Genomic DNA, 109735 nt, shown 5'->3' with positions numbered 1-109735 from the left:
CAACGCGCCCATCGCGGGGGCGCTGTTCGCGCTGGAGGTCGTTCTGCGTCACTTCGCCGTCCATGCCTTCGCGCCCATCGCCATCGCGTCGGTGGCGGGGACGGTCATCAACCGGCTCGAATTCGGCGGCGTGACCGAGTTCGTCCTGCCGCAAAAGGGCGGGCTGGCGTTCTATGTCGAATTGCCCGCGTTCCTGCTGCTGGGCGTGGTGGCCGGTGTGGTCGCGGTCGCCCTGATGCGCGCGATTTTCCTGTCCGACGACTTCGGCAATTGGCTTCAGAAACGCATCAACCTGCCGCGTGTTCTGCGCCCGGCCATCGCAGGGTTGATGCTGGGGGGAATCGCCATCGCGTTCCCGCACATCATCGGCGTGGGGTATGAGACGACGTCGCGCGCTCTGACGGGGGAACTGCTCCTGCACGAAGCCGTGGTCTTTACCGTGCTCAAGGTTGTGGCCGTGTCGATCACGATGGCGGGGCGCATGGGCGGCGGCGTGTTCTCCCCGGCGCTGATGGTGGGGGCGCTGACCGGCCTGGCCTATGGATTGATCGCGACGGCCGTGTTCCCCGAAGTGTCGGGAAGCGAAACGCTTTACGCGCTCGCCGGGATGGGGGCTGTCGCGGCGGCGGTTCTGGGCGCGCCGATCTCGACCACGCTTATCGTGTTCGAATTGACGGGCGACTGGCAGACCGGGCTGGCCGTCATGGTCGCGGTGTCGATCTCGACCGCGATTTCGACCCGGCTCGTCGATATGTCTTTCTTCCTCACGCAACTGGCGCGACGGGGCGTGAAACTCGCCGCCGGGCCAGAGGCGTGGCTCTTGGCGACGCTTCGGGTGGCGAGCGTGATGCGCAAGAAGGAAGACCCGCGCGCGGCGGGCGAGGACGCCTGTTGGGAGCTGATCGAGGATGGGGTCTATATCGACGGCAACGCGACGCTCGACGCGGCGATGCCGATTTTCGAGAAGACCGGCACGCCCTTCATCCCCGTGGTGACGATCACAGGCGAAGGCGAGGGGCCGGAACTCTGGGGTGCGCTGCATCACGTGGACGCGCTGAAGGCGTTCAACAAGAAGCTGTCGGACGCGGCGATCGAAGAACATTCGTGAGCGCGCGGGCCTCGGGTCGCCCACTCGATCAGGCGTTCGGGCGCGGGTATCCGTCCGGCACGCGGGGCTTAGGCCCACACCGCAGACAGTTCAGAGTTCCTCGACAGTGACCCGGTCGGTGTAGAAGGCGAGGTAGCCCTTGATCTGGGCCATGTCGTCCTTCGGGTTCTCATAGGACCATGCCGCGTCCTTGATGACGGTCGATTTCGTCGGGATCGAATAATAGGACGCGTCGCCCTTCCACGGGCAATGCGTCTTGGTGTCCGACGCGTCGAGGAAGGACATGGCGATGTCTTCGCGTGGGAAGTAGATCACCGGGGCATAGTCGCCCTCGATCAGTTCGAGCGCGTTCTGGGTTTCGCCCAGCACGGCGCCGCCGGCACGCACAACCCACTTCCCGGTGGCTTTGCGGATCTTGATGTGGTCGGCCATGCGCGTCTCCCTGTCCCTGCCGGGCGGAGCCTAGCAGGTTTTGCATGAATGTTCTGTGTCAAAGTGGCGCACAGGCCTTGGTCAGCCAAAGGTGCGCGGGGGCCGAAACGCGGCCCGAGAGTTTTTCGAGGCAGGTCTTGTGATAGGCGTCGAGCCAAGCGCGTTCGCCGGCGTCCAGCATATCGGTCAGGATCAGGCGGCGGTCGATGGGCACGAAAGTCAGCGTTTCGAAGGCGAGGAAATCGCGATCGTCGCCGCCGGGCAGGGGCTGAGCTTCGGTGACTGCGATCAGGTTTTCGATGCGGATGCCGAAGGCGCCGTCGCGGTAATAGCCCGGCTCGTTCGACAGGATCATCCCCGGTTCGAACGGCACGTCCGAGACGCGCGACAGCCGCTGCGGGCCTTCGTGGACCGAGAGATAAGACCCGACGCCATGTCCGGTGCCGTGGTTGAAATCCTGATGCGCGAGCCAAAGCGGATAGCGCGCCAGCGCATCCAGATGTGCGCCCGCCACACCGCGCGGGAAGCGCGCACGGGAAATCGCGATCATCCCCTTGAGAACACGGGTGAAGGCCGCGCGCTCGTCGTCCCCCACGTCGCCCACGGGCAGGGTGCGGGTGATGTCGGTCGTGCCGTCCACATATTGCGCGCCGCTGTCGAGCACGACGAGGTCGCCGGTTTCCAGCGTCCGGTTCGACTCCCGCGTCACGCGGTAATGCATGATCGCGCCGTTCGGCCCGGACCCGCAGATCGTATCGAACGAGATGTCGCGCAATTCGTTGGACGCCCGGCGCTGGGTTTCCAGTTCGGTCACGAGGTCGATTTCGGTCAGCCCGCCAAGCGGCGCGGTGGCGTCATACCACGTCAGGAACTCGACCAAAGCGGCGGCATCGCGCAGATGGGCCGCGCGGGCGCCCTCAAGCTCGGCCGGGTTCTTGCGGGCTTTGGGCAGGGCGCAGGGGTCTTGGCCCCAATCCACCGCGATGCCTTCGGCGTCGAGAATGCGCGACACGGCGATGGGTGCGGTCGCCTTATCGACGCGCACCGGGCCGATGAGGTCGCAAAGGGCCTCGGCGAATTCCGCGATATCCGTGAACGCCACTTCGTCGCCGAAGGGCGCGATCCCGTCCAGCGGGCGGGTGGGTTCGGTGAAGACAAGGCAGCGCCCCTCGTCGGTCACGATGGCGAAAGCCTGCATCACGGGCACGCGCGGAATGTCGGCGCCGCGGATGTTCAGAAGCCAACAAATCGAATCCGGTGCGCTCAGAACCGCGGCCTGCTGGCCCTCGGATTTCAGCGTCTCGACCACGGCGGCGAGTTTTTCGACGGTGGTTTTGCCCGCGAACTCGATCGGTTGGTCGAAGATCGGTTCGGCGGGTGGGGCCGGACGATCCTCCCATATCCGGTCGACGAGGTTGTCGGTCTGGACCAATTCGATGCCTTTGCCGCGCAGCGCCTTTTCGATGGCCTCGATTTCGCCCGCCGTGTGCAGCCACGGGTCGAACCCGACCCTGGCCCCTTTGTCCAGCCGCTCGGCCAGCCAGACGCCCGGCTTCACTTCGGGCCAGTCGACGGGGGTATAGGCGGCAAGATCGACCTGTCCACGCACCTGATTGCGGTAGCGCCCGTCGACGAAGACGCCCGCCTGATCGCCAAGGGCGATGCAGAACCCGGCCGAGCCGGTGAACCCGGTCAGCCACGCGAGCCGTGCGTCGCAATCGGCCACGTATTCGCCCTGATAGGCGTCGGCGCGCGGGACGAAGAACCCGTCCAGCCCGTCCGCGGCCATCTCGGCGCGCAGCCGCTCCAGCCGGGCCGCGCCTTTGGTCGGGTCTGACGAAGTCTCGAAGGTCTGAAACATCAGGAGGCTTTCCGAATGCCCATGATCCGCGCACGGGCGCGGGGGTCGCTGTCGAAGAGCGCGGCGAGCTGTTCGGTCATCGCCCCCGCGAGCTGTTCGACATCGGTGATGGTCACCGCCCGGTCGTAATAGCGCGTCACGTCATGGCCGATCCCGATGGCGAGCAGTTCGACGAATTTCTTCTTCTCGACCATCGCGATCACGTCGCGAAGGTGCTTTTCGAGGTAATTCGCGGGGTTCACCGAAAGCGTCGAGTCGTCCACGGGCGCACCGTCCGAGATCACCATGAGGATCTTGCGCGCCTCGGGGCGGCCCACCAGCCGCTTGTGCGCCCATTCCAGAGCCTCGCCGTCGATATTCTCTTTCAGGAGGCCCTCTTTCATCATGAGGCCAAGGTTCGTGCGGGTGCGCCGCATCGGGGCGTCGGCGGATTTGTAGATGATGTGGCGCAGGTCGTTCAGACGTCCGGGGGCCTGCGGACGCCCGTCGGCCAGCCATTTTTCGCGGCTCTGGCCGCCCTTCCACGCGCGGGTGGTGAAGCCGAGAATCTCGACCTTCACGTCACAGCGTTCCAGCGTTCGGGCGAGCACGTCGGCACAGATCGCGGCGATCGAGATCGGGCGACCGCGCATCGAGCCGGAGTTATCCAGAAGCAGCGTCACGACCGTGTCGCGGAACTCCATGTCCTTTTCGATCTTGAACGACAGCGGCGTGGTCGGGTTCGCGACGACGCGCGCAAGGCGCCCGGCGTCCAGCACGCCCTCTTCCTTGTCGAATTCCCACGACCGGTTCTGCTGGGCCTGAAGTCTGCGTTGCAGCTTGTTGGCCAGCCGTCCGACCGCGCCTTTCAGCGGTTCGAGTTGCTGGTCGAGATAGGCGCGCAGGCGTTCCAGTTCGGCAGGTTCGGCCAGATCCTCGGCCGAGATTTCCTCGTCATGGTCCGAAAAGAACACCTTGTAGTTCGGGTCGGCTTCGGAGGCCGGGGGCGGGGGCGGCGGTTCGTGCGGGGCATCGGCGTCGGGCAGTTCGGCCTCTTCGCCCATTTCCTCGTCCGACAGCTCGTCCATCGAGACCTGAGCCTGACTTTCGTCCTGCTGCTGCTCCTGCTCCTGTTCGGGCGTCGCACCGGACTCGTCCTCTTCCGTGCTTTCGTCCTGCCCTTCTTCTTGATCCTGCTGGTCTTCGTCTTCCTCGGCCTGATCGTCCGAGTCGTCGTCCATGTTGTCGTCGGGGTCATCGCCCAACTGGTCGCCGTAGCCCAGATCGTCGATCACCTGTCGCGTGAACTTGGCGAATGTCGACTGATCGTTCAGCTTGTCCTGAAGGTCTTCGAAGGTGTCGCCCGCCTGACCTTCGATGAAGTCGCGCCAGAGGTCGAGCACGTTGGACGCGCCCAGCGGCAGATCACGGCCCGTGGCAGCGTTGCGCACGAAATACCCGGCGGCCTCTGCCAGCGGGGCGTCGGTCTGCTGCGTGATCCCCACGTAGCCGCGTTTCATCGCGTCATCCGCGATCTTGTGGTCGATATTCGACGCCGTGCCGGGCATGACGCGCGCGCCCATCGCCTCGCACCGGGCGGTTTCCATCGCCTCGTAGATCGCGCGCGCCATATCGCCCGATGGCGCATAGCGGGCGTGGGTCGCGGTGTCGTGGAACTTGTGACGCATGGCGAGCGCATCGGCGGTGCCCCGCGCCAGCAGAACCTCGTCGCGCGACATGCGGCGGGTGACCTGCGGCAGGCGCATCGTATCGCCCGACGTGCCCGACGGGTCGACCGAATAGGTCACCTGAAGATCATGGTCGTCCGCCATCACCTTGGTCGCCTCGGCGAGGGCCTTTTTGAACGGGTCGGCGGGGTTGTCGGAACTCTTGGCCATGGCAGAGTTAAATCACCGGGTCAGGGCGGGGGCAAGCCGTGACGCGCCGTGCGATGCGATTGCCTGACGTCGCACAGAGTCTGCGCATCTGCGCACCAATCCACCGATTGAAAGGGGGTCACTGTGCGATCAGATTGAGGTCAGAACAGACATCATCCTCTGGAGAGAGATCATGACCAAACCCCGTATCGCCCTCATCATCGGTTCGACGCGCGAGACGCGTTTCGCCGACAAACCCGCCGCTTGGCTTCTGGAAAAGGCTCAGGCCCGCACCGATATCGACGTCGAACTCGTCGACCTGCGCGACTATGACCTGCCGCTCTTCAACGAGGTCGCGTCGAACATGTGGGCGCCGTCGCAAGACCCGAACGTCCTGAAATGGCAGAAGAAAATCGCTGAATTCGACGGCTACATCTTCCTCGTCGCCGAATACAACCACTCGATCACCGGCGCGCTGAAGAACGCGCTCGATCAGGCCTATGTCGAATGGGTGCACAAGCCGATGGCCGCGATGGGCTACGGTGGCGTCGGCGCGGCGCGCGCGGTCGAGCATCTGCGCGGCATCGGTGTCGAGCTTCAGATGGCGCCGATCCGGCACGCCGTGCACCTTGGCGGTGGCGAGTTGATGAAGGTTCACCCGATGGGGCAGGACGGCCCGATGTCCGAGGTGGACGAGGTGCTTGCACCCTCCGCGACCGCGATGTTCGACGATCTGGCGTGGTGGGCGAACGCCACCATGGCGGCCCGCGCCGAAGATCAGGCGAAAGCGGCCTGAGGTCAGGCATCCTGACGAGAACGACCTAAGACCCGCCCGTTGTGGCGGGTCTTTCGCATCCGGCGCAGGGCCCTAGGACAGGATCAGGGCCCGACAACTCCCGATCTCGACCGCCGCCCGCTCCGTCGCCCAAGCCGCATCCGCGCTGTCGGCGTTGAAATGCGCTCGGGTCAGAAGGACGTTCTGGGCATGTTTCGCCTCGATCCTCGTGGCAAGCGCCAAACGACGGTCTTCCGGTGGCACCACCGCTTCGAGAAGCGAGATCATGGCGGCGCGTTCCGCCTGCGTTCGGTCCGCTGCGGGATCGCCGAGGAGCCATTGAAACTCCATCTGTGCAGAGAACCGTCCGGTGCAGGAGGCGAACTGCCGAACCAGATCGCTGGTGCCGGCGGTGAGAGCCGAAGGGAGCAGCAGGGTCGCAAGACCGGCCTGCAATATTGTTTTCATTCTGCTCATGTTTTGAGCTTTCCAGAAAATATGTGCCAATCAAGCACGCATTTCTGAAAGAATGATAAATTTCCCGCGCGCGCCTAACGTTACGAACGCAACGCGACTCATAAGGATTTGGTTTCGGTGGGTTTCTTTTGATCGAATGGTCAAAGTCCTGTTGCGCACAGGACACGCAGAAACCGACGGGGCGGCGGGACAACCGCGTGATCCGTGCGCGGCCGATCACTCCCTGCCGCCGTCCTCGCGCGAAAGGGCAGGCGGCTCAGCCCTTGGCGGCCTGCTTTTGCTGGGCCAGCTCGGCGCGCATCCGTTCCTTGTATTTGCCCATGATCGGCTCATAGACAAAGGTGCTCGGCATGTCCGGTGCGGCACAGAGAACGTAGTTCGACACGTTCGAATTGCCGTGCACGAAGTGGCGCGCGCGGGCGAGCAGCATGGCCTCGACCAGCACGTCGAGGCCCAGTTTGAACGGCGAGTACACCGCGCCTTCGTTCTCGGGGTGGCTTTCGTGCATTTCCCCGAAACGCGACCGTGTCGAGGGATAGGTCACGACGCGCTTTCCGAATTCCCGCCGCACGCGGTCGATCACGTCCTGCGAGTCGGAGCAGGCAAATACCAGCGCTCGCCGGTTCTGCCGAAGCGCCCGGCGCACGGCCTTGAAGTAGAACTTGTAAGGGATCGGCTCACCGGGTTGGAGCAGGTCGCGCATCACATCGGCGCCACCGTGCAGACGCCCCGGTCCGCGCAGGTGCAGGCCCACGAAGGGCCGGTTCAGGAATGCCGTCTGGAAATCGTCGGCCATGGCGCGGACATAGGCTTTCGGACGGATGAACTTGGTCAGGATGCTGTGGCCCAGATGCCGGTCCTTGGGCAGATCCTGCGACTCGGCGATTCCGCGAAACATGCGCGGCGAAAAGATGTGCTCGGTCGAGGTGACGGTGCCCGGATACAGCGAATTGATGCCGGTGAGCTTCCCGATCGGCCCCGCATAGTCGGTCATCGGCGGCTCGAAGAAATACTCCCACGGGTCGCCCCGCATCTCGGGGTCTTTGTAGACGCTCTCGGGCCAGCGCACGACGACATCGTGACCATCCTGTTCGGCGAGGTGCAACAGGTGCCCGGCGGTCGAGACCGCCCGGAACATGCCGCCCTTGGTCATGACCAACCGGATCGGCAGCTTTTCGGTGTCGGGTGTATCGTCCGGCTTCGGCGATGCGGGCGTGGCGACCGCTTGGGTCGTTTCGGGCACTCCGTCGGTCACTCTTCCATCCTCAACTAACCCAGCACCCGGCCGCCCCCCTATTTGGGCCGCCCGGTCAGACGATCGCCACGTTGGCGGCGCTTTCCGGCAATTCCTCGTCAAAACACCGCTGGTAGAACTCGGCCACCGTCTGCCGCTCAAGCTCGTCGCATTTGTTGAGGAACGTCAGGCGGAAGGCATAGCCCACATCGCGGAAAATCTCGGCGTTCTGCGCCCAGTTGATGACGGTCCGCGGGCTCATCACCGTGGACAGATCGCCATTCATGAACGCCGTGCGGGTCAGGTCCGCGACGGTCACCATCTGGCCCACCTGCTTGCGGCCCTTTTCGGTGTTGTAATGCGGGGCCTTGGCCAGAACGATGGCCGCCTCGGCGTCGTGGCGCAGGTAGTTCAGGGTCGCGACCAGCGACCAGCGGTCCATCTGCGCCTGGTTGATCTGTTGAACGCCATGATACAGCCCGGTCGTATCGCCCAAGCCTACGGTGTTCGACGTGGCGAACAGGCGGAAGAATTTGTTCGGCGTGATGATCTCGTTCTGGTCGAGAAGCGTCAGCTTGCCGTCATGTTCCAGCACGCGCTGGATCACGAACATCACGTCGGCGCGGCCCGCGTCGTATTCGTCGAACACGATGGCGACGGGGTTGCGCAGCGCCCAAGGCAGGATGCCCTCGTGGAACTCGGTGACCTGCTTACCGTCCTTCAGTTTGATCGCATCCTTGCCGATCAGGTCGATCCGGCTGATGTGGCTGTCGAGGTTCACGCGCACCGTCGGCCAGTTCAGCCGCGCGGCGACCTGTTCGATATGCGTCGATTTGCCCGTGCCGTGGTAGCCTTGGATCATCACACGGCGGTTGTGCGAGAAGCCCGCGAGGATCGCGAGCGTCGTGTCGGGATCGAACTTGTAGGTCGAATCCAGCTCCGGCACCCGGTCGGACCGGTCGGCGAAGGCCCTGACCTTCATGTCGGTGTCGATGCCGAACACCTCGCGCACCGAAACATCTTCGGTCGGTTTCGCGTTGATGTCAGTGGTTCCGTCAGCCATCGGAGGTCCTTTGCCCGGTCATTTCGTCTGAAGCGGCACCATAAAGGAATGACGGGCGAGGAAAAGGGGCCGAACGCCCCATTTGATTGCGTGGAGGGGGAATTTGCGTAAGGTAGTTTCCAGAGTAGAAGGGGCAGCATGGCGACACGCGACGAGATAGATACATGGATCGCGCGTTGTGCCCTTGGTGATCGGGCCGCTTTCCAAAATCTCTATGACCATACTTCGGCGAAACTTTTCGGCGTCACCTTGCGTGTGTTGAAGGACAGGGGCGAAGCCGAAGACGCGCTGCAAGAGATCTACGTCAAGGTCTGGAAGGGCGCGAAACGCTACGCCACAGGGGGTGCAAGCCCCATGACCTGGCTTATCACGATCGCGCGAAACCACGCGATCGACCGGCTGCGCGCGCGCAAGAGCACCGAGGGTGACGATGCGCTCGCCTTCATGCCGGACAAGGGGCCGGGGCCTGAGGCACAGGCTGTCGCCGCGTCCGAAGCGCGACGGGTCGAGGCGTGTTTCGACACGCTCGAGCCGGACCGCGCGAACGCTGTGCGCCGCGCCTATCTCGACGGCGACTCCTACGCGGATCTCGCCCGGCACTTCGACGTGCCGTTGAACACGATGCGAACCTGGCTGCGCCGCAGCCTGATAAAACTGAGGGAATGTCTCGAAGGATGACCGAGACCGAACTGCCAGAAGACGACCGCGCCCTAGCCGGTGAATACGTGCTCGGGTTGATGTCGATGGACGAGGCCGCCGCCTTCAAGGCGCGGCTCACCCGCGAGCCACGGCTCGCCGCGCTCGTCCTGTCGTGGCAGGAGGATTTCGCGGGCCTCGCCGACGAGGTCGAAGCGGTGCCGCCGCCCGCGAAGGTCTGGCGCGGGATCGACAGACGGCTTTTCGCCGGGGCGCGCGGTCCGCGATGGATGCTCGCGGGTATTCCCGGGCTTCTCGCCGCCGCGCTGGCGGTCATGCTGGTGTTCTTCCCGGTGGTCACCGGGGTGCAGCCGCCTGCGAACCCGGTTTATCACATCGATCTGGCGGGCGATGACGGCACGCTCATCTTCGCGGCCGGTTTTGACGGCGAGACGAACGAATTGTTCGTCCGGCCCGAAAGCGGCGCGCCCGATGCGGGCACCGTGCGCGAGCTATGGCTGATCGCGGGGGACAATGCGCCCGTCTCCATGGGTGTGCTGCCCGATGCCGCCCCCGCGCGCCTTCCGGTGTCTCAGGACATCGCCGCGCAACTCGATGGTGCGGTGCTGGCCATTTCGGTCGAACCGCCGGGCGGCTCGCCCACGGGTGCGCCGACAGGTCCGGTGATCGCGACCGGGGCGGTCGAGACGCTCTGACGTCGCCGCAACGACACGGAACAGGGGGGCCGACGGCCCCCTTTTTCGTTTTGGCGGCGCGCCACGAACGCCCTGAACACCGGGGAAAACCGGGCGTTTCGGAAAAAATCGACAAAAAAATTTCTGGACCCTGAAACTCTCTCCCGCGCCGTTCCGTGGCTTTCAGTAATCCCGGCCAACATGGACCGGGACACACAGACACATAGGGAGAAAACACATGCTTCGTACCAAGATCCTGACCGCGACGGCCGCACTTGCCGTGACCGCCGGTGGCGCCTTCGCCGCCGAGAACCCGATGGTCGGCGGCGCGCCGATGTTTGCGGACAAGACCATCGTCGAGAACGCGGTGAATTCGGCGGATCACACGACGCTGGTCGCCGCTGTTCAGGCCGCCGGCCTTGTCGAAACGCTGTCCGGCCCCGGTCCGTTCACCGTGTTCGCGCCGACCAACGCGGCCTTCGAGAACCTTCAGGCGGGCACGGTCGAGAACCTGCTCAAGCCCGAGAACAAGGACATGCTGACCAAGGTGCTGACCTGCCACGTGGTCGCGGCCGATGCGATGGCCGACGCGATCAAGGGCATGGTCGATGACGATGGCGGTACCCACCCGGTTCCGACCGTCGGCGGCTGCACCCTGCAAGCCACCTATGACGGCGACACGATCATGCTCGAAGACGAGCGCGGCCGCACTGCGACCGTCACCATCGCCGATGTCGACCAGTCGAACGGCGTCATCCACGTGATCGACGAAGTTCTTCTGCCCGCGATGTAATCCGGGGGCATCGAGCAGAGGGCAGGGGGCGCATGGCAGCAGTTGCGCCCCCTGTCTGCCCGAAACGCGCACAACCATTGGAGAGGACCCATGAAACGCCGCTCATTCCTGACAACCGCACTGGCCGTGATGGCCACCCCGGCGCTCGCCGGCAAGGCGGGCGTGACCTACGAGGTGACGCGCAGCGAGGACGAATGGCGCGCCATGCTCACCGACGCCGAGTTTCGCGTGATGCGCGAGGAAGGGACGGAACGCGCCTTCACCTCGCCGCTGAACGACGAGAGCCGCGCGGGCATCTTCCACTGCAAAGGTTGTGACCAGCCGCTTTATTCGTCCGAGACGAAGTTCGAGAGCGGCACGGGCTGGCCGAGCTTTTACGACAACCTGCCGGGCGCGATCGGCACCAAGGACGACCGCAAGCTCTTTGCGGTTCGGACCGAGTGCCACTGTTCACGCTGCGGGTCGCATCTGGGGCACATCTTCGACGATGGGCCAGAACCGACCGGAAAGCGGCATTGTCTGAATGGCGTCAGCCTGACATTCGCCCCGTCCTCGTGACGGGCCTGAAACGGGCCGTGCCGACCCAGTTGGCGCGGTCCCAGCGGCGGGCCGATATGTCTGTCCCGTCCCCCGGTCCGCCGCACCCGACCCCCGACCTTGCCACCGCCCGCCTGCGCTGATTTGATCGGTGCGGAAAGGGGCGTCGATGCAGGCCAGACTTCGCGAACTTTACGAGGGCACGAGCGACCGCGCGCACCGGTTCCGCTATGGCCTGCTGGCGTTCGACATCGCGACGATCCTGTTCGTGATCGTGACGTCGTTTTTCGACCATGGCCGCATCATCGAGACCATCGACATGGTGATCGGCGTCGTCATCCTTGCCGACTTCGTGGCCCATGTGATCGCGGCCCGAAACAAGTGGCAGCATTTCCGCCGCATCTCGACCTGGACCGATATCGTGGCGATGGTCAGCTTTCTCGCACCGATTGCGGGCGAAGGCTTCGGGTTCCTGCGCATCCTGCGTACGCTCAGGCTTTTGCACACCTACCAACTCACCGCCCGCCTGCGGCAGGACTTCGCGTTCTTCAAGGAACACGAACAGGTGCTTCTGGCGACCGTGAACCTGATCGTGTTCCTGTTCGTGATGACGGGCCTGATCTATGCCACGCAATATCCCCAGAACCCGCAGATCGGAAATTACGCCGACGCACTCTACTTCACCGTCACGACCCTGACGACGACGGGCTTCGGTGACATCACGCTCGACGGCACGGCCGGGCGGATGCTCGCCGTGCTGGTGATGATCGTGGGGATCACGCTGTTCCTGCGCCTTGCGACCGCCCTGTTCCGGCCCGCCAAAGTGCGGTGCGAATGTTCCAACTGCGGTCTGCTCCTGCATGACCCCGACGCGGTGCATTGCAAGCATTGCGGCGAGGTGGTGCATATCGAAACGGAAGGGGTGTTGTAGCCAGCCTGCCGCGCCGGACCTTACTTGAAGTTGCGGCTTTCCTTGATCTGGTCCCAGGCCCAGACGACTTCCTGCAATTGCTCTTCCTGGCTGCGGTCGCCGCCGTTCATATCGGGGTGAAGCACCTTGATGAGCGCCTTGTAGGCTTTGCGCACCTCGGCCTTGGTCCAGTTGTCCTTGGCATCGAGAATCTCGATCGCACGGCGTTCCGTGGGCGGCAGACGCCGCGTGCCGCTGGCCGCCTTGCCGGGGTTCTGGGTCGCGTTGGCCCCCAGCACCTGATGCGGGTCGTCCACGCCCAAGCGCGACCAGGCGCGCTGTTCGGCAGCCGAGCGGAAGGATTGCGTCTCACGCTCCCACACCCGGTCCTTGTTGGCCTGTTCGTCCATTTCCTCTTCGGTCGCGCCGTTGAAGAAATTCCATTTCAGATTGTACTCGCGCACGTGGTCCTTGCAGAACCACAGGTATTCGTCGAGGTGATCCGGGCTGCGCGGGGCACGGTACTGACCCTGTTCCTCGCATCCCGGATGCTCGCACACGCGCGTCGAGGTTTCGAACGCACCAGACATGCCACGCTTGCCGCGCGTCTTCTTTTTCTTCGAGGCCGACACCGAAATGTCAAAACCGAAAGGATCGCTGCTCTTATCCATGAACCCACTCTTTTCGACTCGGACAAGGGAGTTTAGATGATTTTCGTCTCATGAGAAGGGACCAGCGGCAAAAAGGCGGTGGTCCGCTGAAAAACTTGTCTGACGATGTCGTGTTTACGACGGTAGGAGGGATCATGGCGCGCGAAGACGAAATCCGAACGGCGCTCGAGGCGGCGTTTCAGCCCCGCACGCTCGAGGTCATCAACGAAAGCCACCGCCATGCGGGCCACGCCGGTGACGACGGATCGGGCGAAAGCCATTTCAGGGTGAAGATCGAGGCCGATGCCTTTGCCGACCAGTCGCGCGTGGCGCGTCACCGCGCGGTGCACGCCGCGCTGGGGCCTGACCTGATGGCCAAGATCCATGCGCTCGCGCTGGAGATTTCCGGCTAATCAGGCAGCGGTGATCGGTGGGGTCGCGTCTTTATTGTCCTCGGACGCCTCTGAACTGTCCTCGACCTTTTCGATCTTGTCGATAAGGGCCGCACCCTCGGCGGCTTCGGCCACCGTGTTGGCTTCGGTCGCGGACGGGAGACGCGGAATCGCTTCGCCCGACATCTCGTCCAGCCGGCGCCCGATACCCGCCGCTTCGGCGCTGACGGCGCGACGGAACACCAGCATGTTCTGAAACACCGTGGCGCGACCCGTGATCCCGGCGCGTTCTTCGGACGGCAGGGTGTCGGTGCGCAGGTATTCCCAGCCGTCGGCGGCCATTTCGTTCATGCATTCGGCGAGCGCATGGGCGAACCGGGCCTCGGCGCCCTTTATCCCTCTGGCTTTCTTGCCTTTTCTGGGGGCGGGGACGACGTTGTATTCATAGCGTTGCAAGGCATGTCTCCACTGAACCTGCGCCCACGTAGCAGATTCGGAACGGGAAAGTCCAAGCGAGGTTCCGCGCCTGCGCGGTTTGCGGCGGAAAACTACCCTTTCCGCTTGATCCCGATGCCGCGACCGGCGCGTTCCGGCCAGGGGTCGGCGCTGTGCTTTTCGTGAAACTTTTCAAGGCGTTCGTAGACGTCGGGCGGCATCGGCGCCACCTTCGGCCCGCTCATGTCGATATGCAGACCCAACGCCTCGCCGGTGGCCGCGATCCAGCCGTCTTCGTGGTGGATTTCCTGATAGGTGTGAAAGCGTTTCTCGTCGAAGTCGAGCAGCCAGCTATGGACCCGAACCTTGGCGTCGAGGTGCAATTCGCGCAGGTAACAGATGTGGAATTCGGCCGTATAGGTCGTGAAATTCCGCTCGCTCAGATACTCGGGTCCGAAGCCGATCTCGGGATAGAAATCATCCGCCGCATTGTCGAACAACACGTTGTAGAACGCCATGTTGAGGTGACCGTTGTAGTCGATCCATTCCGGCTTGATGGTCTTGATTTCGGATATATGCGGCGTGCCCATGTGTCCCTCCTGTCCCGGTTTCGGGTGAGCCTAGGGGGCCGGGGTCTGAGCGCAAGGGGAACGTGGGGTCGGTGCGTGAAGCGGGGGCGGCGGGTGCCTTGTGGGCTGTGTCCGGGCCGTTCGACCTCTGGCGCCTAAGTAGTGTCTCCTTTCGTGACGAAACGTAAACTGCACCATGCACAGGCCGGCCTTTGATTCAGGTCACGGCCCCGCTGCATGGTTCGGGGCAGGCTGCGCGAGACCTTTGGTAAGCGCGAACAAGGAGAAACACGTGACGGCGATGGAACGGATCGGGCATCGAGGCCTGCGAGACAGGGTCATGTCTGCGGACGAGGCGGCGGCGCTCATACGCCCCGGCGATACGGTGGGGATGTCGGGCTTCACCGGCTCGGGCTATCCCAAGGCCATCCCGCCCGCGCTCGCCGCGCGGATCGACGCGGTCCACGCGGCGGGAGAGGCGTTTCGCATCAAGCTCTGGACCGGGGCGAGCACGGGGCCGGAACTCGACGGCGCGCTCAGTCGGGCCGATGCGGTGGAATATCGTCTGCCCTACAACTCGGACCCCGTGGGGCGCGAAAAGATCAACCGGGGCGAGATCGACTATCTCGACATGCACCTCAGCCACGTCGCGCCGATGGTGTGGGAAGGGTTCTTCGGAAAGCTCGATGTCGCCGTGATCGAAGTGACGGGGATCAAGGAGGACGGCGCGCTCATCCCCGCGACCAGCGTGGGCAACAACAAGACCTGGATCGACTGCGCGGACAAGGTGATCCTCGAGGTGAATGCGTGGCACGACATGCGGCTCGAGGGGATGCACGACATCTACTACGGCACGGCGCTGCCGCCCAACCGGGTGCCGATCCCGATGACCCATGCGGACGACCGGATCGGGCAGACCACGTTCCGATGCGACCCGGCGAAGGTGGCGGGCATCGTCCTGACCGACCTGCCGGACCGCAACACGCCGTTCACGCCGATCGACGACGGCTCGCGCGCCATCGCCGGGCTGATCGTCGACTTTCTGGAGCACGAGGTGAAGGCGGGCCGGATGGGCGAGGGGCTTTTGCCGCTGCAATCGGGCGTGGGGAACGTGGCCAACGCCGTGCTCGACGGGCTGCGGATGAGCCGTTTCGAGGGGATGCGCGCCTATACGGAAGTGTTGCAGGACGGGATGATGGACCTGTTAGACAGCGGCAAGCTGTTGAGTTGTTCGACGACGGCGCTATCGCTCAGTCCTGAGGGCGCCAAGCGGTTTTGGGACAACCTCGACGAATACCGCGACAAGGTGATCCTGCGCACGACCGAGATTTCCAATCACCCCGAGGTCATCCGGCGGCTGGGCGTCATCAGCATGAACGGGATGATCGAGGCGGATATCTACGGCAACATCAACTCGACACTGGTGATGGGCAGCCGGATCATGAACGGGATCGGCGGCAGCGGGGATTTCGCGCGCAACGCCTACCTGTCGTTCTTCGTCAGCCCCTCGACCGCGAAGGGCGGCAAAATCTCGACCATCGTGCCGCAGGCGAGCCACGTGGATCACATCACCCAGGACGTGCAGGTGATCGTGACCGAGCAGGGACTGGCGGACCTGAGGGGGCTTTCGCCCAAGAAGCGCGCCGAGGCGATCATCGCGAATTGCGCGCATCCCGACTACCGCGACGGCTTGCAAGATTACTACGATCGGGCGCGGGCCGGGGCCTATGGGTTGCAGACCCCGCAGCTTCCGTCCGAGAGCCTGAGCTGGCACCAGCGGTTCATCGAGACCGGGGACATGCGGCCGGGATGAACCGGATGGTCCAATTCGCACTGGCGCCGGGTCGGCGGGCAGGGTAGGCGGGCGCATGACCGATCACCTGCCCCCGTGCCCCGACTGCGCCTCGACCTTTACCTATGAGATGGACGCGCTGCTCGTCTGCCCCGAATGCGGCCACGAATGGACGCCCGAGGCCGAAGCGGTGGTGCGCGACAGCGTGGGCAACGTGCTGGCGGATGGCGACACCGTGACGGTCATCAAGGACTTGAAGGTAAAGGGGTCGTCCGCGGTCGTGAAGGTCGGGACAAAGGTGCGCGGCATCCGGCTGGTGGTGGGCGATCACGACATCGACTGCAAGATGCCGGGGATCGGGCAGATGGGCCTGAAGTCCGCCTTCGTGAAGAAGGTGTCAGACTGAGCGAGCGGAGCGGGCGGCGGGGCCGCCCGCGCGTCATGAGCTTCAAATCGCGCGCGATTTGAAGCGGTGAGGGGGCCAGCCCCCTAGGCTTCATTTGCCCGCAAATGAAGCCCACCCCCGAGGTTTCCGGAAACGAAGAAGAGACGGGTCAGTGGCGGGTCGTCTGCGTTTTGCGCCAAGCACCGGGGCTGGTGCCCATGCGGGTCGCGAAGAGGCGGCCGAAATGGGACGGGTCGCGAAAGCCCGCGTCGGCGGCAAGCGTCGCGATCGGCAGGTGAGCGCGCGCCGGATCGGCGAGCAGGCGGCGCGCTGTGGCGAGCCGGGTGTCGGTGAGCAGATCCGAGAACGTATCACCGGTCTGCGCGAGAGCGCGCTGGATCGCGCGGGGGGTGATCGCGGTGGCATCGGCACAGGCGGCGAGGTCGAAATCGGGGTCGCAGGCGCGGCGGCGCAGGGCGGTGAGGATGCGGGCGCGGTGCGTGGCGGCGCGGGTGGCCGGGGCAGCATCGTCCGGTGTCATCGCCTCGACGGTCAGGTCGAGCAGGATCGCTTGCAGCCGTTCGGCGCGCGCGGGCGCGCCTTGCGTGAGGGCCGCGAGCAGGGCGGCCGCGCTGTCCGCCGCCAGTGCGCCGAGAGCGGGGTTCAGCGACAGGGCCTTTGGCCGCCCGTCGAAGCGCGTGCGGCGCTCGGACAACCGGGCGTCCAGCGCCGGTTTCGGCACCATGAGCGAGGCGACGGCGAGGTCGGGGGCCTCGTCATGACGTAGCTCCATCGCCTCGGAGGTGAACAGACCGAGATCGCCGCGCTGGAGCGCGATTTCGCCACCGTTCTGACGGATCCGGCAGACGCCGGTGAGTTGCAGGTTGAGGTAATAGCATTCGGCGGGCGACGCGGCGAGCTCCCGCGCGCCCTTGGTCACCGTGTGGGAGGTGGCGCGGACATGGTTCAGAACGGCGCCGCCCACGTCGTGCGAGGCGATGGCGAAGCGGAAGCCCGCGTGCCGGTCGCGCCCCAGTTCGGCGGCGAGCGGCATGAAGGCCGCGCAGACCCCTTCGCGGTAATAAGCGAAGGCGTCGCGCGCGCCGACGTCGCGCCAGTCCCACCGGCGCGGTCCGTCGCCTGTGGCACAGGTTTCGTCGCGTGTGTCCATGGTCGTGGTTCCTCCTCCCACGTAGGGTCATGCTGCGCCGAACGGGGCTGCGACGCAAGCGCCGCCCGGATCATCAAGGGAGGACGATATGGCGGTTTATGTTTTGGTTCACGGGGCATGGCACACGGGCGATCTGCTGGAGCCGGTGGCGGCCCCGATCCGCGCGGCGGGGCACGAGGTGCATCTGCCGACGATCGCCGGGAACCTGCCCGGAGGGTCCAAGGACGTGGGGCTGGACGCGGCGATCGGGTCGATCGTGGCCTATCTCGACGAGCACGACCTGCGCGATGTCGTGCTTTTGGGTCACAGCTATGGCGGGATGGTCATCACCGGGGTGGCGGACCGGGTGCCGGAGCGGCTTCGGCGGCTGGTCTACTGGAACGCCTTCGTGCCGAACGACGGCGAATGCCTGAACGACATGGTGCCGCCGCATTACGTGGCGCTGTTCGATGGGGTGTCGCAGGCCAGCGCGGACAACACCGTGATGCTGCCCTTACCGATCTGGCGCGAAGCGTTCATCAACGATGCGGATCTCGCGCGGGCGGAAGAGACCTTCGCGATGCTGAACCCGCATCCCTATGCCACCTTCACCGACGCGATCTCGCTTTCGAAGAACCCGGCCGAGATGGAGATCGGCAAGTCCTACGTGCTCTGCGTCGAGGATACGGCGCTGCCGCATTCGATGCCGTGGCACCCGCGTCTGTCGGAAAAGCTGGGACTGTTCCGGCTGGTGACCACCGGCGGCTCGCACGAGGCCTGTTTCACCGATCCCGAGGGGCTGGCGGACGCGATCCTGCGGGCCGGGCGGGACTGATTCGAGCGGCGGGGGCGCGGGGGCCGGACCTCCCGCGCCCCCGCGATCCGAGTGGTCCGAAGGCGGTAGCCCGGTTTGGCGGGCCGGACGGCGTTGCAATTCCGGGGCCGGGGCGTGCAATGTTGGGGCGTTCCATCCGTGAAAGGAAACCCCATGCGGTATCGCCGGCTTGGCCACAGCGGCCTTTTCGTTTCCGAGCTGTGTCTCGGCACCATGACCTTCGGCGGGTCCAACGATATGTGGGGCCAGATCGGACAGCTCGGTCAGAACGAGGCCGATGCGCTGGTCAGGACCGCGCATGAAGCGGGGGTGAATTTCTATGACACCGCCAATGTCTATGCCGGGGGCCGGTCCGAAGAAATCCTCGGGCAGGCGATCCGCAGCCTCGGCGTGCCGCGCGAGGAGGTGGTGATCGCCACCAAGGTGCATGGCCAGATGGGCGAAGGGCCGAATGCGCGCGGGGCGTCGCGGGGCCATATCCTCGATCAGGTCAAGGCGAGCCTCGGACGGCTTCAGATGGACCATATCGACCTATACCAGCTGCATGGCGTCGATCCGGCGACCCCGGTCGAGGAGACGTTGGAGGCGCTGGATACGCTCGTGCGGCATGGGCATGTGCGCTATGTCGGCGTGTCGAATTGGGCGGCCTGGCAGATCGCGCAGGCCGTGGGGGTGGCCGAGGCGCGCAGGCTCGCGCCCATCGTGTCGCTTCAGGCCTATTACACGCTGGCTGGGCGCGATCTGGAGCGGGAAATCGTGCCCGCGCTTCAGGCGATGAACGTGGGGCTCATGGTGTGGAGCCCGCTGGCGGGCGGGTTCCTGTCGGGCAAGTTCAACCGGGACGGCAAGACGGCGGAGGGTCGGCGGGCCAGTTTCGACTTTCCCCCCATCGACAAGGACCGCGCCTATGACGCGATCGAGGTCATGCGCGGGATCGCCAAGGCCAAGGGCTGCACCGTCGCGCAGGTCGCGCTTGCGTGGCTGTTGCATCAGCCGGTGGTGACCAGCGTTCTGGTCGGGGCCAAGCGGGTGGAGCAATTGACTGACAACCTCGGCGCGGTGGATGTCGAGCTGAGCGCCGACGATCTGGATGCGCTGGGGAAGGTGACGGAGCTGCCGTTGGAATACCCGCACTGGATGATCGCGCAGCAGTCGGCCTATCGCCGGGGTCTGATCGAGGACGAATACCGATAGGCGGGATCGTGCCCGGCGGGGTGACCGAGCCGCGCGAAAGGCATCCCAGCCTTGATTTTCAGGCCCCCGGATGGGTATTCTTCGCGCCAAAGGGACAGTGACGAAGGTTTCTCCATGCGTGTGATCCGGTGGACGGGAACGGTGGCGTTGGTGGTCGCGGCGGCGACCGTTTCGGGATGCGCCAAGCGCAACACCACGTCTTTCAGCACGAAAGACCACGAATGCATGGCGCGCGCGATGTATTTCGAGTCGAACCGGTCGAGCCGGGACGGCATGGTGGCGGTCGGCAGCGTGGTGATGAACCGGGTCGCGTCCGACGCGTTTCCGAACGATGTCTGTGGCGTGGTCGGCCAGCGGGGCCAGTTCGCGCCGGGGGTGATGACCAAGAAGATGACCGAGGAAGCCTCGGTCGCGCGGGTGTCCGAGGCGGCCTCATCCGTGCTTGGCGGCGAACGGCACCCCAATGTCGCCAACGCCCGCTTCTTCCACGCGCAGTATTACCGCGCGAACTACAACAACATGCATTACGTCGCCTCGGCGGGCGGGAACGCGTTTTACGAAAAACGTGACCCATCGCTGGTGACGCAGCCCACGCCTCTCGCCAATGTCGAGGGGCTGACGGGCGGCGGCGAAACCTATGTCGCGATGAACGCCCCGCGTGAGCGCAAGGGCCTTCTGGGTCGCCTGTTCGGGCGGTAGGCGCGTTATCTCGGGCGGCAGGATCACGGACAATTCGGTCGAAGAGGACCAGTCGGGCGCTGCCGAGCGCCGGGCCGGGGGCGAATTCGTGCGCGGGGTCAGCGGATTTCGCCATGCCATCGGCGATGCGGCGTTTCCGGCCGAACCCGGTCGCTATCATCTGTTCGTCGCGCTCAACTGCCCATGGTGTCACCGGGTCGTGCTGGCGCGCAGCGTTCTGGGCCTGACCGGCGCGATCAGCATGGACGTGGCCTTTCCCAACCGGACCGAGGAGGATGATCCCGACGGCGGTGGCCTGTGGGAGTTCGCGCCGCGCCGGGTGGCGAGCCTGACGGGGGCGACGCTTCCGGAATGCACGGCCGAGACTGCGACCGGGCGGGGTCTGCGGCTGGCCAAGGACATCTACCGCGCCGAAGGGTCCGAGGAGCAGTCGCTGCCGCTGCTCTACGACAAGCGGGCGGGCCGGATCGTGAACAACGAGAGCGCCGAGATCCTGCGCATGTTGAACGCGCAGGCCGGGCCGCTCGGCGCATCGGATGCGCCGGACCTTTATCCCAAGGGTCTGGCGGATGAGATCGACGGGCTGAATGCCGACATATACGCCGCGATCAACAACGGGGCCTACAAGGCCGGGTTTTCGTCGGATCAGGCGGTCTATGCCGAGGCGTTCAGGGCTTATTTCGACATGCTGGCGACGCTCGACGCGCGGCTGTCGGACGGGCGCGCGTTCCTGACGGGCGATCGGTTCACCGAGGCCGATCTGCGGCTTTTCCCGACGCTGTTTCGGCACGATCCGGTCTATTACCTGCGGATGAAACTGAACGGTGCGCGCATCCTCGACTATCCGCATCTGTGGCGCTGGCTGTGCCGGGTTCACGCTCTTCCGGGCGTGGCCGAGGCCGGGTCGCTAACCCATTGCCGTCAGGGCTATTTCGGTCGCTCGTGGAACCGCACCGTGCCGCTTGGGCCGTTCGCGCCGATGCCCTATCCCGAGGCCTACGCGCACCCGGAGCTCGCGCGTTAACTGCGGGTGTCGAGGATGCGTCCGGGCATGATGAGGACCAGCGCGATGGCGAGGATCTTGAGCGCACAGGGCAAAAGCGCGTAGCTCATATTGAGCGCGGCGAGCGCGTCGGCGCTGTTCGTCTCACCCGGCTCGTAGCCCGCGCTTTGCAGGAACGGCAGAACGACCCCGGCGGCGATGGCGAGCGTGGCCTTGGTCGAGAAGTTCCACAGCCCGAACGCCTGACCCGCCTGCCGCCCCGCGCGTTGCAGGTTGGCGGCGAAGAGCGCGGACAGGATCACCATGTCCGCGCCCAGCGCGACACCGGAGGCCAGACAGATGAGCGCGAAGGCCGCCGTCGCGCCTTCGGGCAACAGGAACGCGCCGATGAAACTGACGATGGCCAGCGTCATGGACACGGGCAGCACCCGGCGCGCGCCGAGGCGTTGCGTGATGCGGCTCCAGAACGGGGCGCTGACACCTGCGGCCACGAAGAAGAGGATGAGGAAAGGGCCGGCCATGGCGGGCAGCGCCAGCCGATCCTCGACGAAGAACAGGAACAGGGTCGAAGTGACGGCGACCGGCAGGTTGTTGACGAAGGCGAGCGCGAGGAGCCAGCCTGCGCCCGACCCGATGATACCGGACCAGTCGAGGCGCATGCTTTTTGGTTGTGCCTTGGCCCAAAGCGGGGCCGAGACGAGAAGGGCGGCGAGGGCGAGGAGCGCGATGGCGATGCCGAAGGGAGCATAGCCCTGATCGGCGTCCGAGAACCCGGCAAGCAGCGTCGGGCCCGCCGCGCCGAGCGTGACGCCGATCAGCACCCCCATTTCGCGCACGCCCGACAGGTTGAGTTGCTCGTTCGGGGTGGCGTTCGCGGCGAAGGTCGCGCTCTGGCCGTAAAGCAGGATGGTGCCGAGGCTGTAGCCGGTGAAGGTGACGAGCAGCCCGACGACCAGCCAAAGCGCCACGGGGCCGATGGGCGCGATGGCGAAGACCATGAGGCTGCCGACCGAAAGGGCGATCAGCCCCGCGCTCGCCAGCCGTGCGATGCGGTGCGAATAGCGGTCGGTCATCCAGCCCAGAAGCGGGTCTTGCAGGAAGTCGACCATGCGGATCGCAAGCAGGATGGTGCCGACCTGCCCGAGGGTCAGGCCCAGGCGCGACGCCGCGAAGCTGGGCAGATGGATGTAGATCGGGATCGACGCCGTGGCGAGCGCCATGGCCAGAAAACCGACGCGCCAGTAATCGCGGGTGGGGGAGAGGGTGCGGGCCAAGGATCTGCTCTCGTCGTTGCGTGTAGCTGTTACGGTGAACCGCCGGGGATGGATCGGTCGGGCGGCGCGGCCCGCGCGTGGTCCGAAACCGGGTCAATTTCATTATTGACCCAAAATTGGTTACATTGCAGAATTGACCCAATTATGGAAAACGACGCCGACATATATGCCGTGGTGATGGGCGATCTGGTGCGCAGCGAAGCCGCGCCCGCACCGGAGGCGCTTCACGCCGCCTTCAACGCGGCCGTCGAGGCCGCGAATGCGCGGGCCGCGGACGCCATCGTTTCGCCTCTGACCATCACGCTTGGGGACGAGTTTCAGGGGCTGCTCGGGTCGCTGGCCGAAGCCGCGCGGCTAGCGCGCCACCTGCGCATCACGCTCATGGCCAAGGGGATCGACTGCCGTTTCGTCATCGGGCAAGCGCGGATCGAGACTCCGGTGAACCGCGAAAAGGCGTGGAACATGATGGGGCCGGGGCTGGCACGGGCGCGCGAGACACTGGACGAGAAGAAACCGGGGCTGACCTATCGCTTCACCCTGATGGAGGACGCGATGACCGAACGGTTGCTGGAGGCCATCGGTGCGGGCCTTGCCGTCATCGAACGCGACTGGACAGACCGGCAACGCGAAGACATCGAGGCGCTGCTCGACGGGCAAACGGTCGAGGAAATCGCCGGGCGGCGTGGCGTGACGGTGCATTCGGTCTATAAGGTGCGCAGCGCGGGCGACTATGACGCCTACACGATGCAATGGGCGGCGGTCGAGGCCGCGCTGGACGCCATCGACGGGGAGGGCACGGCATGATCGACATCCTGCACGGGGCGGCCTATTCGCTCGTCGCGCTGGTCTTGTTGAGCTGGGGCGGAAACCTTGCCTGTCGCTTGCTTCTGAGATTGACGGGGCTGAAACCCGTGGCGGCGGACGCGCCCGCGACACCGGAGGGCGAGGCCGACACGGCCCGCGCAGGCCGGGTGATCGGGTCGCTCGAACGGCTCATCATGGCGGGCGGCGTGCTGATCCAGCGGTGGGAAATCCTCGCCGCCGTGATCGCGCTGAAATCCGTGTCGCGGTTCAAGGAACTGAACGACAAGACCTTCGCGGAATACTTCCTCGTCGGCTCGCTGTGCAGCCTGTTCTGGACGATCCTCGTCGCGGTGGCATGGCTCGGCTACGACGCCACGCTGGGTGTCGGACTGCGCGCGAAGCTTTTGATCTTGCTCGGAATTTCGGCGGGCTAGGCCGGGGTCACAGCCCCAGCTTGGCCGCCACGATCTCGTTCACCGCCTTGGGGTTGGCCTTGCCGCCCGTGGCTTTCATCACCTGACCCACGAACCAGCCTGCGAGTTTCGGGTTCTGCTTGGCCTTTTCGACCTGATCGGGGTTGGCCGCGATCACCTCGTCCACCGCCGTTTCGATGGCGCCGGTGTCGGTGACCTGCTTCATGCCTTCGGTTTCCACGATCTCTTCCGGGTCGCGATCCTGCGTGTAGGCGATCTCGAACACGTCCTTGCCGATCTTGCCGGAAATGTCGCCCTTCTTGATGAGCGCGACGATCTGGCCAAGGCGGGCCGGGCTGATCGGGCTGTCGGCGATGTCGCGGTCGTCTTTCTTCAGGCGGCCGAATAACTCGTTGATGACCCAGTTGGCCGCGCCCTTGCCGTCACCGGCGGTCGCGACGACCTCTTCGAAGAAGCTTGCGTTGGTGGTGTCCGCCGTCAGCACGCCCGCATCGTATTCGGACAGGCCGAAGTCCTTGACGAACCGCGCCTTTTTCTCGTCCGGCAGCTCGGGAAGCGTGGCTTTGATCCCGTCGACCCAGGCCTGTTCGATCTCGAGCGGCAGAAGGTCGGGGCAGGGGAAGTAGCGGTAATCATGCGCCTCTTCCTTGGACCGCATGGAGCGGGTTTCGTTCTTGTCGGGATCGTACAGCCGGGTTTCCTGCACGACCTCGCCCCCGTCCTCGACAATGGCGATCTGGCGGCGCGCCTCATAGTCGATGGCGGCCTGAATGAAGCGCATGGAGTTCATGTTCTTGATCTCGCAGCGCGTGCCGAGATGGCTGAAGTCCTGCGTTTCCATGTATTTTTCATATTGACCGGGGCGGCAGACCGACACGTTCACGTCGGCCCGCAGATTGCCGTTCTGCATGTTGCCGTCGCAGGTGCCCAAGTAGCGCAAGATCTGGCGCAGCTTGGTGACATAGGCCGCCGCCTCTTCCGGGCCGCGGATGTCGGGGCGGCTGACGATCTCCATCAGCGCGACGCCGGTGCGGTTCAGGTCCACGAAGGACATCGAGGGGTCCATGTCGTGAATCGACTTGCCCGCGTCCTGTTCCAGATGGATGCGCTCGATGCGCACGCGGCGGGCGATGCCCGGCCCCATGTCCACGATGATTTCGCCCTCGCCCACGATCGGGTGGTAAAGCTGCGAAATCTGGTAGCCCTGCGGCAGGTCGGGGTAGAAGTAGTTCTTGCGGTCGAAAGCGGAGAACAGGTTGATTTCGGCCTTAAGGCCCAGACCCGTGCGCACCGCCTGTTCGACGCAGAACTCGTTGATGACCGGCAGCATACCCGGCATGGCGGCATCAACGAAGGCGACGTTTGCGTTGGGTTCCGCGCCGAATTGCGTGGAGGCGCCCGAGAACAGCTTGGCCTTGGACGACACCTGCGCGTGCACCTCCATCCCGATGACGAGTTCCCAGTCCTCGCGCGCACCGGCGATGACGGTGGGTTTCGGGGTCTCGAAGGCAAGATGGTCGAGCATTGCAGGCTCCTAAATCGGTCTATCGACGCCTTCTAGGACAGGGGCGGGGCGGAGACAAGTTCGGCTTGCCGCAGCGCCGGTAAAGGGGGGCCGCGCGCGCCGGGACTCGGAGAGAATCGGGGGTCTGCGCGGTTCGCCGCGCTCGCGCAAAGGTAAACCGTCCGTGAAATCGAAGGGGTCAGTTTAGGGGTCGATTGTGGCGAAATCCCCATATCTGGGGGTCTTCCACAAGTGGAGCGGCGGGATTCTGCCCATTTCCCGTGCAGTCATGGAACCCGGATTGCTGGAACCGCCCAAATCGCGTTTCTCGCGGGAGCCGAAACAATGGACGGAAAGTTACATGGGACTGAAGACCGTACTCATGGGAGGGCTGGCCGCACTCGCACTCACGGGTTGCGCCGAAATGAACATCGAAGAAGTGTTCTCGTCGAAGAGCAACGCCGATGTCGAACTGACGATGCGCTGGGACCATTCGCCGAATGGTGCTGCGTGGACCGCGACCACCATGAATGCGTTGGAGAGCCATGGCACCAACCTGACCGCGATCATTCCGGGTGACATCGACACCTGGTGCCCCGGATACCGCACCGCGAACCTGGACGGACGCAAGGCGTTCTGGACCGGGCTTCTGTCGACGCTGGCCAAGCATGAAAGCACCTGGCGCCAGTCCGCCGTCGGTGGCGGCGGCCGCTGGTTCGGTCTGGTGCAGATCGCACCGTCGACCGCGCGGCTCTACGGCTGCGAGGCCCGGTCGGGCGAGGCGCTGAAGGACGGCAATCTGAACCTGTCCTGTGCCGTGCGTATCATGAACAAGACCGTGGCCCGCGACGGTGTGGTGAGCGCCGGTATGCGCGGCGTGGCCGCCGACTGGGGCCCGTTCCACACCCGCGTGAAACGCGAAGACATGATCAACTGGACCCGCGCTCAGAACTATTGCGCGAGCTGATCCCCGAATAATCGGGCAGTGAAGTCGGGCGCTCACCTGAAACGGGTGGGCGCCCTTTTCGTTCGGACGGCTGCCTGCAGGCGTTTCGACCGTCCGCGCTGCCCCGGAAGTGATCCATATCGCGCGCCCCGCGCGTATGCTCCGCAGAACACTCAAATATGTGGAGGACATATGCGTTTCGTTTCACTCACACTCGCCGCCGCCATGCTGGCCGCGCCCGCCGTTGCCGAAGATGTCGAATACACGGTCGATGGTGAGACCTTCACGGGCTATTTCGCCGCCGCCGATGCGCCCAAGGGCCTCGTCCTGATCGTCCACGATTGGGACGGCATGACCGATTACGAACGGCAGCGCGCCGACATGCTGGCCGAGATGGGCTACGACGCCTTCGCGCTGGATATGTTCGGCAACGACACCCCGACCGAGACGATGGATCACCGCATCGCGGCCACGGGCGCGCTGTATCAGGACCGCGACCGGATGCGCAGCTTGATCGAGGCGGGCGTGGCGCAGGCCCGCGCGCAGTCGGACGCGCAGGGCATGGTCGTCGCCGGCTACTGCTTCGGCGGGGCCGTGACGCTTGAAATGGCGCGCAGCGACATGGCGGACATGGCGAACGGGTTCGCGACGTTCCACGGCGGTCTCGGCACGCCTGAGGGCCAGTCGTGGGATGGCGACGAGCCGCCGATCATGGTGTTCCACGGTGGCGCCGATACGTCGATCACGATGGAGGACGTCGCGGGCTTCGCGACCGAGATGGAGGCCGCGGGCAACACCTATACGATCGAGGTCTACTCGAACGCGCCGCACGCCTTCACCGTCTTCGGCTCCGACCGCTATCAGGAACGCGCCGACACGGCGTCGTGGGAGGCGTTCAAGGGTTTCCTGTCCGAAAGCGTTTCGGGCTGACAAGGCACGCCTCGTCGCGTTGCGAAGTGCACGGCCACCCCGACGGGTGGTCGTGCATTTTCATGTTCAGCCGCCGCGTAGCGCCGTGACGCGGGCGAACAGGTCGTCGACATAGGGATCGGACACGTTCAGCGCCGACAAATGCGCGTGCATGTTGTCGAGATAGGCGAAGTTGGTGCCCAGAAGACCCTCGGCGACGGCGATCATGCGGGCCTGCTCGTCCAGCGGGATACCGGGGCGGATATTCTCTGCCGCGTGGTCGGCGACGAACGACAGGGCCTCGACCGGGCCGTGATCGGTGGACATCTTCGACCATGTCGGCACGTAGCCCTCCGCGATCATCTCGCGCCGGAACAGCACGAAGGTCTCGTGCTCGATCCGGTCACGTTCGATCCGAAAGACCAGCCCGTCGCAGCCCGCGCCCGCATCGATGCCCAGCATCAGGCCGGGTTGTTGGGGCGAGCCGCGCCCGCCGTCATCCCACATGCAGAAGGTGCGCGCGAAGTCAGGCGCATGGGCGCGGCGCACTTCGGCAAAGATCATCGCGGGGTCCCACATCAGCGAGCCGTAGGCGAAGACCCAGATGTCGTCGTCCAGATGCCCCTCAAGCACCGCCCGACGGTTCGCTTCGCGCAGGTCATCGGGCGTGCGCCAGTCGGGGTCGCCGCCCGTGGCCAGAACGTGCCTGTGGATCTCGTCCACGTCGAGGTCGCGAAAGAACGACTCCTCCGCCGGACGGATCTGGTCGCGCAGACCGGGGTGGTGACGGAACGGGTCGGTCATGGGCCGGGAAGCTCCCCGAACCCGGCGGTGCTGCCGTCGGGATTGACCAGCGTCAGGCGGCCCGGATCGCCCCAGAGCGCGGCGGCATGGCAGAACAGCGAATGCCCCCCGACGATGTGCGTCGCGCGCCCGAGGATCGTCAGATCGACCAGCAACCGGGTCAGCCGGGCCGCGCGCACGTCGTCGTTTTCGCTTTCGCTCAGAAATTCGCGATGCGCGCGGTCGGGCAGGTCGTCGGGCGACAGGGCCGTGCCGCCTGTCAGGTCGGCCAGCTTTTGCGCGGTCTCGAAATTGTCGCTCAGACAGACCGTCTGGCCGATCCCGGCGGCGCTGGCCCGGTCGCGGGCGAGCGCGGCCACCGTTTCGAGGTAGGTGCCGAAGGCCGCGTCGGTCCCTTCGGTGCGCCCGTGCAGATGCTCGCCATTGCCGTGGCGCAGGTGCACGGCGACATAGGCGTCGTGCGGCACGGCGGCTTTGGCGAGTTCGACGATGCGCGGATGCGGGGCGAAGATCGGCGCGATGCTGGGCAGGGACCGGGTCGGTTCCCGCTCCGGCACGACCGAGTCCACATAAAGAAGGGCATAGGGGGCGAGCGCCCTTGGCGTCATCGCGTCATCGTCCCATCGGTCGATGAAATCCGCCGTCTTGAGGTCCGGAAACTCGCGCCCGGGGCGCTGGATCGCGTCCTTGCGCCCGACGATGGCGGCGGAGGCCGGCGGGTGCGCGTCACCAGCCAGGGCCGCGTGAATTGGCGCATGGCCGAGCGAAACGTCGAAATCGTCGGACCAGGCCGGGACGAGGTAATTCGAGAAAAAGTCGGCCCCGTCGTCGCCCTTGTCGAACACGGTTCCCTTCGCCGTCACGATAAAGCGCGCGCCGTTCTGCCGGGCGAGCGCGCCGTAGACCGCCGACGAAAACAGCAGATGCCCGATCCCGACCGCCGAGACGGGCCGGTAGATGACCACCTTGTCCGGTTTGTCCGGCTGTGCGGTCCGGCCGAACAGGGACCGGAGCATCCGCATCGCGTCAGGCCCCCCGGATCCGGCTTATCATCTCGGTCGTGTCCCGGCTGAGGCCGGGCGTGGCGAGAATACGGTCGAGCTGATCCGCGATCAGGCTCTGGCGGTCGCCATCGTACCGTTTCCATGTCTCGAACGCGCCAGACATGCGGGCGGTGATCTGCGGATTGATCGGATCGAGCTTGATGAGCCAGTCGGCGAGCAGGCGGTAGCCCGACCCGTCCTTTTGGTGAAAGCCCGCCGGATGACCCGCGAAGGCACCGAAGACCGAGCGGAAGCGGTTCGGGTTCTTCATGGTGAAGGCCGGGTCTTGCGTCAGTCTCGTCACGGTCTCTGCCGCCTTGTCGGGGTCGGCATGGGCCACCTGAAGCATGAACCACTTGTCCATGACGAGCGCGTCGTCCTGCCACTTGTCGCGGAACGTGGCCAGCGCCGCGTCGGCCTTGCCCGCATTCAGGAGGCAGGCCAGTGCGCCCAGCGAAAGGGTCATGTTGTCGGCCCGGTCGAACAGCGCCTGTGCCGCTTTGCTGCCGTCGAGGCGGGTGAGCATTTGCAGGATGCCATGCCCCAGCGCCCGCTTGCCCGCCTGTTCATGGGTCGGTGCGAAAGGTTCGGTCACCGTCATTTCCGACAAGAGCCGGGGCAGCATGTCCTGAAAATATTCGGCGCGCGATTGCTTGAGCGTTTCGGTCGCGTCGTGGATCACGTCCGGGTCCGGGGTGACGCCGGAATCGAACAACGTCTGCGCCATGTCGTCCGCGCTCGGAATGGCGAGGGCGAGGGCGCGGAAGTCGGGGTCGGTGTGATCCTCGCGCAGGACCGAGGCGAGGGCGTCGAAATAGATCGCCTGCGGTGCCTCCTTGCCGGTGATGAGGGCCGTGAGCACTTCCTTGGCGAGCGAACGTCCCGCTTCCCACCGGTTGAACTCGTCCGTGTCGTTGGCGAGCAGGAAGGCGCGTTCCTGCGCGCTCGTCTCGCGCTCGAGGATCACGGGGGCCGAGAAGCCGCGCAGGATCGAGGGAACGGGTTTGGCGGCGAGACCCTCGAAGGTGAAGGTCTGGGTGCCTTCGGTCATCTCAAGCACCTGCGTCCCGACCACTTCGTCCCCGTTCGGGCCGATGAGACCGACCGCGATGGGGATGACGAAGGGTTCCTTCACCTCCTGACCGGGTGTGGGCGGGGTCGTTTGCGTGAAGGTCAGTTGATAGGTGCCGTCGTTCCAATCCTCGCTCACCCGCAGACGCGGCGTGCCCGCCTGCTTGTACCAGCGTTTGAACTGGCCGAGATCGCGCCCGGTCGCATCCTGAAACACCGTGAGCCAGTCGTCGATGGTGCAGGCCTGCCCATCGTGGCGGTCGAAATAGAGGTCGAGCGCCTTTTTGTAGCCTTCGTCGCCCACGAGCGTCTTGAGCATCCGAATGACCTCGGCGCCCTTTTCGTAGATCGTCGAGGTGTAGAAGTTGTTGATTTCGACGAAGCTGTCGGGCTGGACCTGATGGGCGAGCGGCCCGTTGTCCTCACGGAATTGCCGCCCGCGCAGAGACAGCACGTCGGAGATCCGGCAGACGGACGGGGACCGCATGTCGGCCGAGAAGGATTGATCCCGGAACACCGTCAGCCCTTCTTTCAGCGAGAGCTGGAACCAGTCGCGGCAGGTGATGCGGTTGCCGGTCCAGTTGTGGAAATATTCATGCGCGATGATCGCCTCGATCCGCTCGAAATTCGCGTCGGTCGAGGTTTCGGGCGAACAGAGCACGGCGGAGGTGTTGAAGATGTTCAGCCCCTTGTTCTCCATCGCGCCCATGTTGAAATCGCTGACGGCGACGATCTGGAAAATGTCGAGGTCGTATTCGCGGCCATAGACATCCTCGTCCCACTTCATCGACTTCTTGAGCGCCTCCATCCCGAAGGCCGTCTTGCCCTCATCCCCCGGACGAACCCAGAGCTTCAGGTCAACGTGCTTGCCGGACATGGTGGTGAAGCTGTCCTCACGCGCGACCAGATCGCCTGCGACCAGCGCGAAGAGATAGGCGGGCTTGGGCCACGGATCGGTCCATTCGGTCCAGCCGTCGCCGGACCCGGTGGGGTTGCCGTTCGACAGCATCACCGGCTCGTCGCCCTCGATGCGCACCTTGAACGGGGCCATGACGTCGGGACGGTCGGGATACCACGTGATCTTGCGGAACCCCTCGGCCTCGCACTGGGTGCAATACATGCCGTTGGACATGTAAAGCCCCTCGAGCGCGGTGTTGGCGGCGGGGGCGATTTCGACCTCGGCCTCCCACACGAAGGGCGCGTCCGGCACGTCGACCTCGATGCCGCCCTCGACCTCGCGCGGCGTCACCGGGGCTCCGTCGATGCTTGAACTTATAGGCGTAAGCTCCTCGCCATGCAGGAAAAACCGCTTCGACACCGCGTCCGGGTTGGGGCGGAACGCGATGCGGGAGATCACGCGGGTGGCGTTCGGGGACAGCCGGAACGTCAGGTCGACCTGATCCACCAGATAGGTCGGCGGGGTGTAGTCGGTCAGGTAGATCGTCTGCGGGCTCGCGTCTTTCATGGCTCACCTTTTCGGGAGGATTTGAACAGTTTGCGTCGGGGCGACGTTAGTCCCCCAAGAGGCGGGTCACAACCACGTGCCGCCATGAGCCCATTGTCCCGGAGGACAAGACCATGCCGATGCAAAGTGTCAGACCGGAAAGCGATGCACCGCATAGCCCGGCGGACCGCCTCAAACCCATGCTCTACGCAAGTGCGCTCGTGCTCGGTGGAGCGGTCGCGACCTATGCCTGGCTCGAAGCCAGCGACACCGATCTGATCGTGTTGCCGGAGGAAAGCCTGAACGCCGGGACGCGGTCCCTTACCCCCTAGGCCGCTTGCACGATCAGAGCGTTAACCAGTGCGCGGACAGGTCCGCCGGACAAGGGCCGTGAGGGACGCTGGCCGCCTTACCAGAAATAATGGAGAACTTCAGATGTCTGCACCCGATACCAGCCTCGAACGCGAAGAACGCCGCCACGCGCCGGCCCTTGTCGGCATCGCGTTGGCGGTTCTGATCGGTCTCATCATGGGGGCCGCGATCACTTACGCGACCATCGACCGCGCCGATGCGCCCGCGGCGGCGAGCGAGGAGACGACCGACGCGACGGGCACGCCCGTGGAATAACGGGCGCAGCACGCAAACGACCTGTCGCCCCGGCCCGAGGCTTCCCCTTGGCCGGGGCGACGCCTTTTTTTCAAGCCTTTTCCGACCGCTTGTTGCCTATAGGAAACTTTTTTCCTATTGGTGGCAAAGGGCTATGGCCCAACCCCGAACTCAATTCGTCAGGAGGCGCCATGGAACGGCGGGTGCAGCAATTCGGTCTGAAAATCGCACCGGAAATCGCGTTGTTCGTCGAGGCGCGGGCCTTGCCGGGCACCGGGGTCAAGGTCGACGACTTCTGGCGCGGATTCGCCAAGATCGTCGAGGATCTGACGCCGAAGAACCGGGCGCTTCTGGACAAGCGGGAACAGCTTCAGGGCAAAATCGACGCGTGGCACGTTACCCACAGGGGTGAAGCCTTCGATCCGCAGGCCTACCGCGCCTTTCTGGAAGAGATCGGCTATCTGCTGCCTGAAGGCGATGATTTCCGGGTCGAAACCGCCAATGTGGACCCCGAGATCGCGACGATCGCCGGGCCGCAGCTCGTGGTGCCGATCACCAATGCGCGCTATGCCCTGAACGCGGCCAATGCGCGCTGGGGGTCGCTTTACGACGCGCTTTACGGCACCGACGCGCTGGGCGACCTGCCCACGGGCAAGGGGTATGACCCCGAACGCGGCGCACGGGTGATCGCATGGGTCAAGGCGCATCTCGACGATGTGGCGCCGCTCGCGGGCGGATCGTGGGCCGATGTCACGTCGCTCGAAGTGAAGAACCGGATGCTTCTCGTGAACGGTGCCATGGGCGAGACCGGCTTGGCCGACCCGGCCCAGTTCGTCGGATATTCGAGCGAGCTGTGCGACCTTCAGGTGATCCTGCGCGTGAACGGGATGCATCTGGAAATCCTCGTCGATCCGACGTCGGACGTGGGCAAGCAGGACCCGGCTGGGATTTCCGACATCTGGCTGGAAAGCGCCATGTCCGCGATCATGGATTGCGAGGACTCGGTCGCCTGCGTCGATGCCGAGGACAAGGCGCTGGCCTATGACAACTGGCTGGGCCTGATGAAAGGCACGCTGAAGGAGGAGGTCACCAAGGGCGGCGAAACCTTCACTCGGGCGCTCAACCCCGACAGCAGCTACACCACGCCCGATGGGGGAACGCTGAAGCTGAAGGGCCGGGCGCTGATGCTCGTGCGCAACGTCGGCCACCTGATGACGAACCCGGCCATTCTGGACGCGAACGGGGACGAGATTTTCGAGGGCATCATGGACGCCATGATGACGACCCTCGCCTCGATGCACGATCTGGAGCGCAAGGCGAATTCGTCCCACGGATCGTTCTACGTGGTGAAGCCCAAGATGCATGGGCCGGAAGAGGTGGCTTTCGCGGACGAACTGTTCACCCGCGTCGAAGAGGTGCTCGGCCTGCCGCGATACACCGTGAAGCTCGGCATCATGGACGAGGAACGGCGCACGAGCGTGAACCTCAAAGCCTGTATCCGCGCCGCGAAACACCGCGTGGCCTTCATCAACACCGGCTTTCTCGACCGGACCGGGGACGAAATCCACACCGCGATGGAAGCGGGGCCGATGATCCGCAAGGGCGAGATGAAGAACACCGACTGGATCCGGGCCTATGAGGAACGCAACGTCGATATCGGGCTGGCCTGCGGGTTGAAGGGCAAGGCGCAGATCGGCAAGGGCATGTGGGCCATGCCGGACCGGATGGCGGACATGCTGGAGGCCAAGATCGGCCATCCGAAAGCGGGCGCCAACTGCGCCTGGGTGCCGTCGCCCACCGCCGCGACCCTGCACGCCACGCATTACCACAAGGTGAACGTGGCCGCCGTGCAGGACGAGATCGCGGCGGGCGGCGCGCGCGGCACGCTGGACGAGCTGCTGACCATTCCGGTGGCCGACGGTCAGAATTGGTCGGACGAGGACATTCGCGAAGAGATCGAGAACAACGCGCAGGGCATTTTGGGCTACGTGGTGCGATGGATCGATCAGGGTGTCGGCTGCTCCAAGGTGCCCGATATTCACGACGTCGGCCTGATGGAGGACCGTGCGACCTGCCGGATCTCGTCGCAGGCGTTGGCGAACTGGCTGCATCACGGCGTGGTCAGTCAGGGCGAAGTGATGTCGGCGATGCGCAAGATGGCCGGTGTCGTGGATCGTCAGAACGCGGGCGATCCGCTTTATCGCCCGATGGCGCCGGATTTCGACGGGATCGCGTTTCAGGCGGCCTGCGACCTCGTCTTCAAGGGGCGCATCCAGCCCTCCGGCTATACCGAGCCGGTGCTGCACCGCAGACGGCGGGAGTTGAAGGCGTCGCTGACCGGCTGAGGCGATCTGGCGGAGTGCGAGGCGCAGGCGCCTCGCACGCTTTGCAAGCCGCGCCTGAGGGCGCGGCGGTCGGGGGCGCTGCCCCCAAGGTCATGTTTGCCGGGCAAACATGACCACCCCCGAGGTGTTTGGAGACCAGAGAAGGACCGGGTCAGCCCGCGTAGTCGGCGTCGCTGACATGTTCGAGCCAGGTCACGGCACTCCCTCCGACGGTTTCCTGAACCGCGATATGGCTCATCCCCGTGTCGGGTCCGGCGCCGTGCCAGTGCTTTTCCCCCGCCTCGAAGCGGACGACATCGCCGGGGCGGATGATTTCCACGGGACCGCCCGCGCGCTGGGCGCGCCCGACACCTTGCGTGACGACGATGGTCTGGCCCGCCGGGTGGGTGTGCCACGCGGTGCGCGCGCCCGGTTCGAAAGTGACCAGTGTGCCGCCGGCGCGGCCCGGGTCTTCGGCGGTGAAGAGCGGGTCCATGCGCACGCGGCCGGTAAACCAGTCGGCGGGACCGATGCGGGACGGGGTTTCGCCTGCGCGGGTGATTTTCATGGGGGCCTCCGTTGCGTTCGCGAGGAGCGTGCCGCGCCGCGCGCCGGCAGGCAACCGCCGTCCTACGTGTTTTTGCGGAGTTGCGGTTCGCGCCGCCGCGCAGGACTGTGTCGCCACATCAGGAGGAGAGACGCCATGACCCAGATCCCGACCATCACCGAGGCGCGCCGCGTGGCGAGCGACCGTTTGGAGACCCGCGTGCTCCTCGCCGGGCCCGAGGATGGCGTGCCGGTGATCTTCGTGCACGGGAACCTGTCGGCGGCGACATGGTGGGAAGAGACCATGCTGCGTCTGCCCGAGGGCTACCGCGCCATCGCCCCGGACCTGCGGGCCTATGGCGAGGCGGACCCGGCGGCCAAGGTGGATGCGACGCGGGGGATGCGCGATTTCGCGGACGATCTCGCGGCGCTGATGGATGCGCTCGGGGTGACGGGCGCGCATATGGTGGGGCATAGCCTGGGTGGTGCGGTGCTCTGGCAGATGCTGGCCGATCATCCGGGGCGCGTGCTGTCGCTCACCCAGGTCTGCCCTGGCGCACCGGAGGGCTTCGGCGGCTGCAAGCTGGACGGCACACCCTGTTTCCCCGACAACGCAGGCTCGGGCGGCGGGGCGGTGAACCCGGACCTGATCGCGCTGATGAAGGCGCAGGACCGGGGCGACGAGACGCCGAACCACATGCGCAACGTGCTCAACGCCTTCGTGTGGAAGCCGCCTTTCGTGCCGGAGCGGATCGAGGACATCCTCACCTCGGCACTGGCGCAGCATGTGGGCGAGGCCGACTATCCGGGCGACATGGTGACGTCCGACAACTGGCCGGGCGTCGCGCCGGGCAAGCTGGGGCCGATCAACGCGCTGGCCCCGATCCATCAGGCCGATCCGCTGGGCTTCACCAAGTCGGGGGCGACGGTGCCGATCCTGTGGCTGAGGGGCGCGGACGATCAGGTGGTCGCGGACGGGTCGCTCTTCGATCTCGGCACGCTGGGCAGCGTCGGCGCGGTGCCGGGCTGGCCGGGGGCCGACGTGTTCCCGCCGCAGCCGATGATCGCGCAGACCGAGGCGGCGCTCGCGGCCTATGAGGCGGGCGGCGGTCGGGTGGAGCGTGTCGTGCTCGCGGATTGCGGGCATTCGCCCTATCTCGAACAGCCTGCGGCCTTCGATGCGGCGTTCCACGACTTCCTCGCCAGCATGTGACGCAGGTGGCGTGCACAGCCGCTCTGCGGCGGCGCGGCGATCCGCCTCTTTTCCTGCTGGGTCCAAAAGGCTAGGTTTGCATCAAACGCGAACAGGACCAACATGACCCGGCCCAAGATCGGCATCATCGGCAACCAAGGCCTTTTGAACGAGAGCTTCCCCATTCACCTTGGGGGGATCATGAATTCGACGGCGGTGGCCGAGGTTTCGGGGGGCATACCGCTCCTCATCCCGGCCGATCCGGCGCTGGTCAGCGTCGAGGAATTGCTGGAGACCTTCGACGGCTTCCTGCTGACCGGCGGGCGTCCGAACGTGCACCCGGAGGAATACGGCGAGGAAGAGACCGCCGCGCATGGCGCGTTCGACCGCAATCGCGATGCGATCACCCTGCCGCTCGTGCGGGCCTGCGTCGAGGCGGGGCAGCCGTTTCTGGGTGTCTGTCGCGGGTTTCAGGAGGTCAACGTGGCCATGGGTGGCTCGCTCTACCCGGAGATCCGCGATCTTCCGGGCCGGATGAACCACCGGATGCCCCCGGACGGCACGCTGGAAGAGAAGTTCGCGATCCGCCATGCCGTCACCTTCACCGAGGGCGGTGTGTTTCATCAGTTGATGGGTGCGGCGAAGGTCATGACGAACACGCTGCACGGGCAGGGCATCAAGACGCCCGGCGCGCGGGTGGTGATCGACGGCCATGCCGACGACGGCACGCCGGAAGCGATCTACATCAAGGATGCGCCCGGCTTCACGCTCGCCGTGCAATGGCACCCGGAATACAACGCGGCCAACGATCCGGTCTCGCGCCCGCTGTTCGAGGCGTTCGGCGTGGCCGCGCGCGCCTGGGCGGATGGCAAGCGGCCGCAGCCGGTGCTGAAAGCGGTCTGACGCGGGACCAGGGCTTTTCGTTTCGTGATCTTGATCCGGCATTCGCACGCGCTGCGGCGCGCGGGCAACCGATTTTGACGGCGGGCGTGTTGCCTAGGCCGCCAGAAGCCGCGCCTCGAAGCGTTTGAGAACGCGGCGCGCGGTCTTGCCGTAAACCGCCGGATCGGCGCGCAGGTCGGGGAAGAGGGTCAGAAGCTCCTCGCGCGCCTCGGCGGCGAGGGCGTCCAGACCCAGCGCGCCGGGGTGGAAGCTTTCGGACGGGGCGCCGTTGCCCCAGAGCACCTCGTGCCTGTCCAGCATGATGTGGAAATAGGTGACCGTGGGCACCTCGACCTGCCGGATCAGGCGCTGGTCGACAAGGTGTTTGGCGGGAACCATGACTTCCGGCGTGTCGAAATAGAGGTTCGCGCGGCTGCCGGAATACACCATGCGATGCTGGGGGGAGACCATCAGGGGCGCGACGTTGCCGAAGGCGCCGCGTTCGAAGCGGATCGGGGCGAAGGTACCGGTGCCGGGCACCGTGCGGAGCCCGATCCAGCGGATCGGCTGCGGGCCGCGATCGCGGGTCAGGACCAGATCGCCGGGTCTGAGGTGCTCGACCGGGCAGGGGCCGGAGGGCGTGTCGATGGCGGTGCCGCCGGTGAAGCAGATGATGAGGTTCTCGATGTTCGAGAAGGTCACGGTGGTGCCGTCGGACAGCGTGGCCGAGCCGCTTTCCGCGTCGGTGTAGCTGATCGTGCCCCAGTCGATCAGCCCGGCGAAGTTGAGCGTGTCGCCGCCGGTTTCGCCGTCTTCGCTGCCGATGATGTCGATGACCGCGCCCGGTCCGCCCAACGCGTTGGCGGCGTCCAGCCAAATCATGTCGTCGCCCGCGCCGCCGGTGACCGTGTCGCCCGCACCGGCCCAGATCGTGTCGTCGCCCGCGCCGCCGAAAAGGATGTCCGACCCTTCGTCGCCCCAGATCACGTCGTCGCCCGCCTCGCCGTGGATCGTGTCGTCGCCGAGCCCCCCGAAGATGTTGTCGGCGGTCCCGGAGGCAGGGATCGTGTCGAAGGACACGTCGGTGATGTTGATGCCGTGCGTGCCGGTCAGGGCGTTTACGTAGATGACCTCGAACCACGCCACCGGCCCGTCGATCTCGACCAGCACCGAGCCTTGGGCATCCTGCGGATTGTCGAGCGTGCCGCCTGCGGTGACGGTGTTGCCGGAAACGCTGTCGTTGCCCGCCGCCGTCAGGGTCACGGCGACCGGATCGCCGTTTTCGTCATAGGCGTTCACGGTCAGCACGTCGATGTGGTTGCCCGCGTAGCTGTCGATGTCGTTCAGGCGGAAGGCGACGTTCTGCACCTCGTCCGACATGCCGGAGCCGGGGACGGCGGCGAAGTCGATGGTGACGGTTCCCGTGGGTCCGTCGCCATTGCCGTAGACATAGGCCGATGAATTGGGGGCGAAGGGCTCGCCCCCGGCCACGTAGTTCGTTTCGGCGGTCGCGACTTCGAACACGGCGTTGTTGCCATCGGCCGAGAACGAGACGTTCACATCCATGGTTCCGGTGGTCTGGGTGAAGCCGCCCGCGATGCTGGCGCCATCCGCGCCCTGCGCGGACCAATTCAGGTCTTCCGTCACGCCGACCGGGCCGTTGTCGCCATAGATCGTGTCGTCGCCATCCTCGCCGAAGATGTTGTCGGTCCCGTCACCGCCGTAGATCGTATCGTCGCCGTCGCCCGCGAAGATGTTGTCGTCGCCGTCGAAGCCGTAGATCAGGTCTTCGTTGCCCGCAGGCCCGGTGCCGTCGCCGTCATCGATCAGGTCGCCGTCCGGGTCGCCGTAATAGGCGGCGTCGATCGTATCGGCACCCGACGTGCCCTCGACCACACCGTCGCCGAAGACGGGCTGGCCGTTCACGAAGAAGAAGTCGGTGGTGCCGTTTGGGTCGTTGGTGCCGAAGTCGTAGGTTTCGTAGTTCGACATCGTGGTGGCATTGCCGGAGCCTGGGAGGATGAAGTCGTTCGCCCCCCCATCCGTGATGCCCGCCTGGGCGACCTGGCTGTAGCCGGTCGTCCACTGGATGTCTTCGTAGATGAATTCTACCGTGAAATTGCCGCCGCCGATGTCGGTCAGCACGATCTGGAACGAGTTCGCGCCGGAGCCGTTGTAGGGCGCGACCCCGTCCCACGTGATCGTCACGGTGCCTGCGGCGGCGTCGAGATCCCAGTAGATCTCACCGCCCGAATTGATGTTCACGTCGCCCCAGAAGGGCGCGATCATGCGCGACGAGGTGCCCGCGAGGTTCGAGGTCTGATAGGCGGTGTTGGCGGCCCCGAAGGTGATGTTGCCGTTCGAGTTGACGTAAAGGCCGGAATAGGTGATTCCGAAAAAGTCGATGCCGTCGCCGAAGACGGACGAGGTATCTACATAGACCGACCCGTCGTCGTTGTTGCCCGTGGTCTTGGAGGTGGAGGAAAAGACGTTCTCTCCGTAGCCCGCTGGCCCGCCGAGGCCTGAATTCATCGTGGCCATGATCGCGCCTCACACCCGGAGCGGGGCGAGGCGAAGGGTCGGACGTAGGGGAGGCCGGCAAAACCCGCCAGCGAATACCTGCAACGATCAATGGCTGACCAATACGCCATCACACCTGAACCACTCTGCCTCGATGCCGCCGGTTATGATCCGGTCGTGCTGAAGTGATTTGTAACGAACTGGTTCATTCATTCCGATGATTGACGTAGCGTCAATCTTTTCGGGCAGGTAAGGAATTCCGCCATGAGGCGGAATTCCGTGCGTTTATGCAACAGGGCGCAGTCTCATTTGCGCGCCTTAGGCGTAGAAGTCGACCTCGTGACGGAAGGGCATTTTGCGCAGGCGCGTGCCGTTCAGGTCGAAGATCGCATTCGCGAGGGCGGGGGCCGCCGGGGGCGTGCCGGGTTCGCCGACGCCACCGACCGCACCGCCCAAGGCAAGGGCCTTGACCTCGAATTCCGGCGTCGCGTTCATGCGAAGCGCGTCGTGATCCCAGAAGTTGCCTTCGACGACCATGCCGTCTTCGAATGTGATCTCGTCATGGATCGCGGCGGACAGGCCATAGATCGCGCCCGAGATAAGCTGGGCCTCGACGTTGCCGGGGTCGATGATCTTGCCCAGATCGGCGGCGATCCAGACCTTGTCGATCTTGACCGCGCCGTCCACGTCGGACACTTCGACGATCTCGGCCACGGGCGTCCCGAAGGAATAGGTGACGGCGATGCCGCGCCCTTTGCCCGCAGGTGTCTTGCCCGTCCAGTTCGCCATGTCGGCCACGGTCTTGACGACTTCGACCGTCTCGGCGTCCACGCCCTCCATATGCGCAAGGCGGAAAGCCACCGGATCGACGCCCGCCTTGTGGGCCAGTTCGTCGATGAAGCTTTCCATGAAGAACGCGTTCTGCGAATTGCCGACCGAGCGCCAGAAGCCGACGCGCGGGGACCGCTCGGGCACGTAGCCCCGGATCAGCACGTTGTCGAAGCCATAGGGCTGTTCGGCCACGCCTTCGGTCACCATCGGGTCGGCCATCGGGCGGTCGATCCCAATGAACGCCTTCATCGTCGCGCGCATGACGGACCCGGCGGCGAGGTCGGCTTTGAACATCTCGACCTTGTCGCCGTTCAAACGCGCCCGCATCCGGCCGATCGCGCCGGGGCGGTAGAAGTCGTGCCGCATGTCCTCTTCACGCGACCACGTGACGTTGACCGGGGTGCCGGGCATCTCTTTCGCGACCTTCGCGGCGTAGATGGCGAAGTCGTTGAAGCCGCGACGGCCGAAGCTGCCGCCCATGATCGTGGTGTGGACCGTGACCTGATCCTGTTTCAGCCCCACGGCCTTGGCCGTCTGCTGCTGGGTGATGATCGGGCCTTGAATGCCCGCCCAGAGTTCCAGCGCGTCGCCGGTGAAGAGCGCGGTGGCGTTCATCGGCTCCATCGGCGCGTGCGACAGGAAGGGCGCGCGATACTCGGCCACCACATCGTCGTCGGACTCGGTGATTTCGCCGTGGTCGTGCGGGGTCGAGTTCACCTCGCCGTCGAAGGCGGCTTCAAGGTCTGCGAAAACCTCGTCCGTGGTCGCGCCATAGGGCGCTTCGCCCCATTCAAACGTGATCGCTTCAGCGGCCTGCATGGCGAGCCAGGTGTTGTTGGCCACCACCGCGACGCCGTCGCCAAGGTCGATGATCTTCTCGACCCCCGGCATCCCTTCGGCCTCGCTCGCGTCGAACGAGATCATTTCGCCTTCGATCCGGGGCGTCATCTTGACGGTGGCGAACTTCATCCCCTCGGCCCGCGTGTCGATGGCGAAGGGCGCGGTGCCCGTCACTTTGGCGGGCTGGTCCAGGCGTGGGAGCGCGTTGCCCACCAGCTTGAAATCCTTGGGGTCTTTCAGCGGCGGATTGTCCGGCGGCGTGATGGCGGCGGCGGCTTCGGCAAGCTCCGCGTAAGGAAGGGCGGTGCCGTCGGTCGCCACGATGGCCCCGTTTTCGGCGCGCAGCTGATCGCGGCCCACGCCCAGTTTCTCGGCGGCGGCGGAAATCAGCATCTCGCGCGCGGCGGCCCCTGCGATCCGGTTCTTTTCCCACGCGTCCACGGCGCTCATCGAGCCGCCGGTGATCTGCATCCCCATCATGCGGGGCATCGCTTCCATCACCGTGTTGACCAGCTTACCCGGCGGTTCGCTGTCATAGCTGCGCGGCAGGATGAACTTGGAGTTGGCATAGGCCTTGGCGGGGGGGCCATGTTCGACGCGCACCATGCTCATCGGCACTTCAAGCTCCTCGGCCACCAGCGCGGCGAGCGAGGTCTGGACGCCTTGCCCCATCTCGGCGCGCGGCACGATGACCGTCACGCCGTCTTTGTCGATGATGACGTAGGAGTTGAGCGACGCGCCCTCGGACGGGTCGAGCGGGTTTTCGGGATCGCGCGTGATCGCATAGGCGCCGACGGCCACGCCGCCGGTCACGGCAACGGCGCCGACGAGGAAGACGCGGCGGGTGATTTTTCCGAGACGGGACATATCAGGCCTCCTGCATCGCTTTGGCCGCGTCATGGATCGCGGCGCGGATTTTCGGATAGGTGCCGCAGCGGCAGAGGTTGCCCTGCATGGCGTCGTCAATGTCCTGATCGGTCGGGTTCGGAATGTCGGCGAGCAGGGCGGCGGCCTGCATGATCTGTCCGGACTGGCAATAGCCGCATTGCGCGACGTTGTTGTCGACCCAGGCCTGCTGAATGGCGGCCAGATTGTCCGGCGTGCCGACGCCTTCGATCGTGGTCACCTCGCCCTCGACCGCTTCGAGCGGCAGTTGGCAGGACCGCTGGGCGATACCGTCGACCTGAACCGTGCAGGCCCCGCAGGCCGCGACACCGCAGCCGAACTTGGTGCCCGTCAGGCCCAGCTCGTCGCGCAGGACCCACAGAAGCGGCACCTCGCCCGGCAGGTCGACGTCGTGCGACGTTCCGTTGACGGTGATCTTGTAACTCATGGCTGGTCTCTCCCGTGACTGGCTGTTCGCGCGCCATTGCTTCTGACAAAATGCACGAAAAATGTCAGCACGTCAATTGACAGATTTTGTCCAAAGTGTCAGAAGGCTCTCATGCAGGTTGATACGGGACGAATTGGGCAGTCGGATGACAAACAGCAGGTGATCCTCACCGCTGCGATGGCGGCGTTCGCCCAATACGGCTTTCGCCGGGTGTCGATGGACGAGATCGCCAAGCGGGCGGGCATGTCGCGCGCGGCGCTCTATCTGCATTTCCGCAACAAGGAAGACATCTTCGCCACGGGTGTCGAGCTTTACTTCGAGCAGGTCGCGGGCGCGATGGCGGAGGTTCTGCACAGCGCGGGCGATCCGGTCGATGCGCTCAGGGGCGCATTCGCGGCCAAGGTCGCGCCGCCTTACGACATGCTGATGGATTCACCGCATGGCGAGGAACTTATCGACCTCAAGACCACCGCCGCCGCCGGCGTGGTGGCCGAGGGCGACGCCAAGCTGATCGCGGTGATTTCGGACTGGCTCGCACGGGCGCAGGCAGCAGGCAATGTGACGCTCGAGGATTATGGAACGGCGGAGGATGCCGCCCGCACGATCCTGAACGCGCTTCACGGGGTCGTCATGGCCGCGCGCAGCTATGCCGTGCTGCGCGCCGACCTCGACCGCCTCGCGCGGCTCATCGGACGGTCGCTGCGGCCCTGACCGCTACATCTGACCGCCGGCGATCTCGATGGTCTGGCCGTTCACGCTTTCCGATCCCGCGCCGACCAGCCACATGGCGGCCGCCGCGACCTCTTCGGGTTGGATCAGGCGCTTGTGGCGGTTGAGATCGCGCATCATGGCCAGCGCCGCCTCGCGGTCGCCGCCGATCTTTTCCGAGATCGCATCCACGTTGCGGGTGACGATGGCGGTATCGACATAGGCCGGGCAGATCGCGTTGAACGTAAGCCCCGATCCCATGAAATCTTCCGAAAACGACCGGATCAGGCCGATGACCCCGTGTTTCGAGGTGGAATAGGCGCCCGCGCCCTTCAGCCCCTTGAGGCCCGCGATGGACGAGATCGCGACGACACGGCCCCAATCCTCGCGCTCCATGTCCGGCACCACCTCGCGCAGCGTGTAGAACACCCCGTCGAGGTTCACCGCCATCACCTTGCGCCACATCTCGGTCGAGGTCTTGGTAAGCTTGCGCCCCTCGGCAATCCCCGCGTTCGCGACGCAGATGGTGATCGGCCCACGCGCCTCGCGCGCCTTGGCGACCGCCGATTTGACGTCGGCCTCGTCCGACACGTCCATCACGCCCGGATGCAGGTTCGGATGCGCCTTGGCCGCGTCCTCCAGAACCTCGATCCGGCGTCCGGTGATGGTCACGTCGGCCCCGGCGCCCGCCAGCGATGTCGCGATGGCCAGACCGATGCCCGTGCCGCCGCCCGTAACAAGCGCATGTTTTCCCGTCAGTTCGTTCATGGTTCCTCCCGCGTTTGTGGTCACGCTACGCCTGTGACGCTGCGGCGCAATCGCTACGTTACGGAAATGCTGCACCTGCGAGGGGTTGCGTCGGCAAGATTGTTCCTCAATAAACGGTGTCTGATGAAATTATGTTGCGCGAGAGATTCTGCTGCTCAAGTGGCTCGACATACCGCCCTTCTGGCTGATCGTGGCGATCGCCGCGTCGTTCGGGCTGGACCGGCTGGTTCCCGGCGGCACGTTCGGACCGGGCTGGGTGCGCTATCTGGGCGATGCCCTTGTCGTGGCTGGCCTGGGGCTGATGGCCTTGGCGCTCGTGGAGTTTCTGCGCGGGCGAACGAGCTTCGTTCCGCGCCGCGTGCCCTCGGCCTTTCTGCGATCCGGCATCTACCGAGTGACGCGCAACCCGATCTACCTCGGCGACGCGCTGGTGCTTGCAGGCGTGATCCTGCATCTCGACGTGCCACTCGCGCTGATCCTCGTCCCGATCTTCGCCGCCTTCATCTCGCACAGGTTCATCCGGGGCGAGGAGCGGGGCCTGATCGAAGCCTTTGGCGACGAGGCGCGGGACTGGATGGACCGCGTGGGCCGATGGTTGTGACGCAGGGGCAAGCACGCTAGGAGAACATAAAGTCGCAAACCCTACGGTTTCGGTCGCAATCCGGAATCGTAGCGTATAGGAAATTTTCTTGAGACTGCGGGGGAAACACCCGCGGCGTGAGTGGGAGAAGGAAAGTACCGTGAAGATAGGGGTTCCAAAGGAAACCATCGCGGGGGAAAACCGCGTTGCCATGACGCCGGAATCGGCGGGCATGTTGCAGAAGCTGGGGTATGACTGCCTCATCGAAACCAAGGCCGGCGAAAAAGCCGGGTTCAACGATGCGGATTACGAAGCCGCGGGCGTGAAGGTGGTCAAGACCGCCGCGAGCCTGTGGAAAGAGGCCGACATCATCGCCAAGGTGCGCATTCCGACCGATACGGAACTCAAGCGCCTGACCAAGGACAAGACGCTCATCACCTTCTTCAACCCCGGTGGGAACGAAGAGGGACTGGAACTGGCCAAGTCCAAGGGCGCGACCGTCATCGCGATGGAAATGGTGCCGCGCATCAGCCGCGCGCAGAAGATGGACGCGCTGTCGTCGATGGCCAACATCGCGGGCTACCGTGCCGTGATCGAGGCGGGCAACAACTTCGGTCGGTTTTTCACCGGGCAGGTGACGGCGGCGGGCAAGGTGCCCCCGGCGAAAGTGCTCGTCATCGGTGCCGGCGTGGCCGGGCTTGCCGCGATCGGCACTTCGACCTCGCTGGGTGCGCAGACCTTCGCCTTCGACGTGCGGCCCGAAGTGGCCGAGCAGGTCGAGTCGATGGGCGCCGAGTTCGTTTATCTCGACTTCGAGGAAGAGCAGGCCGACGGCGCCGCGACAGGTGGCTACGCCGCCGTATCGTCGCCGGAGTTCCGCGAGGCCCAGCTTGCCAAATTCCGCGAACTGGCCCCCGACATGGACATCGTCATCACGACGGCGCTCATCCCGAACCGGGAAGCGCCGAAGCTTTGGCTGAAGGACATGATCGACTCGATGAAGCCGGGTTCGGTCATCGTCGACCTCGCCGCCGAAAAGGGCGGGAACGCCGAAGGCACGGTGATGGACGAGAAGGTGGTGACGCCCAACGGCGTGACGATCATCGGCTACACCGATTTCCCGAGCCGCATGGCGACCCAGTCGTCCACGCTCTACGCGAACAACATCCGGCACATGATGACCGATCTGACGCCCGACAAGGACGGCAAGATCAACGTCAACATGGAGGATGACGTCATCCGCGGGTCCACCGTGACCCATGCGGGCGAGATCACCTTCCCGCCGCCGCCGCCGAAAGTGCAGGCCATCGCGGCCCAGAAAAAGGCGCCGCCGCCCAAGGAACTGACGGCGGAAGAGAAGCGTGCGCAGGAAATCGCGGCCTTCAAGCAGCAGACCAAGACGCAGGCGACCCTTCTGGTCGTGGGCGGTGGCCTGATCCTGCTCGCAGGTCTCTTCGCGCCCGCCAGCTTCATGCAGCACTTCATCGTGTTCGTACTGTCGGTCTTCGTCGGCTTCCAGGTCATCTGGAACGTCAGCCACTCGCTGCACACGCCGCTGATGGCCGTCACCAACGCCATTTCGTCGATCATCATCCTCGGCGCGCTCATGCAGATCGGATCGGGGAGCTTCCTCGTGATCCTGCTGGCGGCCGTGTCGGTCTTCATGGCCGGGATCAACATCTTCGGCGGTTTCCTCGTCACCCGGCGCATGCTCGCCATGTTCCAGAAATCGTAAGGGGGAGACGGACTTATGGAATTCGGATTCACCACCGCGGCCTATGTGGTCGCAGCCGTCCTCTTCATCCTGTCGCTGGGCGGGCTTTCGGGCCAGGAAAGCGCCAAACGGGCTGTCTGGTACGGCATCGTCGGCATGGCGCTGGCGGTTTTCGCAACGCTCATCGGGCCGGGCACAGGCCTGTGGCTTCTGTCGGTCGTGCTCGTCGCGGCGGGCGGGATCATCGGCTTCTACGTCGCCAAGCGCGTCCAGATGACCGAGATGCCGCAACTCGTGGCCGCGATGCACTCGCTCGTCGGTCTGGCGGCCGTGTTCGTGGGCTACAACGCGCATCTTGAAATGGGCCGCGTGGCCGAGATCATGGCGTCGGCCCCCACCTCGCTCAACGCCGAAGGGATGAAAGTCTGGCTGCATGAGCAGGGGCTGGGCACGTTCGGGGAACTGATCGCCAAGAAAAGCCAGGCCGAGCTGAACATCCTCAAGGTCGAACTGTTCCTTGGGATCTTCATCGGGGCCGTGACCTTCACCGGGTCGGTGATCGCCTATGGCAAACTTGCGGGCAAAGTGACCTCGGCGGCGAAAAAGCTGCCCGGTGGCCACGTTCTGAACGCGGGCGCCGCCATCATCTCGCTCATCGCGCTGATCTGGTACGTGGGCTCGGGTGCGTTCCTGCCGCTCGCAATCATGACCGTCATGGCGCTTTTCATCGGCTACCACCTCATCATGGGGATCGGCGGCGCGGACATGCCCGTCGTGGTCTCGATGCTCAACTCGTATTCGGGCTGGGCGGCGGCGGCCATCGGCTTCTCGCTGGGCAACGACCTTCTGATCGTGGTCGGCGCGCTTGTCGGCTCCTCCGGTGCGATCCTGTCCTACATCATGTGTAAGGCGATGAACCGGTCCTTCATCTCGGTCATTCTGGGCGGCTTCGGCGGCCCGGCGGGCGAGCAGATGGAGATCGAGGGCGAGCAGAAGCCGATCGATGCCGAAGGTGTCGCGCAGGCGCTCAAGGATGCCGACAGCATCGTGATCGTGCCGGGCTACGGCATGGCCGTGGCGCAGGCGCAGAATGCGGTCAGCGACCTGACCAAGAAGCTGCGCGGGCAGGGGAAAGAGGTGCGTTTCGCCATCCACCCCGTCGCCGGGCGTCTTCCGGGCCACATGAACGTGCTGCTGGCCGAGGCCAAGGTGCCGTACGACATCGTGCTCGAGATGGAAGAGATCAACGACGACTTCCCCTCGACCGACGTGGTCATCGTCATCGGGTCGAACGACATCGTGAACCCGGCGGCGCAGGAAGATCCGAACTCGCCCATCGCCGGGATGCCGGTGCTGGAGGTCTGGAAGGCCAAGGACGTGTTCGTGTCGAAGCGCGGGCAGGGCACCGGCTATTCGGGCATCGAGAACCCGCTGTTCTACAAGGACAACACGAGGATGTTCTACGGCGACGCCAAGGATTCGGTCACGAGCCTCTTGTCGCTGCTCGACTGATCCGGTCGCAAGACAAGGAAAAGGCCCCGCGATCTGCGGGGCCTTTTTCGTTTCGGGGCCGGGCGGTTCAGTCCAGTTCGCTGGCGCCGTCCGCCTCGTCCTCCTGCCCGAATGTTTCGAGGGAGAAATCGTTGTCGGCGATTTCGACCATCGTGTCGTCAACCGCGTCGGCGAGTCCGGTGACGCTCTGGTCGAAGGCGAAGATCACCCCGGTCGCAAGGCCGAATACGGCGGCGGTGAGAACAAGCCAGTCAACGGTGACAGCACCTGCATCGCTGCCGAAAAAAGTTTTCAAACGCATCGGTTTTCAATCCAGTCATAATGTGTCGTCCGAAATAAAAGTTATGTGGTCAATGCGGTCGCGTCGTGGCCCGAACCGGCGCGATGAAAGGTTCTTTTGGGACCGCCGCGTCACAGCTGTTACCAGATGATTGACGCGGAGGCCGGTCTGCCGCGCGGGCGGCCCGATCCGTCCGCCTGCGCCTGTCGGGTATCAGTCGTTCCACCCGTTGTGGTTGCCGTTGTTCCCGTTGTTGCCGTTGTTACCGTTATTGCCGTTGTTTCCCGAATTCCCGTTGTTCCCGGAATTGCCGTTCGAACCGGAATCGCTCATCCCATTGGACCCCGATCCCCAGTCGTCACGCCCGTTCGGGTTTTCACCGGCATTCCCGACATCCTTGTCGTTGCCCGGGTTGCCCGTGCCACCGTCGTTGCCGCTGTCGGAGCCTCCGGTTTCGTTGGACACCGTGTCCTCGGTCCCGGTCTCGTCGTCGTCGGACGGGTCGTCGTCGTTCCCGGTCTGGTTGGGTGCTGCGGTCGTGGCGATGCCGGTGATTTCTTCGAGCGACAGGTTGGTCGCCGCGATTTCCTCCAGCGCGCCCGAGATGCCGTCGGCGGCGCGGATCACGCCATGCGACACGTCGCCGACGACGGTATAGGCCATCAGCATGGAGCCCCCCCAGAACACCACGAAATCGACCGTGATGGCGCCGGTTTCGTCTTTGAGGAAGTTCGTTATCGCGGATTTGAGCAGCATTCTAAACGTCTCGATCTGATGAACTGGTATCGTCGGGCAGAAGACGACTTGGGGTAGGGATTACCCCCGGTTTCAGGCCGGAATAGGGTGCGATCACGCTGGGATTGGGCCATTTCTCGGCGATTGGTGACGAAAAAGGGGCAGGATAACCCGTCCATGGCATCCTTGGGACCGGACGGGTCGAACGCGGCACCAATGTGGCCCGCGACCTGTGCCAAAGGATAGGGTCGGTATCCCGGCCTAGCGCGCGTCGCGCCACGTGCCGGGTGCGATTCCCTCGACCGACCAGTCGCCCACGCGCCAACGCACGAGCCGGAGAGTGGGAAAACCCACGGCGGCGGTCATGCGCCGGACCTGCCGGTTGCGCCCCTCGGTGATGGTGAGCTCGATCCAGCGATCCGGCACGCTTTTTCGATAGCGGACGGGCGGATCGCGCTCCCACAGGTCCGGCGGGTCGATCAGATGCACCTCGGCGGGGCGGGTGAGACCGTCTTTCAACGTCACACCCTTGCGCAACGGGTCGAGGTCGGCGTCGGTCGGTGCCCCTTCGACCTGCGCGAGATAGGTTTTCGGGGTGCGCGACTTGGGCGACGAAATGCGCGCCTGCAACCGTCCGTCATCGGTCAGAAGCAAAAGCCCCTCGCTGTCGCGGTCAAGCCGTCCTGCCGGGTAAACCTTTGGCACATCAATGTAATCCGACAGCGTCGCGCGCGGAGAGGGGGACTTGGTGTCGGTGAATTGCGACAGCACGTCGAAGGGTTTGTTGAACAGGATCAATCTCGCCATGTGTTCCGCATAAGCGGGTTTTCAAAAAATTTCACCCACGGATTCAAAAACTCTTGCAACGACTCAACACATGCCCCAAATGCGCAATTCAAGACGCCAACGCACGCGCCTCTGGCCACGACCGGCAGACCATATGAGCGCCCCCCCGCCAAAAGGGGCTGCGAGGATGGATCGGCACGCGTTTATGCAGCGACGGTAACGTCTCCACTTGGAACCTTGGGGTACTGCACCCCTGTCTATTGGAGATAGACATGACCTACGTTGCACAGGGCGATTTCGCCCCGATCACCCGTCTCGAATCCGCTGTTCAGTCGATGTCCGTGGACCGTCCGACGCTCGTCCTCGACGTGGACCGTGTCGAATTCCAGTACCATCAGCTCAAGCAGGGTCTGGGCCGCGCCAACATTCACTACGCGGTGAAAGCGAACCCGACCCGCGAAATCATCGAGCGCCTCGTGAACATCGGCTCGCATTTCGATGCGGCCTCGCGCGCCGAGATCGAGCTGTGCCTCAGCCAAGGTGCGGACCCGGCGGACATTTCCTTCGGCAACACCGTGAAAAAGGTGAACGACATCGCGTTCGCCTGGCACGCCGGTGTGACCCTCTTCGCCGCCGACGCGGAAGAAGAGCTTGAGAAGATCGCCGAGCACGCGCCGGGCGCCGAAGTCTACATCCGCATGATCGTGGAAAACAGCCAGGCCGACTGGCCGCTCAGCCGCAAATTCGGCTGCCGTGGCGAGAAAGCGATCGCGCTCATGGCCTATGCGGTCGAACTGGGCCTCAAACCCGTCGGCCTGTCGTTCCACGTGGGTTCGCAGACCAAACGCGCCGAAATGTGGATCGGTGTCCTCGACGCCGTGGCCGAGATCTGGCACCGCGCCGTGGCCGAAGGCTTCGACCTCGACCTCCTGAACATCGGCGGCGGCTTCCCGGCCTTCTACGGCGAAGCGATCGACGCGCCCGCAGCCTATTCGGCCCGCGTGATGGAACTCGTCACCGAGCGTTTCGGCATGGTCGAGCGTGTGATGGCCGAGCCGGGTCGTGGCCTTGTCGCCGAGTGCGGCGCGATCATTGCCGAAGTGCTGCTGGTGTCGAAGAAATCCGACGACGACATGCACCGCTGGGTCTACCTCGACATCGGCCGCTTCTCGGGCCTTGCCGAGACCGAAGGCGAAGCGATCCGTTACCAGATCGCCACGCCGCGCGATTTCGACGAGATGGGGCCCTGCATCCTTGCCGGTCCGTCCTGCGACAGCGCCGACGTGCTGTACGAAAAGCGTCCGATCATGCTGCCGATGACGCTGAAATCGGGCGACCGTGCGATCATCCGCAACGCGGGTGCCTATACCTCGTCCTACTCGTCGGTCGGCTTCAACGGCTTCCCGCCGCTGGACGTCGTGGTCCTCTAAGCCCTTGGCCGGGGTGGCGCATTCGCCGCCACCCCAGCGCGACAATCGACCACTGTATCGGTGCCCTGACTTCGCGTAACCTCGTGAAACGAAACGCGACGAACGGGACCGGGACATGGCCACCATCGAAGACCATCCGCTGCGCTATGCGCTGGCGAACGAGCTGCATGCCCGCCCGTTCCCCACCCTCGACGCACCGTGCTTTGCCGTCTACCTCGCCATCAAACGGCCCGAGAACGCGGCGGGGCGGGATCGGTCGGCAGACGTGGCGCATCTGACCGATCTGCTCGACCGCTACGGCACGGCGCACCCCAAGCCGGGGGCCAACCATTTCTTCGGCGATCTGGGCAAATATCGGCTGAAGTGGGAAAGCCACACGGAATTCGTGACCTACACGATCTTCGGTGACGGCAATTCCGATACGCCCTTCGACGGCAAGAATTTCGGTGTGTTTCCCGAAGACTGGCTGGCCGAAGCGCCGGGCGTGCGCATGACCTCGGCCCTGATCCGGGTGGAGCGGATGCCTTCGGACGACGAGATTCGGGCGAAGATCGACAGGTGGTTCGTGCCCGAAAGCATGGCGGCGACCCATGTGCTCGACCAAGCGGGCATCATGGCGGGGGATTTCCGCATCGACGAAGGCGGACATGCGCGGTTCGCGCTCTTCGCCGGAGACGACTGTTCGCCGCGCCGGATCGGGCGGATCGTGCAGCGGATCTGCGAGATCGAGACATACAAGCAGATGTCCATGCTGGGGCTGGCCCGAGCGCGCGCGATACAGGGGCGGCTGGGCGAAATGGGCGACGAGCTGTCGCGTCTCGTCGCGGACATGGGGAGCGAGACGACCGCCTCCGAGGCCCGGTTGCAGAAGCTTCTCGGCATTTCGGCCGATCTGGAACGTCTGAACGCCGAAACCTCGTTCCGGTTCGGGGCGACGGCGGCCTACGAGGCGATCGTGAACCAGCGGATCGAAGTGCTGCGCGAGGAACGCTGGGACGGGCGTCAGACCTTTCGCGAATTCATGACCCGCCGCTACGATCCGGCGATGCGCACCGTGAAGGCGGTCGAGCGGCAGTTGCATGATATGGCCGAACGCGCGATCCGCGCCGGTGACCTGCTGCGCACCAAGGTCGATGTGGAACGCTCGGCCGAGAACAAGGCGCTGCTGGAATCGATGGATCGGCGGGCCGACTTGCAGCTACGGCTGCAAGAGACGGTCGAAGGGCTGTCGGTGGTCGCGATCAGCTATTATGCGGTCAGTCTTTTGGGTTATCTGACCGCCCCCGTCGCCAGTGCGCTGCACGTGGACAAGGTGTGGTGGACCGCCGGGCTGGTCATCCCCGTCGTGCTGCTGGTCTGGCTTGCGGGCCGGACGGTGCGAAAACGGCTGATCCCGCACTAGGATCAGCCGCTCGGCAGGGTCATTCGGCGGGCACGGCCAGACCGCGCGGGGCGGCCTCTCCCAGCGCGCGGGAGGCGACGAGGGCGCCGCCCGCGATGGCCACGAGGGCGAGGATCGCCGCGAGCGACAGGGTCGGCACGCCCGACAGGCCCGCACCCACGGTGCAGCCGCCCGCCAGCACGCCCCCGATCCCCATGAGCGCCGCGCCGGAAGCGTAGCGCCCGGTTTCGCGGGGGGAGGTGAAGCTCTGCCATTTGAAGCTGCGGAACACGAGCGACGCGAGCAGGGCACCGACAAGGACGCCACCGATCAGCGCCGTGCCGAAACCCGCCGGGATCGAGGTCGAGGCGATGGTGAAGAACAGCGCCTCGGTTGCGGGCGAGGTGAACGACAAGCTTTCCATCGCGATCGGGTCGAAATCGTCATAGAGCACGTATCCCGTGCCCACCCAGGCAAGCGGAACGAGCAGACCCAGAAGCGCGGCCAGCAAAAGCGTGCCGGGGCGGTTGCCGGACCGCAGGGCCACGGCCAACGCCGCCACCGCGATCACGGCGGACCACAACAGCGCACCACCGGGCAGGGCGGCAAGGCTGACCGCGTCGCCCAAGGGCAGGGTGACAGAACCCAGCGACGTGCGGATCGGGGCCAGAACGCCCTTCAGCGTGGCATGTGCCACGACCGCGAAGACGAGGATCACGAACAGCGCGCGCAGGTTGCCGGTGCCCCCCAGCACGGTCAGGCGCGACGCGCAGCCACGGGCCAGCACCATGCCCGCCCCGAACAGGGCACCCCCTATGAGGATGGCGAGGATCGGCAGATCGCCCGTCATGAAGCGGTGATCGTCGAACGCGATCAGCCCGGCGGCCACGGCGGCCTGCGTGCCGATCAGCGCGCTCGCCAGCGCCATGAACCAGACCCCGGCGGCGGCGCGGCGATCCTGCCCCACGACGGCGCGTCGGAAGCAGAACTTCGTGCGCTCGGCCAGCACGCCGAACAAAACCCCGACAAGGGCGCCGAACATCACGGCGACCTGCGGTGCGGTGAGCGTTTCAAATCCAAGGCTTTCGAACATCGCGCTTCCCCCGATCTGGAATGATTGTTCCCTTTGGCCGGAGAAAATGCGCCGAACAAGGAAAAAACCGGCCGGGATCGTCGGTCTGAAAGAACGCTGTTCCGACCGGCGATTGCGGGGAAAACAGCTGCCCGCGCCGTTGCCGCCCCGTCAAAACAATGTCGCCGCACCCGGGGGCGCGGCGACACGTTTGGTCTTATTTGAATGTTTGGGTGCGTTCGGCCTCAGACGCCGCCCCAGATCTCTTCGGCGCAGCGCACGATCAGCTCCAGCTTGCGGCGCTGGTCGTCCTCGGTCACGGCATTGCCTTCTTCGGTCGAGGCGAAGCCGCACTGGGGCGCGATGCCGAGCTGGTCGATATCGACGTATTTCGACGCCTCGTCGAACTTGGACTTGAGCCAGTCCATCTCTTCCAGCTCGGGCGTCTTGGTGGTGACGAAGCCGGGCAGGATGCGCTGCTTGCCCTTGGGCAACAGGCCCAGAGGCTCCAGCCCGCCCGCGCGGTCGGTGTCGTATTCCATGAAGAAGATGTCGACGCCGGTGTCGAAAATCGCTTCGGCGGCGAGGTCATAGGCACCTTCGGCCGCATGGGTCGAGCGGAAGTTGCCCCGGCACATATGCATCCCGATGGTCATGTCGGCGGGCCGGTCCTTGATCGCCTCGCGCATCATCCAGCTGTATTTCTGGATCAGCCAGTCGGGGTCTTGCCCGTTGGCCTGTTTCTCGGCCCGGTGCTTGGGGTCGCAGAGATAGGCGAAGAAGATGTCGTCCATCTGAAGGTAACGACACCCGGCCTCGTAGAACTTGGTCACCGCTTTCTTGTAGGTCGCGGCGATGTCCGCCATCAGCACTTCGGGGTCTTTGTATTCCTCGGGATGGATGTCCTCGGGCGCGGTGCGGAAGTGGCAGCAGGACGGGCCGGGGATCGAGATTTTCGGCACGACCTTGGTGTTCGCGGCCACGAATTTGAAGTGGTCCAGCATCGGGTGATCGTCGGGGAAGTCCAGCTTCTGTGTGATCGTCGGGAAGATCGGGCGCAGCTTGACGCCCGCGAACTGCACGCCCTCGTCCCGTTCGTCGAGGTCGAGGCCCGTCAGCATCCCCATGAAATCGTAGTGCCAGAACGAGCGACGCGCTTCGCCGTCGGTCACGGCCTTCAGCCCCACCTCTTCCTGCATCTTGATGAGCGCGGGGATCTCGGCATCCTCGACCGCCTTCAGCTCGTCCGCCGACAGGCTGCCCTCTTCGAAATGCTTCTTGCGGGCGGCCTGAATGGCTTTGGGGCGCAGAAGCGATCCGACGTGATCGGCGCGGAACGGGGGTGTCAGGTCAGTCATTCGATCCTCCAAATCTGATTTTCGCGGACGTTAGGCGGAGTTCGTTGCAACGACAACTGTCAAGCGAGGTATTTCCCGGCTTCCTTGCGCGCGAATGCCTTCATCCGGTCGCCATGAGCGTCGAGGAAGGCGCGGGTGCGGTCGGGGTCGTGCTTGGACAGGTCGCGCAGCCACCATGCGACGGCCTTCTGGATGAACCACTCGCGGTCGTCGACATAGGTCGCCGCCCAGCCCAGAACCCGGTCGCGGATGGCGAGGTCTTCGGGCTTGGGGTGGTTCTGCTTGGTCCACGGCAGGGTGATGACGAGCGCGGCGCGGCGCGTCCACATATGGTCGGAGGTGGTCCAGCCCTCGACCGTGTCCACACGCGTCGGATCGGCCACCAGCCGTTTCTGCCCCGCCATGCACACATGGTCGGCAATCGCCCAGCTGTCGAAATCCGGCACCCAGGACACGATCAGCGCCCACACCGGGTCGTCGCCCTTGATCCGGGCCTGCGTCAACAGTTTGGCGGCGGCCAGTCGCGCCTCGTAGATGTCGGTCCGCCAGAGCGCATCGGCCAGCGTCACGCGTTCGTCGACGGTGAGGGTCCGGCGCCAGCCCGTCGTGATCTCGTTGATCGCCGGGTTGGTCACGCCAAGGTATTCGCGCTCCACCTTGTGATAGGCGGCGGCCCCTTCGGCGCGGCCCGGTTCGATCCGGGCGCGCAGATCGGCAAGCGCCTCGTCCAGCGTCATTCGAACAGTCCCGTGTCCGCACCGTCGATGGTGGAGCGGTTCTTTTCCTCCCAGTAGGCCGCGATCCCGTCCGCGCCCTTGTCGTCCGACCACTTGGTCAGCGTGTCGCGTTCACGCGGATTGTCGAAGAACGGCACCGCATAGCCGCAGGAGGTCTGCACCAGATCGACCGTCATGTCGTAGATTTGCCGCGCGCCCGCGTGGTCGTCGAACAGCGCATACAGGTCGTCCCATCCCGCGTCGCGCGGATGCACGGTTTCGGCGGTGCCATAGCAGCGCAGGATCAGGGGGCGGGTGGTGAAGCTGCACCACATGAGCGTCATGCGGTTCACGTCGCGCAGATGCCCGGCGGTTTCGTTCCCCGATCCGGTGAGGTTCAGCCAGACGATCCGGTTCGGCCCCATGATGCGCAAGGAATCCATCCCCTTGGGCGAGACGTTGACGCGCCCTTCGCGCGCCGCCGAGCCCACGAAATAGATGTGCTGATCTTCGATGAACCGCTTATGGGCGTCTTCGATCCGGTCGAACTGCTTGGCCATGGCTCACTCCCCGCAGGTCACTCCACCGTCACCGATTTGGCGAGGTTTCTGGGCTGGTCAACGTCCGTCCCCTTGGCGATGGCGGCGTGATAGGCAAGGAGCTGCGCCGGGATCGCGTAGAGGATCGGCTGGATCAGTTCCGGCGCGTCGGGCATCGTGATCGTGCGCCAGACGCCGGTGCCCGCCTGAGCGATGGCGCGCGCGTCCGAAATCAAGAGCACCCGGCCACCCCGCGCCATGACCTCCTGCATGTTCGACACGGTCTTCTCGAACAGCCCGTCATGGGGGGCCAGAACCACGGTGGGCGTTTCCTTGTCGACCAGCGCGATGGGGCCGTGTTTGAGTTCACCCGATGCATAACCTTCGGCGTGCAGGTAGCTGATTTCCTTGAGTTTCAGTGCGCCTTCAAGGGCCAGCGGGAACATCTGCCCACGCCCGAGGAAGAGTACGTCATGGGCTTGGGCCACCTTGCGCGCCGCCTTGCTCAACTCCCCGTCGATGGAGATCGCGTGGCTCATCAGCCCCGGCAGTTTGCGCAGGTCCGTCAACCGTTCGGCCAGCGTGTCCGCGTCCATCTCGCCCCGCTCGACGGCGGCCTTCAGCACCATGACCACGAAGGTCGCGAGCATCGCGGTGAAGGCCTTGGTTGAGGCCACCGACACCTCGACGCCCGCGTGGATCGCCACCGCCACATCGCTTTCGCGCGCGATCGAGCTTTCGGGGCTGTTCACGAGGCTGACGATCTTGGCGGCTTTCCCGTCGGAATATCTAAGCGCGGCCAGCGTATCGGCGGTTTCGCCCGACTGGCTGACGAAGACCGACAACGTGCCATCGGGGAACGGCGGCTCGCGATACCGAAACTCGCTGGCCACGTCGAGGTCGACGGGCAGGCGGGCGTAGCGTTCGAACCAGTATTTCGCGACGAGGCCCGCGTAATAGGCGGTGCCACAGGCGACGATAGAGACGCGGCTGACCTTGGTGAAGTCGACGCCGGGCAGGTCCATCGTGATCGCGTCGCCGTCCGGGGTGAGATAGGCGTCGAACACCGCGTCCACCACGGTCGGCTGCTCGGCGATCTCCTTCATCATGAAGTGTTTGTAGCCCGCCTTTTCGATCCGGGTGGCGCTGAGCGCGACCTTGCGAACCTCGCGGTTGGCCAGTTTCCCGGCCTCGTCATAGATCGTCGCGCCCGCGCGGGTGATGACGGCCCAGTCGCCTTCCTCCAGATAGGTGACGCGGTCGGTCACCGAGGCGAGCGCGATGGCGTCGGACCCCACATACATCTCGCCGTCGCCATGCCCGATGGCCAGAGGCGAGTTCTTGCGGGCGGCGATCATCAGGTCGTCCTCGCCCTCGAACAGGAACAGGAGCGAATAGGCCCCTTCCAGTCGCGGCAGCACCGCGCGCACCGCTTCCACGGGCGTCTTGCCCTGATCCATCAGGACGTTGACCAGCCCGGCCACGGTTTCGGTGTCGGTCTGGCTTTCGCAGGCATATCCGCCCGCCTCGAGCTCGGCACGGAAAGTGGCGAAGTTTTCGATGATCCCGTTGTGGACCAGCGCCACACGTCCCGCCTTGTGCGGATGCGCGTTCGGCACGGTCACGCCGCCGTGGGTCGCCCAGCGGGTGTGGCCGATGCCCGCCTTGCCGGGGAGGGGATTGTGGACGAGTTCATCCGACAGGTTCACGAGCTTGCCCACGGCGCGGCGACGGTCGAGCACGCCGCCCTCCTGAATGGTCGCGATCCCCGCGCTGTCGTAACCACGGTATTCAAGCCGCCGGAGCGCCTCGACGATGATGGGGGAAACCTCGTGCGTGCCAAGGACGCCGACAATACCACACATGCTTAATGACCTTTTTTTGCGGCCTTCCGGGCGCGAAGTTTTTCAAAGAGTTTCACGGCGAAGCCCGGCTTCACCTCCATCCGTGCACGCCCCACGCCCATCGCCCCGTCTTCGATGTCGCGGGTGACGACAGTGCCGGTGGCGGTCATGGCGTCCGCGCCCACACGCACCGGGGCCACGAGCATGGTGTCCGACCCGATGAAGGCGCGGGGGCCGATTTCGGTCCGATGCTTGAACACGCCGTCATAGTTGCAGGTGATCGTGCCCGCGCCGATGTTCGCGGCCTCGCCGACGGTGGCGTCCCCGATATAGGACAGATGGTTGACCTTGGCGCTCTCGGCGATCTGCGCGTTCTTGATCTCGACGAAATTGCCGACCTTGGCCTTTTCCGCCAGTTCCGCGCCGGGGCGCAGACGGGCGAAGGGGCCGACGACGGCCCCCGCGCTGACATGGCAGCCTTCAAGATGGCTGAACGCCTTGATCCGCGCCCCGGATTCGATGGTCACGTCGGGGCCGAACACCACGTTGGGTTCGATCACGGCGTCGCGTCCGATGAAGGTGTCATGGGCGAAGAACACGGTGTCGGGGGCGACCAGCGTGACCCCGTTCTCGAAGGCTTCGGCCCGCTTGATCGCTTGAAGCTGGGCTTCGGCGGCCGCCAGTTCCTCGCGGCTGTTGATGCCGAGCGTCTCGGCCTCCGGGCAGGTCACGGCTTCGGCACGCAGGCCTTTTTCGCGCGCGACCTCGACAATGTCGGTGAGGTAGTATTCGCCCGCCGCATTCTCGTTCGACAGCCCCGAGATCAGGTCGAAGAGCGTGGCGCAATCCGCCGCGACCACGCCGGAGTTGCACAGGGTGATCGCGCGTTCCTCGTCGCTCGCGTCGTTGTACTCCACGATCCGGCGCAACTCCTGACCGTCCATCACAAGGCGGCCGTACCGTTTGGGGTCGGCCGCCTCGAACCCGAGGATGACCACATCCGCGCCACCCCGCCGTGCGGCGATCATCGCTTCAAGGGTCTCGGGCGTGATGAAAGGCGTGTCGCCGTAAAGGACGATGGCGTCCCCGTCGAACCCGGCAAGTGCGGCGCGGGCCTGATCCACGGCGTGACCCGTGCCAAGCCGATCCTCCTGCAACACCACTTCGATCTCGTCGTCGAGCATGGTGGCGGCGGCCGAAACGGCCTCGGCCCCGTTGCCAGCGACCAGCACGATCCGATCCGGGGCGAGCGCCGATCCGGCGGACAGCGCATGGGCGAACAGCGGCGCGCCGCCCAACTCATGCAGCACCTTCGGCAGGTCGGAATTCATGCGCTTGCCCTGTCCGGCAGCGAGGATGATGAGGGCGGTGGCCATGCGTCTGCTCTTTTCTTCTCTGTCACCTCGTTTTACCCCTCGGCGCGTATCACGCAATGGGTGCGTCTGAAAGAGCGGGGCTTTGGCATGAAAACGGTGATTTTCGATCTGGACGGAACGCTCGCCGATACGTCGCGTGACCTGATCTGCGCCGCCAACGCCTGTTTTTCGCGCGCGGGCCATGGCGATCTGCTCGACCCCGTGGCGGATGCAGCCACGGCCTTTCGCGGCGGGCGCGCGATGCTGACACTGGGCTATGACCGGCTTGGGCTGGGCGCGGCCGAGGTGGAACGGGATTACCCCTATCTGCTCGAATGGTATGGCGAGAACATCGACAACCACACGGTGATGTATCCCGGCGCGGTGGCCGCCGTCGAACGGCTTCGGGCCGGCGGCTATGCGGTCGGCATCTGCACGAACAAGCCGGAGGGGCTCGCTGAAACGCTGCTCACCCGCCTCGGCGTGCGCAGCCTCTTCGCCTCGCTCATCGGCGCGGATACGCTGCCGGTCAAGAAACCGGACGCGGCCCCCTTCGTGGCGGCGGTCGAACAGGCTGGCGGCGAAGTGACGCGATCGCTTCTTGTGGGCGACACCGTGACGGATCGCGAAACCTCGCGCGCGGCGGGGGTGCCCTCGCTCCTCATCACCTTCGGGCCGTCGGGGCGGGGTGTCGCCGATCTCGCGCCAGAGGGGCTACTCGATCACTATGACGATCTCGACCGCGAAGTCGCGCGCCTGATCGGCTGAGGGCAGTTGACCCCACCGCAGACCCCGCGCAATGTCCGGGCCATGAGCAAGACCTTCAAAGGCAATTTCACCCAGCAGGAGCCGATCCCGGAAACGGCGATCGACGCGGCGGTCGCCGTCATGCGGTCGGGCCGGCTGCACCGCTACAACACGGCACCGGGGGAGGAGAGCCAGGTCGCGCTGCTCGAACGCGAATTCGCGGACTGGTCGGGGGCGAAATACTGCCTCGCCGTGGCGTCGGGCGGCTACGCGCTGGCCACCGCGCTGCGGGCCGTGGGGGTGAAGCCCGGCGACCGGGTTCTGACCAACGCTTTCACGCTGGCCCCGGTGCCCGGCGCCATCGCATCGGTCGGCGCGGTCCCGGTCTTCGTCGGCGTGACCGAAAGCCTCGTCATCGACCTCGAGGATCTTGCGGCGAAAGCGGGCCAGTCCGACGTGCTCATGCTTTCCCACATGCGGGGGCATCTCGCTGACATGGACGCGCTCATGGCATTGGCCGAGGCCCATGGCCTGACCGTGATCGAGGACTGCGCGCACACCATGGGCGCGCGTTGGAACGGCGTGCTGTCCGGACGTTCGGGTCATATCGGCTGCTATTCGACCCAGACCTACAAGCACATGAACTCCGGCGAGGGCGGCTTGCTCATCACCGACGACGAAGACATCGCGGCCCGCGCGGTCATGCTGTCTGGCAGCTACATGCTCTACGGACGCCACCTCGCCGCGCCGGGGCCCGAGGTCTTCGAGCGGGTGAAATACGACACGCCCAACGTGTCGGGCCGGATGGACAATCTGCGCGCCGCGATCCTGCGCCCGCAACTCGCCGATCTGGACGCTCGATGCGCCCGCTGGAACGAACGGTATCGCGTGGTCGAGGACGGGCTTCGCGAAACTCCCGGTCTGACCATCGTGGAGCGGCCGGAGGCGGAAGACTACGTCATGTCCTCGTTCCAGTTCCTGTTGCTCGATTGGGACGGGGCGAAAATCACGGATGTCGTGTCGCGTTGCGCGGGGAAGGGCGTCGAGCTCAAATGGTTCGGGGCGGCCGAGCCTGTCGGCTTCACCTCGCGCTACGACAGCTGGCGATATGCGCCGTCCGCGCCGATGCCGGCCTCCGACCGCGTGTTGCGCGGGATTCTCGACCTGAGGCTTCCGCTCACCTTCTCACTCGACGACTGCGCTCAGATCGCGCGGATCATCCGAGCCGAGGTCTCGGCGGTCCATCAATCCGGCTGACGCCGGATCCGGAGGGCCAGCCCTCCGGACCTCCCGGGATATTTGGGACCGGAAAGAGGACGGGTCCACCCCCGGGGGATGCCCGGGGGCTTTCCGGTCACGGCCATCGGCTTCCCAGCCTGTACCGTGAATCAACCGTAGGCCATTAACCTTAACAATTCCTTTCCGGTCCGAAATATCCCGGGAGAGCGCGAGAGGGCTGGCCCTCTCGCATGGGTCGGCGTCCGGCGCAGCCGGGCGGCGAAACATCGGATGCGTCACCGCTTGACCCGACTCGCCTCTCGTGACTAGAAATGAACAAGTGTTCAATAAATGGGAGGGGCGGCCATGTTCATGGCGTCGATGAATTTCGATCTGGGCGAGGATATCGCGCAGCTTCGCGACATGGTGCACCGGTTCGCACAGGACCGGATCAAGCCGCTGGCGGCCGATATCGACCAGACGAACGACTTCCCGGCGCACCTTTGGAAAGAGATGGGCGACCTGGGTCTGCTGGGGATCACCGTTTCCGAGGAATACGGGGGGGCCGGCATGGGCTACCTCGCTCATACCGTCGCGGTCGAAGAGATCGCACGGGCCTCGGCCAGTGTGTCCCTGTCCTACGGCGCGCATTCCAACCTGTGCGTGAACCAGATCAAGCTGAACGGGACCGAAGAGCAGAAGCGCCGGTATCTGCCGGGGCTCATTTCCGGTGACCATGTCGGCGCGCTCGCCATGTCGGAGCCGGGGGCGGGGTCCGACGTGGTGTCGATGCAGCTTCGGGCTGAGAAGAAGAACGGGTATTTCACGCTGAACGGCTCGAAATTCTGGATCACCAACGGGCCGGATGCCGACACGCTGGTCGTCTATGCCAAGACCGATCCCGACGCAGGCTCGAAGGGGATCACCGCCTTCATCGTCGAGAAGGACATGAAGGGGTTTTCGGCCAGCCCGCATTTCGACAAGCTCGGGATGCGCGGGTCGAACACCGCGCAGTTGTTCTTCGAGGATGTCGACGTGCCGTTCGAGAACATTCTTGGCGAAGAGGGCAAGGGGGCCAAAGTGCTCATGTCCGGGCTCGACTACGAGCGTGTCGTGCTGTCGGGCATCGGGACCGGGATCATGGCGGCCTGTCTGGACGAGGTCATGCCCTACATGGTCGAGCGCAAGCAATTCGGCCAGTCCATCGGGGATTTCCAGCTCATGCAGGGCAAGATCGCCGATATGTACACCAAGATGAACTCGGCCCGCGCTTACGTCTACGAGGTCGCCAAGGCCTGCGACCGGGGCGAGGTCACGCGGCAGGACGCGGCGGCCTGCGTGCTCTACGCCAGCGAAGAGGCCATGACGGTCGCGCATCAGGCGGTGCAGGCGATGGGCGGCATGGGGTTCATGAACGAAACGCCGGTGAGCCGTATTTTCCGCGATGCCAAGCTCATGGAGATCGGCGCGGGCACGTCCGAGATCCGGCGGATGCTCGTGGGCCGCGAACTGATGGCGAAGATGCGCTAACCTCGGGATACGGGGTCGAATCCCCGGTTTTTCAAGGAGTTCATGATGCGTTTCCTCATTGCCTCGCTTTGCCTTCTGGCCACGCCTGCGGTCGCGCAGGACCTGACCTATGACTTCGCCCATTCGCAGGACTGCATCGCGGCGACCGACGACTGGTTCGAGAAACTGCAATGCGTCGGCACCTCGGCCAACCGCTGCATGGAAGACACCGAAGGCGGCTATTCGACGGTGGGCACGGGGGCCTGCATCTGGGCGGAGTATGAGGACTGGGATGCCGAATTGAACGCACTCTACGGGCCGCTGCGCGAACGTCTGGCCAATGACGACAAGGTCAACGAGATGCCCGTGAGCACGTCCGACGCCCTGCGCGACGCGCAGCGGGCGTGGATTCCCTGGCGCGACGCGGCCTGCGCTTTCGAACGGTCGAAATGGGGCGGCGGCACGGGGGGCGGTCCGGCCGAAGCGGGCTGCCTGATGCAGATGACCGCCGAGCGCGCGCTTTCGCTGCGCAACGAGTTGGAGTTCCATTGATCCGCAAGGCTCACATCGTCACGCTCGTCGCCCTGTGTGGCCTGTCGGCTGTGCTGGGATACCGGGTGGCCGGAATGGGGCCGCCCGACCCGTCGTCGATCGTGGCGGACTGGGCGTCGGTCTATGCCCGCGAAACCGGGCGCGACGATCTGCATTGCGCAGGCTGGCCCGAGGGGCAGGGATACGTGATCGAATGCGGGCAGGGGGACGACAAGGTCGCCTATGTCACCGATATGTACGGCGCTCTGGTGGGCCGCCGGGCAGGGGGGAGCGGCGGATGAAAGGTGCCGTCTTGTTCCTTGCCCTGTTCGCGGCGGATGCGGCGCTTGCTCAGGATCAGCCGCCGATCCCGGACTTCCAGACCTGTATGGATGTTTTCATGGATCGCTACGAACAGAAGCTGATCGTGAACCGCTCGATCGACATCGACGCGGTCGAGGGCGGGCTTTGGGACGTGGGGCAGGTCTATACCTGCGGCGGGGGCGGTATCGTTCTGTGCGACCGGTCCGACGCGCCGCTGCCGTGCCAGCGCGATCTGGCGGCCGAGCAGGACGCGATGACGGGTGCCGTGCTGGCCGAGCTGCCTCCGGCCGGTGCGGTCGATGGCAAGGCGTGGGTCGAGGCGCTCTACGACAAGACCTATCTGCTGGCCAACGGCACCTCGGCCGGGCCGGATTGCGACGGGATGCCGGAGATCATGGAGGTCTGGTGCGGTGCGAACGAAGCGAACAACCGGTTGAGGATCGCCGTGCTCGCCTGGCAGATCGCGCGCTGGGCGGGGGAGGTTCCGTCGGCGGTCGAAAGCGGCTGGGCGCGCCGCCCGCCCGCGATCCGACCCCGGCCCCGGCCCGAGGGGCGATGACATGCGCAATCTGACACCCAACGACCGGGCCAAGGGGTTCGGCACACACGGCGTGGCGGTCGAGACGATGAACGAGATGCACGGGCGCGGTGCGCCGCACCCGTCGCAGGAGGAGACGACATGAAACTGCAATCCCAAGCCATGACGGGGTCCGAGAGCTTTCAGGCCAATCGCGCCGCGCACCTGGAGATGCTGGGCACGGTGGCCGACGCGGCGGCGCTGGCTGCTGCCGGAGGCGGCGACAAGGCACGCGAGCGACACCTTTCCCGCGGCAAGATGCTGCCGCGCGACCGGGTGGCCAATCTGCTCGACGCCGGGTCGCCCTTCCTCGAAGTGGGCGCGACGGCGGCGCATGGCATGTATGACGGCGCGGCCCCGGCGGCGGGCGTGATCGCGGGCATCGGTCGGGTCCACGGGCAGGAGGTGATGGTGATCGCCAACGATGCCACCGTGAAGGGCGGCACGTATTATCCGATGACGGTCAAGAAACACCTGCGCGCGCAGGAGATCGCGCAGGAATGCAATCTGCCGTGCCTCTACCTTGTCGACAGCGGGGGCGCGAACCTGCCCAATCAGGACGAGGTGTTCCCGGATCGCGACCATTTCGGGCGGATTTTCTACAATCAGGCGCAGATGAGCGCAAAGGGCATTCCCCAGATCGCGGTCGTCATGGGCTCCTGCACAGCAGGCGGGGCTTATGTGCCCGCGATGAGCGACGTGACGATCATCGTGAAGGATCAGGGGACCATTTTCCTTGCCGGGCCGCCGCTGGTGAAGGCCGCGACCGGCGAAGTCGTGACGGCCGAAGATCTTGGCGGCGGCGACGTTCACACGCGCCTCTCCGGTGTGGCGGACTATCTGGCCGAGGATGACGCCCATGCGCTCGCCCTCGCCCGCCGGGCGGTCGAGAGCCTGAACCGGACGCGGCCCGACACCGTGCGCTGGCAGGCGGCGGAAGATCCGGCCTATGACCCGGACGAAATCCTCGGCGTGGTGCCGGGCGACCTGCGCACGCCCTACGACATCCGCGAGGTGATCGCGCGGGTGGTCGACGGATCACGCTTCGACGAGTTCAAACCGCGCTTCGGCGAGACGCTGGTGACGGGGTTCGCACATATCTTGGGCTGCCCCGTGGGGCTCATCGCGAACAACGGCGTGCTCTTTTCCGAGGCCGCGCAGAAGGGCGCGCATTTCGTCGAGCTTTGCTCACAACGCCGCATCCCACTGATTTTCCTGCAAAACATCACGGGCTTCATGGTGGGCCGGAAGTATGAGAACGAAGGGATCGCGCGCCACGGGGCCAAGATGGTCACGGCGGTCGCGACGACGAACGTGCCCAAGGTCACCATGCTCGTCGGCGGGTCTTTCGGGGCGGGCAACTACGGCATGGCGGGCCGGGCCTATCAGCCACGCTTCCTGTGGACATGGCCCAATAGCCGGATTTCCGTCATGGGCGGCGAACAGGCGGCGGGCGTGCTGGCCACGGTCAAACGCGACGCCATCGAACGCGGCGGCGGTGATTGGTCGGCCGAGGACGAGGCCGAATTCAAGCGCCCCACCATCGAGATGTTCGAGCGTCAGTCGCACCCGCTCTATGCCTCGGCCCGGCTGTGGGACGACGGCATCGTGGACCCGCGCAAAACCCGCGAGGTTCTGTATCTGTCGCTTCTCGCCGCGCTGAACGCACCCATCGAGGAAACGCGCTTCGGCGTGTTCAGGATGTGACGCCGTGCCGGTCGAGATCATCACCGCCGACATCACCACGCTGGAGGTGGACGCCATCGTGAACGCCGCGAACGAAACGCTTCTGGGCGGGGGCGGTGTGGACGGGGCCATTCACCGGGCGGCGGGGCCGGGGCTGCTGGACGAATGCCGCAAGATCGGCGGCTGCCCGACGGGCGAGGCGCGGATCACCGGGGGCTATGACCTGCCCGCCCGTCACGTGATCCATACGGTCGGCCCGGTCTGGCATGGCGGGGACCGGGGCGAGCCGGACCTACTCGCCGCGTGCTACCGCGAAAGCCTTCGTCTGGCGCGCGAAAGCGGCTGTGACATCATCGCCTTTCCGGCCATCTCGACCGGCGTCTATGGCTACCCGGCGGATCAGGCGGCCCGGATCGCCATGCGCGAGGTGTCGGCTTGGACCGGCGCGCCGGAGCGGATCGTGCTGTGCTGCTTTTCCGAGGACAGCGCGGCGGCGCATCGCCGGGCGATGGAGGACCGGGCATGAGCGCATGGGACGATGAAAAGGCGCAAAGCTACGTCGACGCCTATGGCGACGATCCGAGCATCTTCGCCGTTGTCGACGCCGCCGGGATCGCGAAGGGGTCGGACGTGATCGACATCGGTTGCGGGGGCGGCGCGGCCTTGGCCGCCATCGCGCCCCTCGCCGGACGGCTCGCCGGGGTGGACCCCACCCCGCGCATGGTCGAAATCGCGCGCGGTCGCTGCCCCACGGCGGACCTGCGGGTGGCGCCGGGCGAGGCGACCGGGTTCGAGGACGCGGCCTTCGACGTGGTGACGATGATAAACGTGATCGACCATTTCGAAGACCGCGACGCCGGGCTGGTGGAAGCGTTCCGCCTGCTCAGGCCCGGTGGGCGTATCGTCATCGGCGGCGAAGTCTTCGATACCGAATGGGTGCCCGAGGGGCAGAATTATGCGCAGCCCTTGCAGGCGGCGGGATTTGTCGACCATGCGCGTCGGGATCTCGCCGGCGCTTTCATCACGACAGCCCGGAAGGAGGGGTGATGTTCAAGAAAATCCTGATCGCGAACCGGGGTGAGATTGCCTGTCGGGTGATCGACACGGCCCGCAGACTGGGCGTGGCCACGGTTGCGGTCTATTCCGACGCCGACCGATCCGCGCGTCACGTGGCGATGGCGGACGAGGCGGTGCATATCGGCGGCCCGCAACCCGCCGAGAGTTACCTGCGCGGCGAGGCGATCATCGCGGCGGCCAAGGAGACGGGGGCCACGGGCATTCACCCCGGATACGGGTTTCTGTCGGAGAACCCCGATTTCGTGGAGGCGGTCGAGGCGGCCGGCCTGACCTTCATCGGCCCCTCCGCCAAGGCGATCCGGGCGATGGGGCTGAAGGATGCCGCGAAGAAGCTGATGGAAGAGGCCGGGGTGCCCGTGGTGCCGGGGTATCACGGCGCGGACCAGTCCGACGACCTGCTGGCGAATGAGGCCGACAAGATCGGCTACCCGGTGCTCATCAAGGCCGTGGCGGGCGGCGGCGGTAAGGGGATGCGGCTGGTCGAACGTGCGGGCGACTTTGCCGATGCGCTCGCCTCGGCCCGGTCCGAGGCCAAGACCGCCTTCGGCAACCCGGACGTGCTGATCGAGAAGTTCGTGACCAGCCCGCGCCATATCGAGGTGCAGGTCTTCGGAGACGGGACCGAGGCGGTGCATCTTTACGAGCGCGACTGTTCGCTCCAGCGCCGCCACCAGAAGGTGATCGAAGAAGCGCCCGCGCCGGGGATGACGCAGGAGATGCGCGCGGCGATGGGCGAGGCGGCGGTGCGCGCCGCCGAAGCGATCGGTTATGCCGGGGCGGGAACGGTCGAGTTCATCGTCGACGGCTCGGACGGGCTCAGACCCGACGGGTTCTGGTTCATGGAGATGAACACGCGGCTTCAGGTCGAGCACCCGGTGACCGAAGAGGTCACGGGCATAGACCTTGTCGAATGGCAGTTGCGGGTCGCTTCGGGCGAGCCTCTGCCGCTGGGGCAAACCGACATTCCGCTTCGCGGCCATGCCTTCGAGGCGCGGCTATATGCCGAGGATGTGCCTGCGGGCTTCCTGCCGGCCACCGGGCGGCTGGCGCATCTTGCCTTTGCCGATGGATGCCGGGCCGAGACCGGGGTGCGGACGGGGGACGAGATCAGCCCGTTCTACGATCCGATGATCGCCAAGATCGTCACCCACGGCCCGACCCGCGATATCGCGCTGGGCAAGATGCGGCGGGCGCTGGCCGAAACGCAGGTGGCGGGCACGGTCACGAACCTTGGGTTCCTCTCGGCGCTCTGCGCGCATGACGGGTTCGCGGCGGGCGAGGTCGATACCGGCCTGATCGACCGCGATCTGGCGATGCTGACCAAGACCCCGGCGGCCACTGCCCAGGACATCGCGCTTGCCACCCTCGCGGGGGCGGGTCTGATGGGCGACGCCGAACCCGTGAGCGGCTTCACGCTCTGGGCGCCCATTCGGCGGACCATCCTGCTCGACCATGACGGCGACGTGCTGTCGCCCGTGATCGAATTGTCCGGCCCGGATGCGGCGCGGGTGATCGTGGGCGACACCGTGGTCGAAGCGGTGCGAGGCCCCTCCGGCTGGCGGATCGGCGGCGCGCCTGCGCCCGAGGTGGCGATCACCGGAGACCTCGTCACGGTGTTCTCGGGCGCCGGGCTTGGCTTCCGCGTGCCGGACCCGCTGGCCATCCTGTCGGCGGACGCGGCGGGCGGCGATGTGGTCGAAGCGCCGATGCCGGGGCTGGTGAAGGCGGTCTTCGTCGCGCCCGGCGACCGGGTCGAGGCCGGGCAGAAGATGGCGATCATGGAAGCGATGAAGATGGAGCACACGCTGACCGCGCCGCGCGACGGTGTGGTGGGCGAGGTGCTGGCCGCCGAAGGCGCGCAGGTGGAGGCCCATGCCGCCCTCATCGCGCTGGAACCGGAAGAGGAGGCCGCCGCATGATCCGTTTGCACGCCGTTCCGGGCAGCCGGTCGTTCCGGGTGCATTGGCTGCTTGCCGAGATGGGGCTGGAGCCGGAGGTGGAGAACTACCGCATCGGCGACGGCAGCCTCGGCACAGACGACTTTCACCTCGTGAACCCGGCGGGGCGCGTTCCGGCGCTCGAGATCGACGGGATGACGCTGATCGAATCCGGCGCGATCGTGGAATACCTGTGCGAGACGCGGCCCGAGCACGGGCTGGGCCGTCTGCCGGGCGATGCGGAACGTGCCGAATTCCTCGTCTGGCTGCACTATGCCGAAACGGTCGCGACCTGCATCCAGAACCTCAACCTTCAGCAGGTGTTCCTGCCTGATCCGGCGATGCGGTCGCCCACCGTGATCGGGCTGGAAACCCGGCGGTTGGCCAAGGCGCTGAAGCCCGTGGCGAAACGGGTCGAGGCGCAGGATTACCTGCTCGCCTCGGGGTTTTCGGCGGTCGATGTGATGTTCGGGTTTGGGATCGAAGCCGCGTTTCACTATGTCCATGCCGAGAAATTCCCGACGCTCGCCGCCTATCAGAAACGGCTCGCCGCCCGTCCGGCCTATCAGACGGCGTTCGCGGCGCAGGGGCCGGATACGATCTACAAGCAGGATTTCTACGAGGTGCCCGTTGGATAGCGTCGAACTGGTCGAGATGGGGCCGCGCGACGGGCTTCAGAACGAAAAGACCCTGATCCCCACGGATCGCAAGGTGGCGCTTGTCGATACCCTGTCCGGCGCGGGCTTCCGGCGGATCGAGGTGGCGAGTTTCGTCAGCCCCAAATGGGTGCCGCAGATGGCCGACAGCGCCGAGGTGCTGGCCGGGATCACCCGCGCCGAAGGCGTGTCCTACATGGCTTTGACGCCGAATCTGAAGGGTTTCGAACGGGCGATGGAGGCCGGGGCGGACGAGATCGCGATTTTCGGCTCAGCCAGCGAGGGTTTCAGTCAGGCGAATATTAATTGTTCGATTGCTGAAAGCCTTGAGCGATTTTTGCCGGTCGTCGAGGCCGCTTTGGTTCGTAAAGTGAAAGTCCGCGGATACGTCTCCTGCGTGACGGATTGCCCTTATGATGGCCGGGTCGCGCCGGATGCGGTCGCCGCTGTCGCGGGGGAGCTGATGGCGATGGGCTGCTACGAAGTATCGCTCGGCGACACCATCGGACAGGGCACGCCCGAGACCATCCGCGATATGCTGATCGCGGTGCTGGACCGCGTTCCGGCCTGGCGCCTTGCCGGGCATTACCACGATACGGGCGGCCGGGCGCTCGACAATATCGAGATGTCGCTGGAACTGGGCCTGCGCGTATTCGACGCGGCGGTCGGCGGGCTGGGCGGCTGCCCCTATGCGCCCGGTGCCAAGGGCAACGTGGCGACGGAGAAAGTGCACGACCGGCTGACGGCGCTGGGCCTCTCCACCGGGCTGGACCGGGAGGTTCTGGGACGTGCGGGCGACATGGCCAAGGCGATGCGGGGGTAGACATGTACGAAACGATTTCGATCACGACCGACGGGCGGGGTGTGGCGACGCTGACGCTGGATCGGGCCGACAAGCACAATGCTTTGTCCGCCACGATGATCCGCGAGCTGACGGAAGCGGCGCAGGCGCTTGGCGCGGATGACGGCGTGCGGGTGGTGGTGCTGACCGGCGCGGGAAAAAGCTTTTGTGCCGGTGGCGATCTGGGATGGATGCGCGATCAGTTCGCCGCCGATCCCGAGACCCGGTTCATCGAGGCGCGCAAGCTGGCGCTCATGCTCAAGGCGTTGAACGAAATGCCGAAACCGCTGATCGGCCGGGTGCAGGGGCAAGCGTTCGGCGGCGGGATCGGCATGTGCAGCGTCTGCGACGTGGCGATCGCGGCGGATCATGCCAAGTTCGGTCTGACCGAAACGCGGCTGGGTCTGATCCCGGCCACCATCGGCCCCTATGTGCTGGCCCGGATCGGCGAAGCGATGGCGAGGCGCGTGTTCATGAACGGGCGCGTGTTCGGCGCGGCCGAGGCGCAGCGATTGGGCATCGTCGCCCATGCCGTGCCCGAGGGTGCGCTGGATGCGGCGGTCGAGGAAGAGGTCGTGCCCTATCTCACCTGTGCACCGGGCGCCGTCGCGGCGGCCAAGCGATTGGCGCGCCGACTGGGACCGCCGATCACCGACGACATCATCGACGACACGATCCGCGCGCTGGTCGACTGCTGGGAAGGGGCCGAGGCGCAGGAAGGGATCGGAGCCTTCTTCGAGAAACGCAAAGCGGGATGGATGACGCAATGACGCTGGTTGAAATCGCCGCGCTGGTGTTCAGCGTCCTCGCCCTGATCGTCTGCCTGTTCCAATTCGCGCTGGCGCTCGGCGCGCCCTGGGGGCATCTCGCCATGGGGGGGCGGTGGCCCGGCAGGATGCCCGTGCCGCTGCGGGTCGGGGCCGTGGTTCAGGGCGGTCTCATGGTTCTGTTCGCGCGGCTCGTGTCAGGCGCCGGGGGGCTGCTTGCCCCTGTCGGTCCCGGCTGGCTGATCTGGGCCGTCGTGGCGATCACGGGACTGTCGACGCTGATGAACAACGTGACCCCGTCACGCCCGGAGCGCCTGCTCTGGGGGCCGGTCACCGTGGTCATGTTTCTTTGCGCGGTTTACGTCGCGGTTTCGGCCTGAGTCGGCATCGGGCCGGGCCGGTTCCTGAACTTCGTTCAAAGATGATTGAATAGCACACCTTTTGTGCGGCGCGGAAAACCGCGTTCCATCCTTGTAAACAACGGTATACAATGCGCTTTGCCGCGTCGCAGAAGCGCGTGGAACCCCTTGTTCAAATTGCCCGAAACAGGGGGTGGCTCGGTTGACCCTCTCCGGTGTTGAGAGTAGACCCCGAATTGAGCCAAACTGTCGCGGGTTCCCGTTCATCTGAAACGGCCCGAACAAAGGAGCCAACGTGGAAGACCTTCTTCGTGAATACCTCCCCATCGTGATTTTCCTCGCCGTTGCCGTCGGCCTTGGCCTCGTCCTCGTGCTTGCGGCTGCCGTGCTCGCGGTCCGTCACCCGGACCCGGAAAAGGTGTCGGCCTACGAATGCGGGTTCAACGCCTTCGACGACGCGCGGATGAAATTCGATGTGCGGTTTTACCTCGTCTCGATCCTGTTCATCATTTTCGACCTCGAGATCGCATTCCTGTTTCCCTGGGCGGTGGCCTTCAAGGATGTCGGGATGATCGGGTTCTGGTCGATGATGGTGTTCCTTGCGGTCCTGACCATCGGCTTTGCCTATGAATGGAAGAAGGGAGCACTCGAATGGGAGTGATGACCGGCGCCAACACCGCGGGCGGCGATCGCGAAGTCGCGACGCGCCAGCTGTCGGACGAGTTGCAGGACAAGGGTTTCCTGCTGACCACGACCGACGACATCATCAACTGGGCGCGCACCGGCTCGCTCCACTGGATGACCTTCGGTCTGGCCTGCTGCGCGGTCGAGATGATGCAATCGTCCATGCCGCGTTATGACCTTGAGCGTTACGGGACCGCGCCGCGCGCCTCGCCGCGCCAGTCGGACCTGATGATCGTCGCGGGCACGCTCACCAACAAGATGGCCCCGGCGCTGCGCAAGGTCTACGACCAGATGCCCGAGCCGCGTTATGTGATCTCGATGGGGTCCTGCGCGAACGGCGGCGGGTATTATCACTACTCCTATTCGGTGGTGCGGGGCTGTGACCGCGTGGTGCCCGTGGACGTCTACGTTCCCGGCTGTCCGCCCTCCGCCGAGGCGCTGGTTTACGGCATCCTTCAGCTTCAACGCAAAATCCGCCGCACCGGCACGATCGTGAGGTAACGATGGCAGACGACGCACTGAACGAGCTGGGCGCGCTGATCGAAGTCAAGCAGATGGACGTGGTCGTGGGGTGGGAGGTCGCCTTTGGCGAACTGACCGTCACCGTGCGGCCCGAGGCGCTGATCGGCTTTGTCGAATTCCTCAAGACCGACCGGGGTTGCCGGTTCTCGACGCTGGTGGACATCACGGCGGTCGACTACCCGGAGCGCGAGGCGCGGTTCGACGTGGTCTATCACTTCCTGTCGATGTACCAGAACCACCGCATCCGCGTGAAGGCGGCGGTCGAGGAGCGCGAGATGGTGCCGTCCATCGTGACCGTCTATCCGGCCGCCAACTGGTTCGAGCGCGAGATCTTCGATATGTTCGGGATCATCTTCAAGGGCCACCCCGACCTGCGCCGCATCCTGACCGACTACGGTTTCCGCGGCCACCCGCTGCGCAAGGATTTCCCGACGACCGGCTTTACCGAAGTGCGCTACGACGAGGTCGAGAAGCGCGTGGTCTACGAGCCGGTGTCGCTGGTTCAGGAATACCGCCAGTTCGACTTCATGTCGCCGTGGGAAGGCGCGGAATACGTGCTGCCGGGCGACGAGAAGGCGGACGGGGCCAAAGGCTGACGTGAGCACCCAGACCCTCATATACTGCGTCGGCGCGGCCAAGGCCGGGACCAGTTGGTTGTTCGATTACCTCTACAACCACCCGGAGACCTATTTCCCGACCGTGAAGGAGCTGAACTACTGGAATTCGGTCGCGATGGGCGCGGGCGAATTCTATCGTGGCGAGCTTGCACGGCGGAAGGGCGAGATCGCCGCGCGCCATGCGGTGACGCGGGATGAGGATATCCACGCCTATCAGCTGCAAAGCATGGCGGATATCGAGGAATGGCTCGTCACCTTCGACGGCAAGACCCGCGACGACAAAGCCTATCTCGGCTTCATCGGGGCCGGGCTGCGCGACGCCAAGCTGGTGGGGGATTTCTCGCCCGGCTACGCGCTGCTTGGGCCTGAGTGGTTCGCCGAGATGGCCAAGAGCCATGAGAACGTGAAATTCCTTTACCTGCTGCGCGAGCCCGTGGATCGGCTCTGGTCGCATTTCCGCATGAACGCGGGCGGGGACGAAGCCGCGGCGACCTCGATGGTCGACGGTTACCTGTCCGGCGGGGAAGAGAACGTCGCGCGCCGGTCGAACTACCGCCGCACGGTCAAGCGGCTGATGCAAGCGGTGCCTCAGGACCGGCTTCACGTCGAGCTTTACGAACGTCTCTTCACCGAAGAGGCGCTTGAGAAGATGTGCGATTTCCTTGGGATCGAGATGATCCCGGCCGATTTCGGCAAGCGGGTGCATGGCTCACCCGAAGCGGGGCTCGACCCCGCGCGGCGGGCGCGGCTGCAATCCGCGCTGAAACCGCAATACAACTTCATCGAACGCTACATGGGCGCGGTGCCCGTGGAGTGGCAGGAAAGAATGGTGGCGGCATGATGGACGGCTCCAAGGGATTTCAGGACGCCGAGACCGGCGAACAGCAGATCCGCAACTTCAACATCAACTTCGGGCCTCAGCACCCGGCCGCGCACGGCGTGCTGCGTCTGGTTCTGGAACTGGACGGCGAGATCGTGGAACGCTGCGACCCGCATATCGGGCTGCTTCACCGCGGCACCGAGAAGCTGATGGAAAGCCGGACCTACCTTCAGAACCTGCCGTATTTCGATCGGCTCGACTATGTCGGCACGATGAACCAGGAACATGCCTGGTGCCTCGTGATCGAAAAGCTCTGCGGTGTCGAAGTGCCGCGCCGCGCCTCGCTCATCCGGGTGCTGTATTCCGAGATCGGGCGCATCCTCAACCACCTGCTGAATGTCACGACGCAGGCGATGGACGTGGGCGCGCTGACCCCGCCGCTTTGGGGTTTCGAAGAGCGTGAAAAGCTCATGATCTTCTACGAGCGTGCCTCGGGCGCGCGCCTACACGCGGCCTATTTTCGCCCCGGCGGCGTGCATCAGGATCTGCCACCGAAGCTGATCGACGATATCGAAGCCTGGTGCCACGAATTCCCGGCCGTGCTCGACGACATCGACGGGCTGCTGACCGAGAACCGGGTGTTCAAGCAGCGCAACGTCGACATCGGCGTCATCACCGAGGAAGAGATCCTCGACTGGGGCTATTCCGGCGTCATGGTGCGCGGGTCCGGCTTTGCATGGGATCTGCGCCGCTCGCAGCCTTACGAGTGCTATGACGAGTTCGACTTCAAGGTCTGCATCGGCAAGAACGGCGACTGCTACGACCGCTACCTCGTCCGTATGGCCGAGATGCGCGAGAGCGTGAAGATCATGCTTCAGGCCATCGAAAAGCTGCGGGCACCCGAAGGGCAGGGCGACGTGCTGGCCCGTGGCAAGCTGACGCCGCCCAAGCGCGCCGACATGAAGACCTCGATGGAGGCGCTCATCCATCACTTCAAGCTCTACACCGAGGGCTTCCACGTCCCGGCGGGCGAGGTCTATTGCGCGGTGGAAGCGCCCAAGGGCGAATTCGGCGTCTACCTCGTGTCCGACGGCACCAACAAACCCTACCGCGCCAAGCTGCGCGCCCCCGGCTATCTGCACCTGCAATCGATGGATCACGTCGCGAGCGGGCACCAACTGGCCGACGTCGCCGCCATCATCGGCACCATGGATATCGTTTTCGGAGAGGTCGACCGCTGATGCGTTTCGCCTTGGCCATACTCGTCTGGACCGTGCCAGCCATCGGGGTCGCTGATGCGTCGAACCCGTGGCCGGCCGTTTTCGAGATGATGGAAGCCAAGGATTGCATGGCGAGCGAAGAGGAAATCATAGCGGTCCTGACGGACGAAGGCGTCGATAGCTGGACGCGGAATATCATGATCGCGAACGCAGGCGAGTCCGGAACCTTCTCGCATGACCGGGAGAGCGGAACCTACACCCTGCATAAAACGGAGAAGTGCACCTAATGCTGCGCCGTCTGCACCACGAACAGCCCGCGTCTTTCGCCTTCACGCCTGACAATCAGGCCTGGGCGGAAGCGCAGATGACCAAATACCCGGAAGGGCGGCAGGCGTCCGCCATCATCCCGCTCCTGTGGCGCGCGCAGGAGCAGGAAGGCTGGCTGACCAAGCCCGCGATCGAGGGCGTGGCCGACATGCTCGGCATGGAATACATTCGCGCGCTGGAAGTCGCGACCTTCTACTTCATGTTCCAGCTGCAACCGGTTGGGTCCGTTGCGCATTTTCAGATCTGCGGGACGACCTCCTGCATGATTATGGGCGCCGAAGACCTGATCGCGGTCTGCAAGGAAAAGATCGCGCCGAACCCGCATGAACTTTCGGCGGACGGCAAGTTTTCGTGGGAAGAGGTCGAATGCCTCGGCTCCTGCGCGAATGCGCCCATGGCCCAGATCGGCAAGGATTATTACGAGGATCTGACGACCGAGAGCTTCGGTGACCTGATCGACCGCATGGGTGCGGGCGAGGTGCCTGTGCCGGGTCCGCAGAACGGGCGTTATGCCTCCGAACCTGCGGGTGGGCTGACGAGCCTCAAGGACCATGAGGCGAACAAGAACCCCGCGAACGCGTCGGTCGCGCTGGCGACGGACATCGGCGACACGCTCAAGCGCATCGACGGGACCGAGGTGCCGCTCACCGCGCCGTGGCAGGGCGAAGGCCGCAAGGTCGCCGTCAAGGCACGCAAGACGGTCAAGTCGCCGGGGGATGCCCAGGCGGCCATGTCCGACGCGAACGAGACCGCCAAGCCCAAGGCCAAGGCCACCGGCAAGCCCGCCGAGACGACCGACGCGGGTGCGGCCAAGACGACGACCGGCAAGGCGGACGACGCGAAAGCGGCCAAGGGGGGCGACGCGCCCTCGAAAACGGATGCTCCGGCCATGACCGCCGGATCGGACGCGCCGGGCGCGACCGGAACGCCCGCATCCGGCCCGGGCACGAAGCCCCGCACGATGAAAGCGCCGCTCAAGTCGGGCGCCGACGATCTGAAGGCGATCAAGGGCGTCGGTCCCAAGCTCGAAACCATGCTGAACGGCATGGGGTTCTATCACTACGACCAGATCGCCAAGTGGTCGGGCGAAGAAATCGCCTGGGTCGACCAGAACCTCGAAGGGTTCAAGGGCCGCGTCAGCCGCGACAACTGGGTCGAACAGGCCAAGACACTCGCCGAAGGTGGCGAAACCGAATTCTCGAAGAAAGTGAAGAAAGGCGACGTCTACTGAGGCGTCGGTTCAAGCATGAGGTTGGCAGGGGACATAAGACGAAAGTCTGCGGCACAAGACCGCGGGTCCGTTGCTATGGGTGAAACCCTCAACTGCAACAGGGAATTGGGAAATGGCAAATAACGACGGCGGCCTGTTTTCGTGCCGCAATACCTGCTGGATCGTCGGGGGGCTGCTTGGCCTCGTGGTGCTTCTGCTCATCAACAGCCCGTGGATCGTGGCGATCATCGTGGGCCTCGTGGTCGCGGTGGCCGTGGCGCTGATCCTGCAACGGCTGTTCTGTTCGGACGTTCCGGCGTCCTCCGGCATGGGGACCAGTGCGCCTGCCAGTGCGGCGGCGACATCGACCACCGAACCGGCGGCGGCAGCGGCGAGTTCCGCAGGCACCGGCGACATGGACGCGGCGGCGGCCAAGCCCGCGCCTGCCGAAAAGGCTTCGGCCAAAGCGCAAGCCGCCGAGGATGCACCGGGGACCGAGACGGTGGCGGACGAAACCGCTGCGCCCGCAGACGCGCAGGAGGCCGAGCCTTCGCCGGACCCGATCATCAAGCCGTCCACCGCGCTTCCGGGTCAGCGTGAGCTGGAAGCCAAGAAGGGCGACTGGAAATACGAGAAAAAGCCTGCGGCGAAACCGGTGGCCAAGACCAAGACCGCCAAGACCTCCAAGGCCGAAACCGCGAAACCGGCGGCAGCCCCCGTGGCGGCGGGCGAAGGCCCGGAATTGCTCGACGGACCCAAGGGCGGCGTGGCCGACGACCTCAAGCTCATCAAGGGCGTGGGGCCGGGGATCGAGAAGAAGCTGCATGATGCGGGCGTCTACCACTACGACCAGATCGCCCAGTGGACCGATGCCGACATCGCGGTGATGGACGACAAGCTGTCGTTCCGGGGCCGCATCAAGCGCGACGACTGGATCACGCAGGCCAGACAACTCGCCTCGGGCGAACAAACGGAATTCTCGAAACGGGCGTCCTCATCGGGGCTCTACGACGAGAACAAGAAGAAGTAAGGCCAGGTGCACGCGATGAGCACGGGTGAGGACGGACTGGAACGCAAACGGCAGGGGCGGCTGGCCACTGTCGCGATCCTCGCGTCCGCCCTCGGCTTCATGGGGCTGACATGGCTTGGGGAAACCCTCGGCTGGTCGAACCGTGTGCTCGGCCTCATCGGGCTTGCCGCCATGGCGGGCTTCGCATTCGGACTGATCGTGGCCATCCGGCTTTTGCTGGATGGTCGCAACACCAAAGGATAGACAGGCATGCTGAAAGATCAGGATCGGATCTTCACCAACCTCTACGGGATGCACGACCGGACCTTGAAGGGCGCGCAGATGCGTGGCCATTGGGACGGGACCGCCGGCATCATCCAAAAGGGGCGTGACTGGATCGTCGACCAGATGAAAGCCTCGGGTCTTCGGGGCCGGGGCGGCGCGGGCTTCCCCACGGGTCTCAAGTGGTCTTTCATGCCGAAAGAGTCGGACGGGCGCCCCGCCTATCTCGTCGTCAACGCCGACGAATCCGAGCCGGGCACCTGCAAGGACCGCGAGATCATGCGCCACGATCCGCACACGCTGATCGAGGGGTGCCTGATCGCGTCTTTCGCGATGAACGCGCATGCCTGCTACATCTACATTCGCGGCGAATACATCCGCGAGCGCGAGGCGCTGCAAACGGCCATCGACGAGGCTTATGACGCGGGGCTCCTCGGCAAGAACGCGGCTGGCTCCGGCTGGGACTTCGACCTCTACCTGCACCACGGGGCAGGCGCCTATATCTGCGGCGAGGAAACCGCGCTGCTCGAGTCGCTGGAAGGCAAAAAGGGGATGCCGCGCATGAAGCCGCCGTTCCCGGCAGGCGCGGGTCTTTACGGCTGCCCGACCACGGTGAACAACGTCGAAAGCATCGCGGTGGTCCCGACCATCCTGCGGCGCGGGCCGGAATGGTTCGCGAGCTTCGGCCGCAAGAACAACGAAGGCACCAAGCTTTTCGCCGTGTCCGGTCACGTGAACAACCCCTGCGTCGTCGAAGAGGCGATGTCGATCTCGTTCGAGGAACTGATCGAAACGCATTGCGGCGGCATTCGCGGCGGCTGGGACAACCTGCTCGCGGTCATCCCCGGCGGGTCGTCCGTGCCCTGCGTGCGTGGCGAGAAGATGAAAGACGCCGTGATGGACTTCGACTACCTGCGCGGCGAGCTCGGCTCGGGCCTCGGCACCGCGGCGGTGATCGTGATGGACAAGTCGACCGACATCGTGAAAGCGATCTGGCGGCTGTCCAAGTTCTACAAGCACGAAAGCTGCGGCCAGTGCACGCCCTGCCGCGAAGGCACCGGCTGGATGATGCGCGTCATGGACCGTCTGGTGCGCGGCGAGGCCGAGTTGGAAGAGATCGACATGCTGTTCGATGTGACCAAGCAGGTCGAGGGCCACACGATCTGCGCGCTTGGCGATGCGGCGGCATGGCCCATTCAAGGCCTGATCCGCAACTTCCGCGAAGAGATCGAGGACCGCATCAAGGCGCAGAAGTCGGGCCGTATCTCGGCAGCGGTGGCGGCGGAGTAACGGCGTGATGCGGGTGGCGCATAACGGGCCGATGCGGCGAGGGACCGGGCGGGAAAACCGCGCGGCCCATCGTCCTGCGCGTCAGTCGGTATTCGTCACCTTATCGATGTTCTCGCGGTCCGTTTTCGGCATACCTTCGGAGATGTCGTCCGAGGTCTCTTCGGTTTTCTCGCGGCCCGCGTCGCCGGTTTCGATGAATTTCTCGGTCTGGTCCTCGGCGATTTCCGCGCCTTTCTCAAGATCGGTCGGTTTGACTTTGTCGGACATGGGATGGTCCTCCTTTCCGCTCAAACGCGGCACCGGGGGTCTCGGTTCCGCGCCTGCGACAATGGCGGGAGGTGCGGCATGACGCGTGAAGGTCTGCATCTGGCCGAGTTGAACGTGGGGCGTCTCGTCGCCGACACCGAAGATCCGCGTGTCGCCGAGTTCATGAGCGCGCTCGACCGTGCGAACGGCATGGGCAAGCGGATGCCGGGCTTCGTGTGGATGATGGAAGGCTCGGGCGAGCCGGGGACCGGTAACACCGAGGCCAAGATCGGCGGCGACCCGCGCTTCGTGTCGAACCTGACGGTGTGGGAGAACGTCGAAAGCCTTGAGCATTTCGTGTTCAACACGGTGCACAAGCAATTCTACGACCGCCGCGCCGAGTGGTTCGAACTGATGACCGACCAGCACTTCGTGATGTGGTGGGTGCCGATTGGTCACCAGCCCACGCTCGACGAGGCGCTGGACCGGCTCGAGGCGCGCAAGCGCGATGGCGACAGCGACGCGGCCTTTGGCTGGGCGTGGCTGAAAGAGGCGACGCTTCACGAAACCAAATCCTGCGCGGGGGTGGCGGCGGAATGATCCGGGTATCGCATATCGCAATGCTGATCGCCGCCATGGCGTTGTCGGGCTGCGGGATGCTGAACCGTGTGTCGGCGCGGGCGGCGCCGGAGCGCCCGGCGGAGGCCATCGGCTCGGCGGCGCAGGACGTGGACCGCTTCACCTCGGGCGGGGCGGATTACACGGTCGAATATCGCAGCCACGGGTTGTGGCGCGATGCCATGGGCAATGCGGGGGCCGATGCCGGTGCGCCGCAGATCACGGTCGGGCGGGCCGACGGCACGCCGCTGACCGAAGACGACATTCTGGCGGCGCGCGGCGTCGCCAAGGCCTATTGCGCCGAGAACCCGCAGTTCCGGCGTGACACGATCTTCGGCGACGGGGTCGTGGTGGAGGACGGGAAGGTGATCTTCTCGGAAATCTGCGACTAGGGCCGAACGGGAAATGACAAGCGCCGGGGCAGCCCGGCAGGATGAGTGAGAGACGCATGAGCGATCTGAAGAAAATCGTCATCGACGGGAACGAGGTCGAGGTGGACGGGGCGATGACCCTGATCCAGGCCTGCGAGGAAGCCGGGATCGAAATTCCCCGGTTCTGCTATCACGAGCGCCTGTCGATCGCGGGCAACTGCCGCATGTGTCTGGTCGAGGTCGTGGGCGGCCCGCCCAAACCCGCCGCCTCCTGCGCGATGCAGGTGAAAGACCTGCGTCCGGGGCCGGAAGGCCAGCCGCCGGTCGTCAAGACCAACAGCCCGATGGTCAAGAAGGCCCGCGAAGGGGTGATGGAGTTCCTGCTCATCAACCACCCGCTCGACTGCCCGATCTGCGATCAGGGCGGCGAATGCGACCTTCAGGATCAGGCGATGGCGTATGGCGTCGACTTCTCGCGCTACCGCGAACCCAAGCGCGCGACCGAGGATCTGGACCTCGGCCCGCTGGTGTCGACCCAGATGACCCGCTGCATTTCCTGCACCCGCTGCGTGCGTTTCACGACCGAGGTCGCGGGCATTCACCAGATGGGTCAGACGGGGCGCGGCGAGGATGCCGAGATCACCAGTTACCTGAACGAAACGCTGGATTCGAACCTTCAGGGCAACATCATCGACCTGTGCCCGGTGGGCGCGCTGACGTCGAAGCCCTATGCATATCAGGCCCGTCCGTGGGAGCTGACCAAGACCGAAACCATCGACGTGATGGATGCGCTCGGGTCGAACATCCGGGTCGACACCAAGGGGCGCGAAGTCATGCGCATCCTGCCGCGCAACCATGACGGCGTGAACGAAGAGTGGATTTCCGACAAGACCCGCTTCGTGTGGGACGGTCTGCGCCGCCAGCGGCTCGACAAGCCCTATGTGCGCAAGAACGGCAAACTCACCCCGGTCGAATGGCCCGAGGCGCTGTCGGCGGCGGCCGAGGCCATGAAGGGCAAGAAGGTCACGGGTCTGATCGGCGATCTCGCCTCGACCGAAGCGGCCTTCAGCCTCAAGCAACTCATCGAGGGGCAGGGCGGCACGGTCGAATGCCGTGTGGACGGGGCCAAGCTGCCCGCCGGCAACCGCTCGGCCTATGTCGGCACCGCGACGATCGAAGACATCGACAGTGCCGAGATGATCCAACTCATCGGCACCAACCCGCGTGACGAGGCGCCGGTTCTGAACGCGCGTATCCGCAAGGCGTGGCTGCGCGGCGCGACGGTCGGCTATGTCGGCGTGCCGGGTGTGGACCTGACCTATGACTACGTGCAGGTCGGCGACGACCGCGTGGCCGTCGAGGAACTGTCGTCCAAGACCATTTCGGACGCGACCAAGGCCAAGAACACGCTTGTGATCGTGGGCATGGGCGCACTGAACGAGGCGGACGGCGAGGCGGTTCTGTCGCACGCCATGAAGCTCGCTGAGAACACCAACGGCAAACTGCTGGTCCTGCACACCGCTGCGGGCCGGGTCGGCGCAATGGACGTGGGCGCGACCACCGAGGGTGGCATCAAGGCCGCGACCGAGGGGGCCGAGGTCATCTTCAACATGGGCGCGGACGAGGTCGAAATCGACGCGGGCGCGACCGTGATCTACATGGGCAGCCACGGCGACCGTGGGGCGCACCGTGCCGACATCATCCTGCCCTCGGCTGCCTACACCGAAGAGTCGGGCCTGTTCGTGAACACCGAAGGCCGCCCGCAACTGGCGCTGCGCGCCGCCTTCCCGCCGGGTCAGGCCAAGGAAAACTGGGCCGTCCTGCGTGCGCTGTCCGCCGAACTGGGGGCCACGCAGCCGTGGGACACGCAGGCCGGCCTACGCCGCGCCATGGTGGAAGCGGTGCCGCATCTGGGCGCGGTCGACGTGGTGGCCGAGAACGACTGGCAACCGCTGGCGCTTGGGAAACTCGGTAAGGCGTCGTTCCGTCCGATCGTCGCGGATCACTACCTGACGAACCCCATCGCGCGGGCGTCGGCGGTGATGGCCGAACTGTCCGCGAACGCTAAGGCACGCGGGTCGCAAAAGGTGGCCGCCGAGTGATCCGCACCATCGCATATGGCACGCTGGCTCTGGCCGCGCTGACCGCCTGTTCCGAACAGGTGGAGGTCAGCCGTGCCGTGGCGAGCGCGCAGGCGGCGACCACGCCGTATCAGCCGGAATACCTCGATATCGGGACAAGGCTGCTCGACGGCGACCTCGTCGCCTTCGACGTCAAGATGAAGGGGGCCCGCAACAATCAGGATGTTGCGGACTATGCCCAATGCGCCGCCTCGCAATATGCGTTGATCCGGGGATACGGATTTGCGCGTCACGTGCGAACTGCGGTGGATAAACGCGGCGAAGTGTGGGAAGGGGACGCGACTTACGTGATCTCCGATGCGCTTCCCGATGGGTTGGCCAAGATCGACGCCGAAGTGGCGGTCGCGGCTTGCAAGGAAAACGGAATACCGACGATCTGAGGCGACAGATGTACGAATTTTTCACGACGACCAATCTGGGGATTGCGCTGACGATCGTGGGGCAGGTGCTCCTGATCGTGGTGCCGCTTCTGGTCGCGCTGGCCTTCCTGCTCTACTACGACCGCAAGGTCTGGGCGGCGGTTCAGATGCGCCGCGGCCCGAACGTGGTGGGCGCTTTCGGCCTGCTGCAAAGCTTCGCGGACTTCCTGAAGTATGTGCTCAAGGAAATCGTGGTGCCGGCGGGGGCGGACAAGTTCGTCTTCTTCCTCGCCCCGATGCTGTCCTTCGTGCTCGCCATGGTGGCCTGGGCCGTGATCCCGTTCAACGACCGCTGGGTTCTGGCGGATGTGAACGTCGCGATCCTGTTCGTTTTCGCCGTCTCTTCGCTCGAGGTGTACGGCGTCATTATGGGCGGCTGGGCGTCGAACTCCAAATACCCGTTCCTCGGCTCGCTCCGCTCCGCCGCGCAGATGATTTCCTACGAGGTCTCCATCGGCCTCATCATCATCGGCGTCATCATCTCGACCGGGTCGATGAACTTCGGTGACATCGTGCGCGCGCAGGACGGGGCGGGGCTCTTTAGCTGGTACTGGCTGCCACACTTCCCGATGGTGTTCCTGTTCCTGATCTCGGCCATGGCGGAAACCAACCGCCCGCCCTTCGATCTGCCGGAAGCGGAATCGGAACTCGTTGCGGGCTATCAGGTGGAATACTCCTCCACCCCGTTCCTTCTGTTCATGATCGGGGAATACGTGGCCATCGTGCTGATGTGCACGCTCGTCTCGATCCTGTTCTTCGGGGGCTGGCTGTCGCCCATCGAGGCGATCCCGGACGGAGCGCTCTGGCTCATCCTCAAGATCTTCTTCTTCTTCACGATCTTCGCGATGGTGAAGGCGATCACCCCGCGCTACCGCTACGACCAGCTTATGCGGATCGGCTGGAAAGTGTTCCTGCCCCTGTCGCTGATCTGGGTCGTTCTGGTGGCCTTCTTTGCTCAATACGGCGCGTTCTGGGGCACCTACGCGCGCTGGACCGTGGGAGGCTGACGCATGGCTAACATCGACTACACCCGCGCCGCCAAATACTTTCTGCTGACCGACTGGATCAAAGGGTTCCAGCTGGGCATCAAGTATTTCTTCAAGCCCAAGGCGACGCTGAACTACCCGCATGAAAAGGGGCCGCTTTCCCCCCGGTTCCGTGGCGAACACGCGCTGCGCCGCTATCCCAACGGCGAAGAACGCTGCATCGCCTGCAAGCTGTGCGAGGCGATCTGCCCGGCGCAGGCCATCACAATCGACGCCGAACCGCGTGAGGACGGCAGCCGCCGCACCACGCGCTACGATATCGACATGACGAAATGCATCTACTGCGGCTTCTGTCAGGAAGCCTGCCCGGTGGACGCCATCGTCGAGGGTCCGAACTTCGAATTCGCGACCGAAACCCGCGAGGAGCTGTTCTACGACAAGGACAAGCTTCTGGACAACGGCGAGCGTTGGGAAGCCGAGATTGCGCGCAATCTCGAACTCGACGCGCCCTATCGGTAAGGGGGCGGCGGCGCATGGGCGCGAGCGGTGCAAATTTGTTCGAGGATGACGCCTCGATGGACTGGCTGGAGGGCTATCGCGCCTCCGGGGCCGGTGCCGTCGCGTCCGCGCTCGACACCGCCGCCGGGACGCCCGTGACCGACTACCTCGACATGGATCAGGGCGCGGCGGCGCGGGCGGCGGCGGAAGTCGTGGCCGTGGCGCATGGCGCGTTTCCGTCGGGGATGTCGCAGGACCGTCTGGACCTGCTCAACGCCCACGGGTCCGACGTCCGGGCCATGGAAAGCATAAAGTCCCGCGCCACGTCGGCGCTGGATCGGTTGATTTCGGAGAACTCCGAGCTTCACGAGGTGTGGATGGACAGCGACGCCCAGTCCGACTGGGTCGCGGCCATGAACGATTTGCGGCGGAGGCTCCGATGAGCGATTTCACCAAGACATACGCGCGGATGATGGAGCAGGGCACGGCGATGCTCAAAGCCTTCAATCCGATGCTCGAGGATTTCACGCCCGAAGGGTTCGACAAGCTCTGGCCGACCATGCCCCGCGACTGGATGGAGGCGATGTTCGGCAATTCGTTCAATCCCGACGGGCTGGACGCGAAGACCCGGCTGATGGTCCTTCTGGGCGGTCTGGTCGCCACGGGGGCGACGCAGGACAGCCAGATCAAATACACGGTGCGTCACCTGATGGAGGCGGGCGCCACGCAGAAAGAAATTGGGGAAGTCATCTACCAGATGTCGATGCTGGGTGGACTTCCGGCGATGAACCACGCGCTCGAACTGGCCCAGGAGGTCTATGACGCGCAGAAAGACGACGAGGAGGGGGACGCATGACCGTCGCCGATTTCGCATTCTACGCCTTCGCGGTCACGACGCTGGTGGGCGGGCTGTTCACCGTTCTGGCCCGCAACCCGGTCCACTCCGTGCTGTGGCTCATCATGGCCTTCATCGGGTCGGCGGGGCTGTTCGTTGTGCTGGGGGCCGAATTCCTCGCCATGCTTCTGATGATCGTCTACGTCGGCGCGGTCGCCGTGCTGTTCCTGTTCGTGGTCATGATGCTGGACGTGGATTTCGCGGAGCTGAAGGCGGGCATGGCGAAATACATGCCGCTCGCGCTGCTGATCGCGGTCGTGCTGCTCATGCAGATGGGCATGATCTATGGCACCTGGCAGTTCGCGGACGGGGCCGAAGCCGCACGCCGCGCGGTCACGCCGGACATGACCGAAGTCGAGAATACCGCCGCACTGGGTCAGCTGATCTACGACGATTATTTCCTTCTGTTCCAACTGTCCGGGCTGGTCCTGCTGGTCGCCATGATCGGCGCCATCGTCCTGACCCTGCGCCACCGCAAGGACATCAAGCGGCAGGACGTGCTCGCCCAGATGTACCGCGATCCGGCCAAGGCGCTGGAGCTTGTCGACGTGAAGCCGGGGCAGGGGCTTTGATCCGCGCCGCGCTCATATCCTTCGCGCTGGCCGGGGCGCCCGTCGCCGCAGTGGCCGAAGCGCCGCCGATGCCGTCCTGTTCGGCAGGCGGATACGAATGGCATCTGAGCAGCATTTTCGGTGGCGGCCTGATCCACGCCCTGCGCGTGGCCGGGTCGGGGGCCGAAACGGAATACGTCATCGCCTGCACGGCGGGCCGCGCGGTCGAGGCGACCCGCGTCGGCACCGAATACGGCGTGCTCTACGATCTCGCCCAAGGCATGTCGGCATCGGCCGAACGCTACACGCTGGACGACCTTGCCAAGTTCACGCGGGAATCCGGGTGGCAGGCCAAGGTGGTCAACTTCGACAAGGGGGCTTGCGTGTGCAAGCTGGGGTTCTGAACATGGCGCGGCTGACCCATATCGCGGCCCTGATGCTGACACTGGCGGCCACCGGCGCGCAGGCGGCGTCCTGCACGGATGGGGGCAGCACGTACACCTCCGTCGAACGGATCAGCGCGCATGTCGTCTACGCCGAAGACGGCGCGCGGGCGATTATCGCCGTGTGCAGCATGGACATGGCGGTCGAGGCCACGGACCCCGGCGGCGCGGAATACCCGGCACGCGACTTTGCGGCGGGGCTGAACCCGAACAACGCGGATTACGACCTGACGGAACTGGCAAGCCTCATGCGCTCCATGGGGCTCGAGGCGCAGACGACGCCGTTCAGCAGCAAGGGCTGCGTCTGCGCGGCACAATAGGGCGGCGCCCCGGCAAGAGAATGGACCCCGCAGGGGGCCCGAACGAAGACAAACCAAGGGCAAAGGCCCAGAGGGACAAGATGGTTGGACTTGAACATTACCTGGGACTGGCGGGGGCACTCTTCGTCATCGGCATCTTCGGTCTTTTCCTGAACCGTAAGAACGTCATCATCCTGCTCATGTCGATCGAGTTGATGCTGCTCTCGGTCAACATCAACCTCGTCGCCTTTTCCTCTTACCTCGGGGACATGGTCGGGCAAGTCTTCACGCTGTTCGTCCTGACGGTCGCCGCGGCAGAAGCCGCCATCGGCCTTGCCATTCTGGTCTCGTTCTTCCGTAACCGCGGCACCATCGCGGTCGAAGACGTCAACGTGATGAAAGGCTGACGCTCATGGTCACGATCATCCTCTTCGCGCCGCTGATCGGCGCCATCATCGCGGGCTTCGGCCACCGGATCATCGGGGACAAGGGCGCTCAGGTTCTGACGACCGGGCTTCTGTTCCTCGCGGCCCTTCTGTCGTGGATCGTGTTCCTGACCCATGACCCGGCGAACACCGAGCATGTGCAGATCCTGCGCTGGGTCGAAAGCGGGACGCTCAGCACCGACTGGTCGATCCGGCTCGACCGCCTGACCTCGATCATGCTGATCGTGGTCACCACGGTCTCGTCGCTCGTGCACCTGTATTCCATGGGCTACATGGCGCATGATCCGCAGTTCGAGGGCGAAAGCTATCGCCCCCGGTTCTTCGCCTATCTCAGCTTCTTCACCTTCGCGATGCTGATGCTGGTGACCTCGGACAACCTGCTCCAGATGTTCTTCGGGTGGGAGGGCGTCGGCGTCGCCTCGTACCTTCTGATCGGGTTCTATTATCGCAAGCCAAGCGCCAACGCTGCGGCGATCAAGGCCTTTGTGGTCAACCGCGTGGGCGACTTCGGCTTCGCGCTCGGCATCTTCGGGCTGTTCTTCCTGACCGATAGCATCCGTTTCGACGAGGTCTTCGCCGCCGCGCCGGGCCTTGCCGAAACCTCGATCACCTTCCTTTGGCGCGATTGGAACGCGGCCAATCTCATCGCCTTCCTGCTCTTCGTCGGCGCGATGGGGAAATCGGCGCAGCTGTTCCTGCACACATGGCTGCCGGACGCGATGGAAGGTCCGACCCCGGTGTCGGCGCTCATCCACGCCGCGACCATGGTGACCGCGGGCGTCTTCCTCGTCTGCCGCATGTCGCCGGTAATGGAATACGCGCCCGCCGCGACCAACTTCATCGTCTATATCGGGGCCTTCACCGCCTTCTTCGCGGCGACCGTGGGCCTTGTGCAGAACGACATCAAACGGGTGATCGCCTATTCGACCTGTTCGCAGCTCGGCTACATGTTCGTGGCGGCGGGCGTCGGCGCCTATCCGGTGGCCATGTTCCACCTGCTGACCCACGCCTTCTTCAAGGCGATGCTGTTCCTTGGCGCAGGCTCGGTCATCCACGGGATGCACCATGAGCAGGACATGCGGAACTACGGCGGGCTGCGCACCAAGCTGCCGCTCACGTTCTGGGCCATGCTAATCGGCACGCTCGCCATCACCGGCGTCGGCATCCCGCTGACCGCCATCGGCTTCGCGGGCTTCCTGTCGAAAGACGCGATCATCGAGGTGGCCTTTGCGGGCACGGACGGTGGCATCGCCTTCTGGCTGCTCGTCATCGCGGCGCTGTTCACCAGCTTCTACTCGTGGCGGCTCATGTTCCTGACCTTCTGGGGCAAGCCGCGCGGCGACAAGCACACCCATGACCACGCGCATGAAAGCCCGGCGGTCATGACGATCCCGCTCGGCGTGCTCGCCATCGGCGCGGTGTTCTCGGGCATGGTGTTCTACAACTCGTTCTTCTACGACCACGACCGGATGAACGCCTTCTTCGGCCTGCCGGAGCATCACGCGGAAGCCACCGAGCACGGCGAAGAAGCCGCAGCCGGCGACCACGGCGAAGAGGCCGCGACGGATGACGCCGCGCATGGCGACGAGGCGACGGATCACGCCATGGCCGACAGCCACGCCGCACCGCATGGGGCCGTCTACTTCGGTCCCGACAACACGGTGATCGACGACGCGCACCATGTGCCCACGTGGGTCAAGGTCTCGCCCTTCATCGCGATGCTGCTCGGTCTGGCCACGGCATACTGGTTCTACATCGTGAACCCGTCGCTGCCGAAACGGCTCGCCGCGACGCAGCCGCATCTCTACCAGTTCCTGCTGAACAAGTGGTATTTCGACGAGATCTACGACTTCCTCTTCGTGCGGCCCGCCAAGGCCATCGGCCGCTTCCTGTGGAAGCGCGGTGACGGGGCGACCATCGACGGGGCGATCAACGGCGTGTCGATGGGGATCATTCCCTTCTTCACCAAGCTCGCGGGCCGCTGGCAGTCGGGCTACCTGTTCACCTACGCCTTCGCGATGGTGCTCGGCATCGTCGCCTTCGTGACACTCATGACGCTGACCGGCGGTGCGAACTGATGAACAACCTGCTTTCGATCATTACCTTCCTGCCGCTGGTGGCAGCCCTCATCCTCGCGCTGTTCCTGCGCGGAGACGATCCGGCGGCCCAACGCAACGCGAAATGGCTGGCACTTGCCGCGACCACGGCGACCTTCCTGATCTCGCTCGGCGTGCTCTTCGGCTTCGACCCGTCCGACACGGGCTTTCAGTTCGTGGAGGAAGCCGACTGGCTCATGGGGCTTCAGTACAAGATGGGCGTCGACGGGATCAGCGTGCTCTTCGTCATGCTGACCACCTTCCTGATGCCGCTCACCATCGCGGCCTGCTGGAACGTGACGACGCGGGTGAAGGAATACATGATCGCCTTCCTCGTGCTTGAAACGCTCATGCTGGGCGTGTTCATGGCGCTGGACCTCGTGCTGTTCTACCTGTTCTTCGAGGCGGGCCTCATTCCGATGTTCCTCATCATCGGCATCTGGGGCGGCAAGAACCGGATCTACGCCGCGTTCAAGTTCTTCCTCTACACCTTCCTCGGGTCCGTCCTGATGCTGGTCGCGATGGTCTATATGTTCATGGAGGCCGGGACGACCGACATCCCGACCCTGCTGAACCACGCCTTCGATTCCACCACCATGCGCGTGCTCGGCATCACCGTGACGGGCGGGGCGCAGACGCTGCTGTTCGTCGCCTTCTTCGCGAGCTTCGCGGTGAAGATGCCGATGTGGCCGGTGCACACATGGCTGCCCGACGCGCACGTTCAGGCGCCAACGGCGGGCTCGGTCGTGCTGGCGGCGATCCTTCTGAAGATGGGCGGCTACGGTTTCCTCCGGTTCAGCCTGCCGATGTTCCCGGTCGGCTCCGACGTGATGGCGACCTTCGTGCTTTGGCTGTCGGCCATCGCGATCGTCTACACCTCGCTCGTCGCGCTGGTGCAGGAGGATATGAAGAAGCTGATCGCTTATTCCTCCGTCGCGCATATGGGCTATGTCACCGCGGGTATCTTCGCGGCCAACCAGCAGGGGATCGACGGCGCGATTTTCCAGATGATCTCGCACGGCTTCATCTCGGGCGCGCTCTTCCTGTGCGTCGGCGTGATCTACGACCGGATGCACACGCGTGAGATCGACGCTTACGGCGGCCTCGTGAACCGGATGCCGGCCTATGCGCTGGTGTTCATGTTCTTCACTATGGCGAACGTGGGCCTTCCGGGCACCTCGGGCTTCGTCGGTGAATTCCTGACGCTTGTCGGCATGTTCCAGGCTAACACCTGGGTCGCCGCCGTTGCGACCTCCGGCGTGATCCTGTCGGCGGCCTATGCGCTTTGGCTTTACCGCCGCGTGGTCATGGGCGATCTCATCAAGGAAAGCCTCAAGGCGATCAGCGACATGAGCCGCCGCGAGAAATGGATCTTCGCGCCGCTCGTCGCGATGACCCTTCTGCTCGGCGTCTACCCGAGTCTCGTCACCGACATCATCGGCCCCTCGGTCGAAAACCTTCTGAACCACTACGAAGCCGCGCTTCCCGCGGTGGACGACGCCGCCACGGAAGTGGCTCAGGCAGCAGCGCATTGAGGACGTGAGAGTATGGCAACCGATCTTCAAACCATCCTGCCGGAACTGATCCTCGCGGTTTACGCGATGCTGGCGCTCGTCGGCGCGGTCTATACCGGCAAGGACAACCTCACCGGCCCGATCACATGGCTGACCGCCGGTCTCATGGCGGTTCTGGCGCTCTGGATCGGGACCGGCAGCGCCGGGTCGACGCAGGCCTTCGGCGGCATGTTCCTGTCCGATGCCTATGCCCGCTTCGCCAAGGTCGCGATCCTGATCGCCGGGGCGGCGGTGCTTCTGTCCGGGCAGGAAGCCGTGGCGCGGCGCGGGCTGGGCCGCTTCGAATATCCGCTTCTCATCGCGCTCGCGACGGTCGGTATGATGATGATGGTCTCGGCGGGCGACCTCATGTCGCTATACCTCGGTCTCGAGCTGCAATCGCTCGCGCTCTACGTGGTCGCGGCGATGAACCGCGACAGCGTGAAATCGACGGAAGCGGGCATGAAATACTTCGTGCTGGGCGCGCTGTCCTCGGGCCTTTTGCTCTATGGCGCGTCGCTCACCTATGGCTATGCCGGCACGACGCTGTTCTCGGGCATCATCGGCGCGGCGACGGGCGGCGAGATCAGCCTCGGCCTTCTCATCGGTCTGGTGTTCGTCTCGGCGGGTCTTGCGTTCAAGATCTCGGCTGTGCCGTTCCATATGTGGACGCCGGACGTCTACGAAGGCGCGCCGACACCCGTCACCGCCTTCTTCGCCACCGCGCCGAAGCTGGCTGCCATGGGCCTCTTCGCCCGTGTGCTGTTCGACGCCTTCGGCGGCGCGGTCGGCGACTGGCAGCAGATCATCTCGCTCATGGCGATCCTGTCGATGGCGCTGGGGGCGGTGGCCGCCATCGGCCAGACCAACATCAAACGCCTGATGGCCTATTCGTCGATCTCCCACATGGGCTTCGCGCTCATGGGCCTGTCGGCGGGCACCGCGCTTGGCGTGCAGGCGATGCTGGTCTACATGGCGATCTACCTGACCATGAACGTCGGCACCTTCGCCTTCATCATGTCGATGGAGCGGGACGGAAAGCCGGTCACGGAAATCGCATCGCTGAACCAATTCGCCAAGGGCGAGCCGCTCAAGGCTCTGGCGATGCTGGTTCTGTTGTTCTCGCTTGCGGGCGTGCCGCCCATGGTCGGGTTCTTCGGGAAGCTCTACGTGCTTCAGGCCGCCGTGGACGCGGGCCTGACGTGGCTGGCCATCGGGGGCGTCATCGCCTCGGTCATCTCGGCGTTCTACTATCTGCGCATCGTCTATTTCATGTATTTCGGCCAGACCGAAGGGCAGGCGCAGGCGCCGATGTCGCCCGCGGCCTGGGTCGCGCTCATGGGGTCGGCGGCGATCATGGTGCTGGGGGTCGTGAACCTCTTCGGCATCGAAACCGCCGCCGCGCAGGCCGCGCAGGCGCTGGTCAACTGAGCCGGCATTGCCTGATCGCAATATCCGGGGCCTGTGGGAAGTGACCCACGGGCCCCGTCTTTATCCGGAGACCTGAGTGTGAGCGGAGACTGGCCCCACGGCTACGGCTACCTGCCCTTGGGCGAGGTGACCTCGACATTGGACGAGGCGCGGGCGCGTGTGGGCGAAATGTCGGGGCCGACATGGATCACCGCGACGCACCAGACCGCCGCACGTGGGCGGCGCGGTCGGCCATGGTCGAACCCCGCCGGCAATTTCGCGGGCACTCTGGTCCTGCCGAATCTGACCGACCCCGCGTCCGCCGCGCTGCGCTCGTTCACCACCGCGCTTGCGCTGGACGAGGCGCTGACGACGCTTACCGGACGGCCCGAAGCCTTCGCGCTCAAATGGCCGAATGACGTGCTTCTGAACGGCAGCAAACTTGCCGGGATATTGCTCGAAAGCCTGACCGAGCGGGGGCACCTGACCGGACTCGTCATCGGGATCGGCGTGAACCTCGCCTCGGCCCCGGACCCCTGTGCGCTGGAACCCGGTGCGCTGGCGCCGGTGTCGCTCATGGGTGAAACCGGGTTGTCGGTGACCCCCGACGATTTTCTCGAGGCTCTGGCACCGGCTTTCGCCCGGTGGGAGGCGCAGTTGCGCCAATACGGCTTCGCGCCGATCCGCACCGCATGGCTCGCCCGTGCCGCCCGCATCGGAGAGACCGTGACCGCGCGCTTGCCGGGCGACGAGATCACCGGCACATTCCGCACGGTGGACGAAGCGGGTCATCTTGTCTTATCCACGCCCAAAGGCGAACGCGCCATCGCGGCGGGGGATGTGTTTTTCTGACTGCCGGGAGGCGCCGATGCTGCTCACCATCGACTGTGGCAACACCAATACCGTGTTCACGCTGTGGCAGGGGGACGAGGTGCTTTGCACCCTGCGCACCTCGACCGCGCACCAGCGCACCGCAGATGCCTATTGGGTCTGGTTCTCGACCCTCGTGAAGCACCACGGGATCGACCCCAAGGTCGAGGGCGTCATCATCTCGTCCACGGTGCCGCGCGTGGTGTTCAACCTGCGCGTCTTCACCGACCGCTTCTTCAACCTGCGCCCGCTTGTGGTCGGGCGGCCCGACTGCCTGCTGCCCATCGACGTGCGGGTCGATGCGGGCACGCAGGTCGGCCCCGACCGTCTGGTCAACACCGTCGCGGGTTACACCCAGTATGGCGGCGACCTCATCATCGTGGATTTCGGCACCGCGACGACCTTCGACGTGGCCGACAGCGACGGGGCCTATATCGGCGGGGTCATCGCGCCGGGTGTGAACCTGTCGCTCGAGGCGCTGCACATGGCCGCTGCCGCGTTGCCGCACGTGGATATCACGCACCCCGACAAGGTCATCGGCACCAATACGGTGGCCTGTATGCAATCGGGGATCTTCTGGGGCTATGTCGGCCTCATCAAGGAAATCTCCAGCAGGATCATGGAAGAACGCGACCGCGAGATGAAGGTGATCGGGACCGGGGGCCTCGCCCCTCTGTTCCAGTCCCACGCGCCCGTGTTCGACCGGTTCGAGGACAACCTGACCATGCATGGTCTCAAGGTGATCTACGAACACAACAGAGAGCAGGGTACCCTATGAGCAAGAACCGTTTGATCTACCTGCCCCTCGGCGGCGCGGGCGAGATCGGGATGAACGCCTATGTCTACGGCTACGGCGCGCCGGGCAAGGAACGCCTGATCCTCGTGGACCTCGGCGTCACCTTTCCGGATATGGAGACGACGCCGGGCGTCGACCTCATCATGGCGGACGTGTCTTGGCTGGTCGAGAATCGCGACCGGCTGGAGGCGATCTTCATCACCCATGCGCATGAGGATCACGTGGGCGCCATCGGGCGGCTATGGTCGGAACTGCGCGTGCCGGTCTATGCCCGCGCCTTCACCGCGCATCACGCGCGTCGTAAGATGGAAGAGGCGGGGCAGGACCCGGACGAGGTCATCACAGCCGCGGCCTATCCGGAAAAGATCGAGGTCGGGCCGTTCAAGGTGGCCTTCGTGCCGATCAGCCATTCGATCCCCGAAAGCGCGGGGCTGGTGATCGACACGCCTGCGGGACGGATCGCGCATTCCGGCGACTTCAAGATCGACCTCGAACCGGGCGTCGGCGAAGCCTTCGACGAGGCGATCTGGCGCGAGGCGACGGGGGGCCGCGTGCGGGCCTTCATGTGCGACTCGACCAACGTGTTCTCGCCCAAACCCGGCCGGTCCGAGGCCGAGCTTGGCCCCGAGATCACCAAGCTGGTCGCGGATGCGCCGCATATGGTGGTGGCGACGACCTTTGCCTCCAACGTGGCGCGGGTGAAGACGCTTGCAGAGGCCGGGCAGGCCGCCGGCCGGTCGGTCTGTCTTCTGGGCCGTGCCATGCGCCGCATGATCGAAGCCTCGGTCGACACCGGCGTGCTTACGGATTTCCCCGAGACGGTGACGCCGGAAGACGCCCGCGACATCCCGCGCGAGAGCCTGATGCTGATCGTGACCGGGTCGCAGGGCGAGCGGCGGGCGGCCACCGCGCAGTTGAGCCGGGGCAAGTATCTGGGGCTGGAGATGAAAGAGGGCGACACGTTCCTGTTTTCCTCCAAGACCATTCCAGGGAACGAACGCGGCGTGATCCGCATTCTGAACGCCTTTTCCGAAATGGGCGTGGATATCGTGGCGGATGACGACCGCTATCACGTCTCGGGCCACGCCAACCGCCCCGATCTGGAGCGGATGCACCGGATCGTGGGGGCCGAGACCGTAGTGCCGATGCACGGCGAACACCGCCACCTGCGCGAACACGCGAAACTCGCCAAGGCGAACGGGTTCCAGTCGATCGTGGCGGTGAACGGCGCGATGGTCGATCTGACCGGGGCCACGCCGCATGTGGTCGAACATATCGAGGCGGACCGGGTGTATCTGGACGGCAAGGTCATCATCGGGGCGCTGGACGGGATCGTGCGCGACCGCATCCGCATGGCGTTGAACGGTCATGTCATCGTCAACGCGATCATCGAGGACGACGCGGCCCTCGGCGATCCGTGGGTCGAGGTCATGGGTCTGCCCGAAGTCGGCGAGAGCCGTGCGCCGCTGGTCGATGTGCTGGAAGAGGATCTGGGTCAGTTCCTGGGTCGTGCGGGCCGCAAGACGCTGGCGGATGACGACAAGCTGGAAGAAGAGCTGCGCCGCATTGCGCGCAAAGTGACGCAGGACGAGATCGGCAAGAAGGCCGAGGTCACGGTCGTCATCTCGCGTCTGGAAGAGTAGGGTCGGCAAGCGGTGCGGGGCCAGGGCCCCGCGCAGGTTTTGCGCCGCCCCGCCTTCGGCGGGCCGTCGCGGTAGGGGGCCAGCCCCCTTGGCCTCATTTGCAGGCAAATGAGGCCCACCCCCGAGGTTTCTTGAAACAGAGAAGAGGGACTTAGCGCGCGGCGCAGACGGTGACGCGTTTGCCCGTCCAGCAGCCGCCCGCGCCCATGGTCAGGTCGTCGCCGAGGTAGCCCTGCGCATGGGTCGCGCCGGGGGTGCCGTTCCAGTGGGCCTGTGCGGTGCCGTCGCCTGCCGGGCTGACTTCGGCGAAGTAGTTGCCCAGATAGACGTCACGGTCGGTGTTGATCCAGAAGCGCCCGGTGCCGTCGTTCTCCATCCAGATCGGACAGGTGCCGTCTCGCATGTCGAGATAGGTCGTGCCGTCGACGACGAGCTTGCAGGAGCCCTTGATGACATAGGGGTCGGCGGTGGCGGCGGTTGCGCAAAGGGTCGTCGCCACGGCGAGGATGGCGTGGAGGGGCAGAGGGCGCGGCATGGGTGTGGTCCGGGAAATGGGTTAACGATACCCAGACTATACGCGCGGCTTCGACCTTGGCGAGCGGTTTCGCTCAGGCCGCCGCTTCGAGCGCCGCGACGGTCTCGGCCAGCCTGTCGGACAGCGGGCCGGGGCGGATCTCGGTCAACCGGTCGGCCAGTTGGCGGTAGTACCACAGCGTGCCCGTGCGTTTCGCGGTGAACCGGTCGAATACGCCGGGGCCCTGTTCGCGAAGATCGGTCAAGATGGCGGTGGCGTTGTGCAGCTTGTCGCAACTGGTGACGAGCAGCGCGTCCTCGCCCTTGGTGGCGAGCGAGGCGATGTAGCGATCCTTGCGCCACTGCCAGTCCTCCTTGTCCTGCTGGACCGAGTCGGAACAGGCGAGCACGATGTCGGCCACGCGAGCGCCATAGGTGGCGCGGATCATGTCGGCGGTGTCCTGCCCGCCCTGATCCTCGACCGCGTCGTGCAGAAGGCCCGCGATCGCCTGATCCTCGTCCCCGCCGTATTCGATGACGAGGGCCGAGACAGCCATGAGGTGAGAGATATAGGGGATGCCCGAGCCTTTGCGGGTCTGCGTGCGGTGCAGACGCGCGGCGAGGCTCAGAGCGTTTTCAAAACGATCTGTCAGCATAGGTTTTCCAATGATGTTGGGAGATGAGCGTTGCGCTCACCTTCAACATGGGGCCGTGCCGGGCAGGGGTCAACCCCTGCGCGTCAGGACCGGCGTTCTTCGAAGCTCTTGGCGATGAAGTCGGGCAGGTGGTCGCCCATGCCCGTCGGGGCGTCGTCGCGGCGGCCGCCACGGCCCGAGGGCTTCCCGCGCGAACGGGTGTCGGACCGGGATTTGGATGCCTCTTCCGACTTGGCGGGTGCGTCGTCGCGGGCCGGTTTGTCGTCACGGGCCGGTTTGTCTTCGCGCGCGGGCTTGTCCGACGGTTTTGATCGCGCGGATTTCTTCTCGGGCTTCGGGGTCTCTTCCACCGGAGCGTCGCCCAGCGGGCTTTCGATGCGCGGGATTTCCTTTTCGATCAGGCGTTCCACCGCGTCGAGGTTCTTTTCGTCGCGCGGCTCGCAGATCATCACGGCCTTGCCCTTGCGCCCGGCGCGGCCCGTGCGGCCGATCCGGTGAACGTAGTCCTCGGCATGGCCCGGCACGTCGAAGTTGAACACGTGGCTGACGGCGGGCACGTCGAGGCCGCGGGCGGCCACGTCGGAGGCGACGAGGAAGCGCAGGGTGCCGTCGCGAAAGCCCTGCAACGTCTCCATCCGCTTGGACTGGTCCAGATCGCCGTGGATCGGGGCCGCGTCGTAGCCGTATTTCTTGAGGCTCTTGGCCACCACGTCCACGTCCATCTTGCGGTTGCAGAAGATGATGGCGTTGGTGCAGGCCTCGCCCTCGCGGTCGATCAGCGCACGCAGCAGCCTACGCTTTTCGGTGGCCGCGCGGTCACGGCGCGAGGCTTTGAACTTGCAGACTTCCTGCGCGATGTTCTCGCCGGTGGTCGCCTGACGCGCCACTTCGACGCGGGCCGGGTTGGACAGGAAGGTATTGGTGATGCGCTCGATCTCGGAGGCCATCGTGGCGGAGAAAAACAGCGTCTGACGGGTGAAGGGCACGAGGCCGAAGATGCGTTCGATGTCGGGGATGAACCCCATGTCGAGCATCCGGTCGGCTTCGTCCACCACCATGACCTGCACGCCGGTCAAAAGCAGCTTGCCGCGCTCGAAATGGTCGAGCAGGCGGCCGGGCGTGGCGATCAGCACGTCGACGCCGCGGTCGATCAGCTGGTCCTGTTCCTTGAAGCTCACGCCGCCGATCAGGAGCGCCTTGGTCAGTTTCACATGCTTGGCGTAGGTGTCGAAGTTTTCGGCGACCTGCGCGGCGAGTTCCCGGGTCGGGCACAGCACCAGCGACCGGGGCATGCGCGCACGGGCGCGGCCACGGGCCAGCATGGTAATCATCGGCAGGGTGAACGAGGCGGTTTTGCCCGTCCCGGTCTGGGCGATCCCCAGCACGTCACGCCCTTCGAGCGCGGGCGGAATGGCGCCGGCCTGAATCGGGGTGGGGGTCTCATAGCCAGCCTCTTCGACGGCTTTGAGAACTTTCGGGCTAAGGTTCAGATCGGAGAATTTTGTCAATGACGGGTCCTTCGCGTGAGTTGGCGGCTGTCTGGCCGCTTCTCTCCGCGCGGCCCGCCCGACCGGATTGCCGGGCATCCTTTGGGCGGTTCTCTACGCGTCCGCGCATGAAAGGTCAAGAAAGGCTCGTGTCGGGAACAGCCGCGCGTGCGATCACGTTGGTTCAGGATGACAAAAGAGGAAAAAGGAAGACAGCCATGATTAAGAAACACGGATCCGCAGAGTGGAGCGGCGGGCTTCAGGACGGCACCGGCACGGTTTCGACGCAAAGCGGCGTGTTGAACGCGGTGCAATACGGATTCAACAAACGCTTCGGGGATGAGCCGGGCACCAACCCCGAGGAACTGATCGGCGCGGCCCATGCCGCCTGTTTCTCGATGGCCCTGTCCAACATTCTGGGCGAGAGCGACATCGTGCCCGACAAGATCGAAACGACGTCGACCATTCACCTCGACATGAGCGACGGCCCGAAGGTCGTGAAGGCGCATCTGGACGTGAAGATCAAGGCGCCGGGCGACAAGGACAAGGTGATGGAGGCCGCGAAAATGGCCGAGCAGGGCTGCCCGATCAGTCAGCTTCTGGATTGTGAAATCACGATGGATGCCGAGATCGAGTGATCTCGCGCCTCACAGGTCGGCGATCCGTGCCCCGCGCAGGATCGCCGCCTGCCACGTCTCGGGTCGTCGACCAGTTCGAGCGCGCCGATGACGGAAATGCGCTGGCCTTCTTCGATCAGCACGTCCTCGTCCAGCTGGATCTGGAGCGATGCGCCATGGTCGGGCTGGCCGCAGAACGGGCAGTCGCCCATATCCGACACCAACAGCAGATCGCGGCCCGCGACGCCCGGAAACATCGGGACGGCATAGCCCGTGATGCGGAACTCCTGCGCACCGTTACGGATGGCGTCCGGGTAGGTCTTTTTGACCGTGTAGCTCGTGTCCGAAATGACCTCGTCCACCTCGATTGCGGCCAGCAGCGCCCAAGGGTCGTCATTGGCCCAAAGCGGCGTGGTCGGAACGGCGAACGCTGCGAGAGTGAGCAGGCTGGTGGAGCGCATGGGGGCCTCACGAAAGGTCTGTTGCCAGCACCTTAGGGTGGCGCGGTCCTGGGGCAACGCCGAATTTCCGGGCGGGCGGCTTTCCGCCGGGTCAGGTGAGCCCGACCGCCGGGGGCAGCTCGTCGTTGTCGACGGCTTCGGGCTCGGCAGCCACCGCGCGGATGCGGGCCTTCAGCATCGCGGGCCCGCCGCCTTCGGCCCAGAGCATCGACAGGGCCAGCCGGAACCGTGGCGCACGGTTTGCGCGGTCGTCGATTTCGGTCAGGAGGTCGGTGCCATGACTGTCCATCAGTTCCTGTAGTGGGCCTGCCGCCACGATCTCGAGATCCTCGGGGTCGTCGCAGGCCGCAAGCACCGCGCAGATCGCATCGAGCGCGAGGCCCGGTTTTCGCTGGATCAGGGCTTCGAGCAGGAGATCGGTCCAGTAGTCGGGGTGAGCGTCGAAAGCCTCGGTTTCATAGGTCGCGCGCAGGAAGCCGAGGTAACGCGCACCGAACCTGTCGAGCGGCAGGTCGCCTTCGGGAAGGCTGTCGTCTGTCACGCCGAGGGCGTCGGCGATGAAATGGCGGTCAATGGCTGTCATCTGTGCAGGCCTACGTGATTGAGGGCGACAAGGCGAGAGGTGGATTTGCGAACGCGCCTGTCCGAAGTAACGTCGGGCAAAGGACGGAGGTTGCATGGACGACGATATAGACGTGCGCCGGCTGGGGCCGGTCGATATCGAGGCGATCCTATCCAGCGACGCCTTCGATCATCCGGCCCGGCCGGATCAGGCCCGCGCCTTTCTGGACGCGCCCGACACGGCGATCATCGGCGCCCTCGACGGCGACCGGATGATCGGGTTCGCCAGCGCGACGGTGCTTCTGCACCCCGACAAGCCGCCGATGCTGTTCGTGAACGAGGTCGGGGTGAACGAAGGGTTCCGCAAAAGGGGCATCGCCACCCGGCTGGTCGAAGCATTGATCGACTGGGCGCGCGCCTATGGCTGCGAGGGCATCTGGCTCGCCACGGAAGAGGACAACGCCGCGGCGCGCGCGCTCTACCGCAAACTGGACGCGCGCGAGACGACGGGGGTCGTGGTGTTCGACTGGGACGGCGCGCTGGAGCGTTAGGGGGCCGACAGGCTTGGATCGAGCGCCGGGACATACCCGCCCGCAAGCGCGGCGACGGTGGGGGCGGGGGTCAGCACGGTGACCTCGCCGCGCGGGCGCGTGGCGCGGTCGCGGTAGCCGCCGGGGGTGAAGCGCCGAATGAAACCGCCCTGCACGATCCACGGCGCGCCCTCATGGCGGATGAAGGCCCCGTCGGGCAGGGTGCTCGCTTGCGCGACATGGGTGATCTGCGTGCGGTCACGCCGGACCCGCGCCCGGTGCAAAGCCCGGTCGATCTGCGGTGCGCGGTCGATGCCCGACGCCCTGCGGAACGCGTCGAAGGCGTCGCGCCGGCAGTAGCCGCAAGGCCGATGCCCGGCGGCGAGCGCCACCGCTTCGTCCAGAAAGAACAGGGGCGTCCAGGCGTTCTGCGGCTGCGGCCCGTGATAGCGCCCGCGCGGGTGCTCCAACGCGCAGATGATCCACGCGTGGTGCGACCAGCGCCGTGCGCCCAGCCTCCCGGCGTCGTCGAAGGTGAGGATACCCCGGTTCCCCGTGAAGCAGCCCCGCGCGGGGTCCACGACGATCCTGCCGTCCGGCATCACGCGGTTCTGAAGCGGCACGTTCCCTCCGGCTTTGGTATCCAAGCCTCCCGGCACTGGGCGGGGAGGTCACTCCCCATGCAATTCCTTCGTCGCGGTCAGGGTCAACTCGGGATAGTCCCGTTCGACCCGGTCGATGTCCCATTGCAGGCGCGTCAGGAAGACTGGGTCACCGTCGTTGTCATACCCGATGTGCTGTTTGTTCGCCTCGACCAGCTTGTCCTGTGCCGCTTTTGGCCCCGAGAACCAACGGGCGGATTTGAACTGCGTCGCTTCGAAGCGGACCGGGATGCCGTATTCCAGCTCGATCCGGCTTGCGAGCACCTCGAACTGAAGCTGGCCGACGACACCGACGATGAAGCCGGAGCCGATCATCGGTTTGAACACCTTGGCCGCGCCTTCTTCCGCGAACTGCATCAGGGCCTTTTCGAGGTGCTTGGCTTTCATCGGGTCGGTCGCCCGGACGCCTTGCAGCAATTCCGGCGCAAAGGACGGGATGCCGGTGACGCGCAGCGCCTCACCCTCGGTCAGCGTGTCACCGATGCGCAGCTGCCCGTGGTTCGGGATACCGATGATGTCGCCCGCCCAAGCCTCTTCCGCCAACTCGCGGTCGGAGGCCAAGAACATCACCGGGTTCGAAATCGCCATCGGTTTCTTGGACCGCACATGCATCAGCTTCATGCCGCGCTTGAAATGGCCCGAGGCCATGCGCACGAAGGCCACGCGGTCGCGGTGCTTGGCGTCCATGTTCGCCTGCACCTTGAAGACGAAGCCCGCGACCTTGTCCTCTTCCGGCGCGATCTGGCGCGGCTCGGCGGACTGCGGCTGCGGCTCGGGCCCGTATTCCGCGATCCCGTCCATCAGTTCCTTGACCCCGAACGAGTTGATGGCGGAGCCGAACCAGATCGGCGTCATCTGACCCGCCATGACCTCGGCCGGGTCCATCGCGGGCAGCAGCTCGCGCGCCATCTCGACCTCTTCGCGCAACTTCTCGAGCAGATGAGCGGGGACGAGTTCGGCGAGTTTCGGATCGTCCAACCCGTCTATCTTGATCGACTCGGCCACCTTGTTGCGGTCGGCCCGGTCCATCAGCTCCAGCCGGTTGTGCAGCATGTCGTAACAGCCGAGGAAATCGCGGCCCACACCGATGGGCCACGAGGCGGGCGTCACGTGGATCGCCAGCATTTCCTGAATTTCGTCGATGATCTCGAACGTGTCGCGGCTTTCCCGGTCCATCTTGTTACAGAAGGTCAGGATCGGCAGGTCGCGCATCCGGCAGACCTCGAACAGCTTCTGGGTCTGGCTTTCCACGCCCTTGGCCCCGTCGATCACCATGACCGCCGCATCGACCGCGGTGAGCGTGCGATAGGTGTCCTCGGAAAAGTCAGAGTGGCCGGGGGTGTCGACCAGATTGAAGCGGAATTTGCCGAAGTCGAAGGACATCGCCGAGGCCGAGACCGAGATGCCCCGGTCCTTTTCCATCTGCATGAAGTCCGAGCGCGTGCGCCGCGCCTCGCCTTTTGCACGTACCTGTCCGGCCATCTGAATCGCGCCGCCATAGAGAAGGAATTTCTCGGTCAGCGTCGTCTTGCCCGCATCGGGATGCGAGATGATGGCGAAGGTGCGCCGCCGAGCGATTTCGGCGGGCAGGTTCGGGCGGTTGGGTGTGGCGGCGTCCAGCATGGGGCGGGATATATCCTTGGCCCCTCGCGCAAACAATGGGGCTTTCAGCGCGTCATGCTCCGGGCGACATCCGCGTTTTTTGTACCGATTGTTTCAAATGCCGCACCAATTCCGCATTTCAGCCAGATTCCCCCACTAGTTCGTACACAGCGAAACGAAAGAAACGAACAATTTCGTTCAACAAGAGCAGAACTAAAGAGGCAGTCATGGAACGCATCATTCGTGCAGGCGCGCTTGTGGTCCTGATCGCGGGGGCTTCGGGATGCACCGCGACCAAACAGGCGCTGGAGCTTTACGACCGGGCGACCGAATTCAACCGGATCGAAGACGTGAACGACTCGCTCGGCGCCAGTGCGGCAGCCGACATCGCGGCACGCTCCGGCACGGCGATCTATACCGGGCAGACCGGCTTCGGCGGCATGGTCGACGACACGAACAACGTGGTCATCAGCGCCCCGATTTCCCTGACCGCCGATTTCGACCGGCTCACGGTCGAGGGCGAAATCACCGACATGATGGTCAGCGAACTGACCGACACCGAAATCGCGGACCTGAGGGCGGGGCGGGCCAAGATCAGCACGATCCTCAAATCGGGCAAGGCCGCGACCGGGACGATCGAACTGGCGGGCACCATCGGCGGGGCCGACATCGTCGTCGAAACCTCCGGCACGGCCCAGACCAGCAGCGATGCCTATGACGTGTCCGGCGACGTCGCCGGGACGTTCCGCGGCTCGGACGCGCAGGGCATCGCGCTGGACGAAACCGACAGCTTCCGCGTGACCAAGAACGGCACGGCGCTGCAACGCTCGATCTTTCAGGCCGAACTCGAAGCCGAGTGACGCCGGGAACGCGGCGCGGGTTCAGGCGTTCTCCTGTCAAAAGGAGAGTGCCCATGACCCGCGATCACGGACCCAGCATCAAGGACGACGAAACCTATCAGGCCTTGCGTGACGATGGCGCGAGCAAGGAAAAGGCCGCCCGTATCGCCAATGCCCGTGCGAACGACGACATGCAGCCGTCGAAGAAGGGCGGCAAGGCTGCGGCCTATGAGGATTGGACGAAAGACGAGCTGTATGACCGGGCGAAAGAGATCGGCATCGACGGCCGCTCCGACATGACCAAGGCCGAATTGATCCGTGCGCTCCGGCGCCACTAGGCCGGCCCCCATATCTTGCGTTTCCGACGCAGGAAAAACCCAAATGCCACGACCTGTGGCCATTTGATCCATCCCTGTCGTTTTGGATTGACCGGTTCGCGTGCTCGGCTAGCGTTACGGCAATTCAACAACCAGAAGGGGACATCATGAAACTCATTCGTACTGCATTCCTCATGGGCACGGCGGCTGTCGCCCTGTCCGGCTGTGCCGCGCTTTCGGTGCTGACTCAGGCGCAGAACTTCGCCGAAGTGAAAGACCAGGTCGACGCACTGTCCACCACCACGACCATGCCGACCAGCGGGTTCGCTGTTTACGAAGGCAACACCGTGATCGGTGCCGATTACGGCTCCAACGACAACGTCGTGCTTCTGGGCGACGCCGAACTGACCGCGACCTTCACGTCGACGGGCGGCACGATGGTCGGAACGCTCGACAACTTCTCGGGCCTCGTGCTGACCGACGCACAGCGCACCCAAGTCGAGAACGGCAACGTGCCGGACGACATCATCAGCGCGGCCAAGAGCGCCTCGGGCGACGTCGCGATCACGGGTGGTGTCATCGCAGGCTCCGCCGTCGCCGCGAACTCGTCGGGAACCGTGCGCATGGACGGCAGCGATTTCGCCGTGTCCGGCAACGTGATCGGGGAATTCCGGGGCACTGACGCCGCGGCCGTTCAGCTGACCGAAGGCGCTACCTTCAACATGACCCGCGACGGGGTGAACCCGACGACCGGGTCCACGATCGAGGTCGACGCGGTTCAGTAAGGCCGCTCGACACGACGGGAAACGAAGCGGCGGCCCCTCGGGGTCGCCGTTCTTCGTTCAGTTCGACGATATCCGCCGCAACACTTCGACCGCGTCGCCGCGTCTGAGCAAGTCTTTCTCGCGCAATTCGAAGGCGTCGAGCGCGGCCTGTTTCGGCGGCAGGGCCGACAGACGCTCGGCCACCGCATCGGGCAGGGTGGCGCGCGTCACGGTGTCGGCGAACAGGCTCTCGGACGCGATCCCTTCGGCATAGATGATCTCGTGCTGGTCGAAGAGCACCTGAACGTAATCCACGAACCCGCCCGGCGTCTGCGTCACGGTCGTGCCGTTGACCAGCAACCCGGCCTTCACCAGAAGCTCGCGCCGACCCACGCCAAGCGCCGAGATGCGCTGGTAGATGAACAGGCGGTGGTTCGGGCTGACGATCAGGTCGTTCACGTTATGGAGCGCCCCGGCGGCAATGCGGATCGGGGCGAAAGCTCCTTCGGCCCGCACCGTCTGCATCCCGACCCAACGCACCTCCTGCGCGCCGGAATCGCGGGTCAGCACGCGGTCGCCGGGTTTCAGATCCTCGACCGGAACCTGCCGCCCGTTGGCCATGGTGATATGCGTGCCGCGCGTAAAGGAAACGGTGGCGGCCTCGGCCAGACGCTGCCGCCCGTTTTCGCGGTCGATGGTGACGAGCGTGTAGGGCGTGCGCGGGGCGAGCGGGGCGAGCGGGTGCAGATAGACCTCGGCGATCGTGCCGCTTTCCCCCTCGACTTCGACGAGGATCAGCGCCTCGACCGTTTCGCCGTCGGGCGACATATAGGTCACGAGACTGTCGATGAAAACGGGCGCTCCGGGGGTGCCGACCGAGGTGGCTTCGCCCAGCGTGCAGGGCCCGTCCCCGGCCATCGCAAGCGACAGGTGAACGGGTGCGGCATCCGCCGCAAGTTCGTAGGAATCGTCGGGAACGAGGTCCGCGGCATCGGTCAGCGCGTCGCCCTCATTGACCCCGTGGGTCACACGGAACGCGCGTGACGGATAGACCATCAATTGCCGGACCGGCAGGTGATCGTAGAGGTCTTTCGACATGGCAGCTTCCCCGGCGGGCAATTCGCCCCCGCAACATTCCTGGCGCGCCCCCACCGCCAGACTTGAAGTTAGGGCCAAGACACAGCTTTGGTCAACAAATCCTTGTTTTCGCACCGCTTTGGCCTTGAAAGGCAGGTGAATTGTCGCTGTTTGGTAAACAGATGGCGCAACGCGGCGGATTTGGCGCGGTGCCGTGGGCATGGGCGAATCGCGCGCGCGGTGCTAGCCAAAGCCTCAAACAGACGGAGGGTCACATGGATTTCGGTATCAAGGGTAAACGGGCGCTGGTCTGCGCGAGTTCCAAGGGTCTTGGGCGCGGCTGCGCCGAGGCGCTGGCCGGTGAGGGCGTGAACCTCGTCATCAACAGCCGCACCGCCGAAGTGCTGGAGCAAACGGCGCAGGAGATCCGCGACCAGTACGGGGTCGAGGTGATCGCCGTGGCGGCCGACATCACGACCGAGGAAGGCCGGGCCAAGGTGCTGGAGGCCGCCGGGCAGATCGACATTCTCGTCAACAACGCGGGCGGCCCGCCGCCGGGCGTCTGGACCGACTGGGACCGCGACGATTTCATCAAGGCGCTGGATGCCAACATGCTGACGCCCATCGCGCTCATCAAGGCGCTGGTGCCGGGGATGATGGAGCGGGGCTGGGGCCGCGTGGTCAACATCACCTCGCGCGCCGTGCGTGCGCCGCTGGCGCCGCTCGGCCTGTCCAACTCGGCCCGCGCGGGCCTGACCGGCTATGTCGCCGGAACCTCGCGCCAGATCGCCAAGTCCGGCGTGACGATGAACAACCTTCTGCCCGGTATGCACGACACCGACCGGGTGAAGTCGCTGGACGAAAACGCCGCCAAGGCGCAGGGCATCAGCTTCGACGAGGCGCGCGCCAAGCGGATTGCGGGCAGCGTCATGGGGCGCGACGGCACGCAGGACGAATTCGGCGCGGCCTGCGCGTTCCTGTGCTCGACCCAGGCCGCGTTCATCACCGGCCAGAACCTGCTTGCCGATGGCGGCGAGGTGAACCTCACGATGTGAGGACGCCCTGCGACCAGTGGCCGCCCCTTTCACCGGGGGCGGTCCGCTTGCCGCTGGCCGCGCCGCCTGCTATCTGCCTGTAAGTCCGATGGTTTTCATCGGATATAAGAGGCTCACTTTGACCGAGGCACCCCGGCTCGAAATCACCAGCATCACCCGCCGGTTCGGCGGGCGTCCGGTCGTGGACGACGTGTCGCTCACGGTGATGCCGGGGCAGGTGACATGCCTTCTGGGGCCGTCGGGCTGCGGCAAGTCCACCACGCTCAGGATCATCGCCGGGGTCGAACGCGCCGACGAGGGCGAGATCAGGATGGACGGCAAGCTGATCGCCGGGGGCGGCGTGCTCGTCCCGCCCGAAGCGCGCGGCACCGGCCTGATGTTTCAGGATTTCGCCCTGTTTCCGCATTTGTCGGTCGGCGACAACGTGGCCTTCGGCCTGTCGGGGACGCGGACCGAGAAGCGTCTCAGGGTGCGGGAACTGCTCGAAAAGGTCGGGCTGCACCGCTATGTCGACAATTTCCCGCATGAACTGTCGGGCGGCGAGCAGCAGCGCGTCGCACTTGCCCGCGCGCTGGCCCCGCGCCCCAAGATCATGCTGATGGACGAGCCGTTCTCGGGTCTCGACAACCGGCTGCGCGACGGGATTCGCGACGAAACGCTTGCGGTTCTGAAGGACGAAGGGACGGCGGTTCTGCTCGTCACCCACGAGCCGGAAGAGGCGATGCGTATGGCCGACGAGATCGCGCTCATGCGCCGGGGCCGGATCGTGCAGCGTGGCGCACCCTACAACATCTACAACGCGCCGGTCGACCGCGAGGCGGCGGCGTTCTTCTCGGACGTGAACGTCATCAAGGGCGTGGTGAAGGGGGCCTTGACCCACACCGCGTTCGGCCAGTTCCTCGCCCCCGGTTACCCGGACGGGGCGGAGGTCGAGATCGTGATCCGGCCCCAGCACCTGAGAATCGACTTCGACCGGGGCGGGCAGGGGCCTTCGCCCACCCCGGACCACGGCGTCTGGGCCCCCGCCACGGTCGCGCGCGCGCGGTTCGTCGGCACCGAATCCATCGTCGATTTCGTGATGGAGGATGCCTCGACCCTCAAGGCGACCGTTCCGAACGTGTTCCTGCCGAAACCGGGCACGACGCTCTGGGTCGCGATCCGCCGGGATCGCTGTTTCGTGTTCCCGGCAGGCGGCAAATCCGCGCAGCGGTAACGATCCCGTGCATTTTATTGCTCATGCGGCCCCTTTGGGGGTTTGATCTTTTCGGGCAAACCAATAAATACGGTGAACGCAAGGGGCGCGGGAGATGAGCGCCCCGAAAGGGAGACTTCCAATGCTGAACAACATCGGGCTTCCGGGCCTCATCCTGATCGCGGTCGTGGTGCTCGTGCTTTTCGGTCGCGGCAAGATCTCGTCGCTGATGGGCGAAGTGGGCAAAGGCATCACCTCGTTCAAGAAAGGCATCGACGACGGCAAGGCCGAGATCGAGAACGAGAAAGCTGACAGCGCGCGCGACGTGACGCCCGAGGGCGAGAAAGACAAGGCCTGAGCCTCATTCTTCCCGTCTGACAAAGGGCACAGTCCATGCTCGACATCGGTATGACCGAGCTCTTGCTGATCGGCATCGTCGCGCTGATCGTGGTGGGGCCGAAAGACCTCCCCGGCATGTTTCGCACGCTAGGCCGTTTCACCGCCAAGGCACGTGCCTTGGGGCGCGAATTCACGCGCGCGATGAACGACGCGGCTGACCAGTCGGGGATGAAAGACGCGGCCGACGGGCTCAAGGCCGCGGCCAATCCCAAGAAATTCGGAATGGACAAGCTGACCGAAGCGGCCTCGAATTTCGAGAAATGGGACCCGATGAAGCCTTCGGGCAAGGCCAAGGACGACAGCCCCAAGATCGTGGACCCTGAGCGTGAGGCCGACGTGGCCAAGATCCGCGAAGCGACACGCAAGGCGGGTCAGGCCAAACTCGACGCCGAAAAGGCCGCGAAAGAGGCCGAGGCGGAGGGCGAGGCGAAGCCGGCCGCGAAGAAAGCCCCGGCCAAGAAATCCGCGGCCAAGACGACGACCGCGCGCAAGACGACCAAGGCCGCGCCCGCCAAGTCGCCGGCTGCGAAGAAGCCGGCCGCGAAAAAACCTGCGGTCAAGACGGCCACCGCGAAATCCGCGACGACGGCCAAGAGCACGACACCCAAGACCCCGGCGAAAAAGCCCACCGCGAAATCGACGCCTGCGAAAACTTCGGCCGCGAAGCCCGCGGCCAAGGCCCCGGCGAAAAAGACGACGCCGCGCAAAGCACCCGCCAAGAAGGCTGCCTCTGAATGAGCGACACCGACGAGATGGAGGCCAGCTCGGCCCCGCTGATCGAGCATCTGGCCGAACTGCGCACCCGTCTGATCTATTCCGTCCTCGCCTTCATCGTGGCGATGGTGATCTGTTTCACCGTCTGGAACCCAGTGTTCAACTTCCTGACGCAACCGCTGTGCGAAGCGCAGTCTGCTGCCGGGGATGACTGCGGCCTGATCCTCATCAA

General features: G+C 65.1%; 120 protein-coding genes (2 of these 120 cut by a window edge). 82 read left to right on the top strand and 38 right to left on the bottom strand.

Going from position 1 to position 109735, the window contains the following annotated elements; translation table 11 throughout:
• Positions 1-1108, top strand: partial view of a chloride channel protein gene (locus tag HOY44_RS02020; protein WP_502710679.1) — the 3' portion only. Its footprint begins 575 nt before the window's first position; 1108 of the gene's 1683 nt are visible here — the last part of the coding sequence; the start codon falls outside the window, past its left edge; it ends in the stop codon at positions 1106-1108.
• 90 nt (positions 1109-1198) lie between these two features.
• Here the strand turns inward: HOY44_RS02020 and HOY44_RS02015 are convergent, their stop codons facing one another.
• Genes HOY44_RS02015 through cobT form a run of 3 tightly spaced genes read right to left on the bottom strand, consistent with a single transcriptional unit; the run spans position 1199 to position 5278 of the window.
• Positions 1199-1540 (bottom strand): DUF427 domain-containing protein, encoded by a 342-nt coding sequence (locus HOY44_RS02015; RefSeq protein ID WP_287432729.1) that lies wholly within the window; start codon positions 1538-1540, stop codon positions 1199-1201.
• A 58-nt stretch (positions 1541-1598) separates the two neighbouring features.
• A complete protein-coding gene (locus tag HOY44_RS02010) occupies positions 1599-3401 on the bottom strand; it encodes an aminopeptidase P family protein (RefSeq protein ID WP_287432727.1) in 1803 nt (600 codons plus the stop codon).
• Positions 3401-5278 carry a cobaltochelatase subunit CobT gene (cobT, locus tag HOY44_RS02005; protein WP_287432725.1) on the bottom strand — a complete coding sequence of 626 codons (1878 nt, stop codon included), beginning with the start codon at positions 5276-5278 and terminating at the stop codon, positions 3401-3403. Before cobT ends, HOY44_RS02010 begins: the two co-directional genes overlap by 1 nt.
• 172 nt (positions 5279-5450) lie before the next feature.
• Between cobT and HOY44_RS02000 the strand changes: the two genes are divergently transcribed.
• The gene (locus HOY44_RS02000) at positions 5451-6053 is read left to right on the top strand and encodes an NADPH-dependent FMN reductase (RefSeq protein WP_287432724.1); all 603 of its coding nucleotides are present in this window, start codon (positions 5451-5453) and stop codon (positions 6051-6053) included.
• A 72-nt stretch (positions 6054-6125) separates the two neighbouring features.
• Here HOY44_RS02000 and HOY44_RS01995 read toward each other — a convergent pair whose 3' ends face one another.
• The 3 genes from HOY44_RS01995 to cobS all read right to left on the bottom strand — a co-directional run bounded on the left by HOY44_RS01995 (position 6126) and on the right by cobS (position 8806).
• Complete coding sequence (locus tag HOY44_RS01995; RefSeq protein WP_008327778.1) at positions 6126-6500, bottom strand: hypothetical protein; 375 nt, start codon at positions 6498-6500, stop codon at positions 6126-6128.
• A 265-nt stretch (positions 6501-6765) separates the two neighbouring features.
• Positions 6766-7764 carry an O-fucosyltransferase family protein gene (locus HOY44_RS01990; protein WP_287432722.1) on the bottom strand — a complete coding sequence of 333 codons (999 nt, stop codon included), beginning with the start codon at positions 7762-7764 and terminating at the stop codon, positions 6766-6768.
• A gap of 55 nt (positions 7765-7819) precedes the next feature.
• Positions 7820-8806, bottom strand: coding sequence for a cobaltochelatase subunit CobS (cobS, locus tag HOY44_RS01985; protein ID WP_008327780.1), 987 nt, complete (start codon positions 8804-8806; stop codon positions 7820-7822).
• Positions 8807-8944: 138 nt separating this feature from the next.
• Here cobS and HOY44_RS01980 point away from each other — a divergent pair, with 138 nt between their 5' ends.
• The 5 genes from HOY44_RS01980 (at position 8945) to HOY44_RS01960 (ending at position 12398) form a co-directional block, all read left to right on the top strand.
• Positions 8945-9484 (top strand): sigma-70 family RNA polymerase sigma factor, encoded by a 540-nt coding sequence (locus HOY44_RS01980; protein ID WP_138422808.1) that lies wholly within the window; start codon positions 8945-8947, stop codon positions 9482-9484.
• Entirely contained in the window at positions 9481-10158 is a 678-nt protein-coding gene (locus tag HOY44_RS01975) for an anti-sigma factor (protein WP_287432721.1), read from the top strand. Before HOY44_RS01980 ends, HOY44_RS01975 begins: the two co-directional genes overlap by 4 nt.
• A 217-nt stretch (positions 10159-10375) precedes the next feature.
• Positions 10376-10930, top strand: coding sequence for a fasciclin domain-containing protein (locus tag HOY44_RS01970; RefSeq protein WP_287432720.1), 555 nt, complete (start codon positions 10376-10378; stop codon positions 10928-10930).
• Between the two features lie 90 nt (positions 10931-11020).
• On the top strand, positions 11021-11488 hold the full coding sequence (gene msrB, locus HOY44_RS01965; RefSeq protein ID WP_287432719.1) for a peptide-methionine (R)-S-oxide reductase MsrB: 468 nt from the start codon (positions 11021-11023) through the stop codon (positions 11486-11488).
• Between the two features lie 148 nt (positions 11489-11636).
• Positions 11637-12398, top strand: coding sequence for an ion transporter (locus tag HOY44_RS01960; protein ID WP_287432718.1), 762 nt, complete (start codon positions 11637-11639; stop codon positions 12396-12398).
• Positions 12399-12418: 20 nt separating this feature from the next.
• On the opposite strand, the gene HOY44_RS01955 is transcribed toward HOY44_RS01960, so the two are convergent.
• Entirely contained in the window at positions 12419-13048 is a 630-nt protein-coding gene (locus tag HOY44_RS01955; RefSeq protein ID WP_008327806.1) for a J domain-containing protein, read from the bottom strand.
• 134 nt (positions 13049-13182) lie between these two features.
• Between HOY44_RS01955 and HOY44_RS01950 the strand changes: the two genes are divergently transcribed.
• Positions 13183-13440, top strand: a complete 258-nt coding sequence (locus HOY44_RS01950) for a BolA family protein (protein ID WP_008327807.1) — start codon at positions 13183-13185, stop codon at positions 13438-13440.
• On the opposite strand, the gene HOY44_RS01945 is transcribed toward HOY44_RS01950, so the two are convergent.
• Together HOY44_RS01945 and HOY44_RS01940 are read right to left on the bottom strand one after the other, a co-directional pair.
• Positions 13441-13875 (bottom strand): DUF4177 domain-containing protein, encoded by a 435-nt coding sequence (locus HOY44_RS01945; protein WP_287432717.1) that lies wholly within the window; start codon positions 13873-13875, stop codon positions 13441-13443.
• A gap of 92 nt (positions 13876-13967) precedes the next feature.
• Positions 13968-14444 (bottom strand): thioesterase family protein, encoded by a 477-nt coding sequence (locus HOY44_RS01940; protein ID WP_287432715.1) that lies wholly within the window; start codon positions 14442-14444, stop codon positions 13968-13970.
• Positions 14445-14724: 280 nt separating this feature from the next.
• Here HOY44_RS01940 and scpC point away from each other — a divergent pair, with 280 nt between their 5' ends.
• Both scpC and HOY44_RS01930 read left to right on the top strand, forming a co-directional pair.
• Positions 14725-16236 carry a succinyl-CoA:acetate CoA-transferase ScpC gene (gene scpC / locus HOY44_RS01935; RefSeq protein WP_287434715.1) on the top strand — a complete coding sequence of 504 codons (1512 nt, stop codon included), beginning with the start codon at positions 14725-14727 and terminating at the stop codon, positions 16234-16236.
• Positions 16237-16291: 55 nt separating this feature from the next.
• Complete coding sequence (locus HOY44_RS01930; RefSeq protein WP_287432714.1) at positions 16292-16621, top strand: zinc ribbon domain-containing protein YjdM; 330 nt, start codon at positions 16292-16294, stop codon at positions 16619-16621.
• A gap of 148 nt (positions 16622-16769) precedes the next feature.
• On the opposite strand, the gene HOY44_RS01925 is transcribed toward HOY44_RS01930, so the two are convergent.
• Positions 16770-17771 carry an AraC family transcriptional regulator gene (locus HOY44_RS01925; RefSeq protein WP_287432713.1) on the bottom strand — a complete coding sequence of 334 codons (1002 nt, stop codon included), beginning with the start codon at positions 17769-17771 and terminating at the stop codon, positions 16770-16772.
• Positions 17772-17859: 88 nt separating this feature from the next.
• Here HOY44_RS01925 and HOY44_RS01920 point away from each other — a divergent pair, with 88 nt between their 5' ends.
• From HOY44_RS01920 to HOY44_RS01905, 4 genes are all read left to right on the top strand, one after another.
• Positions 17860-18585: an alpha/beta hydrolase gene (locus HOY44_RS01920; RefSeq protein ID WP_287432711.1), complete on the top strand. Its 726-nt coding sequence runs from the start codon at positions 17860-17862 to the stop codon at positions 18583-18585.
• Between the two features lie 153 nt (positions 18586-18738).
• Positions 18739-19779, top strand: coding sequence for an aldo/keto reductase (locus HOY44_RS01915; RefSeq protein WP_287432710.1), 1041 nt, complete (start codon positions 18739-18741; stop codon positions 19777-19779).
• A 114-nt stretch (positions 19780-19893) separates the two neighbouring features.
• Positions 19894-20478 (top strand): cell wall hydrolase, encoded by a 585-nt coding sequence (locus tag HOY44_RS01910; RefSeq protein ID WP_008327815.1) that lies wholly within the window; start codon positions 19894-19896, stop codon positions 20476-20478.
• Complete coding sequence (locus tag HOY44_RS01905; protein WP_287432709.1) at positions 20438-21502, top strand: glutathione S-transferase C-terminal domain-containing protein; 1065 nt, start codon at positions 20438-20440, stop codon at positions 21500-21502. The genes HOY44_RS01910 and HOY44_RS01905 overlap by 41 nt, the downstream gene beginning before the upstream one ends.
• On the opposite strand, the gene HOY44_RS01900 is transcribed toward HOY44_RS01905, so the two are convergent.
• Complete coding sequence (locus HOY44_RS01900; RefSeq protein ID WP_287432707.1) at positions 21499-22755, bottom strand: MFS transporter; 1257 nt, start codon at positions 22753-22755, stop codon at positions 21499-21501. The two genes, HOY44_RS01905 and HOY44_RS01900, sit on opposite strands and share 4 nt — an antisense overlap.
• Positions 22756-22899: 144 nt before the next feature.
• Between HOY44_RS01900 and HOY44_RS01895 the strand changes: the two genes are divergently transcribed.
• Positions 22900-23559, top strand: coding sequence for a SatD family protein (locus HOY44_RS01895; RefSeq protein ID WP_287432706.1), 660 nt, complete (start codon positions 22900-22902; stop codon positions 23557-23559).
• Positions 23556-23993 carry a hypothetical protein gene (locus HOY44_RS01890; protein WP_287432705.1) on the top strand — a complete coding sequence of 146 codons (438 nt, stop codon included), beginning with the start codon at positions 23556-23558 and terminating at the stop codon, positions 23991-23993. The genes HOY44_RS01895 and HOY44_RS01890 overlap by 4 nt, the downstream gene beginning before the upstream one ends.
• Positions 23994-24000: 7 nt before the next feature.
• On the opposite strand, the gene gatB is transcribed toward HOY44_RS01890, so the two are convergent.
• On the bottom strand, positions 24001-25518 hold the full coding sequence (gatB, locus tag HOY44_RS01885) for an Asp-tRNA(Asn)/Glu-tRNA(Gln) amidotransferase subunit GatB (protein WP_287432703.1): 1518 nt from the start codon (positions 25516-25518) through the stop codon (positions 24001-24003).
• Positions 25519-25858: 340 nt separating this feature from the next.
• On the opposite strand from gatB, the gene HOY44_RS01880 reads away from it, so the two are divergent.
• Together HOY44_RS01880 and HOY44_RS01875 are read left to right on the top strand one after the other, a co-directional pair.
• Complete coding sequence (locus HOY44_RS01880) at positions 25859-26464, top strand: transglycosylase SLT domain-containing protein (protein ID WP_287432702.1); 606 nt, start codon at positions 25859-25861, stop codon at positions 26462-26464.
• A gap of 171 nt (positions 26465-26635) precedes the next feature.
• On the top strand, positions 26636-27373 hold the full coding sequence (locus HOY44_RS01875) for a dienelactone hydrolase family protein (protein ID WP_287432701.1): 738 nt from the start codon (positions 26636-26638) through the stop codon (positions 27371-27373).
• Between the two features lie 66 nt (positions 27374-27439).
• Here the strand turns inward: HOY44_RS01875 and HOY44_RS01870 are convergent, their stop codons facing one another.
• The 3 genes from HOY44_RS01870 to pepN are packed head-to-tail and all read right to left on the bottom strand — an operon-like array spanning position 27440 to position 31735.
• On the bottom strand, positions 27440-28156 hold the full coding sequence (locus tag HOY44_RS01870) for a gamma-glutamylcyclotransferase (RefSeq protein ID WP_287432699.1): 717 nt from the start codon (positions 28154-28156) through the stop codon (positions 27440-27442).
• Positions 28153-29172: a hypothetical protein gene (locus tag HOY44_RS01865; protein ID WP_287432698.1), complete on the bottom strand. Its 1020-nt coding sequence runs from the start codon at positions 29170-29172 to the stop codon at positions 28153-28155. Before HOY44_RS01865 ends, HOY44_RS01870 begins: the two co-directional genes overlap by 4 nt.
• Positions 29173-29182: 10 nt before the next feature.
• On the bottom strand, positions 29183-31735 hold the full coding sequence (pepN, locus tag HOY44_RS01860; protein ID WP_287432696.1) for an aminopeptidase N: 2553 nt from the start codon (positions 31733-31735) through the stop codon (positions 29183-29185).
• 113 nt (positions 31736-31848) lie between these two features.
• Here pepN and HOY44_RS01855 point away from each other — a divergent pair, with 113 nt between their 5' ends.
• From HOY44_RS01855 to HOY44_RS01845, 3 genes are all read left to right on the top strand, one after another.
• The gene (locus tag HOY44_RS01855) at positions 31849-32046 is read left to right on the top strand and encodes a hypothetical protein (protein WP_287432695.1); all 198 of its coding nucleotides are present in this window, start codon (positions 31849-31851) and stop codon (positions 32044-32046) included.
• A gap of 103 nt (positions 32047-32149) precedes the next feature.
• Positions 32150-32341 (top strand): hypothetical protein, encoded by a 192-nt coding sequence (locus tag HOY44_RS01850; RefSeq protein WP_138422829.1) that lies wholly within the window; start codon positions 32150-32152, stop codon positions 32339-32341.
• Between the two features lie 170 nt (positions 32342-32511).
• Complete coding sequence (locus tag HOY44_RS01845; RefSeq protein ID WP_287432694.1) at positions 32512-34665, top strand: malate synthase G; 2154 nt, start codon at positions 32512-32514, stop codon at positions 34663-34665.
• Positions 34666-34816: 151 nt separating this feature from the next.
• Here HOY44_RS01845 and HOY44_RS01840 read toward each other — a convergent pair whose 3' ends face one another.
• Complete coding sequence (locus HOY44_RS01840; protein WP_008327839.1) at positions 34817-35212, bottom strand: (R)-mandelonitrile lyase; 396 nt, start codon at positions 35210-35212, stop codon at positions 34817-34819.
• Positions 35213-35347: 135 nt separating this feature from the next.
• Here HOY44_RS01840 and HOY44_RS01835 point away from each other — a divergent pair, with 135 nt between their 5' ends.
• A complete protein-coding gene (locus tag HOY44_RS01835; RefSeq protein ID WP_287432693.1) occupies positions 35348-36403 on the top strand; it encodes an alpha/beta hydrolase in 1056 nt (351 codons plus the stop codon).
• Between the two features lie 102 nt (positions 36404-36505).
• Entirely contained in the window at positions 36506-37285 is a 780-nt protein-coding gene (locus tag HOY44_RS01830) for a gamma-glutamyl-gamma-aminobutyrate hydrolase family protein (RefSeq protein WP_008327842.1), read from the top strand.
• A 93-nt stretch (positions 37286-37378) separates the two neighbouring features.
• Here HOY44_RS01830 and HOY44_RS01825 read toward each other — a convergent pair whose 3' ends face one another.
• The 3 genes from HOY44_RS01825 to HOY44_RS01815 all read right to left on the bottom strand — a co-directional run bounded on the left by HOY44_RS01825 (position 37379) and on the right by HOY44_RS01815 (position 42788).
• Positions 37379-39805, bottom strand: a complete 2427-nt coding sequence (locus tag HOY44_RS01825) for a Hint domain-containing protein (RefSeq protein ID WP_287432692.1) — start codon at positions 39803-39805, stop codon at positions 37379-37381.
• Between the two features lie 297 nt (positions 39806-40102).
• Entirely contained in the window at positions 40103-42322 is a 2220-nt protein-coding gene (locus HOY44_RS01820; protein ID WP_287432691.1) for a xanthine dehydrogenase family protein molybdopterin-binding subunit, read from the bottom strand.
• A 1-nt stretch (position 42323) separates the two neighbouring features.
• Entirely contained in the window at positions 42324-42788 is a 465-nt protein-coding gene (locus HOY44_RS01815; protein ID WP_008327846.1) for a (2Fe-2S)-binding protein, read from the bottom strand.
• A gap of 111 nt (positions 42789-42899) precedes the next feature.
• Between HOY44_RS01815 and HOY44_RS01810 the strand changes: the two genes are divergently transcribed.
• Positions 42900-43499, top strand: a complete 600-nt coding sequence (locus HOY44_RS01810) for a TetR/AcrR family transcriptional regulator (protein WP_287432690.1) — start codon at positions 42900-42902, stop codon at positions 43497-43499.
• Positions 43500-43502: 3 nt separating this feature from the next.
• On the opposite strand, the gene HOY44_RS01805 is transcribed toward HOY44_RS01810, so the two are convergent.
• Positions 43503-44264 carry an SDR family NAD(P)-dependent oxidoreductase gene (locus HOY44_RS01805; protein ID WP_287432689.1) on the bottom strand — a complete coding sequence of 254 codons (762 nt, stop codon included), beginning with the start codon at positions 44262-44264 and terminating at the stop codon, positions 43503-43505.
• Between the two features lie 190 nt (positions 44265-44454).
• On the opposite strand from HOY44_RS01805, the gene HOY44_RS01800 reads away from it, so the two are divergent.
• The 3 genes from HOY44_RS01800 to HOY44_RS01790 all read left to right on the top strand — a co-directional run bounded on the left by HOY44_RS01800 (position 44455) and on the right by HOY44_RS01790 (position 48070).
• The gene (locus HOY44_RS01800; protein WP_287432688.1) at positions 44455-44865 is read left to right on the top strand and encodes a methyltransferase family protein; all 411 of its coding nucleotides are present in this window, start codon (positions 44455-44457) and stop codon (positions 44863-44865) included.
• A gap of 139 nt (positions 44866-45004) precedes the next feature.
• A complete protein-coding gene (locus tag HOY44_RS01795; RefSeq protein WP_040884259.1) occupies positions 45005-46579 on the top strand; it encodes a Re/Si-specific NAD(P)(+) transhydrogenase subunit alpha in 1575 nt (524 codons plus the stop codon).
• 15 nt (positions 46580-46594) lie between these two features.
• A complete protein-coding gene (locus HOY44_RS01790) occupies positions 46595-48070 on the top strand; it encodes an NAD(P)(+) transhydrogenase (Re/Si-specific) subunit beta (RefSeq protein ID WP_287432685.1) in 1476 nt (491 codons plus the stop codon).
• Positions 48071-48137: 67 nt separating this feature from the next.
• Here the strand turns inward: HOY44_RS01790 and HOY44_RS01785 are convergent, their stop codons facing one another.
• The 3 genes from HOY44_RS01785 to HOY44_RS01775 all read right to left on the bottom strand — a co-directional run bounded on the left by HOY44_RS01785 (position 48138) and on the right by HOY44_RS01775 (position 49892).
• Positions 48138-48371: a hypothetical protein gene (locus HOY44_RS01785; RefSeq protein WP_008327857.1), complete on the bottom strand. Its 234-nt coding sequence runs from the start codon at positions 48369-48371 to the stop codon at positions 48138-48140.
• A gap of 192 nt (positions 48372-48563) precedes the next feature.
• Positions 48564-49106, bottom strand: coding sequence for a hypothetical protein (locus HOY44_RS01780; protein ID WP_287432683.1), 543 nt, complete (start codon positions 49104-49106; stop codon positions 48564-48566).
• A 240-nt stretch (positions 49107-49346) separates the two neighbouring features.
• Complete coding sequence (locus HOY44_RS01775) at positions 49347-49892, bottom strand: pseudouridine synthase (RefSeq protein WP_008327859.1); 546 nt, start codon at positions 49890-49892, stop codon at positions 49347-49349.
• A gap of 251 nt (positions 49893-50143) precedes the next feature.
• On the opposite strand from HOY44_RS01775, the gene HOY44_RS01770 reads away from it, so the two are divergent.
• Complete coding sequence (locus HOY44_RS01770; protein WP_138422842.1) at positions 50144-51301, top strand: type III PLP-dependent enzyme; 1158 nt, start codon at positions 50144-50146, stop codon at positions 51299-51301.
• Between the two features lie 115 nt (positions 51302-51416).
• Positions 51417-52703, top strand: a complete 1287-nt coding sequence (locus HOY44_RS01765) for a DUF3422 family protein (protein ID WP_287432681.1) — start codon at positions 51417-51419, stop codon at positions 52701-52703.
• A 19-nt stretch (positions 52704-52722) separates the two neighbouring features.
• Here HOY44_RS01765 and HOY44_RS01760 read toward each other — a convergent pair whose 3' ends face one another.
• The 6 genes from HOY44_RS01760 to glmU form a co-directional block, all read right to left on the bottom strand.
• Complete coding sequence (locus HOY44_RS01760; protein WP_287432680.1) at positions 52723-53775, bottom strand: YeeE/YedE family protein; 1053 nt, start codon at positions 53773-53775, stop codon at positions 52723-52725.
• A 224-nt stretch (positions 53776-53999) separates the two neighbouring features.
• The gene (locus HOY44_RS01755) at positions 54000-55112 is read right to left on the bottom strand and encodes a 5-methyltetrahydropteroyltriglutamate--homocysteine S-methyltransferase (RefSeq protein WP_287432679.1); all 1113 of its coding nucleotides are present in this window, start codon (positions 55110-55112) and stop codon (positions 54000-54002) included.
• A 59-nt stretch (positions 55113-55171) separates the two neighbouring features.
• Positions 55172-55849 carry a DNA alkylation repair protein gene (locus tag HOY44_RS01750; protein WP_287432678.1) on the bottom strand — a complete coding sequence of 226 codons (678 nt, stop codon included), beginning with the start codon at positions 55847-55849 and terminating at the stop codon, positions 55172-55174.
• Positions 55846-56388, bottom strand: a complete 543-nt coding sequence (locus HOY44_RS01745) for a pyridoxamine 5'-phosphate oxidase family protein (RefSeq protein WP_287432677.1) — start codon at positions 56386-56388, stop codon at positions 55846-55848. Before HOY44_RS01745 ends, HOY44_RS01750 begins: the two co-directional genes overlap by 4 nt.
• 17 nt (positions 56389-56405) lie before the next feature.
• Positions 56406-58232, bottom strand: a complete 1827-nt coding sequence (glmS, locus tag HOY44_RS01740) for a glutamine--fructose-6-phosphate transaminase (isomerizing) (protein WP_287432675.1) — start codon at positions 58230-58232, stop codon at positions 56406-56408.
• A gap of 2 nt (positions 58233-58234) precedes the next feature.
• Positions 58235-59587: a bifunctional UDP-N-acetylglucosamine diphosphorylase/glucosamine-1-phosphate N-acetyltransferase GlmU gene (gene glmU / locus HOY44_RS01735; protein WP_287432674.1), complete on the bottom strand. Its 1353-nt coding sequence runs from the start codon at positions 59585-59587 to the stop codon at positions 58235-58237.
• Between the two features lie 87 nt (positions 59588-59674).
• On the opposite strand from glmU, the gene HOY44_RS01730 reads away from it, so the two are divergent.
• The 25 genes from HOY44_RS01730 to nuoF all read left to right on the top strand — a co-directional run bounded on the left by HOY44_RS01730 (position 59675) and on the right by nuoF (position 79776).
• The gene (locus tag HOY44_RS01730) at positions 59675-60334 is read left to right on the top strand and encodes an HAD-IA family hydrolase (RefSeq protein WP_287432672.1); all 660 of its coding nucleotides are present in this window, start codon (positions 59675-59677) and stop codon (positions 60332-60334) included.
• Positions 60335-60376: 42 nt separating this feature from the next.
• Positions 60377-61570 (top strand): DegT/DnrJ/EryC1/StrS family aminotransferase, encoded by a 1194-nt coding sequence (locus HOY44_RS01725; RefSeq protein WP_287432671.1) that lies wholly within the window; start codon positions 60377-60379, stop codon positions 61568-61570.
• Positions 61571-61897: 327 nt separating this feature from the next.
• The gene (locus HOY44_RS01720) at positions 61898-63061 is read left to right on the top strand and encodes an isovaleryl-CoA dehydrogenase (protein WP_138422852.1); all 1164 of its coding nucleotides are present in this window, start codon (positions 61898-61900) and stop codon (positions 63059-63061) included.
• 45 nt (positions 63062-63106) lie between these two features.
• Positions 63107-63592: a lysozyme inhibitor LprI family protein gene (locus HOY44_RS01715; protein WP_287432670.1), complete on the top strand. Its 486-nt coding sequence runs from the start codon at positions 63107-63109 to the stop codon at positions 63590-63592.
• Positions 63589-63873, top strand: coding sequence for a hypothetical protein (locus HOY44_RS01710; RefSeq protein WP_287432668.1), 285 nt, complete (start codon positions 63589-63591; stop codon positions 63871-63873). The genes HOY44_RS01715 and HOY44_RS01710 overlap by 4 nt, the downstream gene beginning before the upstream one ends.
• Positions 63870-64454, top strand: coding sequence for a hypothetical protein (locus HOY44_RS01705; RefSeq protein ID WP_287432667.1), 585 nt, complete (start codon positions 63870-63872; stop codon positions 64452-64454). Before HOY44_RS01710 ends, HOY44_RS01705 begins: the two co-directional genes overlap by 4 nt.
• 1 nt (position 64455) lies before the next feature.
• A complete protein-coding gene (locus tag HOY44_RS01700; RefSeq protein WP_287432666.1) occupies positions 64456-64578 on the top strand; it encodes a hypothetical protein in 123 nt (40 codons plus the stop codon).
• Positions 64575-66179 carry a carboxyl transferase domain-containing protein gene (locus HOY44_RS01695; protein WP_287432665.1) on the top strand — a complete coding sequence of 535 codons (1605 nt, stop codon included), beginning with the start codon at positions 64575-64577 and terminating at the stop codon, positions 66177-66179. Before HOY44_RS01700 ends, HOY44_RS01695 begins: the two co-directional genes overlap by 4 nt.
• A 4-nt stretch (positions 66180-66183) precedes the next feature.
• Complete coding sequence (locus HOY44_RS01690) at positions 66184-66684, top strand: O-acetyl-ADP-ribose deacetylase (protein ID WP_287432664.1); 501 nt, start codon at positions 66184-66186, stop codon at positions 66682-66684.
• A complete protein-coding gene (locus HOY44_RS01685; protein ID WP_287432662.1) occupies positions 66681-67205 on the top strand; it encodes a class I SAM-dependent methyltransferase in 525 nt (174 codons plus the stop codon). The genes HOY44_RS01690 and HOY44_RS01685 overlap by 4 nt, the downstream gene beginning before the upstream one ends.
• Positions 67205-69154 carry an acetyl/propionyl/methylcrotonyl-CoA carboxylase subunit alpha gene (locus HOY44_RS01680; RefSeq protein WP_287432661.1) on the top strand — a complete coding sequence of 650 codons (1950 nt, stop codon included), beginning with the start codon at positions 67205-67207 and terminating at the stop codon, positions 69152-69154. Before HOY44_RS01685 ends, HOY44_RS01680 begins: the two co-directional genes overlap by 1 nt.
• Complete coding sequence (locus HOY44_RS01675) at positions 69151-69810, top strand: glutathione S-transferase family protein (protein WP_138422860.1); 660 nt, start codon at positions 69151-69153, stop codon at positions 69808-69810. Before HOY44_RS01680 ends, HOY44_RS01675 begins: the two co-directional genes overlap by 4 nt.
• The gene (locus tag HOY44_RS01670; RefSeq protein WP_287432660.1) at positions 69803-70651 is read left to right on the top strand and encodes a hydroxymethylglutaryl-CoA lyase; all 849 of its coding nucleotides are present in this window, start codon (positions 69803-69805) and stop codon (positions 70649-70651) included. The genes HOY44_RS01675 and HOY44_RS01670 overlap by 8 nt, the downstream gene beginning before the upstream one ends.
• A 2-nt stretch (positions 70652-70653) precedes the next feature.
• On the top strand, positions 70654-71439 hold the full coding sequence (locus HOY44_RS01665; RefSeq protein ID WP_287432659.1) for a crotonase/enoyl-CoA hydratase family protein: 786 nt from the start codon (positions 70654-70656) through the stop codon (positions 71437-71439).
• Positions 71436-71816 carry a hypothetical protein gene (locus HOY44_RS01660; RefSeq protein ID WP_287432658.1) on the top strand — a complete coding sequence of 127 codons (381 nt, stop codon included), beginning with the start codon at positions 71436-71438 and terminating at the stop codon, positions 71814-71816. Before HOY44_RS01665 ends, HOY44_RS01660 begins: the two co-directional genes overlap by 4 nt.
• A gap of 274 nt (positions 71817-72090) precedes the next feature.
• A complete protein-coding gene (locus tag HOY44_RS01655) occupies positions 72091-72456 on the top strand; it encodes an NADH-quinone oxidoreductase subunit A (protein ID WP_008327895.1) in 366 nt (121 codons plus the stop codon).
• The gene (locus HOY44_RS01650) at positions 72456-72980 is read left to right on the top strand and encodes a NuoB/complex I 20 kDa subunit family protein (protein WP_008327896.1); all 525 of its coding nucleotides are present in this window, start codon (positions 72456-72458) and stop codon (positions 72978-72980) included. Before HOY44_RS01655 ends, HOY44_RS01650 begins: the two co-directional genes overlap by 1 nt.
• Before the next feature lie 2 nt (positions 72981-72982).
• Positions 72983-73597: an NADH-quinone oxidoreductase subunit C gene (locus tag HOY44_RS01645; RefSeq protein ID WP_138422864.1), complete on the top strand. Its 615-nt coding sequence runs from the start codon at positions 72983-72985 to the stop codon at positions 73595-73597.
• Position 73598: 1 nt separating this feature from the next.
• Positions 73599-74459 carry a sulfotransferase gene (locus tag HOY44_RS01640; RefSeq protein WP_287432657.1) on the top strand — a complete coding sequence of 287 codons (861 nt, stop codon included), beginning with the start codon at positions 73599-73601 and terminating at the stop codon, positions 74457-74459.
• Positions 74456-75679 (top strand): NADH-quinone oxidoreductase subunit D, encoded by a 1224-nt coding sequence (locus HOY44_RS01635; protein WP_008327911.1) that lies wholly within the window; start codon positions 74456-74458, stop codon positions 75677-75679. Before HOY44_RS01640 ends, HOY44_RS01635 begins: the two co-directional genes overlap by 4 nt.
• Complete coding sequence (locus HOY44_RS01630; RefSeq protein WP_008327913.1) at positions 75679-75945, top strand: hypothetical protein; 267 nt, start codon at positions 75679-75681, stop codon at positions 75943-75945. The genes HOY44_RS01635 and HOY44_RS01630 overlap by 1 nt, the downstream gene beginning before the upstream one ends.
• Positions 75945-77216: an NADH-quinone oxidoreductase subunit E gene (locus HOY44_RS01625; RefSeq protein WP_287432656.1), complete on the top strand. Its 1272-nt coding sequence runs from the start codon at positions 75945-75947 to the stop codon at positions 77214-77216. The genes HOY44_RS01630 and HOY44_RS01625 overlap by 1 nt, the downstream gene beginning before the upstream one ends.
• A 112-nt stretch (positions 77217-77328) precedes the next feature.
• Positions 77329-78225: a helix-hairpin-helix domain-containing protein gene (locus HOY44_RS01620; RefSeq protein ID WP_287432655.1), complete on the top strand. Its 897-nt coding sequence runs from the start codon at positions 77329-77331 to the stop codon at positions 78223-78225.
• Between the two features lie 15 nt (positions 78226-78240).
• Positions 78241-78468: a DUF5337 domain-containing protein gene (locus HOY44_RS01615; RefSeq protein WP_008327917.1), complete on the top strand. Its 228-nt coding sequence runs from the start codon at positions 78241-78243 to the stop codon at positions 78466-78468.
• A 6-nt stretch (positions 78469-78474) separates the two neighbouring features.
• A complete protein-coding gene (gene nuoF / locus HOY44_RS01610; RefSeq protein WP_287432654.1) occupies positions 78475-79776 on the top strand; it encodes an NADH-quinone oxidoreductase subunit NuoF in 1302 nt (433 codons plus the stop codon).
• Between the two features lie 81 nt (positions 79777-79857).
• Here the strand turns inward: nuoF and HOY44_RS01605 are convergent, their stop codons facing one another.
• Complete coding sequence (locus tag HOY44_RS01605) at positions 79858-80043, bottom strand: hypothetical protein (RefSeq protein ID WP_008327919.1); 186 nt, start codon at positions 80041-80043, stop codon at positions 79858-79860.
• A 78-nt stretch (positions 80044-80121) separates the two neighbouring features.
• Here HOY44_RS01605 and HOY44_RS01600 point away from each other — a divergent pair, with 78 nt between their 5' ends.
• The 18 genes from HOY44_RS01600 (at position 80122) to HOY44_RS01515 (ending at position 96057) form a co-directional block, all read left to right on the top strand.
• Entirely contained in the window at positions 80122-80622 is a 501-nt protein-coding gene (locus tag HOY44_RS01600) for a DUF3291 domain-containing protein (RefSeq protein WP_287432652.1), read from the top strand.
• Complete coding sequence (locus HOY44_RS01595) at positions 80619-81032, top strand: hypothetical protein (protein ID WP_287432650.1); 414 nt, start codon at positions 80619-80621, stop codon at positions 81030-81032. Before HOY44_RS01600 ends, HOY44_RS01595 begins: the two co-directional genes overlap by 4 nt.
• 56 nt (positions 81033-81088) lie before the next feature.
• The gene (nuoG, locus tag HOY44_RS01590) at positions 81089-83113 is read left to right on the top strand and encodes an NADH-quinone oxidoreductase subunit NuoG (protein ID WP_287432648.1); all 2025 of its coding nucleotides are present in this window, start codon (positions 81089-81091) and stop codon (positions 83111-83113) included.
• Positions 83110-83532, top strand: coding sequence for a YNQ4 family lipoprotein (locus HOY44_RS01585; protein ID WP_502710678.1), 423 nt, complete (start codon positions 83110-83112; stop codon positions 83530-83532). Before nuoG ends, HOY44_RS01585 begins: the two co-directional genes overlap by 4 nt.
• A gap of 8 nt (positions 83533-83540) precedes the next feature.
• Complete coding sequence (gene nuoH / locus HOY44_RS01580) at positions 83541-84578, top strand: NADH-quinone oxidoreductase subunit NuoH (RefSeq protein ID WP_008327927.1); 1038 nt, start codon at positions 83541-83543, stop codon at positions 84576-84578.
• Positions 84579-84581: 3 nt separating this feature from the next.
• Complete coding sequence (gene nuoI / locus HOY44_RS01575; RefSeq protein ID WP_008327928.1) at positions 84582-85076, top strand: NADH-quinone oxidoreductase subunit NuoI; 495 nt, start codon at positions 84582-84584, stop codon at positions 85074-85076.
• A gap of 14 nt (positions 85077-85090) precedes the next feature.
• Positions 85091-85498, top strand: a complete 408-nt coding sequence (locus HOY44_RS01570; RefSeq protein ID WP_287432645.1) for a DUF4259 domain-containing protein — start codon at positions 85091-85093, stop codon at positions 85496-85498.
• Positions 85495-85911 carry a carboxymuconolactone decarboxylase family protein gene (locus HOY44_RS01565; protein WP_008327933.1) on the top strand — a complete coding sequence of 139 codons (417 nt, stop codon included), beginning with the start codon at positions 85495-85497 and terminating at the stop codon, positions 85909-85911. Before HOY44_RS01570 ends, HOY44_RS01565 begins: the two co-directional genes overlap by 4 nt.
• On the top strand, positions 85908-86522 hold the full coding sequence (locus tag HOY44_RS01560) for an NADH-quinone oxidoreductase subunit J (RefSeq protein WP_008327935.1): 615 nt from the start codon (positions 85908-85910) through the stop codon (positions 86520-86522). Before HOY44_RS01565 ends, HOY44_RS01560 begins: the two co-directional genes overlap by 4 nt.
• On the top strand, positions 86519-86905 hold the full coding sequence (locus HOY44_RS01555) for a hypothetical protein (RefSeq protein WP_287432640.1): 387 nt from the start codon (positions 86519-86521) through the stop codon (positions 86903-86905). Before HOY44_RS01560 ends, HOY44_RS01555 begins: the two co-directional genes overlap by 4 nt.
• On the top strand, positions 86887-87264 hold the full coding sequence (locus HOY44_RS01550; protein ID WP_287432638.1) for a hypothetical protein: 378 nt from the start codon (positions 86887-86889) through the stop codon (positions 87262-87264). The genes HOY44_RS01555 and HOY44_RS01550 overlap by 19 nt, the downstream gene beginning before the upstream one ends.
• 80 nt (positions 87265-87344) lie before the next feature.
• Complete coding sequence (gene nuoK, locus HOY44_RS01545) at positions 87345-87650, top strand: NADH-quinone oxidoreductase subunit NuoK (RefSeq protein ID WP_040884267.1); 306 nt, start codon at positions 87345-87347, stop codon at positions 87648-87650.
• Positions 87651-87655: 5 nt separating this feature from the next.
• Positions 87656-89767: an NADH-quinone oxidoreductase subunit L gene (gene nuoL / locus HOY44_RS01540; protein WP_287432635.1), complete on the top strand. Its 2112-nt coding sequence runs from the start codon at positions 87656-87658 to the stop codon at positions 89765-89767.
• Positions 89767-91320 (top strand): NADH-quinone oxidoreductase subunit M, encoded by a 1554-nt coding sequence (locus tag HOY44_RS01535; RefSeq protein WP_287432633.1) that lies wholly within the window; start codon positions 89767-89769, stop codon positions 91318-91320. The genes nuoL and HOY44_RS01535 overlap by 1 nt, the downstream gene beginning before the upstream one ends.
• A gap of 12 nt (positions 91321-91332) precedes the next feature.
• Positions 91333-92769 carry an NADH-quinone oxidoreductase subunit NuoN gene (nuoN, locus tag HOY44_RS01530; protein ID WP_008327952.1) on the top strand — a complete coding sequence of 479 codons (1437 nt, stop codon included), beginning with the start codon at positions 91333-91335 and terminating at the stop codon, positions 92767-92769.
• Between the two features lie 72 nt (positions 92770-92841).
• Positions 92842-93600: a biotin--[acetyl-CoA-carboxylase] ligase gene (locus tag HOY44_RS01525; protein ID WP_502710690.1), complete on the top strand. Its 759-nt coding sequence runs from the start codon at positions 92842-92844 to the stop codon at positions 93598-93600.
• 16 nt (positions 93601-93616) lie between these two features.
• Complete coding sequence (locus HOY44_RS01520) at positions 93617-94396, top strand: type III pantothenate kinase (protein WP_287432629.1); 780 nt, start codon at positions 93617-93619, stop codon at positions 94394-94396.
• Positions 94393-96057: a ribonuclease J gene (locus HOY44_RS01515; RefSeq protein WP_287432628.1), complete on the top strand. Its 1665-nt coding sequence runs from the start codon at positions 94393-94395 to the stop codon at positions 96055-96057. The genes HOY44_RS01520 and HOY44_RS01515 overlap by 4 nt, the downstream gene beginning before the upstream one ends.
• A 151-nt stretch (positions 96058-96208) precedes the next feature.
• On the opposite strand, the gene HOY44_RS01510 is transcribed toward HOY44_RS01515, so the two are convergent.
• The 3 genes from HOY44_RS01510 to HOY44_RS01500 all read right to left on the bottom strand — a co-directional run bounded on the left by HOY44_RS01510 (position 96209) and on the right by HOY44_RS01500 (position 98734).
• Entirely contained in the window at positions 96209-96592 is a 384-nt protein-coding gene (locus HOY44_RS01510) for a hypothetical protein (RefSeq protein ID WP_287432626.1), read from the bottom strand.
• Between the two features lie 73 nt (positions 96593-96665).
• A complete protein-coding gene (locus HOY44_RS01505) occupies positions 96666-97226 on the bottom strand; it encodes an HD domain-containing protein (RefSeq protein ID WP_138422881.1) in 561 nt (186 codons plus the stop codon).
• Between the two features lie 83 nt (positions 97227-97309).
• Positions 97310-98734: a DEAD/DEAH box helicase gene (locus HOY44_RS01500; protein WP_287432624.1), complete on the bottom strand. Its 1425-nt coding sequence runs from the start codon at positions 98732-98734 to the stop codon at positions 97310-97312.
• A gap of 197 nt (positions 98735-98931) precedes the next feature.
• Here HOY44_RS01500 and HOY44_RS01495 point away from each other — a divergent pair, with 197 nt between their 5' ends.
• The gene (locus HOY44_RS01495; protein ID WP_287432622.1) at positions 98932-99351 is read left to right on the top strand and encodes an OsmC family protein; all 420 of its coding nucleotides are present in this window, start codon (positions 98932-98934) and stop codon (positions 99349-99351) included.
• On the opposite strand, the gene HOY44_RS01490 is transcribed toward HOY44_RS01495, so the two are convergent.
• Positions 99306-99791: a hypothetical protein gene (locus HOY44_RS01490; RefSeq protein WP_287432621.1), complete on the bottom strand. Its 486-nt coding sequence runs from the start codon at positions 99789-99791 to the stop codon at positions 99306-99308. The two genes, HOY44_RS01495 and HOY44_RS01490, sit on opposite strands and share 46 nt — an antisense overlap.
• A gap of 91 nt (positions 99792-99882) precedes the next feature.
• Positions 99883-100374, bottom strand: coding sequence for a DUF6869 domain-containing protein (locus tag HOY44_RS01485; protein WP_287432620.1), 492 nt, complete (start codon positions 100372-100374; stop codon positions 99883-99885).
• A gap of 94 nt (positions 100375-100468) precedes the next feature.
• On the opposite strand from HOY44_RS01485, the gene HOY44_RS01480 reads away from it, so the two are divergent.
• Entirely contained in the window at positions 100469-100903 is a 435-nt protein-coding gene (locus HOY44_RS01480; protein ID WP_287432619.1) for a GNAT family N-acetyltransferase, read from the top strand.
• Here the strand turns inward: HOY44_RS01480 and HOY44_RS01475 are convergent.
• Entirely contained in the window at positions 100900-101529 is a 630-nt protein-coding gene (locus tag HOY44_RS01475) for a hypothetical protein (protein ID WP_287432618.1), read from the bottom strand. The genes HOY44_RS01480 and HOY44_RS01475 overlap by 4 nt on opposite strands.
• Positions 101530-101553: 24 nt before the next feature.
• Entirely contained in the window at positions 101554-103167 is a 1614-nt protein-coding gene (locus tag HOY44_RS01470) for a peptide chain release factor 3 (RefSeq protein WP_008327969.1), read from the bottom strand.
• Positions 103168-103373: 206 nt separating this feature from the next.
• Here HOY44_RS01470 and HOY44_RS01465 point away from each other — a divergent pair, with 206 nt between their 5' ends.
• The 3 genes from HOY44_RS01465 to HOY44_RS01455 all read left to right on the top strand — a co-directional run bounded on the left by HOY44_RS01465 (position 103374) and on the right by HOY44_RS01455 (position 105087).
• The gene (locus HOY44_RS01465) at positions 103374-104006 is read left to right on the top strand and encodes a hypothetical protein (RefSeq protein WP_287432616.1); all 633 of its coding nucleotides are present in this window, start codon (positions 103374-103376) and stop codon (positions 104004-104006) included.
• Positions 104007-104059: 53 nt separating this feature from the next.
• On the top strand, positions 104060-104323 hold the full coding sequence (locus HOY44_RS01460) for a DUF7218 family protein (RefSeq protein ID WP_008327973.1): 264 nt from the start codon (positions 104060-104062) through the stop codon (positions 104321-104323).
• Between the two features lie 146 nt (positions 104324-104469).
• Positions 104470-105087, top strand: a complete 618-nt coding sequence (locus HOY44_RS01455) for a HupA family protein (protein ID WP_138422895.1) — start codon at positions 104470-104472, stop codon at positions 105085-105087.
• 57 nt (positions 105088-105144) lie between these two features.
• Here HOY44_RS01455 and HOY44_RS01450 read toward each other — a convergent pair whose 3' ends face one another.
• Positions 105145-106164: a Hint domain-containing protein gene (locus HOY44_RS01450; RefSeq protein ID WP_287432615.1), complete on the bottom strand. Its 1020-nt coding sequence runs from the start codon at positions 106162-106164 to the stop codon at positions 105145-105147.
• Between the two features lie 254 nt (positions 106165-106418).
• On the opposite strand from HOY44_RS01450, the gene HOY44_RS01445 reads away from it, so the two are divergent.
• The 5 genes from HOY44_RS01445 to tatC form a co-directional block, all read left to right on the top strand.
• A complete protein-coding gene (locus HOY44_RS01445; RefSeq protein WP_040884274.1) occupies positions 106419-107198 on the top strand; it encodes an SDR family oxidoreductase in 780 nt (259 codons plus the stop codon).
• An 88-nt stretch (positions 107199-107286) separates the two neighbouring features.
• Positions 107287-108411 (top strand): ABC transporter ATP-binding protein, encoded by a 1125-nt coding sequence (locus HOY44_RS01440; protein WP_287434714.1) that lies wholly within the window; start codon positions 107287-107289, stop codon positions 108409-108411.
• A 121-nt stretch (positions 108412-108532) separates the two neighbouring features.
• Complete coding sequence (locus HOY44_RS01435; protein ID WP_008328002.1) at positions 108533-108748, top strand: twin-arginine translocase TatA/TatE family subunit; 216 nt, start codon at positions 108533-108535, stop codon at positions 108746-108748.
• Positions 108749-108783: 35 nt separating this feature from the next.
• Positions 108784-109527 (top strand): Sec-independent protein translocase protein TatB, encoded by a 744-nt coding sequence (gene tatB / locus HOY44_RS01430; RefSeq protein ID WP_287432613.1) that lies wholly within the window; start codon positions 108784-108786, stop codon positions 109525-109527.
• On the top strand, positions 109524-109735 hold the start of the coding sequence (gene tatC, locus HOY44_RS01425; protein WP_287432612.1) for a twin-arginine translocase subunit TatC. Its footprint extends 712 nt past the window's final position; 212 of the gene's 924 nt are visible here — the first part of the coding sequence; the start codon lies at positions 109524-109526; its stop codon lies off the right edge, out of view. Before tatB ends, tatC begins: the two co-directional genes overlap by 4 nt.

Source organism: Maritimibacter sp. (genome assembly GCF_016774595.1).
Classification (GTDB): domain Bacteria; phylum Pseudomonadota; class Alphaproteobacteria; order Rhodobacterales; family Rhodobacteraceae; genus Maritimibacter; species Maritimibacter alkaliphilus.
Note: the sequence above shows the minus strand (reverse complement) of the source record. Positions and strands in the feature narration are given on the sequence as shown.

What these genes read in the sequence shown, in the direction of transcription:
- HOY44_RS01515 (WP_287432628.1), top strand. Translation starts at nt 94,393, where the DNA reads ATGAGCAAGAACCGTTTGATCTACCTGCCCCTCGGCGGCGCGGGCGAG.
- HOY44_RS01665 (WP_287432659.1), top strand. Translation starts at nt 70,654, where the DNA reads ATGTACGAAACGATTTCGATCACGACCGACGGGCGGGGTGTGGCGACG.
- HOY44_RS01535 (WP_287432633.1), top strand. Translation starts at nt 89,767, where the DNA reads ATGAACAACCTGCTTTCGATCATTACCTTCCTGCCGCTGGTGGCAGCC.
- HOY44_RS01755 (WP_287432679.1), bottom strand. Translation starts at nt 55,112, where the DNA reads ATGACTGACCTGACACCCCCGTTCCGCGCCGATCACGTCGGATCGCTT.
- HOY44_RS01470 (WP_008327969.1), bottom strand. Translation starts at nt 103,167, where the DNA reads ATGCTGGACGCCGCCACACCCAACCGCCCGAACCTGCCCGCCGAAATC.
- HOY44_RS01725 (WP_287432671.1), top strand. Translation starts at nt 60,377, where the DNA reads ATGAGCAAGACCTTCAAAGGCAATTTCACCCAGCAGGAGCCGATCCCG.
- HOY44_RS01970 (WP_287432720.1), top strand. Translation starts at nt 10,376, where the DNA reads ATGCTTCGTACCAAGATCCTGACCGCGACGGCCGCACTTGCCGTGACC.
- msrB (WP_287432719.1), top strand. Translation starts at nt 11,021, where the DNA reads ATGAAACGCCGCTCATTCCTGACAACCGCACTGGCCGTGATGGCCACC.
- HOY44_RS01830 (WP_008327842.1), top strand. Translation starts at nt 36,506, where the DNA reads ATGACCCGGCCCAAGATCGGCATCATCGGCAACCAAGGCCTTTTGAAC.
- nuoL (WP_287432635.1), top strand. Translation starts at nt 87,656, where the DNA reads ATGGTCACGATCATCCTCTTCGCGCCGCTGATCGGCGCCATCATCGCG.
- nuoG (WP_287432648.1), top strand. Translation starts at nt 81,089, where the DNA reads ATGAGCGATCTGAAGAAAATCGTCATCGACGGGAACGAGGTCGAGGTG.
- HOY44_RS01445 (WP_040884274.1), top strand. Translation starts at nt 106,419, where the DNA reads ATGGATTTCGGTATCAAGGGTAAACGGGCGCTGGTCTGCGCGAGTTCC.
- nuoF (WP_287432654.1), top strand. Translation starts at nt 78,475, where the DNA reads ATGCTGAAAGATCAGGATCGGATCTTCACCAACCTCTACGGGATGCAC.
- cobT (WP_287432725.1), bottom strand. Translation starts at nt 5,278, where the DNA reads ATGGCCAAGAGTTCCGACAACCCCGCCGACCCGTTCAAAAAGGCCCTC.
- nuoH (WP_008327927.1), top strand. Translation starts at nt 83,541, where the DNA reads ATGTACGAATTTTTCACGACGACCAATCTGGGGATTGCGCTGACGATC.
- HOY44_RS01480 (WP_287432619.1), top strand. Translation starts at nt 100,469, where the DNA reads ATGGACGACGATATAGACGTGCGCCGGCTGGGGCCGGTCGATATCGAG.
- HOY44_RS01565 (WP_008327933.1), top strand. Translation starts at nt 85,495, where the DNA reads ATGAGCGATTTCACCAAGACATACGCGCGGATGATGGAGCAGGGCACG.
- HOY44_RS01485 (WP_287432620.1), bottom strand. Translation starts at nt 100,374, where the DNA reads ATGACAGCCATTGACCGCCATTTCATCGCCGACGCCCTCGGCGTGACA.
- HOY44_RS01595 (WP_287432650.1), top strand. Translation starts at nt 80,619, where the DNA reads ATGATCCGGGTATCGCATATCGCAATGCTGATCGCCGCCATGGCGTTG.
- HOY44_RS01630 (WP_008327913.1), top strand. Translation starts at nt 75,679, where the DNA reads ATGCGTTTCGCCTTGGCCATACTCGTCTGGACCGTGCCAGCCATCGGG.
- HOY44_RS01865 (WP_287432698.1), bottom strand. Translation starts at nt 29,172, where the DNA reads ATGCTCCGGTCCCTGTTCGGCCGGACCGCACAGCCGGACAAACCGGAC.
- HOY44_RS01880 (WP_287432702.1), top strand. Translation starts at nt 25,859, where the DNA reads ATGGGACTGAAGACCGTACTCATGGGAGGGCTGGCCGCACTCGCACTC.
- HOY44_RS01915 (WP_287432710.1), top strand. Translation starts at nt 18,739, where the DNA reads ATGCGGTATCGCCGGCTTGGCCACAGCGGCCTTTTCGTTTCCGAGCTG.
- HOY44_RS01745 (WP_287432677.1), bottom strand. Translation starts at nt 56,388, where the DNA reads ATGGCCAAGCAGTTCGACCGGATCGAAGACGCCCATAAGCGGTTCATC.
- HOY44_RS01490 (WP_287432621.1), bottom strand. Translation starts at nt 99,791, where the DNA reads ATGCGCTCCACCAGCCTGCTCACTCTCGCAGCGTTCGCCGTTCCGACC.
- HOY44_RS02000 (WP_287432724.1), top strand. Translation starts at nt 5,451, where the DNA reads ATGACCAAACCCCGTATCGCCCTCATCATCGGTTCGACGCGCGAGACG.
- HOY44_RS01625 (WP_287432656.1), top strand. Translation starts at nt 75,945, where the DNA reads ATGCTGCGCCGTCTGCACCACGAACAGCCCGCGTCTTTCGCCTTCACG.
- HOY44_RS01650 (WP_008327896.1), top strand. Translation starts at nt 72,456, where the DNA reads ATGACCGGCGCCAACACCGCGGGCGGCGATCGCGAAGTCGCGACGCGC.
- tatB (WP_287432613.1), top strand. Translation starts at nt 108,784, where the DNA reads ATGCTCGACATCGGTATGACCGAGCTCTTGCTGATCGGCATCGTCGCG.
- HOY44_RS01980 (WP_138422808.1), top strand. Translation starts at nt 8,945, where the DNA reads ATGGCGACACGCGACGAGATAGATACATGGATCGCGCGTTGTGCCCTT.
- HOY44_RS01520 (WP_287432629.1), top strand. Translation starts at nt 93,617, where the DNA reads ATGCTGCTCACCATCGACTGTGGCAACACCAATACCGTGTTCACGCTG.
- HOY44_RS01870 (WP_287432699.1), bottom strand. Translation starts at nt 28,156, where the DNA reads ATGACCGACCCGTTCCGTCACCACCCCGGTCTGCGCGACCAGATCCGT.
- HOY44_RS01615 (WP_008327917.1), top strand. Translation starts at nt 78,241, where the DNA reads ATGAGCACGGGTGAGGACGGACTGGAACGCAAACGGCAGGGGCGGCTG.
- HOY44_RS01950 (WP_008327807.1), top strand. Translation starts at nt 13,183, where the DNA reads ATGGCGCGCGAAGACGAAATCCGAACGGCGCTCGAGGCGGCGTTTCAG.
- HOY44_RS01450 (WP_287432615.1), bottom strand. Translation starts at nt 106,164, where the DNA reads ATGTCGAAAGACCTCTACGATCACCTGCCGGTCCGGCAATTGATGGTC.
- HOY44_RS01805 (WP_287432689.1), bottom strand. Translation starts at nt 44,264, where the DNA reads ATGAACGAACTGACGGGAAAACATGCGCTTGTTACGGGCGGCGGCACG.
- HOY44_RS01465 (WP_287432616.1), top strand. Translation starts at nt 103,374, where the DNA reads ATGGAACGCATCATTCGTGCAGGCGCGCTTGTGGTCCTGATCGCGGGG.
- HOY44_RS01435 (WP_008328002.1), top strand. Translation starts at nt 108,533, where the DNA reads ATGCTGAACAACATCGGGCTTCCGGGCCTCATCCTGATCGCGGTCGTG.
- HOY44_RS01605 (WP_008327919.1), bottom strand. Translation starts at nt 80,043, where the DNA reads ATGTCCGACAAAGTCAAACCGACCGATCTTGAGAAAGGCGCGGAAATC.
- HOY44_RS01675 (WP_138422860.1), top strand. Translation starts at nt 69,151, where the DNA reads ATGATCCGTTTGCACGCCGTTCCGGGCAGCCGGTCGTTCCGGGTGCAT.
- HOY44_RS01930 (WP_287432714.1), top strand. Translation starts at nt 16,292, where the DNA reads ATGACCGATCACCTGCCCCCGTGCCCCGACTGCGCCTCGACCTTTACC.
- pepN (WP_287432696.1), bottom strand. Translation starts at nt 31,735, where the DNA reads ATGAAAGACGCGAGCCCGCAGACGATCTACCTGACCGACTACACCCCG.
- cobS (WP_008327780.1), bottom strand. Translation starts at nt 8,806, where the DNA reads ATGGCTGACGGAACCACTGACATCAACGCGAAACCGACCGAAGATGTT.
- HOY44_RS01510 (WP_287432626.1), bottom strand. Translation starts at nt 96,592, where the DNA reads ATGCCGCGCCCTCTGCCCCTCCACGCCATCCTCGCCGTGGCGACGACC.
- HOY44_RS01925 (WP_287432713.1), bottom strand. Translation starts at nt 17,771, where the DNA reads ATGGACACACGCGACGAAACCTGTGCCACAGGCGACGGACCGCGCCGG.
- HOY44_RS01700 (WP_287432666.1), top strand. Translation starts at nt 64,456, where the DNA reads ATGCGCAATCTGACACCCAACGACCGGGCCAAGGGGTTCGGCACACAC.
- HOY44_RS02015 (WP_287432729.1), bottom strand. Translation starts at nt 1,540, where the DNA reads ATGGCCGACCACATCAAGATCCGCAAAGCCACCGGGAAGTGGGTTGTG.
- HOY44_RS01440 (WP_287434714.1), top strand. Translation starts at nt 107,287, where the DNA reads ATGGTTTTCATCGGATATAAGAGGCTCACTTTGACCGAGGCACCCCGG.
- HOY44_RS01765 (WP_287432681.1), top strand. Translation starts at nt 51,417, where the DNA reads ATGGCCACCATCGAAGACCATCCGCTGCGCTATGCGCTGGCGAACGAG.
- HOY44_RS01635 (WP_008327911.1), top strand. Translation starts at nt 74,456, where the DNA reads ATGATGGACGGCTCCAAGGGATTTCAGGACGCCGAGACCGGCGAACAG.
- HOY44_RS01890 (WP_287432705.1), top strand. Translation starts at nt 23,556, where the DNA reads ATGATCGACATCCTGCACGGGGCGGCCTATTCGCTCGTCGCGCTGGTC.
- HOY44_RS01695 (WP_287432665.1), top strand. Translation starts at nt 64,575, where the DNA reads ATGAAACTGCAATCCCAAGCCATGACGGGGTCCGAGAGCTTTCAGGCC.
- HOY44_RS01685 (WP_287432662.1), top strand. Translation starts at nt 66,681, where the DNA reads ATGAGCGCATGGGACGATGAAAAGGCGCAAAGCTACGTCGACGCCTAT.
- HOY44_RS01620 (WP_287432655.1), top strand. Translation starts at nt 77,329, where the DNA reads ATGGCAAATAACGACGGCGGCCTGTTTTCGTGCCGCAATACCTGCTGG.
- HOY44_RS01705 (WP_287432667.1), top strand. Translation starts at nt 63,870, where the DNA reads ATGAAAGGTGCCGTCTTGTTCCTTGCCCTGTTCGCGGCGGATGCGGCG.
- HOY44_RS01955 (WP_008327806.1), bottom strand. Translation starts at nt 13,048, where the DNA reads ATGGATAAGAGCAGCGATCCTTTCGGTTTTGACATTTCGGTGTCGGCC.
- scpC (WP_287434715.1), top strand. Translation starts at nt 14,725, where the DNA reads ATGGAACGGATCGGGCATCGAGGCCTGCGAGACAGGGTCATGTCTGCG.
- nuoK (WP_040884267.1), top strand. Translation starts at nt 87,345, where the DNA reads ATGGTTGGACTTGAACATTACCTGGGACTGGCGGGGGCACTCTTCGTC.
- HOY44_RS01835 (WP_287432693.1), top strand. Translation starts at nt 35,348, where the DNA reads ATGACCCAGATCCCGACCATCACCGAGGCGCGCCGCGTGGCGAGCGAC.
- HOY44_RS02010 (WP_287432727.1), bottom strand. Translation starts at nt 3,401, where the DNA reads ATGTTTCAGACCTTCGAGACTTCGTCAGACCCGACCAAAGGCGCGGCC.
- HOY44_RS01715 (WP_287432670.1), top strand. Translation starts at nt 63,107, where the DNA reads ATGCGTTTCCTCATTGCCTCGCTTTGCCTTCTGGCCACGCCTGCGGTC.
- HOY44_RS01790 (WP_287432685.1), top strand. Translation starts at nt 46,595, where the DNA reads ATGGAATTCGGATTCACCACCGCGGCCTATGTGGTCGCAGCCGTCCTC.
- glmS (WP_287432675.1), bottom strand. Translation starts at nt 58,232, where the DNA reads ATGTGTGGTATTGTCGGCGTCCTTGGCACGCACGAGGTTTCCCCCATC.
- HOY44_RS01775 (WP_008327859.1), bottom strand. Translation starts at nt 49,892, where the DNA reads ATGGCGAGATTGATCCTGTTCAACAAACCCTTCGACGTGCTGTCGCAA.
- nuoI (WP_008327928.1), top strand. Translation starts at nt 84,582, where the DNA reads ATGGCTAACATCGACTACACCCGCGCCGCCAAATACTTTCTGCTGACC.
- HOY44_RS01995 (WP_008327778.1), bottom strand. Translation starts at nt 6,500, where the DNA reads ATGAAAACAATATTGCAGGCCGGTCTTGCGACCCTGCTGCTCCCTTCG.
- HOY44_RS01660 (WP_287432658.1), top strand. Translation starts at nt 71,436, where the DNA reads ATGACGCTGGTTGAAATCGCCGCGCTGGTGTTCAGCGTCCTCGCCCTG.
- HOY44_RS01505 (WP_138422881.1), bottom strand. Translation starts at nt 97,226, where the DNA reads ATGCTGACAGATCGTTTTGAAAACGCTCTGAGCCTCGCCGCGCGTCTG.
- HOY44_RS01720 (WP_138422852.1), top strand. Translation starts at nt 61,898, where the DNA reads ATGTTCATGGCGTCGATGAATTTCGATCTGGGCGAGGATATCGCGCAG.
- HOY44_RS01785 (WP_008327857.1), bottom strand. Translation starts at nt 48,371, where the DNA reads ATGCGTTTGAAAACTTTTTTCGGCAGCGATGCAGGTGCTGTCACCGTT.
- HOY44_RS01760 (WP_287432680.1), bottom strand. Translation starts at nt 53,775, where the DNA reads ATGTTCGAAAGCCTTGGATTTGAAACGCTCACCGCACCGCAGGTCGCC.
- HOY44_RS01840 (WP_008327839.1), bottom strand. Translation starts at nt 35,212, where the DNA reads ATGAAAATCACCCGCGCAGGCGAAACCCCGTCCCGCATCGGTCCCGCC.
- HOY44_RS01845 (WP_287432694.1), top strand. Translation starts at nt 32,512, where the DNA reads ATGGAACGGCGGGTGCAGCAATTCGGTCTGAAAATCGCACCGGAAATC.
- HOY44_RS01750 (WP_287432678.1), bottom strand. Translation starts at nt 55,849, where the DNA reads ATGACGCTGGACGAGGCGCTTGCCGATCTGCGCGCCCGGATCGAACCG.
- HOY44_RS01495 (WP_287432622.1), top strand. Translation starts at nt 98,932, where the DNA reads ATGATTAAGAAACACGGATCCGCAGAGTGGAGCGGCGGGCTTCAGGAC.
- HOY44_RS01820 (WP_287432691.1), bottom strand. Translation starts at nt 42,322, where the DNA reads ATGTCCCGTCTCGGAAAAATCACCCGCCGCGTCTTCCTCGTCGGCGCC.
- HOY44_RS01455 (WP_138422895.1), top strand. Translation starts at nt 104,470, where the DNA reads ATGAAACTCATTCGTACTGCATTCCTCATGGGCACGGCGGCTGTCGCC.
- HOY44_RS01975 (WP_287432721.1), top strand. Translation starts at nt 9,481, where the DNA reads ATGACCGAGACCGAACTGCCAGAAGACGACCGCGCCCTAGCCGGTGAA.
- HOY44_RS01770 (WP_138422842.1), top strand. Translation starts at nt 50,144, where the DNA reads ATGACCTACGTTGCACAGGGCGATTTCGCCCCGATCACCCGTCTCGAA.
- glmU (WP_287432674.1), bottom strand. Translation starts at nt 59,587, where the DNA reads ATGGCCACCGCCCTCATCATCCTCGCTGCCGGACAGGGCAAGCGCATG.
- HOY44_RS01600 (WP_287432652.1), top strand. Translation starts at nt 80,122, where the DNA reads ATGACGCGTGAAGGTCTGCATCTGGCCGAGTTGAACGTGGGGCGTCTC.
- HOY44_RS01780 (WP_287432683.1), bottom strand. Translation starts at nt 49,106, where the DNA reads ATGCTGCTCAAATCCGCGATAACGAACTTCCTCAAAGACGAAACCGGC.
- HOY44_RS01940 (WP_287432715.1), bottom strand. Translation starts at nt 14,444, where the DNA reads ATGGGCACGCCGCATATATCCGAAATCAAGACCATCAAGCCGGAATGG.
- HOY44_RS01910 (WP_008327815.1), top strand. Translation starts at nt 19,894, where the DNA reads ATGCGTGTGATCCGGTGGACGGGAACGGTGGCGTTGGTGGTCGCGGCG.
- HOY44_RS01875 (WP_287432701.1), top strand. Translation starts at nt 26,636, where the DNA reads ATGCGTTTCGTTTCACTCACACTCGCCGCCGCCATGCTGGCCGCGCCC.
- HOY44_RS01920 (WP_287432711.1), top strand. Translation starts at nt 17,860, where the DNA reads ATGGCGGTTTATGTTTTGGTTCACGGGGCATGGCACACGGGCGATCTG.
- gatB (WP_287432703.1), bottom strand. Translation starts at nt 25,518, where the DNA reads ATGCTCGACCATCTTGCCTTCGAGACCCCGAAACCCACCGTCATCGCC.
- HOY44_RS01460 (WP_008327973.1), top strand. Translation starts at nt 104,060, where the DNA reads ATGACCCGCGATCACGGACCCAGCATCAAGGACGACGAAACCTATCAG.
- HOY44_RS01960 (WP_287432718.1), top strand. Translation starts at nt 11,637, where the DNA reads ATGCAGGCCAGACTTCGCGAACTTTACGAGGGCACGAGCGACCGCGCG.
- HOY44_RS01895 (WP_287432706.1), top strand. Translation starts at nt 22,900, where the DNA reads ATGGAAAACGACGCCGACATATATGCCGTGGTGATGGGCGATCTGGTG.
- nuoN (WP_008327952.1), top strand. Translation starts at nt 91,333, where the DNA reads ATGGCAACCGATCTTCAAACCATCCTGCCGGAACTGATCCTCGCGGTT.
- HOY44_RS01815 (WP_008327846.1), bottom strand. Translation starts at nt 42,788, where the DNA reads ATGAGTTACAAGATCACCGTCAACGGAACGTCGCACGACGTCGACCTG.
- HOY44_RS01570 (WP_287432645.1), top strand. Translation starts at nt 85,091, where the DNA reads ATGGGCGCGAGCGGTGCAAATTTGTTCGAGGATGACGCCTCGATGGAC.
- HOY44_RS01730 (WP_287432672.1), top strand. Translation starts at nt 59,675, where the DNA reads ATGAAAACGGTGATTTTCGATCTGGACGGAACGCTCGCCGATACGTCG.
- HOY44_RS01855 (WP_287432695.1), top strand. Translation starts at nt 31,849, where the DNA reads ATGCCGATGCAAAGTGTCAGACCGGAAAGCGATGCACCGCATAGCCCG.
- HOY44_RS01850 (WP_138422829.1), top strand. Translation starts at nt 32,150, where the DNA reads ATGTCTGCACCCGATACCAGCCTCGAACGCGAAGAACGCCGCCACGCG.
- HOY44_RS01560 (WP_008327935.1), top strand. Translation starts at nt 85,908, where the DNA reads ATGACCGTCGCCGATTTCGCATTCTACGCCTTCGCGGTCACGACGCTG.
- HOY44_RS01810 (WP_287432690.1), top strand. Translation starts at nt 42,900, where the DNA reads ATGCAGGTTGATACGGGACGAATTGGGCAGTCGGATGACAAACAGCAG.
- HOY44_RS01825 (WP_287432692.1), bottom strand. Translation starts at nt 39,805, where the DNA reads ATGGCCACGATGAATTCAGGCCTCGGCGGGCCAGCGGGCTACGGAGAG.
- HOY44_RS01645 (WP_138422864.1), top strand. Translation starts at nt 72,983, where the DNA reads ATGGCAGACGACGCACTGAACGAGCTGGGCGCGCTGATCGAAGTCAAG.
- HOY44_RS01680 (WP_287432661.1), top strand. Translation starts at nt 67,205, where the DNA reads ATGTTCAAGAAAATCCTGATCGCGAACCGGGGTGAGATTGCCTGTCGG.